The sequence below is a fragment of the Alteromonas sp. KUL17 genome (genome assembly GCF_006538305.1).
GTDB lineage: Bacteria > Pseudomonadota > Gammaproteobacteria > Enterobacterales > Alteromonadaceae > Alteromonas > Alteromonas macleodii.
This window is the reverse complement of the sequence record NZ_BJKJ01000008.1, coordinates 57,672-173,014: the sequence shown is the minus strand read 5'-3', so window position 1 is coordinate 173,014 and position 115,343 is coordinate 57,672. Positions and strand designations below refer to the sequence as shown.

At 44.5% G+C, this 115,343-nt stretch carries 118 protein-coding genes, 3 tRNA genes and 1 pseudogene (1 of these 122 only partly in view); 56 read left to right on the top strand and 66 right to left on the bottom strand.

The window, feature by feature from the left end; all coding sequences use genetic code 11:
• Nucleotides 1–7 precede the first annotated feature (7 nt).
• The 8 genes from orn (at nt 8) to ilvN (ending at nt 8,480) form a co-directional block, all read left to right on the top strand.
• Nucleotides 8–553: an oligoribonuclease gene (gene orn, locus KUL49_RS09745; protein WP_014948078.1), complete on the top strand. Its 546-nt coding sequence runs from the start codon at nt 8–10 to the stop codon at nt 551–553.
• 101 nt (nt 554–654) lie between these two features.
• Nucleotides 655–730: transfer RNA gene (locus KUL49_RS09740), tRNA-Gly, on the top strand.
• Nucleotides 731–783: 53 nt separating this feature from the next.
• Nucleotides 784–859: transfer RNA gene (locus KUL49_RS09735), tRNA-Gly, on the top strand.
• A 790-nt stretch (nt 860–1,649) separates the two neighbouring features.
• Nucleotides 1,650–4,736, top strand: a complete 3,087-nt coding sequence (locus KUL49_RS09730) for a TonB-dependent receptor domain-containing protein (RefSeq protein ID WP_131137157.1) — start codon at nt 1,650–1,652, stop codon at nt 4,734–4,736.
• A 182-nt stretch (nt 4,737–4,918) separates the two neighbouring features.
• The gene (locus tag KUL49_RS09725; protein WP_101563384.1) at nt 4,919–5,380 is read left to right on the top strand and encodes a hotdog fold domain-containing protein; all 462 of its coding nucleotides are present in this window, start codon (nt 4,919–4,921) and stop codon (nt 5,378–5,380) included.
• A gap of 233 nt (nt 5,381–5,613) precedes the next feature.
• Nucleotides 5,614–5,991, top strand: a complete 378-nt coding sequence (maoP, locus tag KUL49_RS09720; protein ID WP_069943639.1) for a DUF413 domain-containing protein — start codon at nt 5,614–5,616, stop codon at nt 5,989–5,991.
• 273 nt (nt 5,992–6,264) lie between these two features.
• Nucleotides 6,265–7,983, top strand: coding sequence for an acetolactate synthase 3 large subunit (locus tag KUL49_RS09715; protein ID WP_049588309.1), 1,719 nt, complete (start codon nt 6,265–6,267; stop codon nt 7,981–7,983).
• Nucleotides 7,983–8,480 carry an acetolactate synthase small subunit gene (ilvN, locus tag KUL49_RS09710; protein WP_014948084.1) on the top strand — a complete coding sequence of 166 codons (498 nt, stop codon included), beginning with the start codon at nt 7,983–7,985 and terminating at the stop codon, nt 8,478–8,480. Before KUL49_RS09715 ends, ilvN begins: the two co-directional genes overlap by 1 nt.
• Before the next feature lie 120 nt (nt 8,481–8,600).
• On the opposite strand, the gene iadA is transcribed toward ilvN, so the two are convergent.
• Genes iadA through KUL49_RS09695 form a run of 3 tightly spaced genes read right to left on the bottom strand, consistent with a single transcriptional unit; the run spans nt 8,601 to nt 14,273 of the window.
• Nucleotides 8,601–9,767 (bottom strand): beta-aspartyl-peptidase, encoded by a 1,167-nt coding sequence (iadA, locus tag KUL49_RS09705; protein ID WP_131137156.1) that lies wholly within the window; start codon nt 9,765–9,767, stop codon nt 8,601–8,603.
• On the bottom strand, nt 9,768–11,267 hold the full coding sequence (gene yfcC, locus KUL49_RS09700) for a putative basic amino acid antiporter YfcC (RefSeq protein WP_131137155.1): 1,500 nt from the start codon (nt 11,265–11,267) through the stop codon (nt 9,768–9,770).
• Nucleotides 11,268–11,312: 45 nt separating this feature from the next.
• On the bottom strand, nt 11,313–14,273 hold the full coding sequence (locus KUL49_RS09695; RefSeq protein WP_131137154.1) for a TonB-dependent receptor domain-containing protein: 2,961 nt from the start codon (nt 14,271–14,273) through the stop codon (nt 11,313–11,315).
• A 502-nt stretch (nt 14,274–14,775) separates the two neighbouring features.
• Here KUL49_RS09695 and KUL49_RS09690 point away from each other — a divergent pair.
• Nucleotides 14,776–16,386, top strand: a complete 1,611-nt coding sequence (locus KUL49_RS09690; RefSeq protein WP_242633791.1) for a cyanophycinase — start codon at nt 14,776–14,778, stop codon at nt 16,384–16,386.
• Nucleotides 16,387–16,393: 7 nt separating this feature from the next.
• Here the strand turns inward: KUL49_RS09690 and KUL49_RS09685 are convergent, their stop codons facing one another.
• Nucleotides 16,394–17,455 carry a hypothetical protein gene (locus tag KUL49_RS09685; protein ID WP_131137152.1) on the bottom strand — a complete coding sequence of 354 codons (1,062 nt, stop codon included), beginning with the start codon at nt 17,453–17,455 and terminating at the stop codon, nt 16,394–16,396.
• Nucleotides 17,456–17,632: 177 nt separating this feature from the next.
• On the opposite strand from KUL49_RS09685, the gene tatA reads away from it, so the two are divergent.
• The 7 genes from tatA to hemB are packed head-to-tail and all read left to right on the top strand — an operon-like array spanning nt 17,633 to nt 23,196.
• Complete coding sequence (gene tatA / locus KUL49_RS09680) at nt 17,633–17,878, top strand: Sec-independent protein translocase subunit TatA (protein WP_207308453.1); 246 nt, start codon at nt 17,633–17,635, stop codon at nt 17,876–17,878.
• A complete protein-coding gene (gene tatB, locus KUL49_RS09675; RefSeq protein ID WP_014948087.1) occupies nt 17,878–18,177 on the top strand; it encodes a Sec-independent protein translocase protein TatB in 300 nt (99 codons plus the stop codon). The genes tatA and tatB overlap by 1 nt, the downstream gene beginning before the upstream one ends.
• Nucleotides 18,178–18,933: a twin-arginine translocase subunit TatC gene (tatC, locus tag KUL49_RS09670; protein ID WP_131137150.1), complete on the top strand. Its 756-nt coding sequence runs from the start codon at nt 18,178–18,180 to the stop codon at nt 18,931–18,933.
• A gap of 25 nt (nt 18,934–18,958) precedes the next feature.
• Nucleotides 18,959–19,501: a hypothetical protein gene (locus KUL49_RS09665; RefSeq protein ID WP_014948089.1), complete on the top strand. Its 543-nt coding sequence runs from the start codon at nt 18,959–18,961 to the stop codon at nt 19,499–19,501.
• Nucleotides 19,502–20,278: a TatD family hydrolase gene (locus tag KUL49_RS09660; RefSeq protein WP_014975519.1), complete on the top strand. Its 777-nt coding sequence runs from the start codon at nt 19,502–19,504 to the stop codon at nt 20,276–20,278.
• 12 nt (nt 20,279–20,290) lie between these two features.
• Entirely contained in the window at nt 20,291–22,189 is a 1,899-nt protein-coding gene (locus KUL49_RS09655) for a diguanylate cyclase (protein WP_131137149.1), read from the top strand.
• The gene (hemB, locus tag KUL49_RS09650) at nt 22,186–23,196 is read left to right on the top strand and encodes a porphobilinogen synthase (RefSeq protein ID WP_131137148.1); all 1,011 of its coding nucleotides are present in this window, start codon (nt 22,186–22,188) and stop codon (nt 23,194–23,196) included. Before KUL49_RS09655 ends, hemB begins: the two co-directional genes overlap by 4 nt.
• A 113-nt stretch (nt 23,197–23,309) precedes the next feature.
• On the opposite strand, the gene KUL49_RS09645 is transcribed toward hemB, so the two are convergent.
• Both KUL49_RS09645 and rhlB read right to left on the bottom strand, forming a co-directional pair.
• Entirely contained in the window at nt 23,310–24,821 is a 1,512-nt protein-coding gene (locus KUL49_RS09645; RefSeq protein WP_131137147.1) for a guanosine-5'-triphosphate,3'-diphosphate pyrophosphatase, read from the bottom strand.
• Between the two features lie 33 nt (nt 24,822–24,854).
• Entirely contained in the window at nt 24,855–26,147 is a 1,293-nt protein-coding gene (gene rhlB / locus KUL49_RS09640) for an ATP-dependent RNA helicase RhlB (protein WP_014975523.1), read from the bottom strand.
• A 100-nt stretch (nt 26,148–26,247) separates the two neighbouring features.
• On the opposite strand from rhlB, the gene trxA (KUL49_RS09635) reads away from it, so the two are divergent.
• From trxA (KUL49_RS09635) to KUL49_RS09620, 4 genes are all read left to right on the top strand, one after another.
• Complete coding sequence (gene trxA / locus KUL49_RS09635) at nt 26,248–26,574, top strand: thioredoxin TrxA (RefSeq protein WP_012517074.1); 327 nt, start codon at nt 26,248–26,250, stop codon at nt 26,572–26,574.
• Between the two features lie 271 nt (nt 26,575–26,845).
• Nucleotides 26,846–28,111, top strand: a complete 1,266-nt coding sequence (gene rho, locus KUL49_RS09630; protein WP_014948094.1) for a transcription termination factor Rho — start codon at nt 26,846–26,848, stop codon at nt 28,109–28,111.
• Nucleotides 28,112–28,340: 229 nt separating this feature from the next.
• Nucleotides 28,341–29,639 (top strand): amidohydrolase, encoded by a 1,299-nt coding sequence (locus KUL49_RS09625; protein WP_014948095.1) that lies wholly within the window; start codon nt 28,341–28,343, stop codon nt 29,637–29,639.
• A gap of 22 nt (nt 29,640–29,661) precedes the next feature.
• Nucleotides 29,662–32,478 carry an ATP-binding protein gene (locus tag KUL49_RS09620; RefSeq protein ID WP_131137146.1) on the top strand — a complete coding sequence of 939 codons (2,817 nt, stop codon included), beginning with the start codon at nt 29,662–29,664 and terminating at the stop codon, nt 32,476–32,478.
• Here KUL49_RS09620 and nhaA read toward each other — a convergent pair.
• A complete protein-coding gene (gene nhaA, locus KUL49_RS09615) occupies nt 32,440–33,714 on the bottom strand; it encodes a Na+/H+ antiporter NhaA (RefSeq protein WP_131137145.1) in 1,275 nt (424 codons plus the stop codon). The two genes, KUL49_RS09620 and nhaA, sit on opposite strands and share 39 nt — an antisense overlap.
• A 278-nt stretch (nt 33,715–33,992) precedes the next feature.
• On the opposite strand from nhaA, the gene purE reads away from it, so the two are divergent.
• From purE to KUL49_RS09585, 6 genes are all read left to right on the top strand, one after another.
• Nucleotides 33,993–34,487 carry a 5-(carboxyamino)imidazole ribonucleotide mutase gene (gene purE / locus KUL49_RS09610; RefSeq protein WP_014948098.1) on the top strand — a complete coding sequence of 165 codons (495 nt, stop codon included), beginning with the start codon at nt 33,993–33,995 and terminating at the stop codon, nt 34,485–34,487.
• Nucleotides 34,484–35,620, top strand: coding sequence for a 5-(carboxyamino)imidazole ribonucleotide synthase (locus tag KUL49_RS09605; protein WP_014978177.1), 1,137 nt, complete (start codon nt 34,484–34,486; stop codon nt 35,618–35,620). Before purE ends, KUL49_RS09605 begins: the two co-directional genes overlap by 4 nt.
• 60 nt (nt 35,621–35,680) lie before the next feature.
• Nucleotides 35,681–35,756, top strand: a tRNA-Thr gene (locus KUL49_RS09600).
• A 65-nt stretch (nt 35,757–35,821) separates the two neighbouring features.
• The gene (locus tag KUL49_RS09595) at nt 35,822–36,367 is read left to right on the top strand and encodes a copper chaperone PCu(A)C (protein ID WP_131137144.1); all 546 of its coding nucleotides are present in this window, start codon (nt 35,822–35,824) and stop codon (nt 36,365–36,367) included.
• A gap of 186 nt (nt 36,368–36,553) precedes the next feature.
• Nucleotides 36,554–37,027, top strand: a complete 474-nt coding sequence (locus KUL49_RS09590) for a Dps family protein (protein ID WP_014948101.1) — start codon at nt 36,554–36,556, stop codon at nt 37,025–37,027.
• A gap of 194 nt (nt 37,028–37,221) precedes the next feature.
• On the top strand, nt 37,222–38,403 hold the full coding sequence (locus tag KUL49_RS09585; protein WP_131137143.1) for a PQQ-dependent sugar dehydrogenase: 1,182 nt from the start codon (nt 37,222–37,224) through the stop codon (nt 38,401–38,403).
• A gap of 200 nt (nt 38,404–38,603) precedes the next feature.
• On the opposite strand, the gene KUL49_RS09580 is transcribed toward KUL49_RS09585, so the two are convergent.
• Both KUL49_RS09580 and KUL49_RS09575 read right to left on the bottom strand, forming a co-directional pair.
• Entirely contained in the window at nt 38,604–40,712 is a 2,109-nt protein-coding gene (locus tag KUL49_RS09580; RefSeq protein ID WP_131137142.1) for a S9 family peptidase, read from the bottom strand.
• 283 nt (nt 40,713–40,995) lie between these two features.
• Nucleotides 40,996–41,328, bottom strand: a complete 333-nt coding sequence (locus KUL49_RS09575) for a DUF962 domain-containing protein (RefSeq protein ID WP_014948104.1) — start codon at nt 41,326–41,328, stop codon at nt 40,996–40,998.
• Between the two features lie 288 nt (nt 41,329–41,616).
• On the opposite strand from KUL49_RS09575, the gene trxA (KUL49_RS09570) reads away from it, so the two are divergent.
• Entirely contained in the window at nt 41,617–42,486 is an 870-nt protein-coding gene (gene trxA / locus KUL49_RS09570; protein ID WP_014948105.1) for a thioredoxin, read from the top strand.
• Between the two features lie 153 nt (nt 42,487–42,639).
• Here the strand turns inward: trxA (KUL49_RS09570) and KUL49_RS09565 are convergent, their stop codons facing one another.
• A complete protein-coding gene (locus KUL49_RS09565; protein WP_131137141.1) occupies nt 42,640–43,068 on the bottom strand; it encodes a hypothetical protein in 429 nt (142 codons plus the stop codon).
• A 264-nt stretch (nt 43,069–43,332) separates the two neighbouring features.
• Between KUL49_RS09565 and KUL49_RS09560 the strand changes: the two genes are divergently transcribed.
• From KUL49_RS09560 to KUL49_RS09540, 5 genes are all read left to right on the top strand, one after another.
• Nucleotides 43,333–44,511, top strand: coding sequence for an aminotransferase class V-fold PLP-dependent enzyme (locus tag KUL49_RS09560; protein WP_131137140.1), 1,179 nt, complete (start codon nt 43,333–43,335; stop codon nt 44,509–44,511).
• Between the two features lie 56 nt (nt 44,512–44,567).
• A complete protein-coding gene (locus KUL49_RS09555) occupies nt 44,568–44,750 on the top strand; it encodes a DUF2065 domain-containing protein (protein ID WP_014948108.1) in 183 nt (60 codons plus the stop codon).
• 503 nt (nt 44,751–45,253) lie between these two features.
• Nucleotides 45,254–46,552, top strand: a complete 1,299-nt coding sequence (locus tag KUL49_RS09550) for an adenylosuccinate synthase (RefSeq protein ID WP_014948109.1) — start codon at nt 45,254–45,256, stop codon at nt 46,550–46,552.
• 315 nt (nt 46,553–46,867) lie between these two features.
• On the top strand, nt 46,868–48,274 hold the full coding sequence (locus KUL49_RS09545) for an aldehyde dehydrogenase family protein (protein WP_061439300.1): 1,407 nt from the start codon (nt 46,868–46,870) through the stop codon (nt 48,272–48,274).
• 11 nt (nt 48,275–48,285) lie between these two features.
• On the top strand, nt 48,286–48,702 hold the full coding sequence (locus tag KUL49_RS09540; RefSeq protein WP_049588357.1) for a VOC family protein: 417 nt from the start codon (nt 48,286–48,288) through the stop codon (nt 48,700–48,702).
• Nucleotides 48,703–48,754: 52 nt separating this feature from the next.
• Here KUL49_RS09540 and KUL49_RS09535 read toward each other — a convergent pair whose 3' ends face one another.
• On the bottom strand, nt 48,755–49,462 hold the full coding sequence (locus KUL49_RS09535; RefSeq protein WP_242633790.1) for a PepSY domain-containing protein: 708 nt from the start codon (nt 49,460–49,462) through the stop codon (nt 48,755–48,757).
• Nucleotides 49,463–49,551: 89 nt separating this feature from the next.
• Here KUL49_RS09535 and KUL49_RS09530 point away from each other — a divergent pair, with 89 nt between their 5' ends.
• A complete protein-coding gene (locus tag KUL49_RS09530; RefSeq protein ID WP_014948113.1) occupies nt 49,552–50,022 on the top strand; it encodes an NYN domain-containing protein in 471 nt (156 codons plus the stop codon).
• A 100-nt stretch (nt 50,023–50,122) separates the two neighbouring features.
• Here the strand turns inward: KUL49_RS09530 and ggt are convergent, their stop codons facing one another.
• On the bottom strand, nt 50,123–51,841 hold the full coding sequence (gene ggt / locus KUL49_RS09525; RefSeq protein WP_014948114.1) for a gamma-glutamyltransferase: 1,719 nt from the start codon (nt 51,839–51,841) through the stop codon (nt 50,123–50,125).
• 76 nt (nt 51,842–51,917) lie between these two features.
• Nucleotides 51,918–53,294, bottom strand: coding sequence for a Na+/H+ antiporter NhaC family protein (locus KUL49_RS09520; RefSeq protein WP_131137139.1), 1,377 nt, complete (start codon nt 53,292–53,294; stop codon nt 51,918–51,920).
• 196 nt (nt 53,295–53,490) lie between these two features.
• On the opposite strand from KUL49_RS09520, the gene KUL49_RS09515 reads away from it, so the two are divergent.
• Both KUL49_RS09515 and KUL49_RS09510 read left to right on the top strand, forming a co-directional pair.
• Entirely contained in the window at nt 53,491–55,464 is a 1,974-nt protein-coding gene (locus tag KUL49_RS09515) for a glycoside hydrolase family 3 N-terminal domain-containing protein (protein ID WP_131137138.1), read from the top strand.
• A 118-nt stretch (nt 55,465–55,582) separates the two neighbouring features.
• Nucleotides 55,583–56,653 carry a mechanosensitive ion channel family protein gene (locus KUL49_RS09510; RefSeq protein WP_131137137.1) on the top strand — a complete coding sequence of 357 codons (1,071 nt, stop codon included), beginning with the start codon at nt 55,583–55,585 and terminating at the stop codon, nt 56,651–56,653.
• A gap of 159 nt (nt 56,654–56,812) precedes the next feature.
• On the opposite strand, the gene KUL49_RS09505 is transcribed toward KUL49_RS09510, so the two are convergent.
• Together KUL49_RS09505 and murQ are read right to left on the bottom strand one after the other, a co-directional pair.
• Complete coding sequence (locus KUL49_RS09505; RefSeq protein WP_131137136.1) at nt 56,813–58,315, bottom strand: exo-beta-N-acetylmuramidase NamZ domain-containing protein; 1,503 nt, start codon at nt 58,313–58,315, stop codon at nt 56,813–56,815.
• Between the two features lie 18 nt (nt 58,316–58,333).
• The gene (gene murQ, locus KUL49_RS09500; RefSeq protein ID WP_131137135.1) at nt 58,334–59,347 is read right to left on the bottom strand and encodes an N-acetylmuramic acid 6-phosphate etherase; all 1,014 of its coding nucleotides are present in this window, start codon (nt 59,345–59,347) and stop codon (nt 58,334–58,336) included.
• A 190-nt stretch (nt 59,348–59,537) separates the two neighbouring features.
• On the opposite strand from murQ, the gene alr reads away from it, so the two are divergent.
• Nucleotides 59,538–60,614, top strand: coding sequence for an alanine racemase (gene alr / locus KUL49_RS09495; protein WP_131137134.1), 1,077 nt, complete (start codon nt 59,538–59,540; stop codon nt 60,612–60,614).
• Between the two features lie 425 nt (nt 60,615–61,039).
• Here alr and KUL49_RS09490 read toward each other — a convergent pair whose 3' ends face one another.
• From KUL49_RS09490 to KUL49_RS09475, 4 genes are all read right to left on the bottom strand, one after another.
• The gene (locus KUL49_RS09490; protein ID WP_131137133.1) at nt 61,040–61,765 is read right to left on the bottom strand and encodes a YitT family protein; all 726 of its coding nucleotides are present in this window, start codon (nt 61,763–61,765) and stop codon (nt 61,040–61,042) included.
• Nucleotides 61,766–61,987: 222 nt separating this feature from the next.
• Nucleotides 61,988–62,299: a hypothetical protein gene (locus tag KUL49_RS09485; protein WP_014948122.1), complete on the bottom strand. Its 312-nt coding sequence runs from the start codon at nt 62,297–62,299 to the stop codon at nt 61,988–61,990.
• 92 nt (nt 62,300–62,391) lie between these two features.
• Nucleotides 62,392–62,778, bottom strand: coding sequence for a VOC family protein (locus tag KUL49_RS09480; RefSeq protein WP_039225021.1), 387 nt, complete (start codon nt 62,776–62,778; stop codon nt 62,392–62,394).
• Nucleotides 62,779–62,826: 48 nt separating this feature from the next.
• Nucleotides 62,827–63,081 carry a Rho-binding antiterminator gene (locus KUL49_RS09475; protein ID WP_131137132.1) on the bottom strand — a complete coding sequence of 85 codons (255 nt, stop codon included), beginning with the start codon at nt 63,079–63,081 and terminating at the stop codon, nt 62,827–62,829.
• A gap of 344 nt (nt 63,082–63,425) precedes the next feature.
• On the opposite strand from KUL49_RS09475, the gene KUL49_RS09470 reads away from it, so the two are divergent.
• The 5 genes from KUL49_RS09470 (at nt 63,426) to KUL49_RS09450 (ending at nt 68,877) form a co-directional block, all read left to right on the top strand.
• A complete protein-coding gene (locus tag KUL49_RS09470; protein ID WP_131137131.1) occupies nt 63,426–64,544 on the top strand; it encodes a porin in 1,119 nt (372 codons plus the stop codon).
• 19 nt (nt 64,545–64,563) lie between these two features.
• Entirely contained in the window at nt 64,564–65,361 is a 798-nt protein-coding gene (locus KUL49_RS09465; protein WP_131137130.1) for an ABC transporter substrate-binding protein, read from the top strand.
• A 146-nt stretch (nt 65,362–65,507) separates the two neighbouring features.
• Nucleotides 65,508–66,845, top strand: coding sequence for an alginate export family protein (locus KUL49_RS09460; RefSeq protein WP_131137129.1), 1,338 nt, complete (start codon nt 65,508–65,510; stop codon nt 66,843–66,845).
• A 142-nt stretch (nt 66,846–66,987) separates the two neighbouring features.
• A complete protein-coding gene (locus KUL49_RS09455) occupies nt 66,988–68,259 on the top strand; it encodes an NRAMP family divalent metal transporter (RefSeq protein ID WP_039225017.1) in 1,272 nt (423 codons plus the stop codon).
• A gap of 204 nt (nt 68,260–68,463) precedes the next feature.
• Complete coding sequence (locus KUL49_RS09450; RefSeq protein WP_230598748.1) at nt 68,464–68,877, top strand: hypothetical protein; 414 nt, start codon at nt 68,464–68,466, stop codon at nt 68,875–68,877.
• A gap of 9 nt (nt 68,878–68,886) precedes the next feature.
• Here the strand turns inward: KUL49_RS09450 and glyA are convergent, their stop codons facing one another.
• Nucleotides 68,887–70,143: a serine hydroxymethyltransferase gene (glyA, locus tag KUL49_RS09445; protein ID WP_131137128.1), complete on the bottom strand. Its 1,257-nt coding sequence runs from the start codon at nt 70,141–70,143 to the stop codon at nt 68,887–68,889.
• Between the two features lie 170 nt (nt 70,144–70,313).
• Here glyA and KUL49_RS09440 point away from each other — a divergent pair, with 170 nt between their 5' ends.
• Nucleotides 70,314–71,171: a LysR family transcriptional regulator gene (locus KUL49_RS09440; RefSeq protein WP_131137127.1), complete on the top strand. Its 858-nt coding sequence runs from the start codon at nt 70,314–70,316 to the stop codon at nt 71,169–71,171.
• A gap of 90 nt (nt 71,172–71,261) precedes the next feature.
• Here KUL49_RS09440 and KUL49_RS09435 read toward each other — a convergent pair whose 3' ends face one another.
• The 11 genes from KUL49_RS09435 to KUL49_RS09375 form a co-directional block, all read right to left on the bottom strand.
• Nucleotides 71,262–71,591 (bottom strand): zinc ribbon domain-containing protein YjdM, encoded by a 330-nt coding sequence (locus KUL49_RS09435; RefSeq protein WP_014948132.1) that lies wholly within the window; start codon nt 71,589–71,591, stop codon nt 71,262–71,264.
• Nucleotides 71,592–71,615: 24 nt separating this feature from the next.
• Nucleotides 71,616–72,071, bottom strand: coding sequence for a GNAT family N-acetyltransferase (locus tag KUL49_RS09430; RefSeq protein ID WP_131137126.1), 456 nt, complete (start codon nt 72,069–72,071; stop codon nt 71,616–71,618).
• A 52-nt stretch (nt 72,072–72,123) separates the two neighbouring features.
• Nucleotides 72,124–72,552: an N-acetyltransferase gene (locus tag KUL49_RS09425; RefSeq protein ID WP_165477896.1), complete on the bottom strand. Its 429-nt coding sequence runs from the start codon at nt 72,550–72,552 to the stop codon at nt 72,124–72,126.
• Between the two features lie 35 nt (nt 72,553–72,587).
• A complete protein-coding gene (locus tag KUL49_RS09420; RefSeq protein ID WP_131137124.1) occupies nt 72,588–72,956 on the bottom strand; it encodes a YnfA family protein in 369 nt (122 codons plus the stop codon).
• A 64-nt stretch (nt 72,957–73,020) separates the two neighbouring features.
• Nucleotides 73,021–73,272, bottom strand: a complete 252-nt coding sequence (locus KUL49_RS09415; RefSeq protein WP_014948136.1) for a hypothetical protein — start codon at nt 73,270–73,272, stop codon at nt 73,021–73,023.
• A 71-nt stretch (nt 73,273–73,343) separates the two neighbouring features.
• Nucleotides 73,344–73,541 (bottom strand): hypothetical protein, encoded by a 198-nt coding sequence (locus KUL49_RS09410; RefSeq protein WP_014948137.1) that lies wholly within the window; start codon nt 73,539–73,541, stop codon nt 73,344–73,346.
• A 197-nt stretch (nt 73,542–73,738) separates the two neighbouring features.
• Nucleotides 73,739–74,017, bottom strand: coding sequence for a hypothetical protein (locus tag KUL49_RS09405; RefSeq protein WP_014948138.1), 279 nt, complete (start codon nt 74,015–74,017; stop codon nt 73,739–73,741).
• A gap of 501 nt (nt 74,018–74,518) precedes the next feature.
• Nucleotides 74,519–74,806 carry a hypothetical protein gene (locus KUL49_RS09395; protein ID WP_131137123.1) on the bottom strand — a complete coding sequence of 96 codons (288 nt, stop codon included), beginning with the start codon at nt 74,804–74,806 and terminating at the stop codon, nt 74,519–74,521.
• A gap of 483 nt (nt 74,807–75,289) precedes the next feature.
• Nucleotides 75,290–75,994, bottom strand: a complete 705-nt coding sequence (locus tag KUL49_RS09385; RefSeq protein ID WP_131137122.1) for a hypothetical protein — start codon at nt 75,992–75,994, stop codon at nt 75,290–75,292.
• Between the two features lie 301 nt (nt 75,995–76,295).
• Entirely contained in the window at nt 76,296–76,421 is a 126-nt protein-coding gene (locus tag KUL49_RS21130; protein WP_258312645.1) for a hypothetical protein, read from the bottom strand.
• Nucleotides 76,422–76,424: 3 nt separating this feature from the next.
• Nucleotides 76,425–76,643, bottom strand: a complete 219-nt coding sequence (locus KUL49_RS09375) for an addiction module protein (protein ID WP_131137121.1) — start codon at nt 76,641–76,643, stop codon at nt 76,425–76,427.
• Nucleotides 76,644–76,827: 184 nt separating this feature from the next.
• Between KUL49_RS09375 and KUL49_RS09370 the strand changes: the two are divergent.
• Nucleotides 76,828–77,965, top strand: a pseudogene (locus KUL49_RS09370) (IS110 family transposase).
• Nucleotides 77,966–78,918: 953 nt separating this feature from the next.
• On the opposite strand, the gene KUL49_RS09360 reads toward KUL49_RS09370, so the two are convergent.
• On the bottom strand, nt 78,919–79,350 hold the full coding sequence (locus tag KUL49_RS09360; protein WP_131137119.1) for a hypothetical protein: 432 nt from the start codon (nt 79,348–79,350) through the stop codon (nt 78,919–78,921).
• 193 nt (nt 79,351–79,543) lie between these two features.
• Between KUL49_RS09360 and KUL49_RS09355 the strand changes: the two genes are divergently transcribed.
• Both KUL49_RS09355 and KUL49_RS09350 read left to right on the top strand, forming a co-directional pair.
• Entirely contained in the window at nt 79,544–79,786 is a 243-nt protein-coding gene (locus KUL49_RS09355; protein ID WP_020745298.1) for a type II toxin-antitoxin system ParD family antitoxin, read from the top strand.
• The gene (locus tag KUL49_RS09350) at nt 79,783–80,085 is read left to right on the top strand and encodes a type II toxin-antitoxin system RelE/ParE family toxin (protein ID WP_131137118.1); all 303 of its coding nucleotides are present in this window, start codon (nt 79,783–79,785) and stop codon (nt 80,083–80,085) included. Before KUL49_RS09355 ends, KUL49_RS09350 begins: the two co-directional genes overlap by 4 nt.
• A 103-nt stretch (nt 80,086–80,188) precedes the next feature.
• Here the strand turns inward: KUL49_RS09350 and KUL49_RS09345 are convergent, their stop codons facing one another.
• The 11 genes from KUL49_RS09345 to KUL49_RS09300 form a co-directional block, all read right to left on the bottom strand.
• Nucleotides 80,189–80,794, bottom strand: coding sequence for a hypothetical protein (locus tag KUL49_RS09345; protein ID WP_131137117.1), 606 nt, complete (start codon nt 80,792–80,794; stop codon nt 80,189–80,191).
• 586 nt (nt 80,795–81,380) lie between these two features.
• Nucleotides 81,381–81,614, bottom strand: coding sequence for a hypothetical protein (locus tag KUL49_RS09340; protein WP_131137116.1), 234 nt, complete (start codon nt 81,612–81,614; stop codon nt 81,381–81,383).
• Nucleotides 81,615–82,233: 619 nt separating this feature from the next.
• Nucleotides 82,234–82,620 carry a hypothetical protein gene (locus KUL49_RS09335; RefSeq protein WP_131137115.1) on the bottom strand — a complete coding sequence of 129 codons (387 nt, stop codon included), beginning with the start codon at nt 82,618–82,620 and terminating at the stop codon, nt 82,234–82,236.
• A gap of 127 nt (nt 82,621–82,747) precedes the next feature.
• Nucleotides 82,748–83,161: a hypothetical protein gene (locus KUL49_RS09330; protein ID WP_105930048.1), complete on the bottom strand. Its 414-nt coding sequence runs from the start codon at nt 83,159–83,161 to the stop codon at nt 82,748–82,750.
• Nucleotides 83,162–83,268: 107 nt separating this feature from the next.
• Nucleotides 83,269–83,655 carry a tautomerase family protein gene (locus tag KUL49_RS09325; RefSeq protein WP_131137114.1) on the bottom strand — a complete coding sequence of 129 codons (387 nt, stop codon included), beginning with the start codon at nt 83,653–83,655 and terminating at the stop codon, nt 83,269–83,271.
• A gap of 135 nt (nt 83,656–83,790) precedes the next feature.
• Nucleotides 83,791–84,225 (bottom strand): energy transducer TonB, encoded by a 435-nt coding sequence (locus KUL49_RS09320; protein ID WP_131137113.1) that lies wholly within the window; start codon nt 84,223–84,225, stop codon nt 83,791–83,793.
• Between the two features lie 138 nt (nt 84,226–84,363).
• Nucleotides 84,364–84,714 carry a hypothetical protein gene (locus tag KUL49_RS09315; protein ID WP_131137112.1) on the bottom strand — a complete coding sequence of 117 codons (351 nt, stop codon included), beginning with the start codon at nt 84,712–84,714 and terminating at the stop codon, nt 84,364–84,366.
• Nucleotides 84,715–84,822: 108 nt separating this feature from the next.
• Nucleotides 84,823–85,227 carry a hypothetical protein gene (locus KUL49_RS20795; RefSeq protein WP_165477895.1) on the bottom strand — a complete coding sequence of 135 codons (405 nt, stop codon included), beginning with the start codon at nt 85,225–85,227 and terminating at the stop codon, nt 84,823–84,825.
• Between the two features lie 94 nt (nt 85,228–85,321).
• A complete protein-coding gene (locus KUL49_RS09310) occupies nt 85,322–85,939 on the bottom strand; it encodes a hypothetical protein (RefSeq protein WP_131137111.1) in 618 nt (205 codons plus the stop codon).
• Nucleotides 85,940–86,080: 141 nt separating this feature from the next.
• Nucleotides 86,081–86,326 (bottom strand): hypothetical protein, encoded by a 246-nt coding sequence (locus tag KUL49_RS09305; RefSeq protein WP_131137110.1) that lies wholly within the window; start codon nt 86,324–86,326, stop codon nt 86,081–86,083.
• A gap of 146 nt (nt 86,327–86,472) precedes the next feature.
• Nucleotides 86,473–86,796 (bottom strand): hypothetical protein, encoded by a 324-nt coding sequence (locus KUL49_RS09300; RefSeq protein WP_131137109.1) that lies wholly within the window; start codon nt 86,794–86,796, stop codon nt 86,473–86,475.
• Nucleotides 86,797–87,827: 1,031 nt separating this feature from the next.
• Between KUL49_RS09300 and KUL49_RS09290 the strand changes: the two genes are divergently transcribed.
• Nucleotides 87,828–88,016: a hypothetical protein gene (locus KUL49_RS09290; protein WP_131137107.1), complete on the top strand. Its 189-nt coding sequence runs from the start codon at nt 87,828–87,830 to the stop codon at nt 88,014–88,016.
• Nucleotides 88,017–88,328: 312 nt separating this feature from the next.
• Here KUL49_RS09290 and KUL49_RS09285 read toward each other — a convergent pair whose 3' ends face one another.
• From KUL49_RS09285 to KUL49_RS09255, 7 genes are all read right to left on the bottom strand, one after another.
• A complete protein-coding gene (locus KUL49_RS09285; protein WP_131137106.1) occupies nt 88,329–88,832 on the bottom strand; it encodes a zf-TFIIB domain-containing protein in 504 nt (167 codons plus the stop codon).
• Nucleotides 88,833–88,970: 138 nt separating this feature from the next.
• On the bottom strand, nt 88,971–89,435 hold the full coding sequence (locus KUL49_RS09280) for a hypothetical protein (protein WP_242633789.1): 465 nt from the start codon (nt 89,433–89,435) through the stop codon (nt 88,971–88,973).
• 44 nt (nt 89,436–89,479) lie between these two features.
• Nucleotides 89,480–89,791, bottom strand: coding sequence for a hypothetical protein (locus KUL49_RS09275; RefSeq protein ID WP_131137105.1), 312 nt, complete (start codon nt 89,789–89,791; stop codon nt 89,480–89,482).
• A gap of 116 nt (nt 89,792–89,907) precedes the next feature.
• Entirely contained in the window at nt 89,908–90,387 is a 480-nt protein-coding gene (locus tag KUL49_RS09270; protein WP_131137104.1) for a hypothetical protein, read from the bottom strand.
• A gap of 1,025 nt (nt 90,388–91,412) precedes the next feature.
• Complete coding sequence (locus KUL49_RS09265) at nt 91,413–91,829, bottom strand: hypothetical protein (protein ID WP_131137103.1); 417 nt, start codon at nt 91,827–91,829, stop codon at nt 91,413–91,415.
• Nucleotides 91,819–92,106: a hypothetical protein gene (locus KUL49_RS09260; protein ID WP_131137102.1), complete on the bottom strand. Its 288-nt coding sequence runs from the start codon at nt 92,104–92,106 to the stop codon at nt 91,819–91,821. Before KUL49_RS09260 ends, KUL49_RS09265 begins: the two co-directional genes overlap by 11 nt.
• 151 nt (nt 92,107–92,257) lie before the next feature.
• Nucleotides 92,258–92,536, bottom strand: coding sequence for a hypothetical protein (locus KUL49_RS09255; protein WP_131137101.1), 279 nt, complete (start codon nt 92,534–92,536; stop codon nt 92,258–92,260).
• A 183-nt stretch (nt 92,537–92,719) separates the two neighbouring features.
• Here KUL49_RS09255 and KUL49_RS09250 point away from each other — a divergent pair, with 183 nt between their 5' ends.
• Both KUL49_RS09250 and KUL49_RS09245 read left to right on the top strand, forming a co-directional pair.
• Nucleotides 92,720–92,968, top strand: coding sequence for a type II toxin-antitoxin system Phd/YefM family antitoxin (locus KUL49_RS09250; RefSeq protein WP_131137100.1), 249 nt, complete (start codon nt 92,720–92,722; stop codon nt 92,966–92,968).
• On the top strand, nt 92,958–93,251 hold the full coding sequence (locus KUL49_RS09245; protein WP_007991254.1) for a type II toxin-antitoxin system RelE/ParE family toxin: 294 nt from the start codon (nt 92,958–92,960) through the stop codon (nt 93,249–93,251). Before KUL49_RS09250 ends, KUL49_RS09245 begins: the two co-directional genes overlap by 11 nt.
• A gap of 96 nt (nt 93,252–93,347) precedes the next feature.
• On the opposite strand, the gene KUL49_RS09240 is transcribed toward KUL49_RS09245, so the two are convergent.
• Together KUL49_RS09240 and KUL49_RS09235 are read right to left on the bottom strand one after the other, a co-directional pair.
• The gene (locus KUL49_RS09240; RefSeq protein ID WP_131137099.1) at nt 93,348–93,683 is read right to left on the bottom strand and encodes a hypothetical protein; all 336 of its coding nucleotides are present in this window, start codon (nt 93,681–93,683) and stop codon (nt 93,348–93,350) included.
• Nucleotides 93,658–93,924 (bottom strand): hypothetical protein, encoded by a 267-nt coding sequence (locus KUL49_RS09235; protein ID WP_131137098.1) that lies wholly within the window; start codon nt 93,922–93,924, stop codon nt 93,658–93,660. The genes KUL49_RS09240 and KUL49_RS09235 overlap by 26 nt, the downstream gene beginning before the upstream one ends.
• An 844-nt stretch (nt 93,925–94,768) precedes the next feature.
• On the opposite strand from KUL49_RS09235, the gene KUL49_RS09230 reads away from it, so the two are divergent.
• Nucleotides 94,769–95,737 (top strand): integron integrase, encoded by a 969-nt coding sequence (locus KUL49_RS09230; protein WP_131137097.1) that lies wholly within the window; start codon nt 94,769–94,771, stop codon nt 95,735–95,737.
• Nucleotides 95,738–95,818: 81 nt separating this feature from the next.
• Here the strand turns inward: KUL49_RS09230 and fadA are convergent, their stop codons facing one another.
• Together fadA and fadB are read right to left on the bottom strand one after the other, a co-directional pair.
• Nucleotides 95,819–96,982 (bottom strand): acetyl-CoA C-acyltransferase FadA, encoded by a 1,164-nt coding sequence (fadA, locus tag KUL49_RS09225; protein WP_024015658.1) that lies wholly within the window; start codon nt 96,980–96,982, stop codon nt 95,819–95,821.
• Between the two features lie 18 nt (nt 96,983–97,000).
• Complete coding sequence (gene fadB / locus KUL49_RS09220) at nt 97,001–99,151, bottom strand: fatty acid oxidation complex subunit alpha FadB (protein WP_131137096.1); 2,151 nt, start codon at nt 99,149–99,151, stop codon at nt 97,001–97,003.
• 495 nt (nt 99,152–99,646) lie between these two features.
• Between fadB and KUL49_RS09215 the strand changes: the two genes are divergently transcribed.
• The 3 genes from KUL49_RS09215 to KUL49_RS09205 all read left to right on the top strand — a co-directional run bounded on the left by KUL49_RS09215 (nt 99,647) and on the right by KUL49_RS09205 (nt 104,206).
• Nucleotides 99,647–101,710: a transglycosylase SLT domain-containing protein gene (locus KUL49_RS09215; RefSeq protein WP_131137095.1), complete on the top strand. Its 2,064-nt coding sequence runs from the start codon at nt 99,647–99,649 to the stop codon at nt 101,708–101,710.
• A gap of 167 nt (nt 101,711–101,877) precedes the next feature.
• Nucleotides 101,878–103,209, top strand: a complete 1,332-nt coding sequence (gene pepQ, locus KUL49_RS09210) for a Xaa-Pro dipeptidase (protein WP_131137094.1) — start codon at nt 101,878–101,880, stop codon at nt 103,207–103,209.
• A 280-nt stretch (nt 103,210–103,489) separates the two neighbouring features.
• Nucleotides 103,490–104,206, top strand: coding sequence for a ZIP family metal transporter (locus tag KUL49_RS09205; RefSeq protein ID WP_131137093.1), 717 nt, complete (start codon nt 103,490–103,492; stop codon nt 104,204–104,206).
• 112 nt (nt 104,207–104,318) lie between these two features.
• Here KUL49_RS09205 and ispB read toward each other — a convergent pair whose 3' ends face one another.
• Nucleotides 104,319–105,293, bottom strand: coding sequence for an octaprenyl diphosphate synthase (ispB, locus tag KUL49_RS09200; RefSeq protein WP_014948150.1), 975 nt, complete (start codon nt 105,291–105,293; stop codon nt 104,319–104,321).
• A gap of 775 nt (nt 105,294–106,068) precedes the next feature.
• Here ispB and rplU point away from each other — a divergent pair.
• The 3 genes from rplU (at nt 106,069) to cgtA (ending at nt 108,081) form a co-directional block, all read left to right on the top strand.
• The gene (gene rplU, locus KUL49_RS09195; RefSeq protein WP_012517169.1) at nt 106,069–106,380 is read left to right on the top strand and encodes a 50S ribosomal protein L21; all 312 of its coding nucleotides are present in this window, start codon (nt 106,069–106,071) and stop codon (nt 106,378–106,380) included.
• Nucleotides 106,381–106,395: 15 nt separating this feature from the next.
• On the top strand, nt 106,396–106,653 hold the full coding sequence (gene rpmA / locus KUL49_RS09190; protein ID WP_012517170.1) for a 50S ribosomal protein L27: 258 nt from the start codon (nt 106,396–106,398) through the stop codon (nt 106,651–106,653).
• Nucleotides 106,654–106,914: 261 nt separating this feature from the next.
• A complete protein-coding gene (gene cgtA / locus KUL49_RS09185; protein WP_131137092.1) occupies nt 106,915–108,081 on the top strand; it encodes an Obg family GTPase CgtA in 1,167 nt (388 codons plus the stop codon).
• Between the two features lie 158 nt (nt 108,082–108,239).
• On the opposite strand, the gene KUL49_RS09180 is transcribed toward cgtA, so the two are convergent.
• The 4 genes from KUL49_RS09180 to KUL49_RS09165 form a co-directional block, all read right to left on the bottom strand.
• On the bottom strand, nt 108,240–108,515 hold the full coding sequence (locus KUL49_RS09180; RefSeq protein ID WP_258312646.1) for a S24/S26 family peptidase: 276 nt from the start codon (nt 108,513–108,515) through the stop codon (nt 108,240–108,242).
• 12 nt (nt 108,516–108,527) lie between these two features.
• Nucleotides 108,528–109,025 (bottom strand): superoxide dismutase, Ni, encoded by a 498-nt coding sequence (gene sodN, locus KUL49_RS09175; RefSeq protein WP_131137090.1) that lies wholly within the window; start codon nt 109,023–109,025, stop codon nt 108,528–108,530.
• Nucleotides 109,026–109,038: 13 nt separating this feature from the next.
• Complete coding sequence (locus KUL49_RS09170) at nt 109,039–109,245, bottom strand: hypothetical protein (protein ID WP_014978232.1); 207 nt, start codon at nt 109,243–109,245, stop codon at nt 109,039–109,041.
• A gap of 63 nt (nt 109,246–109,308) precedes the next feature.
• Entirely contained in the window at nt 109,309–109,674 is a 366-nt protein-coding gene (locus KUL49_RS09165) for a hypothetical protein (protein ID WP_039224426.1), read from the bottom strand.
• Between the two features lie 182 nt (nt 109,675–109,856).
• Here KUL49_RS09165 and folA point away from each other — a divergent pair, with 182 nt between their 5' ends.
• A complete protein-coding gene (gene folA, locus KUL49_RS09160; protein WP_039231980.1) occupies nt 109,857–110,354 on the top strand; it encodes a type 3 dihydrofolate reductase in 498 nt (165 codons plus the stop codon).
• Nucleotides 110,355–110,467: 113 nt separating this feature from the next.
• Here folA and rpoS read toward each other — a convergent pair whose 3' ends face one another.
• From rpoS to ispD, 7 genes are all read right to left on the bottom strand, one after another.
• The gene (gene rpoS, locus KUL49_RS09155) at nt 110,468–111,460 is read right to left on the bottom strand and encodes an RNA polymerase sigma factor RpoS (RefSeq protein WP_131137160.1); all 993 of its coding nucleotides are present in this window, start codon (nt 111,458–111,460) and stop codon (nt 110,468–110,470) included.
• A 72-nt stretch (nt 111,461–111,532) separates the two neighbouring features.
• Nucleotides 111,533–112,402, bottom strand: a complete 870-nt coding sequence (locus KUL49_RS09150) for a peptidoglycan DD-metalloendopeptidase family protein (protein ID WP_181412765.1) — start codon at nt 112,400–112,402, stop codon at nt 111,533–111,535.
• 1 nt (nt 112,403) lies between these two features.
• The gene (locus KUL49_RS09145; RefSeq protein WP_131137089.1) at nt 112,404–112,982 is read right to left on the bottom strand and encodes a YqaA family protein; all 579 of its coding nucleotides are present in this window, start codon (nt 112,980–112,982) and stop codon (nt 112,404–112,406) included.
• Complete coding sequence (locus KUL49_RS09140) at nt 112,979–113,614, bottom strand: protein-L-isoaspartate(D-aspartate) O-methyltransferase (RefSeq protein WP_131137088.1); 636 nt, start codon at nt 113,612–113,614, stop codon at nt 112,979–112,981. The genes KUL49_RS09145 and KUL49_RS09140 overlap by 4 nt, the downstream gene beginning before the upstream one ends.
• 80 nt (nt 113,615–113,694) lie before the next feature.
• Nucleotides 113,695–114,780, bottom strand: a complete 1,086-nt coding sequence (gene truD / locus KUL49_RS09135; protein WP_014975597.1) for a tRNA pseudouridine(13) synthase TruD — start codon at nt 114,778–114,780, stop codon at nt 113,695–113,697.
• Nucleotides 114,777–115,250 carry a 2-C-methyl-D-erythritol 2,4-cyclodiphosphate synthase gene (gene ispF, locus KUL49_RS09130; protein ID WP_039217505.1) on the bottom strand — a complete coding sequence of 158 codons (474 nt, stop codon included), beginning with the start codon at nt 115,248–115,250 and terminating at the stop codon, nt 114,777–114,779. The genes truD and ispF overlap by 4 nt, the downstream gene beginning before the upstream one ends.
• Nucleotides 115,250–115,343: the final stretch of a 2-C-methyl-D-erythritol 4-phosphate cytidylyltransferase gene (ispD, locus tag KUL49_RS09125; RefSeq protein ID WP_131137087.1), read on the bottom strand. The gene runs 668 nt beyond the window's last position; 94 of the gene's 762 nt are visible here — the last part of the coding sequence; the start codon falls outside the window, past its right edge; it ends in the stop codon at nt 115,250–115,252. Before ispD ends, ispF begins: the two co-directional genes overlap by 1 nt.

Sequence of the window (115,343 nt, the reverse complement as noted above, 5' to 3'; positions counted from 1 at the left end):
GAAAGTAATGAGTAAACACGACAGTAACCTTGTTTGGATAGACATGGAAATGACAGGGTTAGATCCTGAAACCTGTGTAGTAATGGAAATCGCAACCATTGTTACCGACGCACAGCTGAATATTTTGGCTGAAGGGCCTGTAATAGCGGTACATCAAAGTGATGACGTGTTAAATAATATGGACGAGTGGTGTACACGAGTTCACGGTGAAAGTGGATTAACTGCACGTTGCCGAGAAAGTAAAATAAGCGTTGAAGAAGCATCAGCGCAAACTATTGCCTTTTTAGAGCAATGGGTAGATGCAGGCAAGTCACCGCTATGTGGAAACACCATAGGGCAGGACAGACGCTTCATGGTTAAGTACATGCCCGAGCTTGAAGCTTACTTCCACTATAGAAATATCGATGTAAGCACAATAAAAGAACTAACGCGCCGCTGGAAGCCTGAAATTTTAGACGGTTTCGAAAAGAAAGGCGTACACCTAGCGCTTGATGATATTCGCGAGTCTATTGAAGAAATGCGCTATTATCGTGAGAAAGTGTTTACGATTTAGGCATTCAAACATTGAGGTGCAAAAAAAGTAGAATTAAAGGTTGCGTTACCCCAAAATTTTTGTAAAATGCGCACCACTTCAAACGAAGTACCTCTTTTGTTGCGGGAATAGCTCAGTTGGTAGAGCACGACCTTGCCAAGGTCGGGGTCGCGAGTTCGAATCTCGTTTCCCGCTCCAAATTTTAATCTAGATCTCTAGATTGCCTACAAGATGCACAGCATCGACTCTATGCGGGAATAGCTCAGTTGGTAGAGCACGACCTTGCCAAGGTCGGGGTCGCGAGTTCGAATCTCGTTTCCCGCTCCAAATTTTTCAGACACCTCAAAAATAAAAACTTATCTTGATTTTAAGTGCGACCCCTTAATGGGCCCGCGACCGAGTGTCGGCCAGATGCGAATCTCGTTTCCCGCTCCAAATTTTTAAACATCACGAAAATCTAAACATTAGCAGATGTATTGATGCGACCCCTTAAAGGGCCCGCGACCGAATGACGGCCATTGCTTCACAAAGCATTCAAATTAGTTTTTGCTACAAACCATAACCTCTTATTTCACTGAAAAGCACCGTGCATACTTGCTCAAGAATCGGCAAGTCGTCAGCTCTGAAAAACGGTTTAGGACCTACTTTATTAAATACATAAGGTGACCTAATTAACTGCGTATTCTTAAATTTATACGAAAGTATAAATTTGCGTGCGCTTATTGCTTCAGCGCCGATTCTGTCTGTCTTTACGCACCGTTGTGAATCCTTATTCATGACTCTTTGCACCTTCCTAGTGCGGTGCCGCCTTGATTTCAACCTAGTTCTCAATAAATCTACATTTTACGAGCTCTTTTGCACATTAAATGTGCATTCGAAAGCCGTTAGTTAAGTCTTTTTGAATATTAAATAGATTTTAATGGGTAAATATGCATAATGCGCCGTTTTTTAGCGGTAGTTTCACTGTTTACTTGCTTTTTGATAGGCACACCATTTGCAAAATGCATTATGTAAAACGCAAATTGTAAACATATAAAAATAACCATCGCTTTTAGACTCCTCGAAAGTGCCGTAAAGAGCACTCTGGAACGAAAAAGTAATACTTGGAGAAACACACATGGCTTTTGGTTCATCAAAGCAAAGCAATATTTCTGCACTAGCAATTGCAGTAGCATCTGCACTTACTGTTAGTGCATCTGCGGTTCAGGCTCAGGAAGAAGCCGCTGTTGAAGAGAAGGATGTCGAAAAAGTAGTTGTAACCGGTTCTCGCGTTGCTCAAGACTCCTCCCTGGAAGCAGCGAGCCCTGTTCTTGCCATTAATGCTGGTGATATCAAAACATCTGGTCAAATAGATTTAGGTGCCATGTTGCGTGAGTCGCCTCAACTACAGGCGTCACTGCCGGGGTCTTTTTCTGCATTTAATGGAACCCCACTAGGAGCAAGCTTGCTGGACTTACGTAATCTAGGTAGTGAGCGAACCTTGGTTATGGAAAACGGTCGACGACATGTTTCAGGTATTGAGGGTACGGGCTCTGTTGATGTAAATACCATCTCTACTGCTTTACTTAGAAACGTGGAAGTCCTCACTGGTGGTGCCTCAGCTGTTTACGGCGCTGATGCGGTAACCGGTGTTGTCAACTTTAATATGAGAAACGGTGCCTCGTTTGACGGGCTAGAGCTTCGCACTCAAACAGGTGTGACTGACGATGGTGACGCAAATGAATTCTTTTTATCATTGGCCAACGGCTTTTCTACAGATAAAGGTGATTTAGTATTCGCGGTTGAATACCAAGAAACAAGCCCAGTGTATGCTAGAGATAGAGACTTCGCAGGCTCTGGTCTATATACACAAGTAGCCAATACAGAGGCTACTCAGAGTGCATTTGGTATTGATTCAACCTTCAAGAATACTTGGGTGCCAGATTACAGACTTCCAATTTCAAGTGACAGAGGTGTAATTTCATTAACTGGTAGCGCGTTTGATGATGTTGCTGGATCTGGCGGCGTGCTAGGTTGCGGCACGATCGGTACTTCTATGTTTCCAACGTGTCAGGTAGTGGGTGAAGACGGCACCCTTCGTGCCTATAACCCAGGTGATGTTTATGCTGGACCTTTCGATGCTAGCGGCGGTGATGGTGTTCCCGGCAGTCCTGATGCCGAGTTGATTCTTCCAGAATCTAAGAGAGTGCTAGTACAGGCTGTATCTAACTATGAACTTCATGAATACGTAAATTTCTTTGTAGATGCCAAATTCGTATTTAGCTCGACTAAAGAAACTGATCAGGTGAATGGTTTCAATGACGATATTCCAATCTCACTAGACAATCCGTATATTCCTGCAGCTCTACTGTCTCAAATTAATGAATTACAAGCAGAAGGTGAATCACCAAGCTTGGTAATGTCCCGAGATGTTCTTGATATAAACGCTAATTCAAACCCAGAAGCGGAACGTAAAACGTATCGTATTGTTACAGGCTTCGATGGTTATATCCCTAACACTGCTCTAGAGTACGAGGTTTTCTATAACTACGGTCGAACTGATGCCGACATTACTTCGAACTTGCGCATAGAAGACAAATACTTCGCTGCTATTGATGCTGTAACAGATCCAGCAACTGGCAATGTTGTTTGTCGTTCTGACCTTGACAGTTCTGCGCTTCCTCCTACGTCGCCGTTTCCATCTGCGAATGCGAATTTTGGGTTCTTAACTTTCCAGCCTGGTGATGGTTCTTGTGTACCGGTGAATTTGTTTGGAAAGGATTCAATCAGCGCAGAAGCGGCTAACTTTATATTCCAACCTGGCACTGAGCAGAACGATATAACGCAAGAAAATTTCTTAGCAGTAGTATCGGGCGACTCTTCTGATTTATTCGAGCTACCGGCAGGCCCTGTTATGTTTGCTCTTGGTTATGAATGGAGAAAAGAGTCAAGTACCTATACGCCAGATCCATACTCCGCAGCAGGCTTAACCTTTGGAACATTAGACTCTCGTGACGGCCCAACCAATCCTTCAGACGGTGAGTATGATGTTTCAGAATACTTTGTTGAAGCAACTATACCTTTACTAGAAGGTGTCGATTTCGCTGAGCGATTAGAGCTGCGCACTGCATACAGAAGCTCAGACTACGACCCATATGGTACGCATGACGCTTGGACGATAGGAACAGTATGGTCACCGGTAGATACATTTAGTATTCGAACGACCTTCTCAGAAGCGGTGCGGGTTCCCAATATTAATGAAGCGTTTGCACCTACATTTGCGGCTTCACTTGGTGCAGGTGATGACCCTTGTAACCAAAACTTAATTAGTGCGGGCTCTGAGTTCAGGGAGGCGAACTGTATTGCACTGATTGGCGACGCGGTAGCTGATGGCACTTATGATTCTACTAACTTCCTGTCAGCGTTTGTTTCTGGTTCAACGGGCGGTAACCCAGACCTTGATCCTGAAGAAGCAGAAACCATCACGATTGGTACAGTGTGGAGACCAGATACAGAGCTCGACGGTATGCTGGAAGGTTTAGTAGTGACACTAGACTACTATAATATTGAAATTGATGGCCTGATTGATAGCCTTACTGGTTTTGACATTGCATCTAACTGCGTAGACGCGCCAACAATCAACAACCAATTTTGTGACGCAATTGACCGTGATGCTACAAATGGATTTATCACAGATTTTCGTTCAGGGTTTATCAACCTTGCAGCGGTAGAGACATCTGGTATTGATTTCCGCGTAGATTATGGCTTTGAGTTGGCTAAATTAGTCGACACAGACGGAAGAATTGAATTCACTATCAACGGAACAAACTTCCTCAAAAATGATGAAGTAAGGGATGTGAGTGCACCTGACGAAGTCACAGATGTTCTTGGAACGTTTGGGCGACCAGAGTGGATCGTAAACATGAGTGCAGACTATATAATTGGTAAACTCGTTGTTGGGTGGAGAGGACGCTACGAAGGAAGCCAGCTACTTCCAGGGCTAGAAAACCAGGATATCGAGAGTGATCCTGATTTTATCAGTCAAACTCACACTGGCTCTGCGTTGGTGCATGATTTTTCTGTTTCATACACTTTTGAAGATAGCCTAGAAGTATATGGTGGTATCAATAACGCGTTTGAGGAAGATCCTTACCTTGGCACATTGTCGAGACCGGCAGGGCCTAGAGGACGCTTCTTCTACCTAGGCGTAAATTACACAATGTAACGTCTACACAGATATCAGAAAGCAGCTTTTTAGCTGCTTTTTTTATATCTCTAAATCGGAATTTATTTGCATCACTACTTCGTTGGGATTATGTTAATGTAACTTCCTCTGGTCTAACCAGTGGCGCGGATTTAATAATCACTCGAAAGATAAAAAGCTCCCAACTATCAGCGTGAACAACTATGTCAAAGAATTACGTACTAAATACATATAACAAATTTATGAAGCTGCCCTTTGGCAAGAAGCTATTTAGCTGGTACTCAGCGCGCAGGGCACCTTATTTTTCTACCGTTTCACCACTTATCTCAGACATTAAACCAAACTACTGTGAAGTGCTTATTAGTAAACGTAAAGCGGTAGAAAATCACATTGGAACGGTTCACGTTATTGCTATTTGCAATGGTCTGGAAATGGCCATGGGGTTTATGTGTGAAGCATCCATACCTAAAAACCTCAGGTGGATCCCAAAGGGCATGGAAGTAAAGTATCCGGCGAAAGCAGACTCAGATATTCGTTGTGTAGCAGAAGTGCCAGCTGACGCATGGAAGCCAGGTGATTTACCTATTTCTGTTAAGGCGTATAACGCTGAAGGCACCGTGGTCGTCGAAGGAACCATTACGGTTTGGGTAAGCGAAAAACGCTGATATCACGCTTATAATAAAAGGCCGCGCTTGCGGCCTTTTTTATGCTCTTTTAAAACATTCAATATTAAGTTTTTACTACAGCTACTTTTCTGTTTGACAGAAAATAAAAATCCAACTAAGAATAACCTTGAAAGCGATTAAGGCGCTATATCAGTAGTCTATTTCATTCAACAGTTGGTGTTGCAATTTTGTCTGTGTTTACAACGCAGATATTAGCGGTGGAAGAGGTTAAGATGTCTGTAATCACAAAAGAGCAAGTCGCAAGAAAACCCTTTATAGATAAGAAAAATTACCCGTACGGCTTTGCCCGTTCAGGAGATTTTTCAATTAATGAAAGTAAGCTTCTTCAGGCTCATGGTAGTTTGTTCGCTGCACTAGTGGACGGGAAAATTACGCCAGAGAATGATGAAGAACAAGCCTATTTAGAATCGGCTCTTGGTCATCGTGACCCTGCAACACCGCAAGAGAAAGCGTGGTTGAAATACCAAGCCAGAATAAACCGTCCAAAAACAGCAAGTATTTATGGCTCTAAGCGTGCTGCTGAACAAGATGTTGACGATGATGACGATATAAGCGATAACAGTGATCTTGATATCGACCTCGATGATTAAGCTTATGCCTTTATGCATCTAAAACGTGTAAAGGCGCCTCTCTTAAAGCAACTATGTTTATTGTTTGCGCTGTTAAAATCGTGTAAATAAATATCCTATTTTCTGTCAAAATTACACTTAAGTCGAAATATTTATCCTAATTATTGCGAATATTGGGATATATATCTCACTTTTACGCAATTTGGTGTTTTATCTTCCTATTACCTTAGATATAGTCGGGGCATCGTCAACGTACGCTGACAAACCCCCCAACCCATTACAGGAGAAAGCACTGTGAAAATGATGTCGGGCGCAGCCATGGTGGTTGAAGCGCTAAAAGATGTAGGAGTGACACACGTGTTCGGTTACCCAGGTGGTGCCGTATTAGACATTTATGATGCGTTATTTGCGCAAGATGATGTCAAACACGTCCTCGTACGTCATGAACAGGCAGCCGCCCACATGGCGGATGGTTATGCACGTTCAACTGGCAAAACCGGCACAGTGCTCGTCACATCAGGTCCAGGCGCTACGAATACTATTACAGGTATTGCTACTGCATATATGGACTCTATTCCGATGGTTATTTTATCGGGACAGGTGCCGTCGAAGCATATTGGTGAAGACGCATTCCAAGAAACTGACATGGTGGGGTGCTCACGCCCTATCGTTAAGCACAGCTTTTTGGTAAAGCGCGCGGTTGATATCCCAGAAGCGATTGCTAAAGCTTATTATATTGCCAACACAGGTCGTCCTGGGCCGGTGGTAGTAGATTTGCCAAAAGATATTGTGAACGTAGCAGAAGAACACCCATACGTGTTCCCAACTGACGTGACCATGCGTTCTTACAACCCAACTGAAAAAGGCCATCCTAAACAGGTCAAAAAGGCAGTTGAGTCGCTACTTAAAGCAGAACGTCCCGTACTGTATGTAGGTGGTGGAGCTGTAGCTTGTGATGCGTCAGCAAAGGTTATTGAGTTAGCCGAGAAGCTTAATGCACCGGTAACTTGTACGCTAATGGGCCTTGGTGCTATGCCGGGTACACACAAGCAATTTATCGGCATGCTAGGTATGCACGGAACGCTTGAAGCGAACAAGACTATGCATAATGCTGACTGCATCATTGCACTAGGCGCACGTTTTGATGACCGTGTTACCAACAACGTTGATAAGTTCTGCCCACATGCGGATATTATTCACGTTGATATTGACCCAGCATCGATTTCTAAAACCGTAAATGCGCATATTCCTGTGGTAGGTTCGGTAGATAAAGTACTTGATCAAATCTTAAGTCAGGTAAATAAGAAAGACTTATCAGGTCAAAGCGAAAAGCTGGCCGATTGGTGGCAACAAATTGAAACCTGGCGCTCTCGTCAGTGCTTAAACTACGCACAGGGCGAAGAGGTAATTAAGCCTCAGCGCGTTATCGAAGCCTTGTACAAACACACAGACGGTAAAGCCTACGTAAGTTCTGACGTAGGTCAGCACCAAATGTTTGCTGCGCTTTATTACCCTTATGATAAACCGCGTCAGTGGATCAACTCAGGTGGTCTTGGCACCATGGGCTTTGGTTTACCGGCTGCAATGGGTGTGCAGTTTGCGCACCCAGGTTCAACCTCTGTGGTAGTAACGGGTGACGGCAGTATTCAAATGAATATTCAAGAGCTATCTACTTGTTTGCAGTACAACCTGCCTATAAAGATTATCTCATTGAATAACCGTGCTCTTGGAATGGTTCGTCAGTGGCAGGATATGATTTATAAAGGACGTCACTCACACTCTTACATGGATTCAATGCCTGACTTTGTGAAATTGGCAGAAGCTTACGGACATGTGGGCATTAAAGTAGACAAGCTTGACGAGCTAGACGCGGCAATGGAGAAATGTTTCAGTTACACAGATCGCTTAGTGTTTATGGACATAGCAGTAGACCAAAACGAACACGTATATCCAATGCAAATTAAGTTTGGCGCAATGGATGACATGCGCTTAAGCAAGACGGAGCGAACCTGATGAAACGTATTATCTCTGTATTAATGGAAAACGCCCCTGGCGCACTATCTCGTATCGTTGGTGTATTCTCACAACGCGGTTACAACGTCGACTCACTGTGTGTGGCACCAACCGACGACGCGAGCCTTTCGCGTCTAACGATTATCACGCACGGTGACGACAAAGTCATAGAGCAAATTACTAAGCAAGTGAATAAGCTTATTGATGTGCTCAAAGTAGTAGACTTGACTGAAGGCGCGCACATTGAACGCGAACTTATGCTGATTAAAGTCGCGACTCGCACAGAGTCGGTACGTGCTGAAGTGAAGCGGAACTCTGATATCTTCCGTGCGCGTATTGTGGATGTGAACGTAAACAACTACACCATTGAAATTACGGGCACCACAGATAAGCTAGATGCATTTGCCACGACTATGGGGCAGTGTGCTGAAATTATCGAATCATCGCGCACCGGTGTGTGTGGGCTTGCTCGAGGTGATAGGGCGCTTCGTCCTTAAATTGAGTTGCGTAAATATCGACTCAATACTTCATAGTTAATAAACGAAAAAGGGCGCTTGCGCCCTTTTTCTTGTTCAGGAGCAACGTAGTGCGATGCAAAGTTTGTCGTGTAGGTTTGGTTATTCAAACGTGCCTTTGACCAAAGCCCTGCCATGCTGAACCAGCTGCCTGCCTTTAGCGATAACGTGAACAATATCCAGTGTTTCCCTATCGCACAGCACAATGTCAGCGTCACATCCAACATCGATTTTCCCCTTGCGATGCAGCTTAAGTCTCTTGGCGGGGGTGCTACTGACAACCGAAATGGCGTTCTCTAGTGATACATTGTGTTTTAATACCAGAGCTTTAAATGCGTCAAATAAACTTCCTACTTTACCCACTTCTAAGCCCACAAGCTGGCCATTATCATCGAATACTGGAAGGCTAGCGTTTCCATCTGAGCTCATGCTTAAACAGCTTGTAGGTACACCCTTATCTAGGCAATAGGCAACGGCCTCTGCAGCGGGTATTTCGCCCTCTTCAATAAATTGCTCGTTGGTGCTTGTGGTCATATCAATAACACCGCCTTTCTGTGTCCAAGCGATTCCTGCATCTAACAAACTTTGGTTTCTATTGATGTGAGTTGGATAGAACTGGCTTGCCGGAATATCTGTACTATCAACAACGTCATGCAAAACAGAAAGTTGGCGCTCTCCGTCGCCAGTGTGAATGTAAACAATACCTGCTTTGCCAGAAATCATGCCGCCAGTTCGTGCTTGTGCTGCAACCTCTGCAAGCGCCTGGACAGTCGGCTCGGCAGCTCTATGATCGGCAATTGCGACTTCTCCGACCCCGATCATACAGTCGATTAGCACAAGGTCATCAGTAACGTTGCCTGTAATGGTGCGAGCCGGAAGGTGGTAGGAGCCAGTGTAACAATACGCACTGATCCCCTCAATGTTTAGGCCTTTTGTCTTAGCCACTAAATCAGGAAGTGTTCGCGTAGTTGCATCGGTACCTAATGCACCAATGACGGTTGTTACGCCATGTAAACTTGCATCAGTCAGCGACATTTGAGGCGTACGTGTGTGAAAGCCACCCTCGCCACCGCCACCAGAAATATGCACCAGACTGTCAACAAGGCCTGGCAGCGCAATCAAATTACTGCCGTCGATAATGTTTAAAGAAGGTGAATGCATCGAAATGTTGGGGGCAGTATGTGCAACTGCATTATTGGCGATAAGAATGTCGACTGTGCCTTGTGGCGAAGGCGAGTAGCACTCTACATTTTTGATAAGCGTTAGCATTTAAGAAAAACCTATGAGAACGGCGGTGATAACAGTGAGCGACGCAAGTGTGAAAAGGCCGGCGCAAAACTTTGCAATAAATTTTACCCATGTTGTCCAACTTACGCCAGCCACACCTAAACAGCCTATCAGCGAAGCAGAAGTTGGAATAATTAAGTTAGTTAGGCCATCGCCTAACTGAAAGGCTAGTACCGCAACTTGGCGAGTCACGCCCACAAGATCTGATAGCGGCGCCATTAGAGGCATAGTGATTGCAGCCTGTCCTGATCCAGAGGCAATAAAAAAATTGAAGATGCTTTGAAACAACAGCATGAGCCAAGCGCTCATTACAGAACCGGTTTGCGCTAATGTATTACCAGTGTGATGAAGCAAGGTGTTTAGCACAGAAGGTGAAGTCACCTCGTCACCGCCAAGCACTAATACAATGCCTTTGGCCATACCTACAATGAGGGCGGCAGGCAGCAGCGATTGTGCACCGCTAACAAACGCCGCACTGATATCGTTCATGCGCATACGGCCACCAACCCATGCAATGGCACCAATCAGAATTCCCATACAAAAAAACTGTGAGGCAATTTGAGGAATATAGTAAGCATGAACAATTACTCCCCACATTACCCAGTAAATACAAGCAAAAAAGGCGATCAGAATGAGTTTGTCGGTAACGGAAAAATGCTGCTCAGTGAGCTCATTTGTTGATGCGGTAGATGACGTGAACTCTAAAGAAGACGTCTGTTTGCTTACTGAAGCTGCATCGTTAAATGCTTGGTTACTATTTTTTAGCTGCTTTGCATAACGCAAAGTGAAGATTAAGCCAAAAACGGTAAACATAGCCCATATGGCCATGCGAAAATATTGGCCCGACATTAACGGCACATCAGCAATGCCTTGTGCTATAGCAACAGAGAAAGGGTTCATCCAGCTTGTAGCAAAGCCGATTTGCGTAGCCACATAAGTGACAAGCACCGCCATGATGCCGTTATAGCCCATGGCTGTCATTAGTGGCACTAGCACAATACAAAATGCAATGGCTTCCTCACCCATTCCAAATATCGCCCCACCTAATGAGAACAGCAAAAATAAAGCAGGGAGCAAGAGATTATCGGCGTGTTGGTAGCGTTTTATCAACGCCATAATACCGTTGTTGATGGCGCCTGTTTGCATCACTATGCCGAAGGCGCCGCCAACGATAAGAATAAAAGCGATAACGCCGACTGCAGCGCCCCATTTGTCGCCCGAGACCATGCCATCAAAGGCATAATTAGCTATTCCCGTTTTGTTGCCTGTGCCATCGAATAACACAAAGCCATGGCTTTCTTCTGCATATCTGAAGCTATCGGCATCGAGCACGGTTTTAATGTTGCCGTCTGATGTGGTGATATTTTTTGTGTCAAAGGTACCAGCAGGAACAAGCCAAGACACTAGCCCTGCAAGCAGTATTACAAAGAATAAAATTACGAATGCATCAGGCATTCGCGATGTTGAAGGTGAATGTTGCAACCTTACCTCCGAAAGTGAAGAGGGCTTAACGCCCTCTGTTATCACTTAGTGAAAATAGTAACTAAACGCAAGTGTGTAGCGCGTACCAAATGGGTCATGGTTAAAGGCATCAAAACCTCTACCTGAGCCATAAGCCGTAGGGGCATCTCGGTCAAATACGTTGTCAACAGTAAGGCGCAAGTCAGCATTCTCAAAGTAATAGCCAGCGCTGAGTGTTACGGTAGTCCAGCTGCTTACATCGCGGGTATCATCTTCATCTTCAATGGCGCCCAACTCGATTAACTCATCGATTTCTCTGCTGCGTAAACGAATGATATCGTCGTCATAGCTGCCAGTATAGAAAACGTAAGCACCTACGTACCAATCCTCTTGAACATAGAAAAGTTCAGCTGTAGCAACAGTTTCAGGATAAAGGAAAGTGCCCGCTAATGACTCAATTTCATCAGAGCCAGGTCTATTGCGATCGTAGGTCAGGTAGTGAGTACCAGAAAATCCTAGCTCCAACGTGCCACTATTTAACTGAAAGTCATGGTCTACGTCCCAGTCGATACCTTCGAGTTCTTGAGTGCCCGTATTATCAAGCAATAAAATATGATCTCTAAACAGCGGTAACTCATCAAAGCGGGGGGCGTCAAATTCAACCCAAGCATTAAGAATTTCAGTTAAGTTAGCGCCCTCATCTTCAATGGTATTCCCTGCGCTATCGGTAACTAAACATAGGTCTTCCAAATAAGAAATGCCAACCTCTCCCTCATCCAATACACCGCAATGGCGAAGTGAAGCATCGGTAATGGCACGGTCTAGAACCCCCGTCATGTTGGTATCGACAATGTCTTCGTGATCGAAGGTCCAGTAATCAACCGTAATCGTGGTGTTGTCAGTTGGGCTATAGGCAAAGCCAAATGAGTACGTTTCAGACTCTTCAGCGCGCAGCGCTGGGTTACCAAGTTCAAGTACGTTATTGCCGCGAACGCTACCTTGCCCCTCGCAATACAAATCTGCAACGGCGTCGTTCGCCGAACAGTCGAAAGACGCGCGAGTCGTTCGCAGCTGCACGCCTGCTTGAGTCAAAGAAGGCGCACGGAACGCTGTAGACCAAGAGCCGCGGAGTACTAAGTCATCAATAGGGCGGTAGGTGAAGCCCACTTTTGGATTAAACGTGCTGCCAAAATCATTGTAGTCGTCAAAACGACCCGCAAGACTAATATCAAACTGATCGGTAATAGGAACAAAGAGTTCAGTAAAGACGCCCATCTGATTTCTGTCTGCCGCTGAGGCACTTGAACCGAATCCAAAAACATCGACAAGAAAGTTATTTTCCGCTCTCGCTTGTGAGTCTAAAGACGGCAAGTCAGTGATTTCTTCCCGTCTGAATTCAACCCCAGCAGCTAGCAACACAGCATTGCCTTTCCACTGCGCTATTTCACCGTTAATTTTGGCATCTAGGCCGAACATTTCGCTGGTTCCATCACGAGTGGGGCGTGCTTGTGTTAGGCCCAAGATAGCGTCGTTTTGCGCATCGCCCACTAGAAAAGGGTTATAGGCAGATAACAGTGCGCCGCTGCCACAGCTTAAAATATCGTTTGTGCTGTCATACTGCGCAATCTCAACCGTATCACAGAGCTCTCCGTGAACGGCGGCTGTATATAGATAGCGGTTGTAGATACCTTGTGTTGCAACCTGTTCAGACTCACTGCGAGAATAAAGGGCACCAGCTTCCCATTCCCACTCACCAAAGTACCCCTGTAAAGACGAAACTAGGCGAATGGCGTCAGTTTCTATTTCGACGGTACGTGGGGATACAAATCGAGCATCGTATTGAAGACCTTCAAGTTCACGACCTGCAACAGTATCAAAGGAGCCTATGAACAAGTTGTCAATAATTGCGTTACGCGCGTCGTCCTCAAGTACGTTAAGAGCATCGATTTCTATCCATGCTCCTTCTTCATCGTTTACCTGATTAATCGGTGATGGTGTAGAGAACGACGTTGATTTTGTATGCGAGGCAAGAAGATCTGTCCGCCACGTAATGTCGTTACCTTGATAGGTATAGGTGAAGCCTCCTGACAAGGTTTCTAGCGGCGTTTCGAAATAGTCATCTTCATTGGCATAATAGGCACAAATTTCCTCATCGAGCTCCGTTGTTGTAAGCTCATCAGGACAGTTAGGTGCAGGCATTTCATAGCGGTCTAGTGTGCTATCAAAGTAAATGTTGGGCTGCCCTTTAGAAAGATATGAGTAACTACTTTCCAAAATAGGATCGCGTGTTTGCGAAAAGTCGGTTGCCCTTATCGCTTTTCTATCGAAGTAGTCAAAAAACGCCGTTAAATTACTGCCGTTATCAAAATTTTTACCCCACAGCATTTGAACATTGAAGGCACCATGGTCGTTGCCGTTGGTGGTGTTCTCGTAATTAGTTTGAAGCTCTAAGCCTTCATAATCGTTTTTGAGAATATAATTAATAACACCTGCAACGGCGTCTGCACCATAAATCGCCGATGCACCCGTTGCTAGCACCTCTACGCGCTCTACTGCAGAGGCAGGAATGCTATTGATATCAACAAAATTTTCAGTGCCAGAAGCGAATGAGCTTGCTGCAATTCTGCGTCCGTTCACAAGCGTTAATGTTGAAGAGGGACCAATGCCTCGAAGTGACGCTGCCGCTTGACCGGGTGGTGTAGAGGTAGACGTCGCCCCACTTTGGGTGGTGTCAAATGTACCAACGCCTCCACGGGTTTGCGTCACCGTGCGCATTAGCTCTGAAATGGTAGATGCGCCTGTGCGTGCAATATCTTCTGAAGTTAGAATGGTTAGCGGCTGCGCACCTTCCATATCCGCACCGCGTATATTACTGCCGGTGACCTGAATGCGCTCTACAACTTCTTCTTCGCTCGTTTCTTGTGCTGATACAGATTGCGCAAACACAGCGCCAGATATACAAAGCGATAGGTAGCTTAGCGTGCCAACAGACACACCTAATTTGTGAACTAACGTCGATTTTTTCATTATTGTGATCCCCATAACGCGCACGGTCTAATGCCGCTTTTTGCGCGATTCAACACTTGATTAGATAAAAATTTGCTGCAAGGCGCAGCGTGACCGCTTCAATGAATTGAAGGGCGCAGGAGCTACTCGTCGAACCACTCCGACAAGTAAAAGTTTTGATAGCGATAGTTGCCTAGGTTGGCAGCTTTCTTAAGCATTTATAAAAACCAGTGTTGTGACGAATTATGCACTTCGTCTGAATCAAATACTGTTATACGGCGTGAACTTTACCGTTGACATTAATAATTAGTTAACACTACGGTGAATAAAAGTCAATCAATTAAATGTTCCGTTGGTTTTAATGAAAGTTATTTTTTTGCGCGCAAGTTTTTACTGTTTTAAGGCTAGATTAAAAGCACCGATTCTATCGATTTTTTATGTTTATCTTTCTGTATTTTCTATGTTTTGTTTTGGGTCTTCAAACCTTGTTTTGGCGGGAGGAGCACTAAAAACATGTTCAAGTATGTCAAAACAAAACTGCACATCACCGTCGACGTTTTTGTCTGGGAAAGAGGAAATTTTGTACGAAATAAATCAGCAGTCACTACTTAGATATCAAAATTTGGCGAACAAATACTCACAAAACAATGATTTTTTATATTCAAAATTAGTGAATGTATATTCATCTGGGGGGGAGCGGTTATATTCAAAAAATGCGCTGCTAGACGCCCTAAATGATGCCGGGTTATCAAACAGCGATATTCGTTTCCTTTCTGATACTGACTACTTCATTTTGTTGGACTCCCTAGAAGCGCAGCAAACCGATGAGCTAGGCAACCGATTGCAAGAGCAAGTATCGTTAGCAAATACGAAAGCTAGGGCGTCAGTTGATATCTATACCGCATTTATTGAAGCTGCACATGCGAAACGACAAGCTAAAATTGCAGAAAAGGTGAACGCCGACACATCCGTTCGAACGACTATAGGCATCGTAACGGCATCGTCTCGAGACCCATTTGAAGCGGTAGACTTTTACGAAGGCGTTTTTCAACAATTCGACGTAGATGTAATTTGGATCCCATTAACTCCCGCTTTTCAACAGGCCGTTTACGTTGAAAGCTTTAAAGGCCAAGGCTGTAATAAATTAGCGTTTTTTAGAGCTCAGCATTCGCTGTTTGACAAAGAGAGGTTATACCCTGAGCGTACGAGCAAACAGCGCTCATGGTGTGAAGACAACCAGTTGGCCATAAATACATTATCTAGTCTCGATGGCTTATTTTTCAACGGCGGAGACCAAAGTAAAACCCTTGCTGCGCTAAGTACTCCAACAGGAAAACCCAGCGACTTTCTTATTGAGCTGCGTGATCTCTGGCGAGACGATCAGCTAGTAGTAGGGGGGACCAGTGCAGGAACAGCAGTACAGGCTGGTGGATACAACAATCATCGACCTGTTCCCATGTTAACAAGTGGAAATTCGATGGGCGTCTTATCCGGTGGTGTGTATGGCGTTGATCCCACATCACAACGCTGTGAGAACAGCGCTCAATGTGAAAATCAACTAACAGATGGCGCAATGACTATCAACCCTGCCGGCGGTTTAGGGCTTTTCAATTTTGGCTTACTTGATACTCACTTTTCAGAACGTGATCGCGAAGTCCGTCTGATCGCTGCTACAGCATCAAGCGGCCAATCGTTTGGCTTCGGTGTCGATGAAACTACGGCGTTGATGGTCGACGCAAAAGCGCCCTTTGAAAACGTGTCTTTCACTGTATTGGGCGAAGGCGGGGTGTTTATTGTAGATATGAGCAAAGGTAAAGAAGATATCACTCATTCTCGTAATGGCTCCAAACGCATAATTGCAGGTGAGGCGAGTTACTTACCAGCTAAGACTTCCGGACAAATAACATCGGGTGAGCTGAAACTCACAATTGAATCATCGGAAAAGCCTGCTTCTTTCAAACGCAACGAGCAGGGAAAGTGGCGACAGAAATCGGGTGACCTTTGTCGTTCTAAAGGCATGATTCGCTGGCAAAATGGTGGGAATATACACGTGTTGCAGCCTTCAGAAGCCTCGCGCTTTCACAAACTGCGTTATTGTGCTTATAGCAAGGTTCCGTTTGTAATTTACGATTAGGTTGTGTTTAAGTATCGCGCCCATAATAGGCTTCTACGCGCAGGGCTACGCCGTATGAGGTTTTAAAATCCTCTTCACGTAGCCATAAAACGAAAGGCTCTACCTCAAAGAATAGCCAATCGCGCAGCATGTTGTTACGCCACCTAAACCCGCCATAGACTTCTTCTACGCGAAAGTTGGGTTGGCTAAGCCCTTCCACCATAAAGTGAGGAATAACGGCGTTATGTTGATCTACCGAAAACAAATGGTGGACCTCGTGACGCCATAGCCAGTCGTTGGTATCGTCGCGGTAGTAGTAGCGATTATTTTGTCGAACCAGGTGCTTTTTATTGATTTCGTATTGAAAAGCGACGCCCACCTCCGCACCCAAACGGTCACGGGTGTAATAGTAAAGTTCGGCGTCGTATAGCATTGCCCATTGTTTAGAAAAGGCAAAAGCATCTCTGTATCGGCTCATCGCATATAGTTGGTCGCGGCGACCAGCGCCAATTCTAAATGAGTAGTGAGAGTCTTGCTCAGGACGAAAGCGAAGCGCAATGGTCGTTCGATCGCGGTTGTTATTGCCGGTATCCCTCGCGGCTCGTATTGTGTTGTTCTGTGTCTCGTCTTCGTTATCACTCAATAGTAAATCAACGCGTTCTTTTAAAGCCGGTAGGCGAACTCTTACCCTGAAGCGCAAATCCGTATCCGAGAGCATGCCACTTCTTGGCTCCCATGCAAGTTGAACACGGCCTTCGGCTCTGGCTTCCTTCTGTCCTAAAGCACCTATTTCATCTGAACTTTCAAACAAACCATCAAGCTGTTTTACGGTGAAGTCCATGGTGTCGGTGAAGCTACGCTGCCAAATATCAAACCATTGCTCATTAGGTATTGAAGGAGGCAAGGAGTGTGTACTTTCTTTTGTCGAGTTAGCGCGGTTAGAAAGCGTATTTTCTGGCCGAGCAATATTCCGATAGGCTATACCTACACTGGTCGCATTTACGGGGGAGTTCAACGTGTCAGCAGCTGAGTCAGGTGCAACAGGTAAAGCGAGCAATAAATGGCAATAGACCACGGTAAGGCATAGCATTGCTCACTAACTCCTTGTAAAAATTAGCATAGTTGAATATTTCGACCATTCGCATTGGGGATATACAGAGCATGGATTGTCCCAACCAAAACGTCAATCTTTATTCATTGAAGTAAATATTCAGGTGAAAGCATCAGCAGGCAATGGCATACTGTGCCAATCGATGTAAGGGAGATTATTTTTATGGGTGGTATTAGTGTTTGGCAGTTGCTGATCATACTGGTTATTGTGGTGCTTTTATTTGGTACGAAGCGTCTTAAAGGTATAGGTACTGATTTAGGCGGCGCAATCAAAGGCTTCAAAAAAGCTGTCACCGAAGAAGACAAAGACGCAGACTTTGAACAAAAGAAGCAAGTTGAAGAAAAGTCAGAAGCAGAGCCTGTTTCAACTAAGACGCAGAGCGACGTTAAAGAAAAATCCTAATGTTCGATATCGGCTTTTGGGAGCTATTGGTTATCGGTGTACTGGCGCTGCTTATTTTAGGGCCAGAAAGATTACCGGGTGCCATGCGCTCAACTATAAATACAATTCGTAGCGTGCGTAATGTAGCAACGGGCTTTAAGCAAGAAGTTGAGCATCAGTTGCGCGTGCACGAATTGCATGAAAATTTGAAAAAAGCAGAGCAGCAAGGGCTTAAAGATCTTTCACCTGAACTTGAACAAAGCGTCGATGAGCTAAAAAAAGCTGCAGAGTCGGTTCAAGAACCTTATAAAAAGCAATAGATGTCTGACGCTAATAACCTTATTTCTCATTTAATTGAATTGCGTAGCCGTATTCTCAAAGCCCTTTTGAGCGTACTTATCGTCTTCATTTGTCTTGCGGCGTTTGCGCAAGACCTTTATAAGCTATTGGCGATGCCATTGCTTGAGGCCTTACCTGAAAATGCGAGCATGATTGCAACCGACGTTGCATCACCTTTCTTTGCTCCGTTTAAACTTACACTGGTGTTATCGTTTTTTATTGCTATTCCCTACGTGCTCTATCAAGTATGGGGGTTTGTGGCTCCGGGTTTGTACAGAAATGAAAAGCGCCTGGTAGCGCCTTTACTACTTTCCAGTACGCTGCTGTTTTACGCAGGAATGGCGTTTGCCTACTTTGTGGTATTTCCAATAGCGTTCGCGTTTTTTACAAGCGTAGCACCTGAAGGTGTAACGGTAAGTACAGATATATCCAGTTATTTGAACTTCGTCTTGAAACTGTTCTTTGCGTTTGGGGTCTCATTCGAGATACCGATAGCCATTATTCTAATGTGCTGGACTGGGGTAACGGATGCTAAGTCTTTACGAGCCAAGCGCCCGTACGTGGTTGTTGGTGCATTCGTGGTTGGCATGTTGCTAACACCGCCAGATGTTATCTCTCAAACACTATTAGCTATTCCAATGTGGTTGCTGTTTGAAGTAGGGGTTGTTGTTGGAGGATTTTACGCGGGTAAAACACCAAAAGACGATACATCTACTGAAACAACAGACAACACATAGATGTTAAAAAAAGAAAGGAATAAAAATGAAAACCCGACTGCTATCTCTTGCCACTATTCTGTGCGCGTTTGGGGCGTTTAATGTACAAGCTGAGACAGTTGCTGATGCATTGGAGAAATGTCGCAACACGGATAATAGTTTAAAGCGACTTATGTGCTATGACAGCGTCGCGAAATCACTCAACAAGTACGAAGGTTCAGACGCTCAGATTGAGCAACTACAGGCCTACAAGAGCAACAATGGTAATCAGATGAAGCCTCGCCCAGCGCCTGTCGCTCAGGGACAAGTTCAAGCCTCAGAACCTAAGAATGACTTTGGACTTGAACATAAGCGAGATTTGTCTGACGAAGCTTCTGAGATTGCGGTCACTATCGCTTCGATCAAGAAGAATGTGCGTGATAAGCATGTTATAACTTTCAGTGATGGTTCTGTATGGCAGCAAACTGATGGAACCTATATGAAGCTTAAGGAAGGTCAGTCGGTAGCCGTAGAAAGGGGCTTATTGGGTGCATTTTTCCTAAGTGTAGAAGGGCTCAACAAGCGCATGAAAGTGAAACGCGTAAAATAAATGCCTTGGTTTGATGCTGGCGTCAACTTGCTTGATAAGCGATTTGACGCCGATGAAGTTATACAACGAGCAAAAGATGCAGGGGTAGAAAAACTCTGCATTATCACCACGCACCCCAGTGAATGGGACGCTGCAGTAGCGCTATATAATAAGTATCCAACCCAATGCTGTTACACTATCGGTGTCCATCCTCACAATGCAAAAGATGTCACGCCAAGTGATTACAAGCGGTTACGCGAACTTGCACAACAGAATGGGTGTGTTGCAATTGGTGAATGTGGTCTGGATTTTAATCGCAATTTCTCACCACAGCCCGTTCAATTGGCAGTGTTCGAAGCCCAGTTAGACATTGCGGCTGCATTAGACTTACCCGTGTATCTACATGAAAGGGATGCGTTTGACGAACAAGTCGCGTTATTAACCGAGTATATGCCTCGTATAAAAGGTGGTATTGCCCACTGTTTTACTGGGAATGCAGAGCAGGTTCAGCACTACCTTGCGCTGGGGCTTTATATTGGTATTACTGGCTGGGTATGTGATGAGAAGCGAGGCGAAGCACTACGCGAAGCCGTGAAGTCTATACCTTTAAACCGTCTTATTCTTGAAACTGATGCGCCTTATCTGTTTCCCAAAACCCTTCGACCGAGAAAACGTAATAACGAACCTGCTTTTCTACCCCATATCGCTAAACAATTAGGCGAATATCTGCAAGTTGAGACTGATAAATTACGTATTAGCAGTTATGCTAATAGCTGTGAGTTGTTTTCTCTCAGCTAAACATAGGTTTATATGCAGACAAATCTGAAAGCGATGCGCAAGTATGATGCGGGTCTTATTCTTATCACCCTAGTGGCCGTCGTTGCATTTGTGTCTGTGTTGTTTAGTTTGTCTCCTAACACCAGTGCAACACCACGATTCTCGCAGCTTACTTATCTCAATGTAGATAATGGCAATGCGCTCGATTTTACTACCATTACTCAAACGCCGCTTACCGACTGGACACCAATATCTTCACCCATTAACTTGGGTATGAACACAAACGTACATTGGTTTTCAATGGTCATTGCGCCAACACAAAGCAATGAAAGTCGATTTCTATTGCACATCGACTATCCCCTTTTAGATAGTTTAGACGTTGCGATTTACAGCCAAATAGGCAGCACGCCTATTGCTACTTATTCAGGTGGCGATGGCCTGCACTTTGATAACCGGCCCGTTTCTCATGTGAAGCCACTATTCCCCCTACCAGTAAGCGCTCAGTCGCAGCGGGTGATTATTCGAGTACAAACCTCTGGCAGCGTCCGCCTTCCTATTCGTATATGGGATGAAACAGAGTTTATTGCCTATACATCAAGCCGTAATCTGGCATTGGGGATATTTTTTGGCATCTTGGTAGCAATGGGCGTGAGTAACGCATTTTTAACGGTAACGACAAGTAACGTGTCGTTCCTCTATTACTCTGGCTATGTAATGAGTTTGGCGCTTATATTGGCGACGTTACACGGCTACGGCTTCTCCTATATGTGGCCGGGAAGCACATGGTTTCAAGGTAAAGCAATTCTTGTGTTTGCTAACGCGACTATTATGTTTGCGGCGATGTTTACGCGAAGCCTACTACCTATTAGAGCCCACAGCGTAAAGCTAGATAAAATCACACAGGCAATCAGTTGGGTGTGCGGCTTAAGTATAATCCTCGGCCTTATCTTGCCTTACTCGTTCATGATAAAGGCGTTCCTGTTACTGCTTAGCCTCATCGTTATTTTTACTCTTGGGTTAGGTATTTGGCTAACGCTCAAAGGAGTGGTCGTAGCACGTTATTTTACCATCGCTTGGGGTTTTCTATTAATTAGTGGACTAAGTGCGAGCCTTGATAACGTTAATATTATTCAATTGCCTATTTCGTCAAATAACCTGCTGATCATTGGTGGCGCGGTTGAAACGCTCATCTTGGCACTTATCTTAGCGATTAATTATAGCCACAGTCGCGATGATCTCATTGAGGCGCAGCAGTTCGCGCTAGAGCAGGAAAAACAGGCAAATACGGCCAAAGAGAATTTACTTGAAGTACAAAAGCGTTATCAAGATGACCTGGAGTATAAAGTACAAGAACGCACGTTAGAGCTAGAAATTACGTTACGCGAGTTGTCTGAAGTTAACCAAGAATTGGAAAGGTTAAATGCAATAGATCCGCTCACGGGAGCGCACAACCGTCGACATTTCGATAAGCGTCTTCGTTCTGAAGGGCGACGCAGTAGACGTGAGCAGACACCATTATCTCTCATCATTGTTGACGTGGATCATTTTAAGCAAATTAATGATAAACACGGACATGATGGTGGTGACGCGTGCTTAATTCACGTCACCAATGTCTTTCAGAAGCACATCCATCGCCCTACAGATGACTTGTGTCGCATAGGTGGTGAAGAGTTTGCCATTATATTGCCTAATACCGATCTTGAAGGCGCTTTTCACGTTGCCGAAAATATGCGAGATAGCCTTGAGTCGACCCCACTTGATTACGAAGGGGAAACCATTAAGCTAACTGCAAGCGCGGGCGTTTCTACCACCATTATTGTTGATGAAGAGCACGCGCAAAATCTTTTCAAGTTCGCCGACGAATGCCTTTACGAAGCCAAGGCTGCGGGCCGCAATACAGTAATACATAAACATTTACAGGAAAAACTATGACATCTTCACCTTTCCCTCAAAGAAGAATGCGCAGACTACGCGCCAAAGATGCTTTAAGAGGGCTTGTGGCAGAGCACCGTTTAACCACTGACGATCTCATTTACCCTGTTTTTGTACTACCCGGTGAGAACGCACGAGAAGCCGTACCTTCTATGCCTGGTGTGGAAAGACTTTCTATCGATTTGCTAGTGCAAGAAACGGCGAAATGGGTAGAGCTGGGCATTAGAACGATTGCGCTTTTCCCTGTGACACCTATGTCTCTTAAAACCGAGTGTGCAAGCGAAGCGTTCAATCCTGAAGGGCTTGCTCAGCAAGCTATGAGAGCGCTTAAAAAGGCGTTTCCTGAAGTAATGCTGATGTCTGATATCGCATTAGATCCATTTACGTCTCATGGTCAAGATGGCCTCTTAGACGAAACTGGTTATGTGATGAACGACGAAACAGTCGAGGTGCTCATTAAGCAAGCGTTATCGCATGCTGAAGCTGGCGCTGATATTGTTGCGCCTTCTGACATGATGGATGGGCGCATTGGCAGTATCCGAAAAGCACTTGAAGAAGCAGGTCACATCAATACGTGTATTATGGCTTATTCTGCTAAATACGCGTCTGCGTACTACGGTCCATTTCGTGATGCCGTCGGCTCCGCTGCAAATATAAAGGGCGGCAACAAGAAAACCTATCAAATGGATCCTGCCAACACCGATGAAGCACTCCACGAAATTGCGCTTGATATAGAAGAGGGCGCTGACATGGTAATGGTGAAGCCAGGTATGCCGTATTTAGATGTTGTGCGTCGTTGTAAAGACGAATTTAAAGTACCGACATTCGCCTATCAAGTAAGTGGCGAGTACGCTATGCATCAAGCTGCTTTTGCTAATGGTTGGCTAAATGAAGAGGCGGTGATCCTAGAATCATTATTAGCGTTTAAGCGCGCTGGCGCCGACGGGATTCTGACTTATTTCGCTCCGCAAGCTGCTGCGCTTTTAGCGAAGCAAAACGACAAGTAATACCAACAACCAAAGGTTCGACAACAAAAAAGCCGTGCAATGCACGGCTTTTTTTTCATGTTTTTCCGTTTATCGGTATACATATTTAACGCATTCTATCTGTTTGTAAGTGGTTACTTACAAACGAGTTCGCACCCAGCTTTATGCTGAAGCCAGCATTCATTTGCTAACTCTGCGTTGATCAAAGGATGCGATTTCAACCAGCCTTCAGGAAAAGTAAGTGTCCACTTACTTTCTTCGCATTGCAAAGTTACCTCTGGTATATGTTTATTCTGACGACGCAGACATAACACCACTGCTATACGTAAAATTCGCAGTAAGCCTTTTAGCATTGGACGGTAGTCTTCGTGGTACTTTTCAAATACGTCTGGCTTTATGTTTGACCTATGCTGAGCAACTAAATCGCGGATGGCTGCCCGCTGAAGGCGCGTGAAGCCGGGCAAATCAATGTGACTTAATATGTATTCACCATGCTCATGATGGCGCTTATATTCAATATGAAGACCTATTTCATGAAGTTGTGCGGCTGCACCTAAAATGGTTTCGGTATCTAAATGACAAATGTTCTGTTGTGCGCAAAGTTGATGGCATAAAGTAAGCGCTACGTGACTAACCGAGTTCGCGTGACTGGCATCTACATGATAACGATGTTTTGCCTGATTAAGGGTCTGCTGGCGTCTATCATTCTCGGTAACGTTATCTAGCATTCCGTAGATAAGTCCTTCTCGAAGCGCACCACCAGAAATATTCATGTGCTTAATATTTAGCGCTTCAAATAAGCTGATGAGGATCGCTAAACCAGACGGGAAAATAGCTTTTCTGTTATCTTCCAATCCGTCGATATCAAGGGTTTTAATGCTGCCGCATTCAATACATTGCTTTTCTAAATGATACAAATAGTCTAAGCGGATAGCATCACTAATGCCCTGTGCTAAAAGAATCTCAGTAATGGCTTGCGGCGTGCCAGATGCACCTAAACAATTCTCCCAATCAAAACACAAAAACGCGCTAGACACATCGGCAATAAGCGCGTGTGCGGCTTGTTTGGCATTGTCGAAATTGTTTTCGGTGATAGTGCCGCCGGTGAAATAGCGTTCCATAAACGTTACACAGCCCATATCCAAACTCTTAAGATGGATAGGCTGCATGTCGTTACCGATAATGATTTCTGTGCTGGCGCCGCCAATATCTATGACTAAGCTATTGCCTTGGTTGGCGGATGTGTAGGCTACGCCAAGATAAATTTGTCGCGCTTCTTCTTCACCGCTAATCACTTCAAGTTTGTGATTGAGAATCTCTTCTGCCTTGCGAATGAATACATGCGCATTGGTTGCCAGTCGCAATGTAGCGGTCGCTACAATTTTAATATTAGAAGGGGGGATATCCTGCAGGCGTTCCGAGAATACTTGCAGGCATTGCCAGCCGCGTTCCATGCTTACGTCATCAAGTGCTAGCTCATCATCTAAACCTGCTGCTAGGCGCACTTTCTGTTTAATTTTCCCTATTATTTGCACACTGCCGTTAACAACGTGAACAATCACCATGTGAAAGCTGTTAGAGCCTAAATCTACGGCGGCGTAATACTCGCCGTAGGTTTGTGCGTCGTGCTGGAGTTCTGCCTGCATAAAACCTCGAATCTTATTGAGTACCTTTACGCCTCACTGTTGCGCTCTGTTGTTTCGGTTTTGAGGCTTTCCACGGCCTCTTCCGTTTCCACGACGTGAAGAATTGCGGTTGTTAGGCGTACGTCTTCTACGTGGCTTTGGAGGTGTTACATCATCAAGTAGGGCGCTGCGGTCGTAATCGGTAACCGGTATTGCCTTTTGAATGTATTGCTCAATAGCAGGTAAGTTTAGTGCGTATTTTTCGCACGCGAAACTAATTGCAACACCACTTTGTCCTGCACGGCCAGTACGACCAATACGGTGTACATAGTCTTCGGCGTCGTCAGGTAAGTCGTAGTTAAATACGTGCGTTACCGCGTCGATATGAAGACCGCGCGCTGCAACGTCGGTTGCGACTAAAATATCAAGATTGCCTTTGGTGAAATCTTCTAAGATCCCAAGGCGTTTCTTCTGTGGTACATCGCCGCTAAGCAAGCCCACGCGATGGCCATCTGCGGTAAGCCAGTCGGTAACTTTCTCACAGCTATTTTTAGTGTTGGCAAAAACAATTGCCTTTTCTGGCCATTCTTCTTCAAGCAGCGTAAGAAGAAGCAGCATCTTGTCGTCATCAGACGGATAAAATAGCTCTTGAGAAACGCGAGTTGCAGTTGTTTGTTCTGGCGCTACCTGTACGTGGGTAGGGTTGTTCATGTGCTCGTAAGCAAGCTCTTGCACGCGGTAGCTTAGTGTAGCTGAAAATAGCATGCTCAAACGTTCGCTTGCCGGTGGCATGCGGCGGAATAAAAAGCGGATATCTTTTATAAAGCCTAAATCGAACATGCGGTCGGCTTCATCAAGTACGGCAACCTGAATATTCTTCAGTGTGAACACATTCTGTTTGTAGTAATCCAGTATGCGTCCTGTCGTACCAATTATAATATCTACCCCTTCTTCCAAAGTTTCACGTTGACTTTGGTAACCTTCGCCCCCATAAATCAAACCAAGCGACAATCCAGTATGCTCACTAAGCAGTTTGGCGTCGTTATAAATTTGAACGGCGAGCTCTCTGGTCGGCGCCATGATAATTGCGCGAGGGCCATTTGATTTGCTGTTATCTGCATTTTCTGCTTTGCTTAGCAAATAGTGAAATGTAGCTACCAAAAAGGCAATGGTTTTACCGGTTCCGGTTTGAGCCTGACCTGCAATGTCGTGACCTTCCAATAAAGGAGGCAGTGCAAGTGCTTGAATTGGTGTACAATGTGAAAAATTAGCTGCCGCCAAGGCGTCAACAACCTTGCCGTTAATCGGCAGGTCAGAAAAGTGAGTATCAGTTAAGTGAGTAGGCATAGCTTATAGCTTATCAGTGCTTGCATTAAAAAACAGTTTCTATATAACACTTATGGTCAGGCTGAGACAAATCAGCGACAGACCAATAATGGAGAAAAGAATGAGCGACAAAATTATCCAGTTATCTGACGATAAATTCGAAGCAGACGTTATCAATGCTGAAGGTCCTGTACTGGTTGACTTCTGGGCCGAATGGTGTGGCCCGTGTAAAATGATCGCACCAATCTTAGAAGAAGTTGCGACCGAGTTTGATGGCAAGTTAACAGTTGGCAAGTTGAATGTCGATGAAAATAACGAAACTCCACCTAAATATGGTATTCGTGGTATTCCTACATTACTACTTTTCAAAAACGGTAACGTTGCCGCAACTAAAGTAGGCGCGCTATCTAAAGCTCAATTAACAGAGTTTCTTAACGAAAACCTTTAATTGATTTCAAATTGAAAACCGGTGCTAACGAAGCACCGGTTTTTATTTACGCCACAGGGACTAACGTTTCATTCTAGAAGAGCAAGCCACAAATTATTTAATATTTCGGCGGTAAAACGCTGGACGTTGATTAAATATAGTGCTAACTTTTCTTCAGCGCTCATCCGAGCAGCGTTCTGCTTACGCCCATATCAGGGTGATATCAAATCTAAACTAGAACAGAGTGACTTTAAGTCCTGTAAGCGAAGTTCAAGCACAAAGACCCACCAGTATGAATTTAACTGAATTAAAGAACAAACCAATAAGCGAGTTGGTTAACCTGGCCGAGGAGATGGGCCTGGAAAACATGGCGCGCGCCAGAAAACAAGACATCATTTTCTCAATCCTAAAGACACACGCAAAAAGCGGTGAAGACATCTTTGGTGATGGGGTACTAGAAATTTTACAGGACGGTTTCGGCTTCTTACGCTCAGCTGACTCTTCGTATCTTGCAGGACCAGACGATATTTATGTATCGCCAAGCCAAATTCGACGCTTTAACTTGCGTACCGGTGATACGATTGCCGGGAAAATTCGTCCACCGAAAGACAGTGAACGATACTTCGCCCTGCTAAAAATCCGCGAAGTTAACTTCGACAAGCCTGAAAATTCACGTAATAAAATCCTTTTTGAAAACCTTACACCACTTCACGCAGCAGATCGCTTGCGCATGGAACGTGGTAATGGCTCAACAGAAGACATTACGGCTCGTGTACTAGATTTGGCGTCGCCAATCGGTAAAGGCCAGCGTGGTCTTATCGTAGCGCCACCTAAGGCCGGTAAAACGCTTCTTCTTCAGAATATTGCTCAGTCAATTGCTGCTAACCACCCAGATTGTGAGTTAATGGTATTACTTATTGATGAGCGTCCGGAAGAAGTAACCGAGATGCATCGTCTTGTTCAAGGTGAAGTTGTTGCTTCAACCTTCGATGAGCCAGCAAGTCGTCACGTACAAGTTGCTGAAATGGTTATCGAGAAAGCCAAGCGTCTTGTTGAACACAAAAAAGACGTGGTTATCCTGCTTGACTCGATTACTCGTCTTGCTCGCGCTTACAACACGGTTATCCCATCATCAGGTAAAGTACTTACCGGTGGTGTTGATGCAAATGCTCTTCACAAGCCTAAGCGCTTCTTTGGTGCTGCCCGTAATGTTGAAGAAGGCGGAAGCTTAACGATTATCGCAACAGCGCTTATCGATACCGGCTCTAAAATGGACGAAGTTATCTACGAAGAGTTTAAAGGTACAGGTAACATGGAATTACACCTTAATCGCAAAATCGCGGAAAAACGTGTATTCCCGGCTATCGACTTCAACCGCTCTGGTACCCGACGTGAAGAACTGCTTACAGCGCAAGATGAACTACAGAAAATGTGGATCCTTCGCAAAATCGTTCACGAAATGTCAGAAATTGACGCAATGGACTTCCTTATCAGTAAGTTGTCGATGACCAAGACAAACGATGAGTTCTTTGACGCAATGCGTAGACAAAAGAGTTAATAGAAACTTAGTAATAAGTTGATATTTAAAGAAAAGGCGCCACTCGGTGCCTTTTTTATTCCCTGCATCGATAAAGCACTTTTCTTATACTTCCGTCTAATACCCTCAGTCTTGTGAATGGGGTATTTTCGTTTGCTTATTGATTTTTAACAGCAATCGTTAGTTCAGTGGTGTGTTCTCCCTTGAGATGATTTACTCTGTCTAAAAAACACCAAAGGAAATAATAGTTATGTACCAGAAATTGCTGTCACTCGCATTTGCAGGGTTGGCCTCTGTGTCAGCTGCTAATGCCGCTCAGATCAATGTTGATGAATTAGCGAATAAAGTCGAGCCTGATGTAATTAAATGGCGTCATCACTTTCATGAATTTCCTGAATTATCGAATCGCGAGTTTAAAACCGCTGAATATGTTGCTGACTACCTTGAAAGCCTAGGTTTAGAAGTGCAGACCGGTGTGGCAAAAACGGGAGTGGTAGCTATTTTAGACTCGGGCAAGCCAGGCCCTGTCGTTGCATTACGTGCAGACATGGACGGACTTCCTGTAAAAGAGCAAAACGATTTGTCCTACCGCTCAAAGCAGATGGGCGAATACAACGGAAAAGAAGTGCCGGTTATGCACGCCTGTGGTCACGATACTCACATGGCAATGCTCATGGGCGCGGCAAAAATTCTTACCGAAATTAAGGGCGACCTGAAAGGTAAAGTGAAGTTTATCTTTCAGCCAGCAGAAGAGGGCGCACCCGCTGGAGAAAAAGGCGGTGCGGAAGTTATGGTTGCTGAAGGTGTACTTAAGAACCCTGATGTAGACGCTATTTTTGGCCTGCATATCAATGCTAACACCGATGTGGGTAAAGTGCGTTATAACGCGGGTGGCACCATGGCCGCGGTAGACCCATTTAAAATTGTTATTCACGGTAAGCAAGCCCACGGCGCTTATCCTTGGAAGAGTGTTGATCCAGTGGTTACCGCTGCGCAAATGATCATGTCAATTCAGACTATAGTAAGTCGTGAGTTGAAATTGATTGACGATGCAGCGGTGGTGTCTATTGGCTCTATTCACGGCGGTAACCGTTCAAACATCATTCCAAATGAAGTAGAAATGGTTGGCACAATTCGTACACTCAATGAAGCCGCTCGCGATCACATTTACGAGTCGCTTCCGCGCAAAGTAAAGGCTATTGCTGAAAGTATGGGCGCAGAAGCAGAACTTACGTTACCGCTAGATTACTATTACCCCATTACGTACAACGACCCAGAGCTTACAAAAGCCATGCTGCCTACTATGCAGCGTACCGCAGGCGTCGAAAATACGCTGCTTTCTAAACCGGTCACGGGGGCGGAAGACTTTTCATTTTTCCAAGAACAAATTCCAGGTTTATATGTTTGGGTAGGCGGTAAGCCATTGGACGTGTCTGAAGAAGATAGCCCTGCTCATCACACACCGGAATTTTATGTTGATGATGAAGGCATGAAATTAGGCGTAAAGCTTCTAACGAACTTTACCCTAGATTACATGGCTCAACACTAAATCTATTCGCCGGAGACATGCGTTGAAAATTGGCAGTATTTCATTTTCTTTTTCATGGTCTCTGGCCCTTCAAGCACTGCTTGTATGTGTGTTAGGTGCGGGTCTTAATGCTCTCAACCCACCCTTTGATAGCACAGGGATAGCTACATTTGGCATAGGTGCGGCAGTCTACGCTTCACTTCGGTTTTCTCCTTCTATTTCTATTCCTATTGCACTTGTTGTCAGCCTTCCCTTATGGCTTAACGACGGGAGCATAGTTGGAAAGGAAAGCCTTACTCTACTGCCTATCGTGCTTAGCTTTTTTGGCTATAACAAGTCGCTTAAACAGGTGATAAAAGTAGGCGCAGGCTTTTGGTCTATTGTCTTTCTGCCCATTCTCGTTTTAGAGCATTCTCTTTATGATGGCGATAACGCAAGTATGCTGTTTTCGGGTGTGCTGGTCACCTGGGTAAGCGGTGTATTTGGTCTTGTAACCGGACACTTTTCGTATTTGGCAGTCCACGGGCTTAAGCGACAAACATCAAGTAAGTCCGAGCGGGTTACGCTGCATTTTCTTTTTGGCTACTTCTTTTCCGGTTGCTTCTTCGTTGCTTCCATGGCAGTAATTTATTTGTCGGTAAGTCTGTTTCAACAACAGCAAGAAAGACAAATTCACAGTTACATGTCGCAGCGGGTGAATGTGCTGGAGTTCCAACTTTCGAATTTTATTCAGCAGCACCAAAGTGCCATTATTAGTGCAGCGCAAGTGTTATCTAGCGAGGTATCAAACAGCGATTTCGATAATGCAGCGGTGACAAATTTACGGGTGTTGGCATCGCACAATCCAGAATTTTTGACCTTCCTCATTGCAGATGACAATGGCGATCTTACCCACGCTTACCCGCCTAGCCTGTTGGATAAGGCGAGACAAAGCGGCTTGTCAAATGTGGCTTACAGGCCGTATTTCTTTGAAGTCATGCAGACAGGTAAACCATTCCTTTCAAATGTATTTCAAGGCCGAGGTTTTGGTAACGATCCAATTGTAGCCTTGTCAGCTCCTATTACAGATGCAGATGGCACTCCAAAAGGTATTGTAGAGGGCTCTTTATCGTTAAAGAGCTTTTCTGCTATTGATAACTTAAGCTTAGGTGGTTTTTTGATGCTCATTGAGGATCAAAAAGGCGAAGTTATCTATGCATCTAAAGGCCTGAAGATGAAGCCACTCACTAAAGCACCTTTTTATATTTGTGAACCTGATTGTGCTGTTGAGGTGGAGAACGGGCCTCAGGGGAAAACATGGTTGAGGTTAGCGAAAGATATGCCTTTTGCTAGCTGGAAAGTCAGCTATTACTTCGACAAACGACTGTTAATGGCATCAATGAGTAATTATTTGCTAAAAGACTTACTGCTGCTATTGGCATTATCTGCATTTGGAACATTCACTGGATACGTAGTCGCAAAAATGGTCGGCGCGCCTATTCGTCGCCTTGTTCGCTATATTGCCGAATTCGACCCTACACAAAAAGAAGTTGTTAAAGCACCACAAAGGGCACTGCACATTCAAGAGCTCTCGTCGCTAAGCGATGAGTTCGTGAGTTTAGAAGCCCGATTGCTCGATGCATTTGAAGAGCTAAAGGTTGCAAGAGAAGTAGAGCAAAGCCTGAATGTCGAGCTAGGGGAATTGAATCAGTCTTTGGAAAAGCGCATAGAAGAGAAAACCGAGCACCTTGCGTTAGCGCTTAAAGAAGCGGAAGCCGCTAATGTGGCGAAAACGCAGTTTCTCGCTAACATGAGTCACGAGATTAGAACGCCAATGAATGGCATTATTGGCTCATGTGAATTGATGCTCGAGAACGAGTTGCCGGAAAATGTTTCGGCTAGAGCCAAAACAATTTCACGCTCTGCTAGCAATTTACTTATCATCCTGGACAGTATCTTAGATTGGTCGAAGATTGAATCGGGTAAAATGCTTACCGATATTCAAAGCTGTGCCATTCGCGAGTTACTTGAAGCTTCTTGTGACCTCTACCGTCACGCTGCGCAAGTAAAAGGGTACGATATTGCTTTGTATATTAATCAGGGCGTACCTAACGCACTGAACATTGATGCAGGGAAGGTGAGTCAAATCATCAATAACTTACTTAGTAACGCGATTAAGTTCACCAGCGATGGTGTCGTAACGGTTAACGTCAGCTATGCCCTCCAAGGACTTAAAATTTCGGTTACCGATACGGGAATAGGCATTGCTCCCAACAAACTACAGTTTATTTTTGATAAGTTTGAGCAAGCCGATCCGTCCACCACTCGAAATTTTGGTGGCACAGGATTAGGTTTGGCCATTTCTAAAGGTTTGGTTGAGCTTCTTGGTGGAGAGCTTTATGTTGAAAGTGAACTGGGTAAAGGAACAAGCTTCACCTTCCACATTCCTGCCACAGTAAGTGAAGAAAAAGAGCATGCAGAAAATGAGGTGATTCCGTCATTACCTGATGGATTACGGGTTTTATTGGCTGAAGACAACGACATTAATGCTGAAATCGTCATGGACATGCTCAAATCGTCCAACATCAAATGTATTAGAACGAAAAACGGGCAAGATGCTGTTAACGCCGAGAAGAGGCACGATTTCGACGTAATTTTAATGGATTGCCAAATGCCGATCATGGATGGTCATACTGCATCGAAACTTATTCGAAGTGAAGGCAGGAATAAGGACACGGTCAGGATCATCGCCTTAACCGCCAATGCGTTTATCGAAGACAAAAATGCCTGCTTAGAAGCAGGCATGAATGCGCATTTAAGTAAGCCTATTCGAAAGCAGGTTCTATTTGACTGTATTGCCCGTGAACTTGCTAGCGTTTGAGGCTACATCAGTGTTATCGCTCGGCGCTTCGCTAACGAATCGCAGTACAATATACCCTAAGCACGCCGAGACAAGAGAGCCGGTTAAAATGCCCACACGCTCGTCAAAAATTTGATTGATACCTGTCTGTGCAAAGGCCAGTCCCCCAATGAATAAGCTCATTGTAAAGCCAACGCCGCAAAGTAGCGCACAGCCATAGATATGCTTGAAGTTAATATCCTCTGGTAACTTAGCCAGCTTTAACTTCACCATTAAGTAGCAAAAACCGAATACGCCAATTTGTTTACCCACAACCAAGCCAAGAAAGATCCCAAAGGTAACAGGGTGGAAGATACCCTCCGGACTGATGTTACCAAAACTTATGCCGGCGTTAGCGAAGGCGAATAAAGGTAGGATTGCGAAACTCACCGAGCCATTCAAACCGTGCTCTAGTCGCGTTACAGGAGAATAAGACTCGTCTTTCTCATCCCGCATAGGAATAAAGCCAGCAAGTACGACACCTGCCAGTGTGGCGTGAACGCCTGACTTCAACATGGCTACCCACAGAATGATTCCCACAAAAACATAAGGCGGAATATCTACCACATTGCGTTTATTCATTTGCCACAACAGCAATAAACAACCTGCAGCAATATACAGCGCACCCGCGGTAATGTGCTCGGTGTAAAACAGGGCAATAATCACGATAGCACCGATATCGTCAATAATAGCTAGGGTGACTAAGAAAACTTTAAGGCTCGTAGGTACTCGACTACCTAGTAGCGCCAAAATACCTAACGCAAACGCGATGTCAGTAGCGGCGGGAATTGCCCACCCTGCAATGGCTACGGGGTTGTCCCAGTTGATGCCTACATATATCAAGGCGGGTAGTGCCATACCACCTACAGCACCCGCTGCGGGTAAAATAATATCTTTGGGATTGGCCAATTCACCTTCGCAGATTTCCCGCTTCAGTTCCAGACCCACGTGAAAAAAGAACACCGCCATTAACCCGTCGTTAATCCACAGCAATAATGGTTTATCGATAGCCCACGTACCGGCTGATATTTGTACCGGCATACTGATTAAATGATCGTAAAGCATATCTAGGGGAGAATTAGCAATAATGAGCGCAAGAATCGTTGCACCCATTAACAATATGCCGGGAGCGGCTTCGCGATTTAAGAAGTCAGAGACCACGTCTTGTACTTCTTCTATCACCTCATCAAGTACGTCGGGTTCGTGCTTATCTGTCATCAATAACCTCTAACGCCCGTTCATGGTCAACGTCGCAAAGTGTGGAAATAAAAGCGTTCGTTAATCCGTGTAGTCAGGCAACTTTTCTACATAAATTAATTATAGTTAATACGACTGACAGCGAAGAGATAGATCACCCTTGTAAGAGAGTAGCCTCAAAAACCCTCAAGCGAGTGGCGCCATAATTGACGCCATTTACGGTGGGATTTTGAACGGTTTTACGCTACAATCGCGGCCTTTCCAAGGTTGTCCACTTTACCTACCCCGAGGATCTCTAGATGGCAAAAGTCGCGATTGTAATGGGTTCAACTTCAGACTGGCCTACTATGCAGCAGGCCGCAAAAATGCTGAAGTCGTTTGGTGTTGAATTTGAAGCGAAGGTGGTGTCGGCGCACCGTACACCCAACTTGCTAGTAGAGTTTGCAGAAAGCGCTGCAGATGAAGGTTTTAGCGCAATCATTGCTGGCGCAGGCGGCGCAGCTCACTTACCGGGTATGATTGCTGCACACACGCATTTACCTGTGTTTGGCTGCCCGGTTAAATCAAAGGCGCTCAACGGATTAGACTCACTGCTTTCTATCGTTCAAATGCCGAAAGGTGTTGCGGTAGGTACACTGGCAATAGGTGAGGCTGGTGCAGCAAATGCGGGTCTTCTCGCGGCACAAGTTGTTGCGCTGCAAGACGAAAGCGTACGCAATGCCGTTATCGCTTTTAGAAAATCGCAAACTGATACGGTACTTGCTTCAAGCAATACGTTGGAGCTAGATGAATGAGAGTAGTCGTTTACGGCGCAGGCCAACTTGCTCAAATGATGTACCTGGCGGGAAGCCCGTTAGGTATTGACGTTCAAGCTGTGGACGTAAACAACGATACCGTTGTACATCCAGTTAGCAAAACCCCTCTTGAAATCTCACTTGCTCAAGCACTAGAAGGTGCAGATGCTCTTACCGTAGAATTTGAGCATGTACCTGAAAGGCTTCTTGAAGACGCGGCGAAAACAAACAAGTTGATGCCGAATATCGACAGCATTCTTGTTGGCGCCGATCGCGTACGTGAGAAAAAGCTGCTTGAAAGCATGCAGGTGGCAAATTGTGAGCACCAAATAGTTACCGACCTTGCCCAGTTAGACGATTGCGTAAAGCAGTTGGGTAGCAAACTCATTCTTAAGGCTAGCCGCGATGGCTATGACGGATATGGTCAATGGCGTTTAAGTGATGAGGCTGACTTACCTGAACTAAAAAATGCCCTTCAGGGATTAGATTTGCAGACCGTGCCTTTAGTGGTTGAAAAAATGGTGGCTTTCGACAGAGAGTTGTCATTAATCGGTGTGCGCAATGCGAATGGCGACGTACGCACCTATCCACTTGCTGAAAATTTGCATCACCAAGGTCAACTTCACGTGTCGGTTGCGCCAGCGACTAATGTTGATGATGCACTTCAGGCCCAGGCTCACGACATTTTTGTGAAACTTGCTGAGGGTATGAACTACGTCGGTGTGCTGGCTGTGGAACTATTCCAAGTAGGCGACAAGCTACTTGTCAACGAACTTGCTCCTCGTGTACATAACTCTGGGCACTGGAGCCAGTCGGGCGCTGTAACCAGTCAGTTTGAAAATCACTTACGTGCAGTCTGTGGATTGCCTCTTGGTGACACGTCAGCCATTGGCCCAAGCGCTATGGTCAACATTATTGGTTGCAGCAGCTTCTCGCGCGATTTGCTAAGCATCGATGGCAGTCATCTTCACTGGTACGGAAAATCTGTTCGTGAAAAGCGCAAGATGGGACACATCAATGTCACCACGAATAGTTATGAAAGCTTGGGTGAAAAGCTCATGGCATTGAGCAAATATTTACCACTTGAGTACTTCCCAAAATTAGTTGGTGAAGCAACGCGATTAAAAGGTTGACACCCACGCGTTTATCGCTAGAATACGCATCCGCTGTCTAGGCAGCGGTTTTTAAAGTGTGCCGACTTAGCTCAGTTGGTAGAGCAACTGACTTGTAATCAGTAGGTCGCCAGTTCGATTCCGGCAGTCGGCACCATTTTTCTTTTTTCCTATGCCAATCTTACGTACACTTGCTTACGAGTATTCATTCGGAGCGACTGTATGTCATTTTTTTCCAAATCACTTAAACCGTTAGTTATCGTAACTGGCTTATTTTCTCTAAGCATGTCTGCGACTATTTACGCGCATGGCAATGACCATGATAACCATCACATGCCAAAAGAGCAGCACAAGCACGCCAGTAAGCAATCAGAAGTAATGGTAATGAATGGTTATGCCAGAGCGACCTTTGCTTTGGCAAAAACCGGCGCAGTGTACTTTACTTTGCATAATCATGGTGACAGCGATAAAACACTGACGTCTGTTTCAGTATCAAGCGATGTAGCAAGTGAAGCGCAAATCCACACAACGGTGATGGAGGAAGACGTGATGAAAATGCGTGAGCTAACTGACGGCGTTATAATAAAAGCGGGCGAAATGGCCTCTTTTGAATCAGGCGGCCGTCATATCATGTTGATGGGGCTGACCAAAGGATTAGAAGAGGGCAGCGAAGTAGCACTAACCCTCACATTTAGCGATGGGAGTGAACTACCGGTTTTGCTACCTGTTAAAAAAGAAGCGGGCGAAAGCCACCATCAGCACCATTAATAGAGTGGCTGAGGCAGAATGTATAAAGTCATCGATTAATGCGATGAATGCAATCAACTAAACCGTTAATCTAAATCAAAATTTCTGTAGTACTATTAACTTATATTATTTAAACCAAGATTTTTCAGCGCCGATGAATGGACTGAAGGTAAATCTAAAAAGGGTTTTAACGTTAAGGAGTGTGACATGAGCAAGATTGATATTGGTATTTCTGAGAGCGATCGTAACGCAGTAGCAGAAGGCCTTAAGAAGTTATTGGCCGACTCTTACACTTTGTACCTTCAAACGCATAATTTTCATTGGAACGTAGAAGGTCCGCAGTTCCGTGAATTGCACCTAATGTTTGAAGAGCATTACACAGAGCTTGCCGAAGCTGTAGACGAAATTGCAGAGCGTATTCGTACTCTAGGTGTTGCTGCACCGGGCACATATAAGTCGTTCGCTGAGCTTAGTTCAATTGAAGAAGTGGAAGGTGTACCTGAAGCGACGGAAATGGTGAGATTGTTAACTCACGGTCATGAGCAAGTTGTGAAAACCTGCCGTGAATCGTTAAAGCTAGCGCAAGACGCAGACGATGAGTCATCTGCAGCGTTAATTGGCGATCGTATGCGCGTTCATGAAAAAACTGCGTGGATGCTTCGTGCAACATTACCGAAGTAAATCGCTATATAAGTGCGGTGACAGTGATTTAACATAGGCTTAATCGGCCAGTCACCTTTATCGCATAAGCAAGTAAAATTATCACAAAGGGTACAGCAGCGCTGTGCCCTTTTTTGTATACTGCCTTCCACTAAGAATAATAGAAGAAGCCTGTGTGAACGCGCACACGGCTCTTTAAAATGAGGCTCCTAGCGATGAAACCATCAACTATTTTAGCTGTACCATTCAAACCTGTGAGCGCGCTAGCGCAGTCACTTACTTGTGTATTGGCGCTTACGATCAGCCAATCCGCTTTAGCTCACGGAGATCATAAACATGGCGAAGCGCATGAAATCACCGACAGCGATATTACCGTAACCACGCTCGCTGAAGGGCTTGTTCATCCTTGGGGAATGGCATTTTTGCCAAATGGCGATCTGCTAGTTACGGAACGTGAAGGTGGCATTCAGCGTTTATCAAAAGACGGTAAGTTGTCAGGACGTCTAGGTAATGTGCCTAAGGTGGTTGCGCAAAACCAAGGTGGTATGTTGGACATCGCTATCGACCCGGATTTTGCCAGCAACAACACTATCTACTTCTGTTACAGCAAAGCGAGTGAGGTTGAGGGCAAGCCGGGCAGCAGTAGTAGTGTTGCAAAGGCTAAGCTTACCGACTCAGGCCTTGAAAATGTTGACGTTATCTTTAGTGCCGACTCAATTGTGGATAACGGCTTTCACTTTGGCTGTCGTTTAGCGTTCGATGCTAAAAAGCACTTGTACATCACCATGGGCGACCGCTACAAGTACATGAAAGAAGCGCAGAACACCGATAACCACTTCGGTAAAATTGTACGCATAAACCGTGACGGCAGCGCAGTAGAAGATAACCCATTCACAGACGGCAAAGCCCCTGAAATATTCAGCTATGGTCACCGCAACGTGCAAGGCGTTACTATTCATCCTGAAACTGGTGCGGTATGGGCGATGGAGCATGGCCCGAAAGGTGGTGATGAAATCAATATCCTTGAACGCGGTGCAAACTACGGTTGGCCTGTGATTACCTATGGTGTTGACTATAGTGGCGACATTATCAGTGACAAAACTCATATGGATGGCATGAAGCAGCCTTGGGTGTATTGGGACCCGTCTATTGCGCCAAGCGGCCTAACGTTCTACCAAGGTGAAATGTTCAAAGAATGGAACGGGGATGTACTGGTGGGGTCGTTGAAGTTTACTCACCTTCGTCGCATAAAAGTAGAAGATGGAAAGCCCGCAGAGCAGTTTGAATATGTTCGTGACAATCACGCCCGTATTCGCGACGTTGAAGTTGGCCCAGAAGGTGCCATTTACTTACTGACCGATGCACCGAACGGCAAAGTATTAAAGCTAACCAAATAGCATAGTACCAGTCTGCATAGATAAGTGCTCACTCAGAAGGCACTGGCAAGCTTCATAGCGAAGCGTGGGAATGCAGGAATGGCTGTTCCCTTTCAAATTCTGGTATAAGACGCAGAATGAGAAAAGGCGCCACTTCATTGTTATTGTAAAATGAAGTAAGCGCCTTTTTTATTTATAAGGACATCGGGTCTCGTATTGACTTATTCGCCGTCGTTATTCTTCTTGTAGCGTTCAAACCACGCCACAATATTTCCTACTTTCTGTATTAAGCGAGAAGGGCGGCTTGCAATGCCGTGTGAAGCCCCTGGAATTCGAACCATTGCAGCATCGACACCTTGTAACTTCAGCGCTTGATAATACTGCTCTGTCTCGCTAATTGGCGTACGGTGATCGGCTTCACCGGTTAGCAGCATAGTGGGTGTTACTACGTTGCCCACTAAGCTCAAAGGGCTACGCTGCCATAACTTATCCGCAATAGTCCACGGCATATCTGCCATCCAGTAGTTGCTAAAGTACGGGTATGCGTCGGCAGTCAATGAAAAGCTTATCCAGTTAATAACCGGCTTCGCCACAACAGCTGCACTAAAGCGGTCAGTTTTACCAATGGACCATGCGGTAAGGGTTCCGCCGCCTGAGCCGCCAGTAATAAACAGATTCTCTGAATCTACATAGCCTTGCTTAATAACCGCGTCTACCACGTCCATAAGATCGTTATAATCTTCTGATGGGTAGTTATGGTGGATCAAATTACCAAAGTCTTCACCGTAAGAGCTACTGCCCCTTGGGTTGGACCATACAACCACATAACCTTGCGCGGCCATTAGCTGAATTTCCATGGCAAAGTGAGGGCCGTAGGCTGCATGTGGGCCGCCATGAATTTCTAAAATTAGCGGGTATTTTTTGCTGCTATCAAATCCTGGTGGCAAAGCAATCCATGCGTCGATAGGTAGCTCGTCCACACTTGATACTACGGAAAGGTCTTGTACTTCTGCCAGCGTTTTATGACCAAGTGCATCGCTGTTTAAATCGGTGAGTTGCGTATCATCTTTGCCTTTTCTATAAAGCGCCAGGTCGCCAGGCACAGTGCGGCTTGCCGTGGTGTAAACAATGTCGCCTTTATCACTAACTGTGAAGTCGCCCGACGTGTAAGGGCGTCCAAACGCTTGTCCACCTATGCTAACGTCGATAGGTTTCACATCGCCTTTCAGGTTCACTGCAGCAAGTTTAGTTTCGCCATGATCAAGGTAAGAAAAGATTAATCCTCGGCTGTCTTTGCGCCACTCAAATTTGCCTAAACTTCTATCTAGTGACGTAGTTAAACGGCTGATGTCACCACTTTCAAGCTCAAGTACCACAAGGTCGCCATTCTGATAAGAAAGCTTTCTGTCGTTGAGCTGAGTAAATGCAAGGTATTTTCCGTCGGGACTCAAGGTTGGTCTACCTTCAGGCCCTTCGATATCGGTAACTTGTTCAACTGCCGCTGTATTCACATTCACTTTATAGATGTCGCTAAACAAAGGGTGCAGCGCGTAGTCTTCTCGTTGTGGTGTGGCGAAATAAATCCAGTCATTCTCTTTAGAGAAAGAAAGGGTGCCGCCGCTAGGGAATTTTCCAGTTGTTAACTGACGCGGCGTACCGCCTTCAACAGGCAGAACAAATATCTGGTCAAAGCCTTCACGCAAGTAGCCTCTTCCGTCACCTCTATACTGCACCGCATCAATATAGGTGCCTTGGTCAGCCCACTTTGCTCCTTTAGGCTTGCTCGGCATGCCGGTAAACAATGGCTTTTGCTTTTCTTCGGTAAACTGGGTGAAGGCTAAGGTTTTGCTGTCATGAGACCAGGTTAACTGACGAGGTGCTTCGCTGATGTTGGTCAAGCGCACAGACTGCATGGTATCTAAGTAATAGAGATGGATTTGTGCGCGGCCGTTGACCGATTTTGTATATGCCACCATTTTGCCGTTGGGCGATAAGGTAGCCTGTGACAAGTTTTCATCTACACCAATAAACGGGCGATGCTCACCGGATTTAATATTTACTTGCCAAAGTCGGCTTTGTCTTCCGTCAGTCATGACATCCATGCTCTGACGAGAATAAATTACCGTATCCTTATTAAGAAACTGTGGGTTGGCCACAAATTCTAAGTTAAAGGTGTCATCGTATGTCAGCGCATTTAAGCTAGTCGAATCAGAGGCAGATTCCTGCACTGCATTGGCCTGACTTATACCTAAAACCAATAGTGATAATGCAGTCGAGGTAACACATAAGCCTTTTCGTACTGGTCGAAAGGCGAAACGAGACGCAAACATGGTTGTTCCTTTTGTTATTGTTTTTTGCGCTGAGCGCGATAGGTAGAATGTTCGCTGTCGTGTGCTTAGCGTAAATCCTAACGCAAATGTAGCAACCTGCGAACGTTGTCTCTAACCATATCGCTTTCGTTTCTTTTATGTAAAGCGCGTGCGGTGAAGAGGCTGGATTGTCCGTTAAAATTACATATCCAACATTAAGCGCAACGTTTAACAACGCAGGGCGCTAGCAATGGCAGTTGTCATTATTAATAGAGGGCTGGCCGCCCTTTAAGTCATTTGAGCTTTATTCGCCTTTAAGGCTAATTTTGCCCACAAGAATATCTTTAAACATGACCCAGTCGCCCATTAGGCTGTAAAGCGGGTGTTTAAATGTCGCAGGGCGATTTTTCTCAAAGAAGAAATGACCTACCCAAGCGAAACCGTAACCTACTAGCGGAATAAACCACAGTAGCGACCAGCTAGCCATAAATACTGCTAGTGCTATAACGCCGAGAACCAGCCACGAGCCGATAAAATGAAGCGTGCGGCATGTACTATCTCTATGTTCATTTAAATAAAACGGGTAAAACTCTTTGAATGAAGCAAAATGCGTGTCAGCGCTTGTTTGTGTAGACATAAAACCCTCTCGGCCATAAGCATGTATTTTATAGAAGTAGAGTGACTTAGTAGCAGTAGTTTACACTACGTTAACATTCTATTCTGAAATAGATTGTCGTGAATACGACAAAAAGAGAATGAGTTTTTGCAAACATGCGTGTTCACTGGCGCAGATCCAACAAAGTGGCGAATTAAGAGGCGCTTCCTAGTGCAAGGCGCGGTGACTAAAGATAGCCTACCTTAACCTTGTAATTTCAGGCCGTCTGCCCCATATTCCTCTCAATACAAGAAATTAAAGGCCTGCGTTATGGAAAATCTCGTTGCGAATAGCCAAGCAACCATCGTAGATATTACGGTAGAAAACTTTCAACAAATCATCATTGAAGCGTCGCAAGATAAGCTGGTGCTAATTGATTTTTGGGCAGATTGGTGCGAGCCCTGTAAAGACCTTATGCCTATTTTGGAAAAGCTGGCGGGTGAATATAGCCAGCACTTGATCCTGGCTAAAGTAGACTGCGAAGCCCAGCAAGAAGTCGCTGCACAGTTTGGTATTAGAAGTCTACCAACGGTGATGGTGGTGCAAAATGGTCAGCCTGTTGACGGCTTTGCGGGTGTGCAACCTGAGCAGCAAATTCGCGAAATGCTCGCTAAATATTTGCCTAATCCTGAAGACGATCTACTTGCCACTGCTGGCAAAGCGATTCAGCAAGGTGATTATGCAGAGGCACTGCCCGCAGCTAAAGAAGCCCTAGCGCTTAACCCAGATAACGTAAACGCTAAATATATGCTTATTGATTGCTATATCGAGACCGGATCTATCGATACAGCCAAAGCGTTATTGGAAGAAATTAAGTTGGTTGATCAAGACTCTCGCTATAAGAGCTTAGCGGGAAAAATTGAATTGGCAGAACAAGCCGCCGACACTCCTGAAATTCGTCAGCTTCAAGCAGCGGTAGAAGCGAACCCAGACGACTTGCAGCTTAAAGTTGATTTAGCGGTACAGTTGCAGCAAGCGAACAAAGCACAAGATGCACTAGAGCTTCTTTATAGTGTGTTAAAGAAAGAACTTGGGTTTGGCGACGCCAGAAAGCTGATGATGGATATGGTGAATGCGCTTGCCGACGGCGACCCGTTGAAGTCGGAATACCGCCGAAAAGTTTACAGCTTATTGTACTAACAACGTCAGCATTTTAGCGGCTGTCGTAGGGAACAATGAGTCGAGTCTGACTTTGATAAATTGACTGTACGAGGTTCGTGCTGGTACTTGCAGGTGAACGAGAACGCATGCTGACGAGTGTCACCGTGTGTATTTCTACTGCGATTGCTGTATTTATTTAGGCGTGAGAATGGGGGAGAACCCCTCTTTGTGCAGCCAATTAAGTGCTTCGAAATACTTTTGAAAATAATCGCGCTCGTAGTTAGCTGATTCAGCGTCACGGTGCTTAGAAGGGTGGGTTCGTTCTAATTGGGCCCGCCTAACCATTCCGGTATCCAGCACGTAAGCTGAGCGTGTAAGCCCTCGCGAAATGTTCACCTTTATTGCTTCTGCTAAACGGGTTTGGCATTCAGGCGTAGACAGCACCCAGCGGCGTCCGTCCATTAGGGCAGCCCAAGGCTTATTGTCGAACTTAGCGATAAGTTCATGCATTTCTTCTATAAAAAACTCTGTCGTTTTCAGGTTCCACGCCCCGGTTGCAAACACCTCAAGTACGTTACCTGAGACATCCAATGAATAATTTCCGTATTTAGGAAAACGCATAAAATACCTTTAATGTTTGTCTGCGTGGAACAGACGGAGCTTGCTAACTCGGCTAACAAAAACATCTTGCCTCTATAGGGTATAGCAGAGTTCTTAAAATTTGCTGTGATTGTGTTTATATAAGAAATATCACTAAGCACGTCGATTTGGGCAAAACAATTTACACTTAATTTGTAAATAAATGTTTTGTTGCAGGCGCAGATTCATGCGAAAACGGTGGAAATTTGATAGGGTTTACGCAGTTTTTATATTGGGCAATAGAGCATGGCATATCAGCATTTTTATACGGGTTTTCTTAATGCGAACAAAGGTAAACAGCATTATGCATGTCACAGCCACTACTTTTGGCCCGACTGCACGCGTGATGCAATGCTCAACTACTGGGATGACAGCGCTAAGTATGTTGACGAAAAGTGGGGATATTTCTTCCAAACTTTGGTGCCAGAGCTACAGCAGCGCATTAGCAACATACTGAACACTGGAGCACCACAGCAAATCGTTTTTGCGCCCAATACCCATGAGCTGCTTTATCGCGTAATGAGCTGCATCGATAGTGCTGCGCCTTATAAAGTAGTGTCGACAGACAGCGAGTTTCACAGTTTTCAGCGCCAAGCGACTAGGATGCAAGAGCAGGGTGCGATAGAACTTATTACCGTACCTACTAAACCCTACGATACGTTTGCGTCGCGCTTTAAGGCTGCCATCGCCGAACACGATCCCGAGCTGGTTTTCTTTAGTCAGGTGTTTTTTAATTCCGGATACGTGGTGAACGATGTCACAGATATCGTAAATAGCGTAACTAACGACAATACCCTTATTGTGGTTGATGGCTATCACGGGTTTATGGCAAAGCCTACCGATATAGCGAACATTGCCAACCGAGCCTTTTATCTTGCCGGTAGTTACAAATATGCTCAGGCAGGAGAGGGGGCATGTTTTGCGCACGTACCCGTGGGCTGTGAGCTAAGACCCGCATATACAGGCTGGTTTGCAGAGTTTGGCGAGCTAGATAAGCCTCGCAAGGTTGGCGGCAAAGACAGCGTTCAATATAGTCTAGATGGAATGCGCTTTGCTGGTGCGACCATGGATTTTACCGCGCTCTACAGATTAAGAGCCGTGCTTCGCATGTTCGACGACAATGGCATTGATGTCGCTACAGTTAACGAATACGTAATGGGCATGCAGCGCACATTTCTAGAGAAACTTGCTACCTGCAACCATCCCTTGCTAAACGAAAAACATCTAGCAGTAAGTGATGAAGCAAACCGAGGGCATTTCCTTACCTTTGAATTAGATAGTGCCGATGAAACAAAAGCCCTTGCTTCAGCGCTTAAAGAGCACCATATCCTTACCGATTTTAGAGGAAACCGCTTACGGTTTGGTTTTGGTCTGTACCACACCTCTGAGTACATTGATTTAACCGCACTGAATCAGAAAGCGTAAGTCGTTGCTTTAAACATACGTAAATATTAACGTCACACTTATTTAAGGATAGTTTTATGGAGTGGCTACTACCCGCTTTAGCGTTGGTACTTATTATAGAAGGAATAGGGCCGCTTCTTTTTCCTAATAAATGGCGCAATTATTTACTTCAGATAAGCCAACAGCCCAGCAATCAACTGCGTCAAATTGGCGGAACCCTTGTGATAATAGGCGCACTACTGCTGTTTTATTTCAGTTGAGTTAGCGCCCAGATCTAGACATTAAGAGGCGTGAAGCGGTGTGAAAACGGACCTCATCAAACACTGCCACACGCTTTACCATAATACATAGTACGAAAAGGAGCGCGACTTTACCGTTGACTGAAAAGTGTGCTCTTAAACCTGTATTCAACATTCAGAGGTATATTTTCAGCCCTTTGAATACCTCATTAGCTTTTAAGCATCCAATGCCCGCGAATAATAGCAAAACGTTATATAAATGGGCGTAGTGCAGACTGCGATAGACCGTCTGTTCAGCTTTTTTACCGGGTAATGTTTAGAAAGCTTTAAAAATTAGCGTCTTAGAATGTTTGTGCTGAAAAATAAGAAGCCAAGCCTTATTTCAAAAAGGCTCGAGCGGCAGTGGGTCATCTTTGTGATTTCAAAAATAAAAATAAAATAGTCGTATTTTTGTTCGAAAAAGAGATGATCCTTGCCCTAGAATTTTGTAGAATCCCCGCCTAATTTTCTTACACATATGATTCATGGCAAAGAACGTTGTGGTACTCGGCACTCAATGGGGTGACGAGGGTAAAGGCAAGGTCGTAGACCTACTCACTGATCGCGCAAAATATGTTGTTCGTTACCAAGGCGGACACAATGCAGGTCACACTCTAGTAATCGACGGTGAAAAAACCGTACTTCACTTAATCCCATCAGGCATCCTACGCGATAATGTTACCTGTATTATTGGTAACGGTGTTGTGCTTAGCCCTGACGCACTAATGAAAGAAATGACTATGCTTGAAGAGCGTGGCGTTCCAGTGCGCGAGCGATTAAAGATTAGTGAAGCTTGTCCGCTTATTCTTCCTTATCACATTGCACTAGACGTAGCGCGCGAAAAAGCCCGCGGCGCAAAAGCAATTGGTACAACGGGTCGTGGTATCGGTCCAGCGTATGAAGATAAAGTAGCCCGTCGTGGATTACGCGTTGGCGACTTGTTTAATGCAGAAGACTTCGCAGCAAAGCTGAAAGAAGTGCTAGACGTGCATAACTTCACGCTTACGCAGTACTATGGCGAAGAAGCAGTAGACTTTGACGAAACCTTAAAAGGTGCAATGGAAGTTGCTGACATTCTTAAAGCAATGGTTGTTGATGTAACTGACGAACTAGACAAAGCACACAATGCTGGCTTGCCTATTATGTTTGAAGGTGCACAAGGTACACTTCTAGACATCGATCACGGTACTTATCCTTATGTTACGTCGTCAAACACTACCGTTGGTGGTGTAGCAACGGGTGCTGGCTTTGGCCCACTTAAGCTAGATTACGTACTGGGTATTGTTAAAGCATACACTACGCGTGTAGGCTCAGGCCCTTTCCCTACTGAACTAGAATGTGAAGTAGGCCAACACTTAGGTGTTAAAGGTCACGAGTTTGGCGCGACCACAGGTCGTAAGCGCCGCACGGGTTGGTTCGATGCAGTTGCGATGAAACGCGCAGTACAAATCAACTCTATTACAGGTTTCTGCTTAACTAAGCTTGACGTACTAGACGGTCTTGAAAGCCTTCAAATTTGTGTAGGCTACAAAGATGCAGACGGTAACGTGAAAGATGTTCCTCCTATGGCGGCTGACGGTTACGAAAAAGTGACGCCTGTTTATGAAGAAATGCCGGGTTGGACAGACAACACTTTTGGTGTAACTGAGTTTGAAGCGCTTCCACAAGCTGCGAAAAACTACATTAAGCGTCTTGAAGAGCTAACAGGTGTGCCGGTTGATATCGTTTCAACAGGTCCAGACAGAAACGAAACTATCGTTTTACGCAGCCCTTACGACGCGTAATAGTTTCACATTAAATATGTTTAAAAGCCCAGTGTCACTGGGCTTTTTTGTTTGTAATTTTTCGACCTCTTACTTTTATATAATCTTGTTATTGCTTCAACGTTAACTGTTTATACTTCTTAAGTGTTACGTCAGCCACTTGCACCTAAAATACGAGCTCATTAAACATTAATTAACAATTTAGTTGCGTTGTCTTCGAACATCTCTATTAATATAAGATAGTATCAGTTAATTATTGCGCTGCTTTGCCCGACAACAATCTTAAGATGAGCCATAAAATTGTTGCAGTGGGTGTTATGCTATCGGAGCCTTCTTATGCCAAATAGACCTTCTCTTCACGCAGTGGAAACTGGCGTGTGTTTCGTTGACGTTGTTCACAAGCTTAACGACAGTTTCGATACAGGGAAAACCCAGTCCTTGGAGTGGCGTAAAAGCCAGTTAAAGGCATTAGAAACTTTACTGAAAGACAACCAGCACGACATTTTGCAGGCCCTTAAAAATGACCTGGGCAAATGTAAGACCGAAGCCATGGTAGCGGAACAAGGGTTTCTGCTTTCTGATATCAAGCATACGCTTAAGCATTTGGATAAATGGGCAAAGCCACGCAAAGTATCAACGCCCATGGTGGCATGGCCAGGTAAGAGCTTTCGCAAGCCTGAGCCGCTTGGCACTGTGCTTATTATCGGAGCGTGGAATTATCCGCTTCAGTTATTGCTTGCCCCTTATATCGCCGCTATTGCAGCGGGCAACTGTGCGGTATTGAAACCCTCTGAATTGGCTGAAGAAACCTCGTCGCTGGTGGCTAAGCTTATCCCCCAATATATGGATAATTCATGCGTTGCCGTAATAGAAGGCGGTAAAGATGAAGCGACGGCGCTACTTGCCTGCAAATGGGACCATATTTTTTACACCGGTGGTGAAGTGGTGGGCAAAATTGTCATGAGCGCCGCGGCCAAACATTTAACGCCAGTAACCCTTGAGCTTGGCGGTAAGAGTCCCTGTTTTGTTGATAAAAACACAAACATTGCTGTCACAGCGCGCCGTTTAGTGTGGGGTAAATGGATGAATGCGGGCCAAACTTGTATTGCGCCTGACTATGTCATTGTTGAAAAGGGCTTTGAGCAAAAGCTTATCGATGCGGTTAAAAAAGAGCTGAAAAAGCAATACGGCAAAGCACCTTTATCGTCACGAGATTACGGCAATATCGTTAATCATCGTCACTTAAAGCGTCTTGAAAATTACCTTGAAAACGTCAATGTGGTGTATGGCGGCGAGCTAGATGAATCTCGTCCAGCAATGGCGCCTACCCTTGTACTGGAGCCATCGCTAGATAGCCCGCTAATGAAAGAAGAGATCTTCGGCCCTATTCTACCTATTATCACTGTTGACAACATGGAGGCGGGCATTAAGTTCGTGAACAGCAGGCCTAAGCCACTCGCACTTTATGCATTTAGTGATAAGGATGATGTGCTTGATAATATTATCAGCAAAACCAGTTCAGGCAGTGTGTGTACTAACGACACTATGCTGTTTATGACTAACCCTGAGTTACCGTTTGGTGGCGTAGGAAATAGCGGCATGGGTAGCTATCATGGCCAAGCAGGTTTTGATACATTCAGCCATATTAAAACGGTAATGAAACGTTCATTCGCCCTTGACGTGTTCTTCCGTTATGCGCCGTTTTCTAAGTTTAAGCTGTCGTTGCTTAAGAAGTTTTTATAACAGGAGTTTCCATGGTTCAACCTTTTCATCTTGCCATTCCGGTCACTAATTTAACCGACGCAGAAGCGTTTTACGGTGAGTTGTTGGGTTGTGAAAAGGGCCGCAGTGATACCCAGTGGATAGATTGGAACTTCTTTGGCCATCAATTAGTGACCCATTGTGTAGAGGCTATGCCGTCGCCGCCTGCCTATAACGGGGTAGACGATCATGCTGTGCCGGTGCCGCACTTTGGCGTTGTGCTAACCATGGACGATTGGCAAGCACTGGCAAGTAAATTAGAGGCTGCCGATACCGAGTTTGTTATCGCACCTTATATTCGTTTTAAAGGAAAGCCGGGCGAACAAGCCACTATGTTTTTCAAAGACCCTTTCGGCAACGCCTTAGAGTTCAAAGCGTTCGCCGATATTTCTCAGCTTTTCGCTTCATAATAATGGGGGCAGTTGCTCTTTGCCGTACATCAAAGAGCTGCCTGATACTAGGCTAGCGCTTCTTCTTTTTTGGTTTGAAGCGCTTATATAAAAGCGCAACACCTGTAAGGGTGAACAAAAAGGCGCTGCCCGAAAAAGCAATTAACAACGGCGTGTTAAAGTTACTTCTGTCCTTATAATCCATTATGTGCAGCATCCACATAAAATCAAACAGCCGCCATGTGTCGGTACGTACGCGCAGAACACTGCCTGTGTTTGGGTCGATATAAAACCGCGAATTAAGGTCGTCATCGAAGTTTACCTGCCATAATGGCGCAGACAGGTTTTGCACTTCTTGAGGTAACACGCTTAATAGCTGGGTCTCACCAATATCGCCAGTACCTGCGTATTGCCCTTTTGCTGCTTTACGAATAGCGCTTTCTTGCATGGTTTGCAAAGCTTCACCTGTTAATGCGCTGTAGCGATAGGCAATGTTGTCATCCACGACATGATAAACAGGAATAGCATTGAGCGTGTTTGGGTCAGCATGGTCTACTTCATTTATACGGTGAGTAAGTGAAAGTACGGCAGCGCTACTGTGGTGGCGCAAAATGTCTGAAGGGGTAACCGTAACGTTGTGCCACGACGTAGTGACGGCGTGTTTTAAGTGGTTGCCTCTTACTTCATCGATAGGTAACCACGCCATAACCAGACCACTTAAGAACCATAGACCAATTTGAATGAACAGTATTAAGCCCAGGTAGTTGTGCGCTTTGCGCATAAATTTCATCATCAGGTTTTTTGGTTTTATTATCAAAAGGCTATAACATCAGAAAACAATAACCGAGTAAACCGAAGAAGAGGGTGGTTTTGAATAAAGCATTAGTGCTGGTAGACGTACAAAATGTGTATTACACCTGCCGTCAGGCGTACAAACGCAACTTTAATTACAACCAGTTTTGGCGTGAACTTACCTACAACTTGGATATAGCCCATGCTTTCGCATACGCCATAGACAGGGGTGACAGCAAGCAGCGTGAATTTCAAAACATTCTTCGTGCTATTGGATTTGAAGTAAAGTTAAAGCCTTTCATTCAACGTGCTGACGGCTCGGCGAAAGGTGACTGGGATGTAGGTATAACAGTAGATGCACTTGAACACGCCGACGATGTTGATGAGATCATTTTGGTGTCGGGCGACGGCGATTTCGATATTCTTGTAAACGCCCTTAAAGCAAAAGGGAAAACCGTAACGGTGTACGGTGTTCCTGCATTAACGGCTGAAAGTATTCAAAAAGTGGCGTCTAAGTACGTGCCTATCGACGCCACGCTGTTGTTGTAGTTTTCAGCTTGTACTTTGTTCAAGGCTGAACTAATAACGCTGAGCCCCCAAAGCTCCACTAATGTGGCTCAGCTAACAGCCCTGTGCTGATAAGGCTGTACTAATATGGTTGTACTAGGCTCTTACCTCGTCCGCTTTTTTCAGATGCGGCTTCTACACCCTCTTTAGTACGCTTAATTAAATGTACATCACCAAAGCGACGGTTATCTATGGTATAGCCCATTGCTTTAAGCTCATTTACCGTTGCCTCTGTAAACCCGTCGTGCATACGAATGGTGTCTTTGGGCAATAGCTGGTGATGAAAACGTGGTGAGTTCACGGCTTCTTCAGCGCTCATATCGTAAAGCAGGGCATTCAATAGCGACTGAGTTACCGACGAAATAATGGTAGTGCCGCCAGGAGAGCCTGTTACCAGAACCACTTGGTCGTCTTTAGTGACCAGCGTTGGCGTCATAGACGACAGCATGCGCTTGTAAGGTTCAATAGCATTCGCCTCACCACCCACTGCGCCGAAGAAGTTAGGCACGCCAGGCTTAGCACTAAAATCGTCCATTTCATCATTCAACAAAAAGCCAGCACCAGTTACAACAACACCGCTACCAAAAGTAAGGTTGATGGTCGTTGTATTAGCAACAGCGTTACCCCATCTGTCCATAATAGAGAAGTGTGTTGTATCTTCGCTTTCTTTTAAACCAGGCTTAACGCTTGGGGTATCAGAAATACTGGTAGGCTGAATATCTGCTGCGCGTTGAGTAATATAGTTAGCGTCAGTGAGCGCTTTTACCGGAACACTAACAAAATCAGGATCGCCCATGTATTCAGCGCGATCGGCAAACACGCGCTTACCAATTTCTGACATAACGTGAATGTATTCAGTACTGTTTTGCGCTGGCAAATCGTGCGTTGCGTCATAGGCTTCTAGCATGCCGATCCACTGGGCAACGGCAACACCACCAGAGCTTGGAGGAGGTGCGGTCACCAGCTCATAACCTTGCCAGTTTAGGTGAAGAGGTTTGCGCCACACTGCTTTGTAAGCCAGTAAGTCTTCATAGGTAATAAGTCCGCCGTTTTGCTGCATAAAATCAACAATATGCTTTGCTACATCGCCTTTATAAAAGCCATCCTTTCCCTGTTGCTGAATCGCTTTAAGCGTTTTCGCTAGCTCTGGCTGTTTGAAGGTAGTGCCTGCTTTAGCGTGTGCAAAATACTCGCTAAAGTTGTTATTGATAGCTGCTTCTTTGGTACGCTCAATATAGTGATCAATGTTATTGGCCAGCTTCTCGTGAACCACAAAACCTTGCTCGGCCAAATCAACGGCTGGTGCGAGTAGACGCTCCCAATCCAATGTGCCGTATTTTTTATGCGCGGCCCACATACCAGCAACGGTACCAGGAATGCCAGACGCTTTAGCCCCAAACAAAGACTCGTACGGTTTTACGTCACCTTGCTCGTCAAGATACATATCGCGATGCGCATTTTCAGGTGCCATTTCACGGTAATCTAAAAAGTCGGTGTTATCTTCAAACTTTATTGTCATAAAGCCGCCACCGCCTACGTTGCCCGCCTCAGGTAGAGTAACAGCCAAGACAAACTGTGCCGTAATAGCAGCGTCAATTGCGTTACCACCTTCTTGGAGTACCTGCATTGCAGCATCGGCACTGTAGCTGTCAGGCATGGCAACGGCCTGTTGGCTAAGCCCTACTGTATTGTTGCTAGCACTATCAACAGGGGGATTTGGCGCATGGGAACATGCTGCCACTACTGAAATAAATGCCACTATTACCGAGATAAACCCGACGTTAGCTATCCGCTTTTTCATTACAAACTCCTTGTTACAGACATTGCTAAACCTTTGCGATTAGCAACTGACTTCCAGCAAGCTTTAATCAACGGCATTAACCAAGCATGATCAAGCTTGCTACAAAATAGGCAATAAGCGTAAGTGCGCCCGCAAATAGTGCGTAGGGAAACTGAGTTTTAACGTGCGTTAATACGTCAGTACCTGCTGCTAGCGAAGATACGGCAGTAGTGTCGGAAATAGGTGAACAGTGATCACCAAATATGCCGCCCCCCAAAATAGCGCCAATGACCAGTGAAGGGGGTAACCCTAAACTTTGAATCAACGGCACACCAATAGGAATTAGGATGGCGAATGTGCCCCATGACGTGCCTGTGGTAAACGACATGATCGCTCCGGCAATAAATAGCATGGGAACAATAAGCACTAAAGGAAGATACTCTCCCACTATGCCCGCGACAAACACGCCCGTTCCAAGCACCTTAAGGCTATTGCCTAAGGTTAACGACAGTAACACTATGGTTACTAGAGGAAGTAGTTCACCCATCCCTTTAAAACCAATTTCTACCGCTTCCTTGTGGGTAAAACGTTTGTGGATTAAGAGCAGGCCATAGGCAATGGCAGTGGCTAAAGCAGTAGCGTAAAGTACAGATTTGCTCCCGCTGCCTTCAGACAATACCCCATTACCTGTCCAGAACATGAAGCCAACCATGCTTAATACCATTATTATTAGCGGTACCAACATAAAACGTGCCTTGGTGGCAGGTTCCGTAGTTTGGTTAACCTCTACATGCGTGAGTGCTTTTTCTTCCTCAACCATGGGGCCGTGCACTTTGTCAGCGGAAATAGTGTAGGCCACAATAAGTAAGGTGAAGATAGCGTAAAAGTTAAAAAATACGCTGCCCCATAAAATTGAGGCTGACGAAGCTGGTAGCTCGTATGCATCGAGCAGGCTGAGTATAAATGCCCCCCAGCCGTTCAATAAAATCAAAATGCAAACGGGCGCGCTGGTGGAGTCGATGATGTAGGCTAAGCGCGCGCGGCTCATGCCGAAACGGTCAAACAGACCTCGGGCGAATATGCCGGCAGTGAGCACACTTAAGTTTGATTCTATGAATACAGCGATGCCAGTGAACATGGTCAAGCCGCCAACTTGTTTGCGACTCTTCGCTACCCCTTTGTTTACTAGAAAGTTGACCGTTGCCGTTACTCCGCCAGAGTCACGTATAAATGCGAGCAACGCGCCCACTAGTACAGAGAAAATAAGCACCCGTGTATTGCCAGGACTCGCGGCGGTATCAACCACGCGCTCTATGGCATTAATGGGCGCCATATAGCTGCTAGCGATATCAGCATTTATCAAAATTAACGCTTCCGCGCACAAAACAGCCAGCGCTAATGCGAGTATGACTTCTTTTTTCCAAAAGACGACGGCAATAGCCACAAGAGGGGGGATGACTGACATCCAATCCATACTTCTTTCCAAACTTAAATTTATGTGTGCCTAGGACTTGTTGAGCTTTGATAAGTTACTACGCTCTACTTGCCCTATAGGTATGTCTATTTGCGTAAGAGAATGTGTGATTGCAGTTCAAAGTTGGCGAACATGCTTCTCTCATTTATGCTAGCGTACCGTATTGTGCTTCGTGTTACCAAGGATTAGATAAACATTGTTATTCCAGCAAGTTATTTGTAAAAAACGTGCTTCATTGATGGGCCTTAGCGCTATCTTGTCAGGCATACTCATTTTATTAAGTGCTTCACTGTTTACTGCTAGCGCAACCGCGCAATCTGAAAGTGCTAACGCTTCGAATAATCCTAAGCCCAGCGCTGATGCCGAAACAATTCGCGCTGTAAAAAACATGCTCGGGCAAAAAATCATTTTGGATTTTCGCTATTTCTGTGAAGACAATACGCCGTCTTCGCGCTGCCGTACGCCCATGACCGTAATTCCACCGTCACTTTTAAATGTGCTTAGTACGCACAACATCGGCGGTGTTATTTTGTTTTCAGAGAACATTCAAAATACCGAGCAGTTAATTACGCTCAATTACACCATGCAGCAGCATATGGTAAAAGCAGGTCGTCAGCCGTTGTTTATTGCTGTCGATCAAGAAGGGGGCAGAGTAGCAAGGTTGCCTTCAGACATGCTCTCGCCGTTTGCGGGTAACATGGCCATTGGCGCCACTTTTCATCAGCGAGGCAGCGCATTTGCGCAAAGTGTGGCATCGCATATTGGGCAAACGCTTTTACCGCTGGGAATAAACACCAATTTTGCGCCGTCGGTTGATGTAAATAGCGAGCCGAAGAACCCCGTTATTAACGTACGCAGCTTTTCGGAAAACCCAGAGCAGGTAGCCGCACTCGGGCAGACATTTGTCAGTGCTATGCAAAGTACAGGTGTAATGAGTGCTATCAAACATTTTCCAGGCCATGGTGATACCCATGTAGATAGCCACAGTGGCTTGCCGCAAGTAACGCATAGCAAAGCGCAAGCTATGGCGGGTGACATCCTTCCTTTTGCGAATATCATTAATAGTGCAACGCCTCCTGCAATGGTAATGAGTGCACACATTCAGTACCCGTCTTTAGACGATACGACAATTATTGATAAGCATGGTAAGTCACAAATAGTTCCTGCTACTTTGTCGAAGAAGATACTAAGCAATTTGCTTCGCAACCAATTAGGATATCAAGGCCTTATCGTTACTGACGCGTTAGACATGGCAGGTATTACTCAGTTTTTCTCCCATGAAGAAGCATTAGTCAGTGCATTCAGCTCAGGTGCTGATATTGCGCTTATGCCGTTCACCATAAGAAACCAAGACGACATAAAAAAGTTCGCGTTACTTTTGGATAATGCAGCAAATCGAATGTCGGAAAGCGCTTTTTTGAAAGCGTCTCATAATCGTATTATTAAGGCAAAACAGCGCTTTGCTTTGCAAAGTTTTATTTCCAAGCCCATGTCATGGTGGCTCAATGAAGCGAAAGAAAATGCTTCAATGAATAACCCTAACAGTTTGAAAAACAGAGGAATTCAAATTGAGAAAGCGCTTTCTAAATCGTCAGTTTCTGTACTCTTCGGGAAGGATGAGTTGCCAATAACTTCAAATCGCTGGTTGGCGCTTATGCCAGACGCAGCAAGATGTTTAGCATTTGAAGCCGCGCTTACACGCGCACGTTCCAACTTCAACAATAAGACTCTGGAGTTTGCGTGTTTGCCGTTAACTGCGTTACCTAAAACCCAATTAGCAATGAATCTACTAAAACAAGCTGACGTGCTAGTGGTTGGTAATATTAGTCCGCTACATGCTAACTATGAATTAGGAGGAGTTGATTTACCTGAGCATGTGAAACGACGCGCAAGCGAGACTGAGGTGATGGCATTTAGCAAAAAAATAATGGTTGCTGCGAAAGCACAGAATAAAACCGTGGTCTTTGCTCCACTGCGCATGCCATATAAAGCGCATGACGTGAAAGAGCTAGCCGATGTTGCTATTGCTACATTTAGTTATGCGGTGAACATTACACAGCAAAGTGACAAAGAAAATCAGCACGTTACGAGCTATAGTCTTAATGCATTGGTTGATGTATTACTTGGTAGCGCGCTCGCTGAGGGACGTTCACCTGTTTCGTTGAAATAGGTGGCCACGCGAAAGCAGAGACCAAAACCAAAGATATTGCCCATTTAAGTGCGAACAAAGAGCTAAGCCAAAAGTCATTTCAAAAGCCATTTCAAAAGCCATTTTAAAAGGAGTTATCGTGAATACAACAAATACATCAGGCGCTACGCAAACGTCATTAGTCGATACGGTATTAAGTGCGTTGTTCCCTTTTGTTCCGCTCCTTGTCGCTATTGTATTGGTAATAAGTGTGCTCATTGCACTGCACTACCTTCTGCTAGCCAAGCAGAGCCATCTTACTAGTGAGCAGAAGTTACCTCGCCAAGTAGGAATGTTGGTACTTACTATCATTGGATCTGTCGTAATTGCGATGACGCTCCCTGTAAGTGAGAGTACTAGAAATCAGGTCATTGCACTTATCGGCGTACTTATATCAGGTGTGATTGCCTTTTCTTCTACCACCATGGTAGGGAATTTGATGGCGGGGATCGTACTTCGTGTAAATCGTCCGTTTAAAGTGGGTGACTTTATCAAGGTAGAAGGCTACAGCGGTCGCGTTACCGAAATGGGCTTGCTCGATGTGGAGATTCAGACTGAGAGCAGAGAGCTTATTGCCTTTGCCAATACGCTGATGGTGAATTCGCCCGTTTCTGTGACCAGAGCGTCTGGCGCAATTGTTAGTGTAGATATCAGCTTAGGTTACGATATACATCACAGCATTATTGAAAAGCACTTACTTGTTGCAGCTGAAAATGCCCAGCTGTCAGAGCCATTTGTACAAGTGGTTGGGTTAGGCGACTTTTCAGTAAGTTATCGCATTTCAGGTCTACTAACTGAAGTGAAGAGTTTGCTGAGCGCGCGCTCAAGGCTTCACAAAGCCGTACTCGACGCTTTGCATAATGCCGATATTGAAATTGTTTCTCCTAGCTTTATGAACCAACGCCCCCAGCCTGACGGTTTGAAAATGATAGCTAAATCGCCTGCACACACTAAGCAAGAAGAAGCATCTCCTGAAGACGTTATTTTTGACAAGGCTGAAGAGGCAGAGCAAAAAGAAAAAAGTAAAGAAACGCTGATGCAGACGATCGCCGATATTGATGCAAAAATCGCTGAGAGTGACGGCGAAAACAGAGATGAGCTTAAACATCAAAAAGCCACCGCTGAAGCTCAGCTCGCAGCTTTGGTAAAAACAAAAAATGAAGAAGGTTAGTTTTTACTAACTTTTTTAGCTTCCATTAAATCTGGGGCTATGCGGGTGTGAGTATTTACTTACACATTATGTGGTAAGTTTAGTATCGCTAACACTTCCTCCACATTTACCTTGATATGATACCTCAAATTCTCAAAGCTAAAGGTGTTTATCTGTCGATCAATCCGTGTCGTCGTAAAGCAAATAGGCCTTTCGTCTTTCTCTAAATTTATTTAAATCTTTCTGCCAACTTTGGCGAATTTCTGTAGGCGTTTTGCCAGTCTGAATTTGAATTCGTAGTGCATCAGTGCCCGCTAATTTGTCGAAGAAATCTGGGCGAGTAAAGAAGGTTTCTTCAGAGGCATTACTGGCGCTGATCATCTTGTTATATTCAGAAAAACGAGAATAGGCATCTATCAATGTAGCGATATCTAAGCCACTAATTGGTGAGCGCTTGTGAGTTGTTTGCTTAGAGTCAGAGCCTTCAAAGATCGTTGGATCAGCATAAGAAAAGACATGTGCACTTAGCAGAGTATTTTCATGTTTAGGGTGGGGCGCTGCGCTATTTGCATTTACCGGTATCTCGGTTTTACCAAATTCAACAAACGGGTGGCCAATAAGTTGGAAGGGAAAGTCAGTGCCGCGACCTATACTCACGTCGGTGCCCTCAAAAAAGCACAGCGTTGGGTAAAGGAGTATCGATAAATCGTTTGGCAGATTAGGGCTAGGGGCTACGGGCAATGAATAATGTGCAGTGCGTTGATAATCCTGCACTGGGACAACGGTAAGCTTAGCGTTGTCATAACTGCTCACGTCAATATCTAACCACTGTTCCCCCACAATCATTTGAGCAAGTTCGCCCAAGGTCATACCGTGTAAGACGGGAATAGGATGCATGCCAATGAACGACGAAAATTCAGATTGAAGTACTGGGCCGTCAACATAACGGCCGTTAGGATTTGGCCTATCTAACACGATAACGTCGATATTACGCGCAAAGGCCGCCTCCAACACATAGTGCAAGGTGCTTAAATAGGTATAAAAGCGTACGCCTACATCCTGAATATCGAAAACAATCACATCGATGCCATCCAACATGTCGGGGGTAGGCTTTTTGGTTGCGCCGTAAAGGGAGTGAATAGGTATACCGGTTTTAGCATCAATATTGCTATCTACTTTTTCGCCGGCGCCTTTGTCTCCTCTAAATCCGTGCTCCGGCGACATAATACTTACAACATTAACACTGCGTTGAAGAAGGGCATCAAGCAGATGCTGATTGCGCTGGCTTGTCTTTATCTTATTTTTTTGTGCAGCCAAGCTGTTGCTCGATTCGCGCTCTTCAGGCTCAATCGTGCTAGAAGGCAATGCGCTGTGGCTCGAAACCAACGCGCTTTGGTTTACCACCAAACTAACCCGTTTACCTGCTAGCAAGGGCAGGTATTTCGAATAGCGTTCAGCGCCTACAGTAAACGGCTTAGTGCTTGATACAGGCTGCTTTTCTATTAGTGTAGGATGCTTCGCGTTGCCACCTGTATCACTTGTATATACATGTGTAGATAAGCTTTGCTGTGCACAGCCGTTAAGCGATAAGCTAATTAGTGCTGAAGATAGTATTGCAATGAATGCGCTCGACGTTAGGCGTCTAAAAACCTTGTTCAATGTGACCGAAGTTAAAACTTTCATAGCATTAGGCTACCGTGGTTATTCGCTTTTATTCACGGCGGAACGTAAATACCCACCGCTAGCATCTAATTGAGCGGCGGCCTGCTCGGCAGATTGCCCCGTTAATACCATTAAAATAGCAACTTTAGCTTTGTTGTTACACGCACTAAGCGCTGCTAAAGCAGCATTTTCACTGCAGTCCGTAGCCTGCATAACTATGCGAAGCGCACGGGCTTTTAGTTTTTCGTTAGTGGCATTCACATCTACCATTAAGTTTTGATAGGTTTTCCCCAGCTTAATCATTGTGCTGGTGCTAATCATATTAAGAATTAGCTTTTGCGCCGTACCCGACTTCATGCGCGTACTGCCAGTAAGTGCCTCAGGACCAACAACTGGGCATATAGCTACATCAGCATGGGTAAAAATATCGGCGTTAGGGCTACATGCAATAGCGCCAGTAAAGCAGCCAAGCGAACGGGCATATTCCAGTGCGCCACTTACATAGGGTGTACGACCGCTTGCCGAAATACCAATAACGGTATCGTTGTGGTTTAAGGACAGCGCTAGAAGATCAGCACGCCCCGCGTCGACGTCATCTTCTGCACCTTCTACGGCGTGCTGAATGGCTTTTTCACCGCCAGCTATCACGCCAACAACCAGTTCATCAGGCACGCTAAACGTGGGGCGGCACTCTACCGCATCAAGTATGCCCAGCCTGCCGCTGGTCCCCGCGCCTATATAAATAAGCCTGCCACCATTTTTAATGCTAATGGTTGCAGCATCCACCGCTTTTCCAATTGGCGGAATTTGCGAGGTAACTGCGTTTGCCACTTTCGCGTCTTCGTTGTTAATGCGGGCAAGAATGCCTTCCGTGCTTAGCGTGTCTATATCGAGGGTGTCTGGGTTTCTGCCTTCGGACACAATTTTATTCAGTGACTGGGCTAATTCGTTAACGGTGGGTTTATTACCTGCCGCTTCATTGTCAGTACTGACTGTATTTTTAATACTGGCGTTGGCGGATGATTCTGAAGTAGAAGAATTGTGCGAAGACATTAAAAACCTTGGGGCAACGAAATTGTGATAATGAGCTAGCGCAAAGCATAACGGTATTTTATGCCATAAGAAACCTTGCGTTAGATGGTACGTTTTTCATTATTAATCCTGCGCAGCTAATACGTTTCTCGTGGTACACTTTGGCTTTCGATATTCTTTCTCATTAAACATTTAAGGAACGTGTTTTTCTGTGAGCCGACAAACGCAAGCTATCATTCATGCTGATGCCCTTTTACATAATTTTAAAGCCCTTGCTGCTTTAGCGCCCTCAAGTCAGTCTATGGCGGTAGTAAAGGCCGACGCTTATGGTCATGGAGCAGTAAATGTAGCGCGCATTCTTCAGCATGTTTCTTCGCGTTTTGCCGTAGCAATAATTGAAGAAGCCATTGCGCTTCGCGACGCGGGAATTTCTGCGCCTATTGTGGTGTTAGAAGGGGCACATCAGGCAAAAGAGTGCCAAATGGCATTTCAGCATAACTGTATATTAGTTATGCACTGCGAAGAACAGCTTACGTGGTTAGAAAGCTGCCCCGAACAGCAGCGCCCGCATATTTGGCTTAAAGTGGATAGCGGCATGCACCGGTTGGGTTTTGCCCTTTCCGATATCGAAGGGATTGCTGATAAGTACAATCATTTACTTAGCGAGCAAACGGTTATTGCTACGCACTTTGCGTGCGCTGACGATGTAGATAATAACTTTACCAACACGCAAATCGATGCGTTCAAACAAGTAGCGAGTAAATTGGGCTTGCCAACCAGCGTGGCTAATTCTCCCGCCACGGTAAACTGGCCTGCAAGTCGAAATGCTTGGAACCGTTTAGGTGTGGGGGTTTATGGTGGTGCCGTTTCTACCTCACAAAATCTCGACATTGAAATCTACCCTGCCATGACACTTCGCTCCAGTGTATTAGCGGTACGAACCATACCGGCAGGAGAGGGAATTGGTTATGGTCAAACCTGGGTAGCAAGTAAGCCCAGCAAAATTGCAACCGTTGGCATTGGTTATGCCGATGGCTATCCAAGGCACTGCAAAAACGGTACGCCGGTAATGATTAGAGGTAAACGCGCCTATTTAGCTGGCCGCGTTTCTATGGACATGATCACAATCGATGTAACTCATATCGACAACGTCGCGGTGGGCGATGAAGTTGAACTCTGGGGGCAGAATGTGCCAATTCAGGAAGTTGCGGCTAATGCTGACACTATCGACTACGAATTAATGACCCGCGTTTCTCAACGGGTGCCGCGCATTGTAAAATACCTTTAACTTTCAAAGCAGTGCCAATTTGGCCAATCTTTATATAAGTTTTAATAAAGCACTATTCATTAAAAGAATGAGACTTTTACCCCCATTTTGAGCCTATACTGTATCGGCTTGGTTGCGGGATTGCGGTGAATGTTTCGCCTCCAACTGTGCTGAGCAACAACTCATAAGTGAGGTTTGTATGCGTACTTCGTTTTCTCGTCCAAGAGTGAACCGTGGAGTAGTAAGTCGACCGTCAAGACCTGTTCAGAAGAAGCAATAGGTTTGTTGTAGGCGTCTAGGAATACAAATAAAAGATACAAGAAAGCCCGGTTAGGTTGTGCCTAACCGGGCTTTTTATTTGTTGCCCTAATCATCGCTGCTGTCTCTTTTTGAGGGGAGTAACAGCGAAAATTTATGACCGAATGGCAAAGACTGGCTGAATAAATTTAGCTGTTTTGTGCGCGAAGCTCGCTGTCTAAGCACTGTTCTAGGCTGTTTTCAGCACGTTTTTCCATGTGATTGGTATCGGCGTTGTTTGACTCAGCGTTTGCCTTTTTTGATTCAGATTCGCCTTGCACTGGGAAGTAACGCTCTGGTCTATGGTTAAGCGAAATAACCATGTTCAAACAAAATGCCGCTAAAATTGAAATCAGCACTAAAGGCCAAGCGATGAAAAACAGAGCACTAAGTAATATACAGCTATCGACGGTTAGCTGGAATGTACCGGCTCTAATATTGAAACGCTGTTGTAAATAGAACGCCATAATACCAACGCCACCAAGGCTTGAGCTATGACGAAACATCATCAGCATACCTACACCAATTAAAATACCGCCAAATACCGCCGCAAAAAATGGGTTTACGTGGCTAATATCCACAAACGCTGGAATTTGCTCGGTTAGTACAGAAACCGTGGTGACGGATATAAAGGTGTTAATGGTGAAACGCTTGCTAATTTGCGTCCAAGCTAGGGTGTAAAACGGTAAGTTAATCAGAAAGAATAGCAAGCCGAAGTCCATATCTACGGCATAAGTACCTAATAGCGCTAAGCCTGCCGCGCCACCTACCATTAAGTCTTGAGACTGAAATAAATATACGCCAAAAGCAACAAACAAGCCGGCGCTTATCAGGGCGAAAACATCCTCGATGACACTGTGTTTTGTTTTTTGCATAAGAAAAAGTTTGCGTTAAGAAGACACAGCGTAATTATACGTTTACAACACAGTAGGTTACAGCGAGATGAAAAGTTAACTCGGTGCGATAAATGGCGGAAGGTAAGTTTGCCTTTACGACTTTTAGCGCACCGGTGAATAGGGTGTTGCGTCGATGTAAACGTTGCACCAAGCTGGTTCACATAAAACGCAAAAAGTAGAGGAAGCTGCTAGGGATTTTGATTACTCAACAATAGAGAATACAACGGTATCTTGCTTATTAAACTCTACACTGCATTTCATAATGCCTAAGTGTAGAGGGCTATATGCTTCAATTTTGCTGCCATTTGCAACAAACTCTGTATCCCACAACAATAAGTTTGCAGTATCTAGCTGGCGTTCGACACTTTTTTTCGATACGCCAGGCGTAAAATTATCGCAGAGAATTATGACTTCGCGCCTTGCTTCTATCCAATAAAACGTCGTAGTGATCAACAGTGCTATTGCCGCTATTGCAACAACATCAGCAATAATGGAACGCTTCATGGCCTGCACGTGCTACTTCTCCTCTACTTCCTTACACTATTCATTTAAAACCTTGCCGCAAAAAATATCGCAACGACAAGGCGCACTTATATAAAGTGCAATTAGGTGGTTTGGATCAAATCCCACTTATTGCCAAACTTATCTCTAAAGATGGCTACCGTACCATACACTTCTTCCCGAGGGGTTTCTAAAAATGCCACCCCTTTGCTTTGCATGGCATTGAAGTCGCGCCAGAAGTCGTCAGTATTCAAAATTAAAAATACTTTATCGGCGGCTTGGCTGCCAATGAGTGCCCTTTCTGTGTCATTTTTTGCTTGCGCCAACAACAGGCTCGTAGCACTGTGTGGTGGGGTTACCAGAACAAAACGCGAGTTTTCGCCGGTTACTTTGTCTTCGGTTAAGGTAAAGTTTAAAACCGTGGTGAAGTATTCAACGGCACTGTCGTAGTCGTCTACAAAAAAAGTAATGGCCGAGAGGTTTTGCGTCATAAATCAGGATCACTTTGAAAGTTAAGCTAAGTTAGCTGCGCATACTACCTAAAAGCTGACTGAGCTGAAATGCGGGTTGTCAGTTATTGCATGAAGTTGAGCGATTTCATTAAGCGCAATATTTTGCTTGGTTTTGTCGATGGACATTTGAATACACTCTGTGGCCACGTCGTTGTGTTTATCGATAACTGTGGTCAGTGCTGTACCGTTTATCGTATTCCCGTCTTTTAATACCACGCTCACTTCAAGCTCATACATACAGGCAATTTCGATGTAGTCGTAAAGCTGGCACGCTATGTTCACATATTCTCCTATTCACTGTTCAAGTGGCGACCAATTAGTAGAGTAGACCTGACGTTCACAGCAAAACTTTCCGCATCTACCGCGCATACTTAGCACTTCACTTTCCACAATAAAGGACCAATGTTTAAATGCCGTCGCCTTGCGGGGGGCGATTAATTTGCATGAGTCACTTCACAGAAGTCTGACCTTAACAAATGATCTTTTTTTAAGGTTTGCTCAGTATTGTTAGTACTGAAGGATTTATTTTGGTGCGCGATACACCTAAGCGCTTGAACGCCCCTCATGTTTCTTAGAGGCATTTTTTAGCAAAGGGTTCCCGCCAAAAATTCAATACAGGAACAGTAATGAACAAGCTACTATCCGCATTTTCTTTAGTTTCAATAGCCTCGTGCACCTCAAGCTTCGCAAATGCCGACGAACTTCCCTTTAATTTAAGCGGTCATGTTAGGGTTAACTACGGGCATCAAGACTGGCAAATTCCCGAGTTTAGAGATGGTTTCGAATTTGAATCATTCAAACTTGGCGTGTCGGGTGAGTCAGATCAATTTAGCTATAAAGCCGAATATCGATGGTACGAAAACACAGACTTCGACACAGTAAGGTTCGCCGACCTGACTTATCATTTCGATGAGCAAACCGAGATTACAGCAGGTATAACCCAAACACCGTTTGGTTTGCAGCCCTTTGCCAGTAACAACTTTTGGTTCTCGGTAAATTATTATCTTGGCTTCGAAGATGATTACGATGCTGGGGTGAAAATAAACCATGATTGGGGTAACTGGGATTTTCAAGCCGCCTATTTTATGAACGACGAGTACAACGATGCCGCTGAGTTTGGGCGCTATTCGTTCGACGTGGCGGACGACGGTGAATATCGAAATAAAGAAGACGGCCAATACAATTTACGTGCTAACTACACGGCAAACTTTATTCGCGGAGGCACTACCGATATTGGCGTGTCTTACCAATACGGCAACATCTTAAACCTGGATACCCTGGACGATGGTGATATGAATGCCTATGCCGTGCATATGCGCCATACCCAAGGCGACCTAAAAGTCGAACTGCAGTATATCGATTATGAATACGATTTGGCTGCACCAGAAGGGCAAGCAGACGATCGCATAGCGCTATCCTCTTTCACCTTCCCGTTCTTAGCCGCGGCCGACGGTAAAACCTATTCAGCAAACCTTGTGTACTCTGTGCCTTATAAGTTTACTCACATAGAATCACTTACTTGTTACTCAGAGTACAGCGTGGCAGAAGGTGAAGGAAGTGAAGGGAAAAACTCGTCCCAGTGGATAAACGGCTGTAGCTTTGGCTGGGATAAACTGTTTGTATATGTAGATAGTATCCAAGGCAAAAACATGTGGTTCTCAGGCGGTCCGGGCGTGGGACTCGACTTAGGTGGTAGACAAGAAACTACCCACCGCCTGAACATAAACCTTGGTATTTACTTCTAATCACTAACAGGACTTTGACATGCGATTACTATTAATAGCGACATTTATACTAGCGCTAGTTCCAATGCAAAGTTTTGCCCATGCGTGGATGAAACTGCGAATAGCGACCACAGAGTATGCCCCTTATACGTCAACTGATATGCAGCACGACGGTTATATCAATCACATAATCGCTGATGCGTTTTTAGAGACGGGCGTTGTGGTTGAGTTTGTATCTTTACCCTGGGAAGAAGCGCTTGAAGCAACGCTGAAAGGCGAATACGACGCCATCTCATACGGCAATTTTGTGCGCGCCCGGGAAAGTGAGTTTTTCCACAGTAACCCTATTAGTGCGGAAAGCTTGGTGTTTTATGTTAATGCTGAAAAGGGCCCTGATACTTGGGCTGAATTAAGCGACTTAAAAGACCTAAAGATGGGCGTAACAGAAGGGTATTTATACAACGATGAACTTGCCGCTTACATTAAAAGCAGCAGTAATGTTGTGGAAAGTGCCACAGATAAAGATAATTTACAGGCGCTGATTGACGGTAAAATTGACGTTTTTCCCATTGATGAGTTAACAGGATGGTACTTGCTTCAGCGTGATTTCGATAGTGGCGACCGCAGAGATGTGATGCCCATTAAGCCGTTTATCTCAACTGTAACCACGCATCTGTTAGTGCATAAAGGCGAAAGTGACAGTCAGCTTATTCTGTCGCTATTTAATAAAGGGTTAGAAGAGTTAACGCTGGACGGAAAACTGACCCGCTTTAAACGCCTTCTAAAAGAAGGCTACTATCAGCATCCGCAGAAAAAAGTGAATTTTGACAGACGTTAGCTGGCGTTTCAGGCCTAAGGGGCTATATAAAAGCCCCGCTGGCTAAACGCCAAAGGCATAGTAAATTAAACTAAAAGGGCAGTGCGATAATAAAAATAATCTATATACTTCAGTGCACATAATACTGATGTAATGGTTATTTCCTAATGCGCAGCCCTTTATTTGTGCGACTTTACGGGCGTGGTCGTTTTCGCTCGCTGTTGAGCACATGCCTTCTGCTAATACTCGTTGTTATTTCCCCGCTAGCCAATGCGTCGAGTGATGAAATAGCCTTTGATGTCTCTGGCTCGTTTAGAGTGCGCTACGAGTCGTTGAATAACCCTATATTTCCAACATCATCAGCTGCACGAGAACAAAGTAATCAGCGTCTTTCAACACGCTTTATCGTGAATTCTACGGTAAGTTATCAAAACCTCGCGGCAACGATCGAAATACGTGACTCGCGAGTATTTCTTGACGAAAACGATCCAACGCTAACGGCCAATCAGGTTAATACACTAGAGCCTACACAGTTTTTTATCACCTACAAACCTGAACGAGAATCTAGCTTATACGAAGTGTCTGCGATAAAGGTAGGGCGTATGGAGCTCGACTACGGTAGTCGCAGGCTATTGGCCAAAACAGCCTATCGCAATGCCACCAATAGCTATGATGGAATTGTGGTGGAAGCAAGAGTTGCAGATTGGCAAGCACATGGCGTGTACGTGCTGCCGGTATCTCGCTTTCCTACTGACAGTGAAAGTCTGGACGGGAACGAACGCGCGTTCGACAAAAGCTTTAGCGAACGAAAATTATTTGGTGTGTACGCTGCGTCAAAAGACAACAACGTCAAGCTGCAAAGCTACTGGTTAAAAGAAGACGATAGTGAAGCGCTTGCCACCAGAAACCGTGATCTGTACACATTGAGTGTGGACTATACCCAGCCTTTCGATAATGGCCTGATAACAAATATAGAGGTGGTGGGGCAAACGGGAACTTCTTTTCAAACCGCATCTGCTAACGATACAGACGAGAAAGACGTTCGTGCATATATGCTGTTTGGTTATGTTGGGAAACAGATTACAGACAACACCTTTCTTAGAGCTGAAGTTGACTATATCAGTGGCGACAACGACACAAGCGATGACACAATCTCTGACTTTGATACCTTATACGGCGTGCGACGTTTTGATTTCGGACCTACTGATGTATATCAGGCTATGCCACGTAGAAACCTAAAAGCAGTGGGGCTTCGAAGCGTGTCTAAGCCAGCAAAAGCGCACAATATTATGCTTGGTTACAAAGCCATGTGGTACCAAAAAGCACCTCAAGACGTGGACAGTTTCATTGGCCATCAAGTGGAAGCTCGCTGGCGTTATCAAGTGCGACCCGAGTTGCGATTAGTGCTAGGTGGAGCCTACCTCAAAAAAGGAGAGGGTTTTGCGCGTGGAGATTACAGCGACAACAGCGCCTTTTTATTCACTGGCGCTTTGTATACCTTTTAAAATCTCCGGCTAAATAGCCCGCGTAAACTGGGTACAGCTGCTTACACTACAAGCCTTGCAGATGAGCGCGTACTCTCTTTTCTGTTTATTATATTACTGATATGGTTAACGGCTATTTTGAAATGCCCATTTAGAGGTTGCCTTGTCGTATTCAGCTGAAACATCGTTTTTTGCCCGTTGTATTGCACTATTAAAATTACTCGGCCCGGGTGTGCTTATGGCAACAGCGGCGGTAGGCGGTAGTCACTTAGTAGCATCAACTCAAGCGGGGGCGAAGTTTGGTTGGCAGTTAGCGCTGCTTATATTGGTAGTTAACTTACTCAAATACCCATTCTTTAGAGCAGGTGTTAGCTACACCATCAGTACAAAACAAACCCTTCAGCAAGGGTACTTGGGAATGGGACGACGATATTTGGCCATTGCCTTGGGTTTGAATACCATTGCGTCGGTGGTCAATGCTGCAGCGCTGTTGTTGTTTGCTGCAAGCTTATTGTCGTATTTTATTCCTTTCGATATCGCCATAACGTTGTCAGCTTCAGTGGTTTTGGCACTTATTTTAATCATTCTACTCGCTGGCCATTTTGAAGGATTGGACAATATCGCCAAAGGCATAATGGGCGTGCTTGTGGTGGCGACTGTAGCCGTATTCGTGGTGGCATTAAGCAATTATTCTGCTTCACCAGCACCTGCCGTGGCACCGCCTTCGCCTTGGACGCTCGCTACATTAGGCTTTTTAGTCGTCACAATGGGGTGGATGCCCGCACCTATTGAAATATCGTCCATTACTTCACTTTGGTTAAAGCGGCAGTGCAAGGGGCAAGCCGTAACACCAAAGTCGGCCCTTTTCGATTTTAATTTAGGTTATGCAGTGACGGTGCTACTCGCATTGTTGTTTTTGGGCTTAGGTGCATTAATTTTGTATGGCAGCGGTACAGAGCTAAGTACCAGCGGTATCGGCTTTTCCCATCAGCTAATTAGTATGTACTCATCAACCATTGGACAGTGGGCGCATTGGCTTATCGCACTGGTTGCATTTTTGTGCATATTTGGTTCGGCGCTAACCGTTTACGATGGTTATGCGAGGGTGGTTGCTGAAGCAATAGCGCTTCTTTTTAACAAAGACAAAAACGCACGAAATACGCTGGTAACGCCGGTGTTGCTGTTTATGGCAGTGGCGAGTTTTATTATTGTGTTGTTCTTTAAATCTGCGCTATTGGCAATGTTAGGCTTTGCGATGACGCTGGCCTTTGTTACTACTCCAATGTTTGCTTGGCTTAACCATAAGCTTGTGGCACAAACCAAGCTTCATCAAGACGCCGCACCAAACGTGGTAGTGAAGCTGCTTAGCTATTTAGGCCTAATCTATCTATTTGGGTTTCTAATGGTGTTTATATGGTGGAAGTGGTTTAGCTAGCCACTTCCTACCGTAACGAGAGCGCAGAGCACTTTAGGTGCTTCGCAAGTCTCGCCTTAGTAAATTAGTTTAATTACGCGCACCTATGCGAGCCCAAGCGCAATACTCATCTATACTGTAGATGACATCGTTTGAGGAGTTCGCAGCTTGGTGCGTGGCAAAAAACTATTTCCTTCCACCCTTTTATTATGGGGTAAGCGTATCATGCTGCTTTCGCTTGTGAGTGCGGCAATGTGGGGCTGTTCAAAAGAACCGCAGCAAACTATCCACTGGCACAATGCTTACGACATTGAGCGCGAACTTCATCTTTTGGGGCAGCAAGAAGACCCTCGCGAAATCTACAAAAGGCTTCAAGGTATTAAGCAACAGGCTTCGCTACAGCTTTCTCAAATGCGTGAAGCAGGTAATCAGGACCCATTATTTAGGGAATGGTTGGAGTCGCTACGCATTAGCTTATCGTTAGCTCCTTTGTACGGCGATACCATTGAAACGTGTAGCGTGTGGCAAGGCGCCATGGAAGACGCTTGGGGAGTGGGAATAGTGCAGTTTAATGAACGAGCCAAACTCGTGTGGCGGGTAATGGTGGCTACCTGCAACGCACGAGTTCGCTCGGTATAGTACTAGGTTTTACTTAGTATAAACGGGGCGAGCCGCTGTTAGCGTTGCCACTTTATCTATCACTTGCTGTACTACTGCATTGTCTTCTGGCGCTGTTAACACATCACAAATCCAATGGGCTAATTGAGCACAGTCTTCTTCACTAAAATTGCGTGAAGTGACCGCAGGTGTGCCAATTCGAATACCACTTGTAACGAATGGCGACTGCGGATCGTTGGGTACTGTGTTCTTATTTACCGTTATATTCACGCTATTTAATATCGCGTCGGCTTCTTTCCCCGTCATTCCTTTACTTACAAGACTTAGCAGGAACATGTGGTTGTCGGTTCCATTAGATACTACGTCGAAGCCACGCTTCATAAATACATCAGCCATAGCTTGTGCATTAATGACTACCTGCTTTTGATAAGCGCGGAACTCTGCTGTCATGGCTTCTTTAAGCGCTACCGCTTTTGCGGCAATAACGTGCATAAGTGGGCCACCCTGAATGCCAGGGAAAATTAATGAATTGAATTTCTTTTCAAGCTCGGGGTTTGACTTACACATAATAAGCCCGCCACGAGGGCCACGCAGTGTTTTATGGGTAGTAGTAGTAACCACGTGAGCCGCGTTAATTGGCGAGGGATAAACACCGGCCGCAACAAGGCCTGCAACATGTGCCATATCTACGAGTAAATACGCGCCTACGCTATCAGCGATGTCTCTAAACTTCTGCCAGTCGACCACGCGAGAGTAAGCAGAAAAGCCCGCTACAATCATTTTTGGTTTGTGCTCTTGAGCCAGGACTTCTACTTGGTCATAGTCAATTTCGCCAGTTTCTGTGTTCAAGCCATACTGAATCGCGTTGTATAGTTTTCCCGAGAAGTTAGGCTTTGCACCGTGTGTGAGGTGCCCACCGTGATCAAGGCTCAACCCAAGAATGGTATCGCCAGGGTTTAATAGCGCCATATAAACTGCAGTATTCGCTTGAGAGCCAGAGTGAGGCTGCACATTCACATAGTCAGCTTCAAACAATGCTTTAGCTCTGTCGATAGCAAGCTGTTCTACTTTGTCCACCGCCTCGCAGCCACCGTAATAGCGCTTGCCCGGATAGCCTTCTGCATACTTATTAGTTAGCTGACTGCCTTGCGCCTGCATAACCGCTTTGCTGGTGTAGTTCTCCGATGCAATCAGTTCAATGTGATGTTCTTGGCGTTTGTTTTCTTGCGCAATAAATGCTGCGATATCTGGGTCTTGATCGTGAAGGTGCTGGTTAAGTGGGTTCATGCTGGCTCCTAAATGTCATTATTTTGTATCTGATACTAGGAGTGTAAAAAGAATAAATAAAATTAATAAAAATATGGCATTATAATTTTATTAAATGGCCTTGTGAGCAAGTTTGGCATCAGTAAGGCAAAACAGCAGGCAAAGCTAATAGAGAGGTGTACAGCAAAGTAATGAAAAACTTATCGATAGATTTTCTGCGTTCGTTCGTGCTTATTGCACAGACGGGTAGCTACACTCAATGTGCCGAGCAGCTTCAGCGCACACAGCCTGCCATTAGCTTACAGATAAAAAAACTAGAAGAAATGATTGGGGAAAAGCTATTTTCCCGCGACAAAAACCGCTTGGCACTGACTGGCGCTGGTAGTCGCTTATTGTCGTATGGTGAAAAGATAGTGGCTCTTAACGATCAGGCTATGGCCGAATTCGGCAAGCCGCAGGTTACGGGAAATATTCGGTTAGGCATTCCCAGCGAATTTAGTACAACGCTTATGCCTAAAATTATTCGGCGGTTCACGCAAACCTATCCGGAAATATCGCTAGAGGTGCATTGTGCGCTAAGTAAAGACTTACTTAGTGAGCCGCTTAAAAGTCAGTTAGATTTAATTCTTTCGCTACAAGAAACACCAGATCCTCAGCAAGACGGCTACATCATTTCAGATCAACTGGTATGGGTGGGGAGTCAGCGCTTTGTAAATAGCGTGCCTGTTAAACTGCCTATTATTGCTGCGCCGTCGCCATGTATTTACCGCAAGCGAGCAACCAATCTGTTATCGGCTATCAAAAAACCGTGGCAGGTGGTGTATACCATTGCTGACTTAAATGGCATACAAACGGCGATTAACGAAGGGCTGGGCATAACCGTTCTTGCAAAGAGTTCAGTGCCACCTGGTCTACACGTTTTATCTAATTCAGAAAGTTTACCCGAGCTTGGGCATGTGGGTGTTTGTTTAGTTAACCCTCAGAAAGTGTCATCGAAAGCGATTAGCTTGCTTACTGAAACCATTACCAACGAAGTCGCAAACTTTTAACAGGAAATAGCAGGGGATAGCTAGCGCGCTTGCTAAACAACAACAAGGCAAGCGCACCGAGAGGAGTAACAGCTTTTCAATAAAGGCCGTCTATGCCTTTTTAACAAATTGTGCAGTTAGCATCATTTCGCCAGCACCATCTACTTTACAATCTAGCTGGTGGTCTTTGGCATCTTTCACATGACGGATAACGGCTTTGGTACCAATTTTAAGTACCAATGAACTGCCTTTTACCTTCAAATCTTTTGCTAACGTAATTTTGTCGCCGGCTACTAACGGTGTTCCGTTGAAGTCTTTTGCTGAGACTTCCTCTTCTACCTCGTTCGGGTTCCACTCGTGTCCACATTCAGGGCAAATAAGTAGAGGCTGATCTTCGTATACATATTCTGATTGGCAATGCGGGCAAGGAGGTAACGACATGTGGAATTCTCTTAAAGTACTAAATTAAAGCGCTCGGGTCATAAAGTGGCTGTTGGGATCGATTGAGTAACTGCCAAATGGACCGCAATCAACAAAACCAAACTTTTTGTATAGGGTTCTGGCCGCTAAAAAGTAGTCTTGCGTTCCTGTTTCTAAACTTACCGAACTAAACCCTTTCATTTTCGCATGTTCTAGGGCAAAAAGTAATAACTGAGACGCTACACCGCATCCTCTAAACGGCTTGGCTGTGCGCATAGATTTTAGCTCGGCGCTATGTGTATCAAGGGTTTTAATAGCGACGCAGCCCGCAAGCTGTTGCTGCTTCCAGCCACTAAAAAAAGTAATGTTCGAAGCTTTTAGTGCTTCAACATTTAATGCATGTACGCTCTCAGGTGGCGATGTAGCATACATATCAGACAAATGCTCTTCTAAAAGCGCTAGCACTTCTCCTCCGGTGAGATCATCAATAATAATCTTCATGTGCTTTGGCCTTTAGGTATATTCTGAATAGACGGCGGTACAAGCCTGTTTGTTAAGTGCTTAAGGGTTTAGTCATGTTAAAAAAGCGGTCGTCTTCACTTTTAATGATAAATCCCACTTTTTTATAAAGCGAAACGGCAGGGCTAACTTTGAATACTCGTAAGTCAAGCGAGTTAGTATTGGCCCCTAACGCTAGTCTTTCTGCTTCTTCAATGGCAGCACTACCTATGCCTTTGTTTTGGGCGCTGGGTATGACCTGAAGGTCGCGCAATATACAGGTGCTACCGTCGTATTGAAGGCGCATAACCCCCACCGTTTCGCTGTCTACTTGAATGTCGTAATTAATGAGCTCTGCGGTAACCCCAAGCACTTTGTCGACGTCCCAATCAGGCGCAAACTGAGCGTAATAATCGCGCATGTTATTAAAGGTAAACTCAGCAGCCCTTGGTAGGTTCGTACTTGGAATAAAGGTAATCTTCATCGCGTTTTCTTCGTTATTTATTGCAAGCAAGACTTTTATCCATGACTTCTTGGTGCGAACATAATTATCGCCATACCAATCATAGCGACAAAGGTGCCCACCAAGTCCCATAACGTTGGCTTCACTCCATCAACAAGCCAAAGCCACATAATAGCCATGAAAATGTAAACACCACCGTAAGCGGCGTATACGCGCCCGGCAGCGGTCGGGTGAAGTGATAACAGCCAAGCAAAAAGCGCGAGCGATATAGCCGCTGGTACTAACAACCATATGGACTTATCTTCTTTCAACCATAAATAGGGCAGATAGCATCCAACGATTTCAGCAAGTGCAGTAATAACAAACAAACCAATGGTTTTTAATTCCAACGGGCAGACCTCTTTTGAAATACTGCTGGTAAGCAATCAATGCTCTTTGAAAAGGGCATTAGAGCGCTACTCGCACGCCATGCTAGGAAACTATCTTTCACTAGTTATCGTCGCTTTCAGAGCTAAACAAGCCTCTAAAAAGCGCGGTAAGTGCTCCAGACACCGTATCTTCTATAGCATCGTTTTTGTGGTCACGCTTTTTGCTGTATCGGTTAGTAGATTCTTCTCGCTGTCTTTTTTCAGCACTGGCGCTAGCCCCATCAAGAAAGTCTCTTGCAGCCCTATCAGAAGTTGAAGCGCACCCTGTTGAGATTACGCATATTGACAAGATTACTATCAATTTAATCTTCATGTTATCTAAATTCCTATCACCGTATAACGTCTAATAAAGGGCATAATAAAGTGTAGCGTAACAACGATTCGTTATGTACTTTGCTTGCTCATACCTCTAATTGCAAAGAAGTAATAGATTAAAAACCCCAACCACGAAAAGAAAAGGGAAATGGCCCCCCATGCTAACTTGTGTATGCCTTTAGCTTTTTTGGATGTTAAGGCAATTAACGCTGGTAGAAGTGTAAGGCTGAAAAGCACGATAAAAATAATGATTTGCCAAAAGCTCATGTTAAAAGAACTCCTTATCTTTTGGTTTTTAATTACAAGGGCTGCACCAAGTTCACCGAATGTAGACATCTAACCTCTACTCGTTTCAATATCCATTGATTTCAACGAATTATTTTTTATTTACTTGAACTACAGCCTATAGAATCAAATTTTCTGAATTACACACTATAGTCTTAATCGTCTTTTTGTTAAGACATTTACTGCGATTTTTGTTTTGAAGCGTGAGGCATAATAGCGTAAAAAACTGAACAAATTGCTATCACATAAAAAGAGTGGAAGAAAAAGCCCACCATATTTAACGCATCTGCTTCACACTGTGTTTGCAGGCCAGAGCAAAAAAAGAACTCCACTACGAATGAAGACAGTACTCCTAAGCCAAAAATTGCCATATAACTGAACAACGGTTTGAGCTTTAGAATTCCAATAATCAGCAAAACAACAACTACTGGAATTACAATAATTAGCGCAGTCTGCATAAATCCCTCTTAGATTGATTTGGCTAATCACAACCCTGTGAAAGAAACTTGGTAGACTACGGCCTGTTAAACCAAATATAAACTGCACACAATAAACAACCAAGTTAGTGATATACCGAGTACTATTTTGAATGTTGGTAACTTAGTTTGTGTTAATGAATAAATCGCATATGAAGCGGGAATGACAGCGAGACAGCCTCCAAGTACTAAGCCTTTAAAAAATCCTGCGATTAGCCCCCCATTCATCTGCAATAAATGCATAAACCCAAGTGACTCCCCAGGCTACAAAGCAAAATGAAAGCAATAACTTGGCTATTCTGACTTTTACCTTTACATCTTTGCTTTTCATAAATATCCCGTTAGATAGTTTCCAAAGGTAAATAACGACTTAACATTGTATCTTCCCTAGGGAAGATACAGTCGTGAGACGAACTTGGCTGATTTGTAAGGCCAACATCTATTTTGAAAGCACATGGCTTGTGGTTACCTGAGCCATGTTGTCTATTTCATCAGCTTTACTACGCATTGTTTGAAAGGCTCTACTTTTGAACTTAATTCTGGGGGGAGTATTTCGGTACCGTCTGTTAAATCTAGAATGCCTGACACTACTGGTTTGTCAGCTGTCGTATCTATCTTAGCATTTATGGTCATGGAAAAGTTGTAGCCGCTTGGGAGTAGAGATGCGCATTTTTGGACTGAATTTAAGGGAGCTGGGTTACTAAATGATTGAAAGGCTAACAGTGAAGATAGCAAAGTGGCTGAGCCAATAAAAAAAGCTTTTTTGTTCATGGTAATTCCTTTTAACGTATTTTTCTGTCTCAAACTTTGACCTTAACTGATCTACAAAGTTCTGTAGCTAACGTCGCAGCGAACGTGCTCATTGGCTTGTTATATGTGTACAAATTAACACCTTTCACACCTCACTTTAGTAAAAAAAACTAGCTACAAAGAGGATGATATTTGTTCTAGGCAATTATTTATTTGCCCATCGGTAACAATAAAACCACCCAACAGGCGGGATCAAGAAGTTGAGCAAGACGGCGTAAATGACAACCAACACGATATTGTCAGCCTTTCCTTTAGCAAATTTGATGTTAAAAAAATTACAACTAACGCGAGGATGAAGAGTGCTTGCCCCAAAATGTTGCATTTAGATTCATAACATTCCTTATTGATGAACTTTCTGAAAAGCATTGGTCTTCCACATTAAAAGTGGACGTCCATGTTAAGCGTATTTTGCTTCGTATTCATATGGGCTGACATAACCCAATGTTAAATGCCGCCTACTCTGACTTTGAAAAACTTAGTTTTTTCGCTCAAATGTTGATATGACCAAGGAGGGTTTACTACATCAATGTTAGAAACGCCCAGCGTAGCAAGCCCTTCGAGTGAATAGTACCAGCCGATAAAGTCTTCTTTCTCGGCGAACTCTTTATATTCGGAAGATTGCCCTAGTGTTGTTATTCGCTGGTCCACACCAATTTTTTTGAAGAAGTTTCGCTCACGAATTACAGCTGACTTCATATATTTCTCTAAGTTCTTCTTTGTTGATTCCCGCTCTTCCTCTGGAAGAGCATCAATAAACGATGTTATTTCTTTCTCCATTCCGGTTGTACCACCATGGAAACCAATAACTGCGTGATTCGAGATCCTGTGATGGTTTGCTGCAGAAAAAACGTAATTGGCGCATGATGAGAGACAATACTCATTGACCTCAAGCTTCAAATCATAGTTATGAACAATATTGCCAAGATCCATTCCATGATTGATTTCACCGCCTTCGGACGTTATAGACAGCCATTCAACCTTATTTTCACTATTTTCCAGAAATGAGAGAAGTTTCTGATTTGCTGATGGCGATAATTTACCGTGATAAATTACTGTGTTTTCGTTCAAATCGACTGTTGTTTCACCACCCTGCGCTGGCACGAATGATAGAGAAATAATTAAAATAAAAGACCATAAAAGTTTAAACATGTACCTTCCTTGTGGCATTTAACTCTACTTTAAGCTAAGGGGCGCTAGCCTGTGGGCTATAATCCGAACGAAGCGAGTCAGCCCACATGGCAGCGTCCCAGCGACCGGAGGGAGTGGCTTGAGCGTATTGTTAGCCACGTTCGTGCCAATACCCAGGTTTTCGGTGGTTGTGCATAATAGCTACCACACTAATCTCCCTGTTTTCGATAATTTTATAAATAATAGAGTATGGGAACCTGCTTAAGACAAAGCGTCGATGAGTTTGCCCCATTTTTGTCCATGCCGATGGCAAAGAGCTAACTTAATCGATGGCTTCCTTTAGTTCTTGAGTAAATTCGCGACCCAACCCCAAAGATTGTTCTTGATACCAATCAAACGACTCTTTTATTTCCCTTTTAACCTCTGGGTGAAAGGAAACAGTTAGCATTTTTTAATTAAGATCCTTTTCTATCTCTTCCCAACTAATGCTTTTTACCGCACCAGACTCTAGCTCTGCGCTGCGAGATTCTGCAAGTTTTACCCACTCGGATTCCACATCGCTATCAATCTTGGTATCCATAGCTGTTAAAAGACAGTGGGCAGCAAGTGCTTTCTCTTTAGTACTGAGTTGCTCGATATTTTCAAGCATCACTCTTAATGCATCAGACATAAAATAACTCCCATTGGGTATGATTTGATATTACCACTAAAAAAGAGAAGTGAAAGGCTGGATTTACAAGTAGCGGGTAGACACAATGACTCTCTGTGAAATGCTAGCCTCCGCATTTTCGTGGGTTAGCTGAAAGCCAGTGCCATAATTAGTTTGTTCAATACTAAATCATTTGGAGGCTAGCATGAACAAACATAGCATGATTTTTATCGGGTTGGATACGCATAAAGAGTTTCATGAGGTTGCTTATTGCGAAGAACAGCGTGGGGCTGTGCCTGTTCATTATGGCCGTATTTCCTCGTCTAAGGTCAGTGTCAAAAAGCTGGTTCGTCAGTTTGAATCTAAATATCCCGGCGCAACACTTCACGTTGTTTATGAAGCTGGACCGTGTGGTTATTGGATATATCGCCTTATTACCAGTCTAGGACACTGTTGCTATGTCGTAGCTCCGTCTCTTATTCCCAAAAAAGCCAGGAGAGCGAGTTAAGACCGACCGTCGAGATGCTCTTAAGCTCGTTAGGTCGCTAAAGTCTGAAGACCTTACAACTATCTATGTGCTCGAGCCGGAGGATGAAGCTATGAGGGATTTATCCCGAGCTCGAGAAGCCGCAATGAAGGATTTAAAAGAAGCCAAGTACCAGCTTAAAGCGTTACTTTTGCGCAACAACATACGTTATGAAGGCATTGCCAACTGGTCGAAGATGCACCTTCGCTGGCCCACTGAATTAACATTGCCTCACACGGCCTAGCAAATAGTCTTGCAGGATCAACTACAAACTATAGAAGAGCGCATCCGGCGACTGGAAAGGCTCGACAATGAGTTAACCCATCATGTGCACCAATGGCGTTAGTATCCGGTAGTGAAAGCCGTTCGATTGCTCATTGCTGTTGGCGTGGTAGCAGAGCTTGGCGATTTAAACCGCTTCGACCATCCAAGAAAACTCATGGCATATTTAGGTTTAGTCCCCAGCGAACAATCATCAGGCGGAAAGCGTCACTTAGGTGCTATTACTAAAGCGGGAAATGGCCGAGCACGGCGTTTGCTGATTGAAGGTGCGCACAGCTACCGGTATCCAGCGAATGTCTCTACCGAGTTACAGTTAAGGCAAGAAGGCTTACCCAAAGACATCGTCGATATTGCTTGGAAAGCGCAATTGCGTCTGTGCAAACGCTATCAGCGCATGAGTAAAAAGGGTAAACACTACAATTTAATCATTACCGCGATAGCCAGAGAAATGGCGGCATACATCTGGGCTATCGCAAAAGAAGTGGTACTTACACCGGTTAATCCAAAATTACGGTTAAGTAGAGTACCTGCATGATAAACGAGTTTGAGCTAACGCATTCGGATCAGGCCGCGGAATGTGGCACAACCTACGAGGGTGTTATGATGGCAATAACTTAACGGTTATTGATCCACGAGCCTAGACTGATGAGAAGGTGGCCACGGCGGAGTGAGTAAGGTAGGCGCTGTTCATTAAATTAATGAATAATCCACGAATACCAGCATGATAACCGACGACATTACTGCCTCATCCGGTGCGTTAGCTCAATTTATAATGAGTGGGAAACAAAGCTAATCATGGGCTGAAAGAGTGTCAGGAAAATACTCGTTCAGGGTTGACAAAGGGAGTCATACCAACACTTAAATATGTGGCACAAACAGGCAGGCGATAATGGCGAAGCCGCCTGACTGTTTGTGTCCCAGCCCGCCTGCGGGCGACATAATTTTTTTGTTATGTGACTTTACCCTAAATAAGAGCATGCTTTTTATACTTTTTAACAAACACTTTTGCTTCTGCCAACGTTGAAGGGTAAGAAACGCTGAAATAGCTATTTTTGATAAGCCTGATTTTTTGAAAATAGAAACCATGGTGGACGAGATATGCCACCTTTTTCCATTGGGCAACATCCGACTTTTTTGGTGCTTTGAAATGCCGGCCTAAATTATAAGTAACACCACCACAAGAAACACACTGGCCGTGCAATGGATAATCGCATGGAGCACCAGGAAAGCTGCGTTGAAAAGAGGTTTTGCAGTCGAGGCACGCATACGCCATAGAATACTTGCCACTTGAAAAGGAAGCTTTTGTCTGGTTTGATTGGTTTAGTTCTGTAACCAGAATCCCATCTCAGTGCTTTTTTAGTGTTTCTATCCATGAATATCCTGAGTCACATAGCCCGCATAACGGGCAAAAGTACGTAGGCTATAATACTGAGCGAAGCGAAGGGAGCCTACGTGTTTTTGTCCCAGCGAAGCGACTTAATGTGTTTGTTATAATTTTCTATTATAGACTTCCTCTGCGCCCTTTAGAGCGGGCAATAGAAGTTTCCCCTCTCTGATACAGAATGTATTTTGTTGTATATCCAGAGGTATTCTTGTGTCTTCAAATTGAAGGACAAAGCAGCCTTCATCATCCGGTGGAGTTATTAGCGAGAAATGAGTTCTTATGGGGTTTCCTCTACTTGGATAAACAGAATATAGGCCGTCAGATATTACTATTTCCTGATTTTTTAATATCTTTGAGAATTTATGAACTTCTTCTTCATTCATTTCTGAATTTTCAAAGCTTTCAATTGTTTCTGCCTTACTGAAACTCCAGTGTCCAATAAATTCATACTCTGTACTTTTGAGAGTCTTCGCAATCGTATAGTTGCTAGATAAGATTAGGCTAACCGTGATAACTGTAAGAAACGCCCTTTTCATTAAAATTACCCCTAAATTATAATACCCGCATAACGGGCAAAATACGTAGACTACAATACCAAGCGAAGCGCAGGGAGCCTACGTGTTTTTGTCCCTAGCGAGCGGAGCGAGTGTTAATGCGTTTGTTATGCGCTATTGACTTACAGTGCGAGAATACCATAATTAGGTATATATTGGTACTTGGAGAAAGCAAATGGCTAAAAATACCAGCATTACCCTTGGTGACCATTTTGATGGCTTTATTGCTAGCCAAATTCAAACTGGTCGATATGGCTCAGCGAGCGAAGTGATTCGTTCAGCTCTTCGCTTGCTAGAAACACAGGAGACCAAATTAAACACTTTGCGTCAATTACTTGTAGCAGGTGAAGAAAGCGGCGAAGCTGAATACGACCTTGAGAACCTGATATCAGAACTAGATGGTGAATTAAAAGAGTGAAACCATTTAAGTTAACTATACTCGCAAAATCCGATTTAAAAGATATCGCTTTATTTACACAGCGGAAATGGGGGCGGGAACAGCGTAATGTATACCTAAAACAGTTCGATGATTCATTTTGGATGTTGTCTGAAAATCCTGATATCGGAAAAAGCTGCGACGAAGTAAGAGACGGATACAGAAAGTTTCCGCAAGGTAGTCACGTTATTTTCTACAAGCAAACTGGTAACCAAGAAATTCTGGTTATAAGAATTCTTCATAAAAGTATGGATGTAAATCCTTTACGCTTTGGCGCATAACTTTCCAATAATGGGCGCAGACATGTGGGCTAAAATCCGAACGAAGTGAGCAGCCCACATGTTTGCGTCCCAGCCCGCGCAGCGGGCGTACTTAATTTTTTTGTTAGATGGCATTAGCCGCAAGAGTTCGAAGCTCACTTTCGTAGCCTTGCAAGTCGAAGTTCGTAGAACACTTATTCATAAAACCATGAAAGTAAGGCACCTGTCTAATTTTGGTTCTTTGTGTGGTGTGCAATTCTGAGATTAATTGTGATACTGAAAAGTGTTTCTCTGTTTTTGGGAAAACAAGAGTGACTGGAAATAATGGAACAACTTTTCGATTGTTTCTTATTTGAGACCCGTAAAAGCATATAGCTTTGTTTATATGCGAAGGCCCTAAACTTCCTGAGAGGTTCCAAATGGCAGCAGCACCAACGCTAAAACCCACGAGATTTACAGAAGAATCCAATTTGGTTAGCGAGTTAATCAAATGCTTGCTGTAATTTTCTAAGCCAATATTGGAGGAGAAATACTCATATGCATCACTTTCAGTGTGAAACATCTTATTTTGACCGTCATACGGGTCAACAATGATGTGGTTCTTACAGATGGCATTTGCCAATTCTTCAAGAGCGGGAGTTTTACCAAAGATATCCGTAACAACTACAGTAGTCACTTTAATTTCCGTGCCGTCTAACTTTTCAATAACGGGCGCAGACATGTGGGGCATAATGGCGAAGCCGCCCCGCGTGTATGCGTCCCAGCGAACGAAGTGAGCGAGTTTATTGAGTTGTTAGGTGCGTGCCCAAACAACCTTGAATTTATTTGCTCACAAAACATATATGTAAATGTTTAATGCCATAACCCCGAACATTAACATTGCGGTAAATATTAGTGCCATAAAGACTGCAAAGAAAAAAGGGTGGTCTCTTTTGCTTAACACACTACCTCGGATCGCGACTTCGCCAAAGAAAACGGCTGTTAACAGGTGAATTAAACAGATGAGTGAGCAAGAGAGATAAATGAAACCATTAAAAAGGGTTTTGGTTAATTGACCGGTTTGTACAAGGTAAAATAGACAGCAAAAGACTATACAAAAAACAACCCAGGTAATATTGAGTGCACTACCTAATTTTTGATTTGTTAATTTGGCTTGCATCTGTCTGTTAAGCACCTAACACTAGGCTAAGGGGCAAAAGCACAATGCGATAATCGCGCAGCCGCATTGTGTTTTTGTCCTAGCAGCCCGCGCAGCGGGATGCGACTTAAGCGTTTTGTTATGTGCCACCTTTACACTTGAAAATGGAGTCACATTTTTAAGCCTGATGCTTCTTAATTTTTTTGCCGATGCCCAGAATGAAATTCTGCATTTGTTTATCGAAGCCCAAGGCGTACCCAATAAATAAAAATAGTATCCCACCAGTTGCAACGACCTTAAAAAACGTGAAGTCTTCAGTTTTTGTTTGGAACATCAGTGCGGCAATGGATAAGCCGATTAAACCAACTACGAATCTCCATATACCAGTTGCGAATCTATCTCTTTTTTTCATATAAAAACTCCTGTTTTAAATTAAGCATATAACATTAAGCTAAGGGGCGCAGGTACGTGGGGCATAATGGCGAAGCCGCCCCGCGTAAATGCGTCCCAGCGACCGGAGGGAGTGGCTTGAGCGTTTTGTTATAAGGCGATGTTTCTACGAACATAATGCCAAGACCACAAAGAACCGACCACACCTAGCCCACCATAAATACTTAAAAACAAAAATGATTGAATGTCTATTGATGCCAAGTTTTTGCTAAACAATACGATTGGTGTTGCGCAACCAAGAATTAATCCAATACATAAAAATACTAGAAAACTAAACTTACTTGACCAAGCGTTTTTAAGCCATAGCTTTATGAGTGGATAAGCTAATATTGAGCCCATAACAAATGCAATGGGAAATGCTAAAGCTCCAAAGATGAAGGCTGCACTGCCATATGGCAAGCTTAAAATAGTCAAACTTAATGTGACAAATAGAGAAGACTGGAAACTACAGATTAGTATGTGTCTGAACATCCTTCTAGCCTTATAACTTTTAAATAAGGGGCGCAGGCATGTGGGGTATAATGGCGAAGCCGCACCGTGTTAGCGTCCCAGCGAACGGCGTGAGCGACAATAGCGCCTTGTTAGGTGCTCTTAGCACGTTTAATCCTATATCTTATAACGTAATTGAAACAGTAGACACCAGTTCCTAACACAAAGCCAACAAAGAGATAAAAGAAAAGTGGGTCGGTTTCTCTTTCGTAAACACTGCCTTTGTATTGAACAGCACCATTTATTAATGCATAAATACCATAGACAAATATAGCAGTGGCACCAATACATACAAAAATCTGCTTTCCGAGTCCAAATTCATCACCTTGATTCACTTTATGCGTTTCAGGTTCTAACTCATTTCTTTTCTGCAATTCGTACAGAATAACCTCGAGTCGTTTGGGGTATCTTTCTTTATCGATAGAACTTAAAGCTTCTTCTAATTCTGCCTTAGAGTAATTTGAATAGTCTGGCCTCATTCAACATCTCCTTGAGCACATAACGCCCGCCTAACAGGCGCAAAATGCTTGGCTAAAATTAGGAACGAAGTGACGCAGCCCATGTGTTAGCGTCCCAGCGAGCGAAGCGAGAGCTTTGAGTGGTTTGTTAGGGCCGTTTTCGTTTAGTGAAACCATATACTAAAGTTAACGCTCCAACCAATAAAATAACTAAACAGCCTATGATTCCTTTTGGTTCGAATTTAGTATTTTCAATTATTGCTAAAAACAGAATTACAATAGAAAAAAAGGTTAGAATTCCACCTATAGCCATAAATGAAATAGCACTTGGCTTTGCCGCTTTTGTAAAAACAGCTCTAATTAATGCCCAAACACTAAGTGAAAACAACAAATAGTAAAATGTGTAATCAAGAGCTTCTAGTTCACCTTTATATGTCTGATGAATTCCCAAAAATGAAACGGCGCCCGTAATAGTAGAGCATATGAATCCGAGAAAAATCGCTAATATCCTTTCTCTTCTTGTAGGCAGTCTGTCAATAGATTGGGGGTGTGCAATTTTCATAGAGGCCCTAACTTTTAAATAAGGGGCGCAGGCATGTGGGGCATAATGGCGAAGCCGCCCCACGTGTATGCGTCCCAGCCTGCGCAGCAGGCGACTTAATTTTTTTGTTATACATTTACTTTGTACTTTAAATCGACCGCCTCGTCGCCTGTAACTCCTCTAAAACCCCACTGATATTTTTCTTGCTCTTTGATGGTGATTTCTACGTCGATTGGCTCAATACAAATGGCGGACTCTATTTCTTTGAAAAGCGTTTTAATAAGTTGCTTTTGCGTATCCGGCTTGCGACCTTTCATCAAATTGATTTCGATTACCGTATAAGCATCGCTTCTTCCACCAGGATAATAAAAGTTGTCTTTTTCTAGAGGCACAAATCTATGTGCTCGTTTGTCTTCGGGCATACCAAGAACTGACTGCATGCAATGGTGTATTACATCTGAAAGTGCAGCTTTAATTGGATTGAGATGTTGATTTATTCCGTATATTACGACCACTGATGTTTCCTTGTGTATAACACCCGCATAACGGGCAAAAATACGTAGGCTACAATACCAAGCGAAGCGCAGGGAGCCTACGTGTTTTTGTCCCTAGCGAGCACAGCGAGCGTTAATGCGCTTGTTATGTCAACGCTATTCGCACGCCATAGTTGCCTGTTGCTTACACTTTGAAATAGATTCATTCTCTGTACTACCACCCATACAGAAATCTAGTCTCAATAGCTTTTCTTCGCGGATAGGGGATTTGTCGTTTGCCAACGTCCATTCCCAATCTTTAATCACTTTAGTCGCTGGCCTAGAAATAACTTTTTTAGGAACTGAACTTATGAGACTGATACTTTCTGTTGCACCGCTTTCATCGACTATAACTTTAAAGATTCCGCAGCCAGCTACACCTTTCATTGCTAGCTCAACAGGATAGCGAGGCATGAATTGCTTCTCTCTAAGCCAAATGCTCTCAGTTTTTGTTGGCTCCAAATGCGTTAATTCTACCGACGCGTAGTTACTGGCAGCAAGTGCTCCGGTGGACAAAAAACAGAGCGGTAAAAGTGCATTCTTGTAGTTCATAAAACCTTCCTTAGTGAGTTCACATAACGCCCTGCTTAGGGGCGGAAATACATGGGCTAAAATAGGAGCGAAGTGACGCAGCACATGTATTTGCGTCCCAGCCCGCTTGCGGGCGACTACAGCAGATTGTTAGGTAACCTACCGCCAAAAACCAAACCGAGCGACACCTATGAGGTTAACTTCTATAACCCACAACTTGTGCTGGGAAATAAAAAGAGAAAAACGATCTTCTTTTAAACCTAATAAGTTCGCACTGACAAACTGCCAATCATGTATAGCAGATTTAGACCACGATTTGTCAGTAACAATAACTGATTCGCTAGATTTGATTGGTAAATTTAAAACCCAATTTTTGAGCAATGAAGTGTTTTCAATGTGAATCCACTCGCTATTGCCCGTTTCTTGCTGCCATTCGACTTCATGAAGAAATGGCTCAATAATTTTTCTCAGGTCCCTGAGCCTAAAATTACTGCTCGTGAGATCAAGCATGATAGTTACCTAACTTTCCAATAACGGGCGCAGACTGTGGGGCATAATGGCGAAGCCGCCCCGCGTGTATGCGTCCCAGCGAACGAAGTGAGTGTGTTAATTGGCTTGTTAGGTGCCTTTGCCACACCAAAGCTCAAAAATATCATTATCTTCTTCTATTGCAATTGAACAAGAAGCTGCACCCGCCTTCCATCTAAAATTATATTGCCCGAATTGCTCTGTGCTGCTGAAGCCGAGGGCTCCTGAGAGTGCTGAACTGACTTGCTTATTTGTATAATTGAACCCTTTTTTAGAGCACTGCACAAACAGTTCATCTGTTGCTTTATGATGACTAACATCGCAGCCATTTATTTGGTTTGGTAACGAATCTAGGTCTTCTAAGAGATCCGGAATAGTGAATTCAGAAATGCTGTTTTGTTGAATAAAGAAATTAGTTTTCATCTGAGCTTGCTTGCTACAAGCTGCAAGAGAAAGGCAGAGCAGTGAGGTCGTAAATATAATTCTATTTTTCATAACATCCTTATTAGTTTGAACAGGCACCTAACGCCTCAATAACCGGCGCAGCTTTGCTGCGTCCGGCGCCGTAGGCGCGTAGTTGATTGACTTGTTAAGCATTTTCACTAACTCGCTGAAAAAGGGTAACCTGGACTCTGCCCTCCGTTTTAGATTGCATAACCACCCAAAACTGAAGATCGTCTTGTACTAGCTGGGCTTGATGGTGGTTTAGCAGGGTCTTGATCTTCTCTAACCAAGAAGGAACTATTTTTAAGAAGTTGTCTATATCCTTGGTGGCAGCAAAAGGGTTTTGAGCGTGCAGTAACCCCCCGCATCGGTCGTAGATGTTTTCAAAGTCTTTTCTGGTGAGAAAGCCTGACTTGATAGCCTTTACTTCTAAAACCTTTCCCGTGACCTTATCAATAATCTGAGTGCTTGGAGACGGGTAAAATTTTGGGTTTATTTCCTCAACACTTTTCAGGATTCTTTTGGCGTGCCAATCTTTAGAAAAGTTAGCCCGGACTTTTGCATATTCCTCTTTATTGGCTACAAGTGATGCCAAAGCTATAAGCTCAAGTATTTTTCGTACTTGAAGACAAATAGATTCAGCTGTTGTTTGTTTATAAAGGGCATTGCAGCGGCCATCAAGAAATGCCCGAATCACTTCGGTTCGCTTCTTGATCTCCTCCATGCATTCTGCATATTTATTGATGTATTGCTGATCTATCATGATGCTTAACTTTTAAATAAGGGGCGCAGGCGCGTGGGCTAAAATGCGAAGCAGCCCACGTGTATGCGTCCCAGCGAACGAAGTGAGTGACTTACTTTTTTTGTTATATGCGTGCATAAACAACCTTGAATTCAGTGCTCGTTATCTTGGCCCACTGAATGGGTTTATTTGAAAAGGGTTTTTACTATGTTTGCCTGCATTCCAAAAACCCCAAGAGAGTAGTGCAATTAAAACTGCCTTAGCACAGCCAAGCAATACAGCAATTATGTCTGGTAACGCAAATAAGCTTGAAATAAATTGTGTTACTGCAAAAAAGCCACAAATAAACGCACCTATCAGTGCGAATGCCTTAGTGACTGGATGAAAGGCGTTGCTTTGTTTATTCATTAAAATTCCTTTTTCAATTTCCTAGAAGCATATAACTTTCCAATAACGGGCGCAGGCATGTGGGGCATAATGGCGCAGCCGCCCCGCGTGTATGCGTCCCAGCAAACGAAGTGAGTGTGTTGATTGGCTTGTTTGCCACGCTTTGCTTACGAAGCACTTTTTTGAAACTTACGCATAGCTTTAACGACATTAACAATTGGCAAAGTCGAGAAGAGAATAAAAATAGCCATGTACAGCATAAGGTTTAAATAAGCTAAGTAAGCCAATACCCCAACTAAGATTTGTACAGTACCAGATAATAAAAAGCTATTACCCACGTATTTGCAGAAAGCAGGTAAGTCGGCAATTTTAGAAAAGTCGATGCCGTTGAGTACATCCGCTTTTTGCTTAAAGGTAAGTAGATAGCCAATGATTAAGTATATCAAGCCGCTCAAGCAGGATATTAAAAGAATTAGAAAACCTGTATCCATGGAAAATCCTTTTTAGTGGCTAACTTTCCAATAACGGGCGCAGACATGTGGGGCATAGTGGCGAAGCCGCCCCACGTGTATGCGTCCCAGCGAACGCAGTGAGTGTGTTGATTGGGTTGTTATACGAATGGCCAATTAATTCATAGAAAGTAGGCTACGAGGTTTTAGCTCTAAATTATTTTCTAACCTTTCTATTTTTGAAAGGAGATCTTGATTAGCTTTGCTTGTTTGCTCGACCTGGCTCTGAAGCCTATCTACTTTGACCTGGAGAGTATTATTGGCTTGATTTTGTTGGTACAGGATGAACGACTGAAAGCTAATTACAGTAGTGAACGCGATTGTTGATAAAGCTATCTTTGTACGACTTTTCATAGAACTTCCTTATTTCAATAGAGTTTTAAGACTACCAGTGATTTTCTAGTTTTTCACTTATTCGTATAACTTCCCACTAAGGGGCGATAACACATGGGCTAAAATTAGGAACGAAGTGACGCAGCCCATGTGTTAGCGTCCCAACGAGCGAAGCGAGAGTCTTGAGTGGTTTGTTATGTTCGGTCGCTACCATGGAATACCATTTAAGTGTGCAAAAAACCCCGATGCAGCAGAAAAAAAGAATGGCACTAGACAAAATGATAGCAATTTAAAGCTGACCTGCTTTCGCAAAAGATAAATAAAGAGCAAAAACACCAGAAATAGCAAAGCGCATTGAACAACTGATAGCCCAATTAAATAGAGATATTCCTGTCTACCCGGACTATCAGGGTTATTTATGAAGCCATGGATACCGATAAATGAGAAGTAACAGGGCAACAACGCTAACACTGATATGAGAGGTAGTACAAACTTCGCTTTAATTTAGTTTCTCCGTAGAACATAACACTAAGCTAAGGGGCAAATGTACAATGCGAAAATGGCGAAGCCGCATTGTATATTTGTCCCAGCAGCCCGCGCAGCGGGATGCGACTTGAGCGTTTTGTTATGCATCTATTACCCCAAACAACCTAGTGTAGTTCTTTTTGTAGAGCTTAACTGTGATAAAAGGTCGAACTAAGCAAGCGTTAATCATTACTGAAAAAAGAGAAAGTAGAGTAAGAAAATTGATAGTTTCGAAAGATGTAAAAAAACCAACAAGTGCCGCAGATGCAACAGTAATAAAAGAGTATGTATTAAACCATTGGATGTTCTTTCTAAGAACTGAAATTTCATTTTCACTGGCGTAATCGCTAATGAAAAAATATAGAAATACTAACCCAAAGAAACCCCAGATTACGCTTTCAGGCCTTATTTCATAGATAGCGCTACCGAAACACGTAGACGCTATACCTAGAGAGAATGAATCGGTGTAGGCCATTTTCATAAGTAAAGATTGGTCGACTGGTTCTTTTGAAAGGGGCATTCGATTCATAATCTACCTTGATGCATAACTTTAAGCTTTGGGGCGCAGGCACGGGGCTATAATCGCGAAGCGGCCCCGTGTATGCGTCCCAGCGAACGAAGTGAGTGACAATAGCGTGTTGTTATACGCAGTGATACTACCACCCCCTGGTGATATATGAAGCAATGTCAAAAAGTGCATCTATCTTATCGCTACGGCGGTTCCAGTTGTCATGTTTGTGAGGAGCTCCTTTAATTTCTATTGGCTCGTGCTCTTTCATTAACTCATGACGAAGAATTGCGCGATCTTTTTCGCTAAGCATTAGTGACTGAAGTTTTTCAAGTTCACCAGTATCTAGCCAAATTGCTCCGCATCCAGGGCATTCGTCTATTTCTACTGCGTGCAATGGGCTGTAAAACCTACGGAGCATAACTGTATCAATGCATAAAGGGCAGCTTACTCTTTCTTTCAGATCAGCAAGTTCACTATGGAATTGACTTAAATGGGTTGCTAAAGCCTTGCCCCGTTTGTCATTTGGGCATTCAAAACTTTTTAGCGTTTGGTTTTCGAAAAGCACGCCACCACAAGCTTCACTGATATATACAGGAACTTTTCCTACACTCACTTTTTTAAGAGGGGTTCTAGTTCTAGGGCATTTCATATTTCAACAACATCCTTATTGCGTATAACTTTTAAATAAGGGGCGCAGGCATGTGGGCTAAAGTCCGAACGAAGTGAGCAGCCCACATGTTTGCGTCCCAGCCCGCGCAGCGGGCGAACTTAATCTTTTTGTTATGTCTCATTGGTAAAAAACTTCCTTGAATATGCTCGGAGCACAATAGTCATTTAAGCTGACCACTACGAAGTGCTTTCTCACAAGTCCCGCATCTATTTCATACCATGCCTTTGTTTGGTTATCTTCCTCATACAAGTCTAGAGGGAAGATGAATGTTGGTTCTTCAAGGCTGTCTGATACCAGCAATACTGAATAAGAACTTTGACCTTCAATGCTCTCTGGTAATTTAATAGTTACAAAGAAGTTTGAATCTCTAAGGGTTGTATCAATAGTAACATCTTCGGCATGTTTGGAATTGAACTGTTCGCGCATTTCATCGGTTACTATGCAGGATGAGGCAAGACAGCCAAAATTGACTAATAGAAGTAATAAAAAATTAACCGCATTTATCAATTCCTTCTGAGACATAACTTTTAAATAAGGGGCGCAGGCATGTGGGCTAAAATCCGAACGAAGTGAGCAGCCCACATGTTTGCGTCCCAGCGAACGGAGTGAGTGACTTAATTTGCTTGTTATGTTTCGTCACTCAAAACTTCCTTTTTAACCGACTCGATATCAATATGTGGAATTATGAATTGCCATTGCTTACGTGCAGAATCTAGGTAGATTACAAAACCATAAGCAATTCCAGAAAAAGCTGATATAGCCAATAAGTACAATCCAGTAGAACCTTGGAAGTGCAACAAGAAAACAATCATAAGCCCAAGCCATGATATACCAGTCAAAAGCAAACTTTTCCTTTTTAGTTTTAATGCGTGTTTTTCTGGATTCTCTATCGAAGAAAGAATACTTTTCAAAGCTTTATTTTTTAATTGATTATCCAAAATTCCTCCATGAAACATAACTTTAAGCTAAGGGGCGCTGGCACGTGGGGCATAATGGCGGAGCCGCCCCGCGTGAAAGCGTCCCAGTGACCGTAGGGAACGGCTTGAGCGTTTTGTTAGCTTTCATCTTTTACCATTTTACCGCACTGTTGATAAGAGCTTTCTGTGATGCTGAAATAAAGGGAAGTATTCTTGATTTGCAGGGCCCGCCTTTTAGCTATCCACGCTCTAAAATTGTGTTTTTCTTCAATTCTGGACCAACTTATAAAAATTGGTTCACGCCAAAAAAGGAAAAATGATCGTTTTACTAGCAAACCTTCTTTGAAACAGTGTATAGCCATAGAGTTCCAATAATCTTTCTCGGTCGAATATTTATAAGAAGGGCAATTTTTCCAATAAAAGACCATTTCTATTGAGTTGGGCTTGCCGTGTGGTTTGGGTATCTTTTCACTTACAGCGACATACTCGCTCCAGAGTGGGTGAGTATTTTCTCTATAGCTTAAATAGCTAAACAATAGTAACAGTGTTGAAATAATTAAGATGGCAAACATGATGAAAGCTAACATTAAGCTAAGCGGCGCATTTGCGTGGGGCATAATGGCGAAGCCGCCCCGCGTAAATGCGTCCGAGCGACCGAAGGGAATGGTCTTAAGCGCCTTGTTATAAGCAGAGCCAGTTCCTTTGGTCTTTTAAAAACTGTTGATGCCAGCATACGATTGATTGTTAACACAAACAAGTAGAACGACAGTGGACTGATGGTTTTGATTTGGCAGAAGCTAGCCGCCATCTGAGCTACCGAGTGTAATGGCGCTTGCTGGCTGAAAATAAGGATTTGGAGATTAAGCGCCTATTACACCACCTTTGAATTGAGAGCGGCGGAATAAAACCTACCACAAGCCAGAGGGATGCTAATGAAAACAGGAGAGGGCAGTTGCACTAGGATTTGTATAAAGCCAAACGCAGTTAAGGCTGACGCCTTATAACACCCGCATAACGGGCAAAAACACGTAGGCTACAATACCAAGCGAAGCGCAGGGAGCCTACGTGTTTTTGTCCCTAGCGAGCGAAGCGAGTGTTAATGCGCTTGTTATACAACTAGTCTGCGCAGATCTTTGAAAACCTGTGCCTATATATTTCCCAATCTTGGGATACGCACAATCTTTGTAAAACTCGATGATGCATCTTACTGTACTTGGGATTTTTAGATAATAAGCGAATTAGATTACCACCATATTTTACTGCTGATTCTTCGGTTCTTAGAACATAACTTAACTGAAGCAAACCATAGTATGCGTTAACTTTCTGACTGTAAGTAAGGCTTGGTTCTAAGGTTATAATACTCAGGTAAGTCTCGTAAGCTTGAGAAAACTCCTTTTTGGTTATCAATATGGTCGCATCATAGAGCAACTCATCGACGTCGATTGGAGCAGGTAACACCTTAAAACTTTGAAGCGTGAATACCACTAATAGCGCAAGAATAATTAATAACTTCACGAATATCCCTAGGTGTATAACGTTAAGCTAATGGGCGGTAATGCTGCGCGAAAATAGCGAAGCTGCGCAGCGTTACCGTCCCAGGGAGCGGAGCGACCGCCTTAAGCGCCTTGTTATAAGCAAGGCTTTACGACCGAAGCTTGTTGACCAAACCATCTCGATTTTGGACCCAACTTAAACTTAAAACTTCATTATTCTTAAAGTTAATTGAAACTCTTGGAATGAAAAGAAAATTGGAAGTTTTTACACTTACAATATCACCCAATGGTTTAGCGATTTTATAACCAGCAATTTCGTTCTCAAACTTAAAAACCCCTTTGCTAACAATAATTTTTTCTTGCTTCTTTTCCTTCAATGTTCTATTCCAAAATCTAAGGTGAGAAGCTGAGTATGCAAAAGCAGGTACTGCAAAAATAATGACAAAAACTGTATTTAGACCAAATTCTTTATGAATAATAAAAATTATGAGAGCCCAGAGCCAAAGACTTGGCAATAATATTTTGTGATAGGCTTTGTAAGCTTTTTCATCAAATTTAAAGTGCAACTCTGACCCCTTGCTTATAACTTTTCAATAACGGGCGCAGGCACGTAGGGCACAATGGCGAAGCCGCCCTGCGTGTATGCGTCCCAGCGAACGTAGTGAGTGAGTTTATTGGCTTGTTATGTGGCATGCTTATTCGAAGAGAGAATGCTAGCCCGGCTTCTTGACCAGATAAAACACCAGACTGTAATTGTGAGTAAACAGGTGACAGACCGAAATAAGCGCCGAAAGCACAGCCAATAAAGCTGAATGACAAACCAATTTTAGTTCCTAGTTTCATAGTTAAAAATCCTTCTTATCTTGATTTACCTTTGACACATAACTTTCCAATAACGGGCGCAGACATGTGGGGCATAATGGCGAAGCCGCCCCGCGTGTATGCGTCCCAGCCCGCGCAGCGGGCGAACTTAATTTTTTTGTTAGGTGCCATGCTAGGGAATACCTATATCCCACAATTGCTGTTCACTTAAAAGCAAAAGGTATTGTGTTTCGGAGTATCGAAGGCCTAAACAGGTACTCGTAGAGATTAGCAACCCTTTTTCCTTTAGTTCAAAAACAACAACGCTATCTTTGCCATGAAAATCCTTCCAGCAATTCAACCGATAAATAGTGCTGCCAAGAGCACATTCTTTGTCGGTGAAAAGCAAGTCGTCATCTTCAGTAGCGATATATTGTTCGCGAAGCTTTTCTAAAAAAGACACTGGATTCATAACTGTCCACTTGGCACTTAACACCCGCATAACGTGCAAAAATATGTAGGCTACAATACCAAGCGAAGCGCTGGGAGCCTACGTATTTTTGTCCCAGCGAACGTAGTGAGCGAGTTTATGCGCTTGTTAAATCAACAATGATAGCCTAAAATGACCTAATTAAAGACCTTTTAGGAGACCATTATGGCGGCGAGAGTTTTGGCGGAAGTTGCTGCAAGTATTACAGAGCTAAAAGCAAACCCTATGAAAGTTGCGAGCAGTGCATATGGCGATCCTGTCGCTATATTAAATAGGAATGAACCCGCATTCTACTGTGTCCCGGCTGAGATTTACGAAAAAATGATGGATCGTTTGGAGGATCTGGAACTACTACAGCTTGTTAGTGAAAGGCAAGGTGAAGAAAGCGTTTCGGTGAATTTGGATGACCTATAAATTAGAGTTTAAAAGAAGCGCCCTAAAAGAATGGAATAAACTAGGTAGCACTTTGCAGCAACAACTGAAAAAGAAGTTAGCAGAGAGATTAAAAACACCGCACGTAGCCCCAGATAGAGTGTTAGGTGCCGATAATGTTTATAAAATAAAATTACGTCAATCAGGATATAGGTTGGTGTATCAGGTACTTGATGACGTAGTTGTAGTTACAGTGCTAGCAGTGGGAAAACGCGAGAGAAATGAGGCTTACAAAAAAGCATTAAAGAGACTTGATGCTGAATAAGGGTTTAACGCCCGCCTAACAGGCGCAAAATGCTTGGCTAAAATTAGGAACGAAGTGACGCAAGCCAAGCTTTTTGCGTCCTTGTTGAGGCGTTTGTTATACGCCTTTACTCGCAGCCCATCCGCAGTGCTTGCAGGGCGAACATTTTGCGAACCCAATATACAACTGATTGATCGGGATATTTTTGCCGTTTTTAAACTTTGCCAAATTTTCACCACACTTGGGGCAATGAACGAGATTGTAAACCGCAAGATGATGCAAAATAGCAGAAGTGAAGCTTGAAATGAAAGTAAGCCCTGCACCAATCGGCAATTCCAAAATATCCAAATAAGCTAGTAAAAATGCTATCACTATGCCTGAAGGGAGAATGATAATTTCAATGCCTTCAAGATGTGATATCCAAGACTTATTTAATTTTTTCAGAGTATCCATATTCTACGGCGTATAACATTAAGCTAAGCGGCGCAGTTGCGTGGGGCATAATGGCGAAGCCGCCCCGCGTAAATGCGTCCGAGCGACCGAAGGGAGTGGTCTTAAGCGCCTTGTTATAAGCAATGCCAGTTCCTTTGGTCTTTTTAAAAACTGTTAAAGCCAGCATACGATTGATTGTTAACACAGACAAGTAGAACGACTGAGCAGTGATGGTTTTGACCTGACTGAAGCTAGCCGCCATTTGAACTGTCTAACGCATTGGCGCTTGTTGACGTTGAATAATAACTTGGCGTTAAAGCGCCTAATGCGCAACCTTTGAATTGAAAGCGGCGGATTTAAACCTACCACAAGCCAGAGCGATGCTAATGAAAACAGGTGAGGGCAGTTACACTGGGGTTTTTATAAAGCCAAACGCAGTTTAGGCTGACGCCTTATAACTTTCCAATAACGGGCGCAGACATGTGGGGCATAATGGCGAAGCCGCCCCGCGTGTAGGCGTCCCAACGAACGCAGTGAGTGTGTTGATTGGGTTGTTATATGCCGTTTCAAAATAGCCAAGCCAACGGGCATAAAATCAATCATCGCTTCGTCCTTCAGCCCCCGTGTATATTCCGTTACTTCCGGATTGATCTGCAACGGGTGTGCCGGGCGACGTGTGAGAAAAAGAACTTCTAACAATAAAATATGTAATGGTTGGTCCTACGACAGGGATTAGCCAATTAATTATTAAGCAAAGGGTCATGGAGCTTCGTTTTTTAAAAAACGCACCTCTGATACCAATAGCATTAACAAATGCTAAGACCAAGTGTAGACAAGCAGAGCCAACTATAAAATAGGCGGTAGTCACATTAGTCCCTTAGGCATATAACAATTTAGTGTAAGGAAAAAACCCTTTATGCAAGGTGGATAGTTTCCATATATCACATTTATAGTTTTGCCACTTTCGCACGTAAATACACTTCCATCAATAACCTACACTTAGTATCTGAAAATACTGTACTTAAGTACGGAATCTTTCCTTTTATTTTACGGACGAGTCAAAAACCGCAATTCTGTTTTTATTTACAGTAATTAAAATCAAAAAAATGAAATCAATGTCCATGCAAATGGTGATAGAGCGCATGCAAAACCGTCGCTATGCGAAGCGTTCGATTGAACTCTATAGTAAATGGATAATTAGCTTTATCCGCTTCAATAATAATAAGCACCCATCTGAAATGGGAGACAAAGAAGTTGAAGTGTTTCTGTCTCACCTAGTTAACGCTAAAAATGTGGCGCCAGCCACTCAGGCGAGTGCGTTAAATGCATTGGCGTTCTTATATCGCGATATATTAGAGCGCCCACTTTCATGCGAACTCAACTTTGTTTCAAGTCGTAGGCAAGCCAAGCTTCCAGTTGTATTAACGCAGGAAGAGGTCGTTTCTCTTTTTGAGCAAATTCCTGCCAACCTAAAGTTACCAATATCTTTATTGTACGGAAGTGGTTTGCGGCTAATGGAAGCGGTTAGACTACGAGTTAAAGACATTGATTTTGACTACAACGCTATTCGCATTTGGGATGGGAAAGGCGGTAAACATCGCATTGTAACGTTGGCTGCGGAATTAAAACCGGGTCTTACACGACAAGTCGCTATGGTAGAAAACTTCTTGGCGGCCGATTTAGAAAATCCAAAGTACGCAGGCGTTTATCTACCTCACCGATTACGTTTGAAATACAAAAACGCGCCCAGAGAGTTAGGCTGGCATTATTTATTTCCCTCTTTTCGATTATCTGTCGATCCTGAAAGCAAAAGAGTGCGACGACATCATATTGATGAATCGAGTATACAAAAGGCAATACGAAACACGGCAAAAACTTGTGACATCAAAAAGAAAGTTACGCCTCATACGCTGCGCCACTCTTTTGCAACGCATTTGCTGCAATCGGGCGCTGATATTAGAACGGTGCAAACACAGTTAGGTCATTCAGACGTAAAGACCACACAAATTTATACTCACGTACTCCAGCAAGGTGCGCAGGGTGTGGTAAGTCCTTTATCTCGTGTTTTGAAGTAATCTGAAAAGTAATTAAAACCAACAAAAAAGGGCCCGAAGGCCCTTTTCAAAATTTAGCTTTAAAAGCACTTATTTAAACGCTTATACACGTTCAAATACGGTAGCAATACCTTGGCCTAAACCAATACACATAGTCGCTAAGCCTAGGCTTACGTCTTGTGATTCCATTAGGTTGATAAGCGTACCCGAGATACGAGAACCAGAACAACCTAGCGGGTGACCAAGTGCAATAGCACCACCGTTAAGGTTAATCTTAGTATCTAGGTGGTCCATCCAACCAAGCTGCTTAATACAAGATAGTGCCTGTGCTGCGAACGCTTCGTTAAACTCAGCAAGTTCAATATCGTCCATAGTTAGGCCAGCGCGCTTAAGGGCTTTCTGTGTTGCTGGAACTGGGCCGTAACCCATAATTGCTGCATCACAACCAGCCACAGCCATTGCGCGAATTTTCGCACGAGGTGTTAGGCCTAGCTCTTTCGCACGGTCTGCTGACATAAGTAGCATACCTGATGCACCGTCAGACAGCGCAGAAGACGTACCCGCAGTCACTGTACCGTTTACTGGGTCGAATACTGGGCGAAGTGCCGCCATGCTCTCAGCCGTGCTTTCTGGGCGTACTACTTCATCGTAGTCGATTAGCTTTAATACGCCGTTTGCGTCGTGACCTTCAACAGGCACAATCTCGTTAGCCCAGCGGCCTTCAAGGTGTGCTTTGTGCGCTAGCTGGTGCGAACGCGCACCGAATGCGTCTTGTTGCTCACGAGTAATACCGTTTTGACGGCCAAGTAGCTCGGCTGTCATACCCATCATACCCGACGCTTTCGCGGTGTACTTAGCAAGACCAGGGTGGAAGTCGATGTTGTAGTTCATCGGTACGTGACCCATGTGCTCAACACCACCAATCATGTAAATGTCACCACGGCCGCTCATGATGCCGCTTGTTGCATCGTGAAGGGCTTGCATTGATGAACCGCATAAGCGGTTTACCGTTACCGCGCCAGTCGTGCGTGGAATTTGTGTTAGTAGTTGCGCGTTACGTGCAACGTTGAAGCCTTGTTCTTTAGTTTGCTGAACACAGCCCCAAATGATGTCTTCAATTTCCGCTGGGTTTACGCCAGGGTTACGCTCTAGTAGCGCGGTCATTAGCGCAGCAGATAAGTCTTCTGCACGCACATTTCTGAAAACACCGTTTTTTGAACGACCCATAGGGGTACGTACGCAATCGATTACGACCACTTCTTTCATTAGTTTTTCCTCCGGGTCTTATGCGAAATAGGATTTACCAGAAGCGGCCATTTCACGAACGCCGTCTGAGATCTGATAAATAGGACCAAGTTCAGCGTACTTGTCTGCCATAGCAACAAAGTTCGCCAAGCCAATGGTTTCAATCCAACGGAAAATACCACCGCGGAATGGAGGGAAACCTAAGCCGTAAAGTAGCGCCATATCTGCTTCAGCTGCGCTGTCTACAATGCCTTCTTCTAGGCAGCGAATTGCTTCGTTTGCCATAGGGATCATAAGGCGTGCAATAATGTCGTCTGCTTCAAAGTCTGTCTTCTCAGCTACGTGTGGCGCCATTAGGGCATATGCTTCTTCAGCAGGTGTTTTAGACGGCTTGCCGCGCTTATCAACACCGTAGTTGTAAAAACCTTTACCGTTCTTCTGACCTAAACGCTCTTCTTTGTAGAACAGTGTTACCGGGTCATTGTCCAGACGTGCCATACGCTCTGGAATGCCCGCTGCCATTACGTCTGCTGCGTGATCGCCCGTGTCGATACCCACAACGTCCATTAGGTAAGCAGGGCCCATAGGCCAGCCGAAGATTTTTTCCATTACCTTATCAACCGCTACAAAGTCAGCGCCGTCGATAAGTAGCTTACTGAAGCCTGCAAAGTATGGGAACAATACGCGGTTTACCAAGAACCCTGGGCAGTCGTTAACCACAATTGGGGTTTTGCCCATTTTAAGGGTAGCGGCTACTACTGCATTGATGGTTTCTTCAGAGGTTTTTTCGCCACGAATAATTTCAACAAGCGGCATGCGGTGCACAGGGTTGAAGAAGTGCATACCACAGAAGCGCTCTGGCTTGTCTAGGCTTTCAGCTAGCTGGTTGATAGAGATAGTAGAGGTGTTTGAACAGATGATAGCGTCGTCCGCTACATTGTCTTCTACTTCTTTAAGTACAATACCTTTTACTTTCGGGTTTTCTACAACCGCTTCAATAACAAGGTCTGCATCTTTAAGCGTGCTGTATTCAAGGGTAGGGGTGATAGCGTTAAGTGTTTGCGCCATTTTAGTCGCATCAACTTTACCGCGCTTCATGCCTTTGCCAAGAATTTTTGCCGCTTCTGAAAGGCCAAGGTCTAGTGCACCTTGGTTAATGTCTTTCATGACTACCGGTGTGCCTTTCACAGCGCTTTGGTATGCAATACCGCCACCCATGATGCCTGCACCTAGTACAGCGTTAAGCTTAGATTGCTTGGTCGCCGCTTTCGCTTGCTTCTTACCTTTGCTCTTAACTAGCTGGTCGGCAAGGAAAATACCAATTTGTGCTTTCGCAGCGTCGGTTTTCGCAAGCGCTACAAAGCCTTCGTTTTCAAGCTTAAGTGCGCCGTCACGGTCTAGACCCGCTGCTTTTTGTACTGTCTCAACCATTTTGTGCGGTGCTGGGTAATGTTTACCAGCTTGTGCAAATACCATGGCTTGAGCAGTAGAGAAGCTCATCATAGCTTCGTTTTTGTTTAGCTGTAGTGGGGCTTTCTTAACCGCACGACGCGCTTGCCAATCAAACTTGCCTTCTGCAGCGTCTTTCACCATTGAAAGTGCGCCTTCAACAAGTGCTTCTGGTGCTACAACTGCGTCAACCGCGCCTTCAGCAAGAGCTTTCGCCCCTTTTCTGTCACGGCCAGTGGTCATCCACTCAAGGGCATTGTCTGCACCAATAAGACGAGGTAAACGAACCGTACCACCAAAACCAGGCATTAGGCCTAGTTTAACTTCTGGCAAACCAATTGAAGCAGTAGTGTCTGCAATACGCATGTCACACGCCAATGCCATCTCACAGCCGCCACCTAGAGCGAAGCCGTTAACTGCAGCGATGGTAGGGAAAGGTAGGTCTTCGAAGCGGTCGAATACTTGTGATGTATTGGCAACCCACTGTAGTACTTCTGCATCGTCCATGGCGAATAGGCCAGTGAACTCGGTGATATCAGCACCCACGATAAATGCAGGTTTTGCACTGCGTACCACTAAGCCTTTAACATCGCCTTTAGCAAGTAGGGCTTGAGTTGCTTCGTCAAGTTCACTCACCGTTTGGCGGTCGAACTTGTTTACTGAACCTTGGGCGTCGAATACCAGCTCAGCAAAGCCGTCTTCTAACAGGCTGACGGAAAGACTTTTGCCTGTGTATATCATTATCATCTCCTTCGGCATTGGCCAGGATGTTAGTGAAGTAATCCAACTAATTTGTAGGGTCGTATGCATTCACTAACGCGTTAGGGTGGCTAGATTCTTTACAAAGCCACACAAAATTTCAACAAAAAATCAAACAAGCGTTTCAATTTGTCTAAGGTAGTGGTCGGATGACTTAAATTCAAGTGTAAATATCGAATTCAAGCTTCATTTCGCCATTGGTGGTTGTATAATGAGCGTTATTGACGCAAAGCGCCAATCCAGCAAAAGAATAATCTACAATCATGTCAACTATGTGTGTAAAGCATAGCTAACGACAGCTGGCACAACATCTTCTTTGGCAAGGAGCCAGGCTGAAATCTTCCCTTCGTTTATCAAACGAACGTAGTGGATCAGTCGCAATGCTGCTTTTTCAGCAACATTTTACAATCAGCTCGATTCGGCAAATTTGCCAGCGCTCATAAGCGTTCGAGTGTAGAGCAGGGTAGGAGTTCTATTGTGTCTGGTTTTTATTTTAGTTCGTGGTTAGGTCAGCGCTCGCTGACAAAAAACAATAAATTGTTCGCCACCGTTGTGGGGGCATTTGTTTGCTCGCTCTCTTCATTTTTCTCTATCGGCGCATGGGCTACACAGCCTTTAACACTACCCGAAGATATTTTCGAAAAGGATCGCGCTCGTTATCTGGAAGTTGAAAAAAAGCTGTTAACGTATTCGAAGCGAAGCGTTCAGCGCCTCGATAACGACATTTATGAACTGGCGCATTATCCACTTTATCCTTATCTGCTTAGACTCAAGCTAGAGCGCACGATGTCAATAAGAACAAAGCGCGAGGTTAAGCAGTTTCTGGAAGATTTCAATGGTCAGCCGGTAAGCTACGGTGTGCGTTATAAATGGCTTAATTACCTTGCTAAGAACGATTATCGCAGCACTTTTTTAGACAATTATCGCCCAGGTATGGGCGCAAGGCTAACCTGTATTGCGCTTAATTACCGTTTAAAAGAAGGTGAAAGCGAACAAGCTATTTTGTCCGAAGTCGACGCCTTATGGCTTCACGGGCAGTCGCAACCGGATGAATGCGATCCGCTTTTTGCTAAGTGGAAAAAAGCGGGCATGATGACACCCGAAATGGTGATCAAGCGCATAGAGATTGCCGCGAAAGAAGATAACCGAAGCATTATCTCTTATCTTAAGCGCCAACTTCCCGGTGATAAGCAATACCTGGCTGACGCGTGGCTATCGGTAACCCGAGACACCAGCCGAGTAAATAGAACGGCGCTCTTTCCACTAAAAAATGCATCGCATGAAGCTGAGGTAATTGTATGGGCGGTCGAGAAACTTGCTTGGCGAAACCCTGACTTAGCCGGCACGGTATTTAACCGCTACAACGACAAAAACGTGTTCTCGCCAGCGCAGCAGCACGTTATGCGAAGAGCAATAGCGCTTAGCTACACGCTAGACCGCCTTCCTCAAGCGCATCATTGGCTTGAACTTGCTGATGTGCAGGGTGCCAGTGAAGATGTAAAGCTTTGGCATATTTCCCATTTGCTTCGCACGAAAAAGTGGCAGGAAGTGGTTAATGTTATTGATAGCGCTCCTGCCAGTTTGCAGCAAGAAGAAAACTATCGCTATTGGAAAGCCCGTGCTTTAGAAGCGCTTGGTCAAACTATGCAGGCTACGGTGCTTTATAAAGAGCTTTCTCAAGAACGTCATTATTATGGCTTTATGGCAAGTGCGCACATAGGCGAAATTCCGTCGCTTGCACACACGCCAGCGCCAAGAGACACGGCAGCTATTGCCAGTGTGGCGAAAACCCCTGCCACCATGCGCTCTGTTGAATTTTTCAGGTTAGACAGAACCACAGAAGCGCGCCGAGAGTGGTTTTATTTACTGTCACATTTACCCGAATCGAAAGTGACCGATGCGGGCATTTTGGCGTATGAGTGGGGCTTGTACGATCAAGCTATTACCAGTTTTGCGCGAAGTGGCTATTGGGATGATGTCGAGCGCCGATTCCCACTGGCCTTTAACGATGTATTCAGCGAAAAGTCGCAGGCATACAGCATTTCAAAGTCGCTGGCTATGGCTATTGCACGCCGCGAAAGTTCGTTTAGAAGCGATGCTATCTCTTCGGTGGGAGCGGCAGGACTCATGCAGCTTATGCCGGGAACAGCGCGTTATGTAGCAAAAGAGAAAGTAAGTCGTAGCACACTTTTTCAGGTAGACGATAACGTTGAATACGGCGTGCAGTACCTGCGTTATTTAATGGACAAGTTAAACAATAACCCTGTGCTGGTGTCCGCATCTTATAACGCTGGTTGGCGCAAAGTGTTGGAATGGTTACCTGCTAATGAAGCGCTGCCCGTGGATATTTGGATTGAGAATATTCCCTACAAAGAAACCCGTGCTTACGTGAAGGCGGTGATGGCGTATCAACATATTTACGACCAGCAGTTAGGTGGAAACGAGAATATCTTCCCTCAACTTACCCGCGATATGATCCCATCGGCAGATGCAGTAAGTACACATCCGGTAACAGGTACACTGCAACTGGCACCGCGATAGCTATCAAAGGTTAGGCGTATACGGGTACGCCTTTCATTACGTTATTATTTTACCAGTATGGGAAACTTAACGTATACAACAGCACAGCGGTCTGAGCCAGTATGCATGTCATGCTGGCCTCGTGATACACTAGTAGCTAACTAACGACTAAAAAGATAAGAGGGGCTATGTCGCAACATAAAGCAACCTACCAACAGCATATCGAAGAGCTTCAAGCTAGAACTCGCGAAGCATTACAGCGAGAAGGGCTAGACGGACTAGTTATTCACTCAGGGCAGGGCAAACGTCTTTTCTTGGACGATAATCACTACCCATTTAAGGTAAACCCGCAGTTCAAAGCATGGGTGCCTGTTATTGATAACCCTAACTGTTGGCTGGTGGTAAACGGTATAGACAAGCCTACGCTTATTTTCTATCGCCCTGAAGATTTCTGGCACAAAGTGCCACCAGAGCCAAATGACTTTTGGACTGACAGCTTCGACATTAAACTACTTCAACAGGCCGATGCGGTAGAGAAATTTCTGCCTTACGATAAAAGCCGTTTTGCCTATGTAGGCGAATATATTGAAGTGGCAAAAGCGTTGGGTTTTGACAATGTAAATCCAGACCGCGTGTTGCATTATTTGCACTATCAACGTGCTTATAAAACCGACTATGAACTTGACTGCATGCGTGAAGCTAACAAGCTGGCGGTGGCAGGTCATAAGGCCGCTGAGCAAGCCTTCCGTGAAGGCAAAAGCGAGTTTGATATCAATCTTGCCTATGCTGCAGCAAGTCGACAAGGTGACAACGACGTACCATATACCAGTATTGTGGCACTTAACGAGCATGCTTCAATTCTGCATTACATGCAGTGTGATACCGTAGCGCCAAAAGAATCACGTTCGTTTCTGATTGATGCGGGTGCAAATTATCAAGGCTATGCGGCAGATATTACACGTACTTACGCTCAAGAAGGTGTTCATAATTCAGCGATGTTCCGCGACCTCATTCAAGCGGTAGATAAGGTAACGCTGACCTTAGTCGATTCGTTAAAGCCGGGTGTAGCCTACACAGACATTCACTTGTTAGCCCACGATGGTATTGCGCAAATTCTTCACGATACCGGCATGGTGAACCTAACGCCGCCAGAAATCGTGGAAATGGGTATTACACGCACGTTCTTCCCACATGGCATTGGCCATTTCTTGGGGCTGCAGGTACACGATGTGGGCGGATTGGTTAATGATGACAGAGGCACGCCTAAGCCTGCTCCTGATGATCACCCGTTCTTACGCTGCACGCGTATGGTAGAAGCGCGTCAAGTGTTCACTATTGAGCCGGGCCTGTACTTCATCGATAGTCTACTGCGCGACCTTAAAGCGACGCCTGCGTCTAAGTACATTAACTGGGATACCATTGATGCATACAAACCGTTTGGTGGCATTCGCATTGAAGACAACATTATTGTGCATCGCGATAAGAACGAGAACATGACCCGAGATTTGGACTTAAATTAATCGACTTTTTGTGTATAGCCAACACAACCCATCGTTATAAATGCAAAGAGCAGCCTTAAGCTGCTCTTTTTCGTTACGCGCTTTTAAAATGTACGTTCTATTTGTTGCGTCACCTCGATGTAGAACCACTATACCTGCGGTAACACGCCGCGATTACGAACATTTTAACTCTCGTTGAGTGGGTAATTATCTATGCGGACTGGTATTATTTGTAAACCAATGGTGCTGTGTGTAGTAATCAATAGGAAGATATACAAGTAATGGTTAGAAAGGAGTCGTTATGCCACAAGGCGATATTGTAGGTTTATTAATAATGGCAACGGTGGCGGGTCTTGCTATGCCCGCAGGCGCTATTTTAGCGACTTATCAAGGCATTCAACCTAAGTGGCTAGAAAAAGATTTACGCCATGGCATTTTAGCGTTAGGAGCAGGAGCGCTAATTTCGGCGGTGGGACTTGTGCTCGTACCTGAAGGCATAAAAGACGTATCGGTATTTGCGGCCATAATGTGCTTCGTTGGCGGTGCCTTAGCTTTCATGGCCCTTGATATTTATCTAGCGAAAAAGAAAACCGCAGGCAGCCAGTTAGCTGCCATGCTCAGTGATTTTGTGCCTGAGTCTATCGCACTTGGTACTACGGCAGCGTTGGGCGGAGGTACCATGTTATTAGGCCTACTGATTGCAGTTCAAAACTTACCAGAAGGGTTTAATGCGTATAGGGAAATGTTGCCAAAGAACAAGCAGCGCAGTACCAAACTCATTATTATCTTTGTATTAATGGCGCTACTTGGCCCCTTGTTTAGCTTGTTAGGCTTTTATTATCTAGCGCAGTTCCCCGTTGTAATGAGCGGTATAATGCTGTTTGCCGCAGGTGGAATTCTCTATTCGGTGTTTCAGGATATTGCACCGCAAATTCGTTTGGAAAACCATTGGCTTCCTCCGCTTGGCGGTATTCTTGGTTTTTTAGTGGGGATGATAGGTTTCATGCTCGAAGGCTAGCTTTTTAATAATTAGCTAGTTTTCGTAATTGGTAATTGCCAATAAAAAAAAGCGTGTTGCTTACAACACGCCTTTTCATATCACTTATCGACAATTAGTTATCTATCGCTAGTTAGCTTGTACGCTCAATTGAAATATGTGCCAGCGCGATTAACGCCTCTTTATATTCAGAATCTTCAATAGCGTTTAAGCTGTTAATGGCCATTTGTACTTCTTTTTGCGCACATTCACGTGTGTAGTCCAAAGCACCGGTTTCTTCCATAATGCCTTGAATCCGCGTCAAGTGTGGTAGGCCATTGCTTTGTTCAATAGCTTCTTGAATAAGCGCTTTGTCGTCGTCATTTCTTGCGTGCCACATAGCGTAAAGTAATGGCAGAGTAGGCTTACCTTCAGCTAAGTCGTCGCCCGCATTCTTGCCCATTTCTTCGCTGTCAGCCATGTAGTCAAGTATATCGTCAGCTAGCTGAAAGGCTGTGCCTAGGTGCTTGCCGTATTCTTGCATAGCGTGTTCAATGTGCTCATTTTGGTCGGTCAGCACAGCCGCTAACTGCGTAGCAGCTTCAAACAAACGCGCCGTTTTACCGTAAATAACATCAAAGTAACGTGCTTCTGTGGTGCTGGGATCGTTACAGTTCATCAGCTGTAACACTTCACCTTCAGCAATTTGGTTTGTGGCTTCAGACAGTATCTCCATAACGCGCATGCGTTTAAGGCTCACCATCATTTGGAAAGAGCGGGTGTAAAGAAAGTCACCCACTAATACTGATGCCTGATTGCCAAAAATGGCATTGGCCGTTTCCCGCCCTCTGCGCATGGTCGACTCGTCAACCACATCGTCATGCAATAGGGTAGCGGTATGAATAAATTCAACAATCGCCGCAAGGGTATGGTGATCGTTGTTGTCTATTCCCATAGCCCGCGCACTTAACACGGTAAGAAGTGGGCGTAATCGTTTGCCGCCACTGTTTACAATGTAAAAACCAAGCTGATTAATTAGGGCAACATCAGAGTCGACTTGTTGTTGAATCAGCTGGTTGACCGCCTGCATATCATCATTAGACAGGGCGCGGATTTGATCTATATCCATAGGCATGGCAATAAATACTTACTCTTACGTCTTGGGCAATTATTGGTGGCGATTGTACCTTAATCATCTGTACTATCCACCAAATTGTCTTAAAAAATGACGGCTTAACGCATTTACGTGTAATTCCTCAAATACGGTTAAACCAGATGTGAAAAAGGTGGGGCTGCATTCTTCATATAAATTCTGTTCCGTGTTTAGCGGTTTGCCGCATGTACGCCCCCTTAATCATGCGATCACATGCAATTATAGGTGCTCTCGATAATTTTTCCTGTTAAGTCGCTATTTTTTGACGTTTGTATGAAGAAAACGAAGTGTTTAAGAGCAACTTTGTTTCTCAATTAGGGGAGTAGCATTGCCCCAAATCACAGATACAAAGTGGGGAAGTAGTAATCGTAAAAACGATCCTATTCGTGGGATCCAACAGCTCGATCGCAGTCTGATCGCAATGCATATTTAAGGATCGTTTGCCGATCTCGCTCGCGTGAACTTGCGCTGTTTGGATCGCATTTCTATGTAATTTGACCTATCAATATTTCCATTTTGATTTAATACGACCTAAAAATTTTTACTGTTTTTTCAAAAAAATTTGTGAATTTTTAACGGTTTTTGGGCATTTGAAGCTGCATCAAATACGCAATTGGGGCATAATTCGCCCCATGTTGGAAAAATAATCTATTTTTCTGCGAATCGGGGTTGTGATTTACGGATGTTTCACGTACAATTCGCGCCCTGTTTTTTGAATTGAAGCGTCAGTGGACGCAGAGCGGAGTTAACTATGTACGCGGTTTTCCAAAGTGGCGGTAAACAACACCGTGTGGCCGAAGGCCAAACCGTTCGTCTTGAAAAAATCGAAGTAGCCCCAGGCGAAACGGTTGAATTTGACAAAGTTTTAATGGTAAGCAACGGTGACGACGTAAAAATCGGCACACCAATCGTTGCTGGTGGTAAGGTGACTGCTGAGGTTGTTACACACGGTCGTGGCGATAAAGTAAAAATCGTTAAGTTCCGTCGTCGTAAGCACTCTCGTAAGCAAGCGGGTCACCGTCAGTGGTTCACAGAAGTGAAAATCACTGGTATCAACGCATAATAGGAGCACGAACACATGGCACACAAAAAAGCTGGTGGTAGTACCAAAAACGGTCGTGATTCAGAAAGTAAACGCCTAGGTGTTAAGCGCTTTGGTGGTGAATCTGTTCTTGCTGGTAACATCATTGTTCGTCAACGTGGTACTCGTTTCCACGCTGGTGACAACATGGGTATCGGTAAAGACCACACGTTGTTTGCACTAAAAGACGGTAAAGTTCAGTTCGACGTTAAAGGACCGAAGAACCGTAAATTTGTAAGCATCGTAGCTGAGTAAGCGCGTAAGCTTCTCGCCGAACAGGCTTAGAAAAACCCCGCGCTTGCGGGGTTTTTTGTTTTGTGAAACCTTTCTTTCTTTTTCTGTTCTTATGTTAATAGCGATTATATTCTGAAAATGAATTAGCGCTGAGCAAGGTTTTACTTCTCAATTTTTTAGAATGCTGAGTAGACTCAAAAGCGCCGATGCGCAATTTGGTGTAAACTTAGTATTCGCATTAAATAAGTTAATAACCCACGGCATTACAGCCCGGAGTGATAAATGAAATTTGTAGATGAAGCTGAAATTCGCGTTGAAGCCGGTGACGGCGGCAACGGTACAATTGGCTTTAGAAGGGAAAAATACGTACCTAAAGGTGGCCCAGACGGTGGCGACGGTGGTGACGGCGGCAGTGTATTTTTACAGGCCGATGAAAACCTAAATACATTGATCGATTATCGCTTTGAGCGCTTTCACCGTGCTGAGCGTGGCCAAAATGGTCAAGGCGGCAACTGTATTGGTAAGAAAGGTAAAGACCTCACCGTAATGGTGCCTGTTGGCACGCGTGCTACTGATAGTGATACTGGCGAAGTGTTAGGCGACTTAACCCGTCATGGTCAAAAGCTTAAAGTGGCACAAGGTGGTTTTCACGGTTTAGGTAACGCCCGCTTTAAAAGCAGTACGAACCGTGCCCCACGCCAAAAAACCAATGGTACACCAGGTGAAATTCGCAACCTTAAGCTAGAGCTTATGCTTCTAGCCGATGTTGGCTTACTTGGTATGCCTAACGCAGGTAAATCGACCTTTATCCGCTCTGTATCAGCAGCTAAGCCTAAAGTGGCTGATTATCCGTTTACAACCCTGGTGCCTAACTTAGGGGTGGTTCGTCAAGATTCACAGCGAAGCTTCGTTGTTGCGGATATTCCTGGTTTGATTGAAGGTGCTGCCGATGGTGCTGGCCTAGGTATACGCTTCTTAAAACACTTAGAGCGCTGCCGTATCTTGCTTCACGTGGTAGATATTTTCCCTGTTGATGAAACGGATCCTGCCGAGCACGCAAAAGCGATCATTGAAGAGCTTGAAAAATACAGCCCTAAATTGGCAGAAAAGCCTCGTTGGTTAGTATTTAATAAAGTCGATTTACTGCTTGAAGAAGAAGCTGAAGAACGCTGTCAGCACGTGATCGATGCGTTAGATTGGGAAGGCCCAGTTTATCAAATCTCTGCGTTCCAAAAGATGAACCTAGATCCTTTGTGTAACGACATTATGGACTTCATTGAAACCCTTCCAGCTGAATTGGAAGAGGAAGAAGAGAAGAAAGAAGTGGAATTTAAGTGGGACACTTACCACAAGAATACACTTGAAGCTCATGATGAGTTTGAAGACGACCTAGATGATGACGACTGGGACGAAGACGATTACGACGTGGAAGTTGAGTATCGTCGTTGAGAAACAATCGCTGAGTGACAGTCAATTTCGAAACAATTACTGATAACCAGTGCTCTAAAGCAAATTAGAACACCAAAAAGCTCGCATAGTTGCAAAGACAACGTGCGAGCTTTTTTGTAAGTAACGCGGTTAGGCTAATGCACCCTCATCGTGCTGGCTTACTCACTGGTATGATAGATAACCTTTCCCAGCAATTGAGCGCGAGTAAACTTACCCATGGCCCCTTGGCTTACAGAGTGGGCCTTGTTATCGCCCGTTAAAGTAAACGTTCCGTCGGTGTTAACTTGGTCTACCCTTTTGATAATTACGCCGTAAGTGCTGCTTTTAACAACCACGATTTGCCCGCTACGCAGCCACCTAAAAGGCCATCTCATTGCACAGACAAAATCACCGTCACTTAGAGAAGGCAACATGCTGCTCCCCGTAACCCGCATAATTTTAAACATTTAGAGGTCGGGATAAACCACTTCTTCAGAAGGTGGATAGGGGCAAGTTGCTTTTTTGGTTGCGACATCTTTGGTTGCCCAGAAACGCTCTGCAAATTCATTCACTAACGAAAGCAGCTCTTCAGCTTTTTCTCTGCTGACGTGTTGCTTACACCCGGAACCGGCCAGCATGATTTTATGTACCAGCTCGTTAGTATCTGGAAACTTCTCAAACTGAGGGGCTTTAAAGTAATCGCCCCATATTACCCTGACTTCTTGCTTTACTTTCTCTGCATGGGTTTCCTTTTCTGCTACTAAGCGGCTCATTTGCGCTTGATCTGCAAACGTAAGTGTCTCTTTTTCGGTCAATTCGTTAAGTAGGTCTACGAAGCGAATAACACTCAACGCAGCCAACTGCGCCGAAAACGGATCGTAAATTTTGCAAGGAATGTCGCAATGTGCGCTAACCGCAGGGAAGGGGCTAACGGCATGAAGTTTTGAGAGTAATTGATGAATCATAATTTGTACCCCCTTACTTTGCTGAGCGCTTTTTAGCGTTGAAGTATTTGTAAGCCGCAAAGCCACACGCAGCTGCACAGCCTACAAGCGACGCGTAAAACAGAGCATGCATAACACCGCTAGTCCAGTGTTCATGATCGTGTCCTGCATGAGCGAATGCGCCTGAACTAAATACAGCGGCGTATAGCATTAGAGCTGAGCGTTTAAGGTTAACTTTCATGAATTCTCCTAAAGCGTTAGTAAAAGTAAGGTGAAGTAGTTAGGCGCATAAGTATCGGTGCAACTACACGGCGAAGCGCAGTGGTACATTGCTGTTCACGATGTTGTTCGAGGCGCTGATGACAGTATGAGCTCTGTCGACAATGGCGTTTCGGTGGTGAGGCAGTTTCAGATGAAAGTATGTCTCTTCAAGCAAGCTTGTTAAGCCCATAATCTTAGCTGTCATTGCGCTGTTCTCACCGCCGTCTACCTCAAGCAGAATAACGGCGATATCAAACGCACAGCCAAGGTATGGAATTGCTTCACTGAACTGACCGCTTTGCATAAGCATTGTGCCTTGCATTTCATCGCGCGCCATTACGTGTAGGGCCTGTTCTGGGTTGTTGTAAACCCAATCTGCGTGTTTAGGGCATAGATAGTTTATTTGCATTGTCGCGACCTCCTGTATACACACTAGAAAATTTAAAATAATAATGCAAATGATAACTGTTTCTATTTGTTGGGTGTTAAAGCTATACCCTTTGAGCCAATACACATTTGGTCGCTGATATTGATATACTGCCGCGGTTCAACAATAAAAACGGCTTTATAGGTAATGAAATGAAGATAGCGATGATTGCTGCTATGGCGAAAAACAGAATTATAGGCGCAGATAATGATATGCCGTGGCACTTACCGGCTGATTTAAAACACTTTAAAGCGATCACCTTAGGCAAAGCCGTCATAATGGGCCGCAAAACCTATGAGTCAATCGGAAGGGCATTACCTGGCAGGCCAAACATTGTTATAACGAGTAATGCTGACTACAGCTTATCTGACGCGACCGTAGTAGATTCACCAGAGTCAGCGATTGAGGTAGCCAAAGCGCTAAGCGCAGAGAACAGCGACAACGATGAAATAATGATTATCGGTGGCGGTACTATTTACCAAACGTTCTTAGATAGCGCTGACACTTTGTATCTCACACATATTGATTTGACTGTTGACGGAGATACACAGTTCCCAGACTATGAGGCGGCAGCAAGTTGGACGGAAGTATCACGTGATGAACATGACGCCGATGAGAAAAATCCTCACCCTTACACATTCGTTACTCTCGTTCGAAACTAACGGAGAGATTGGAACTAGGTCCAATTTAAAATAAAAAAATGCCAGTGTTGTGAAACTCAAAAATTGAGAGCTTCACAACACTGGCATTTTTATTTTTGCGTTGCGCGCAGATGCTACTTCATTTGGTCGAACAGGTTCTCTAATGAAAGACCCTGATGACCCAACATATCGCGAAGACGGCGAAGTGCTTCTACTTGAATTTGACGAACACGTTCACGTGTTAAGCCAATTTCGGCACCCACATCCTCAAGTGTTGAAGGTTCATATCCCATAAGACCGAAACGACGAGCAAGTACTTCGCGTTGCTTAGGGTTTAGTTCTTCAAGCCAGGTTACAATATTACTTTTGATATCTGAGTCTTGTAAGCTCTCTTCAGGGCTAAACTCTTTCTCGTCAGCAATAATGTCGAGGAGTGCTTTATCATTTTCTCCACCAATAGGTGTATCGACAGAGGCAATGCGCTCGTTTAAACGCAACATCTTAGTGACATCTTCCACAGGCTTATCAAGCGCTAGTGCAATTTCTTCTGCAGTTGGCTCATGATCAAGCTTTTGTGAAAGTTCACGAGAAGCACGTAAATAAACGTTCAGCTCTTTCACTACATGTATAGGCAAACGGATGGTACGCGTTTGATTCATGATAGCGCGTTCGATGGTTTGGCGAATCCACCATGTGGCGTATGTTGAAAAGCGGAATCCACGTTCAGGATCAAACTTCTCTACGGCGCGAATTAGTCCTAAATTACCTTCTTCGATTAAATCTAGAAGTGCCAACCCACGGTTGTTGTAACGGCGAGCAATCTTAACAACAAGGCGAAGGTTGCTTACAATCATACGTTTACGAGAGGCTTCGCAGCCTTTCAGTGAGCGACGCGCAAAATAAACTTCTTCTTCTGCGGTTAGCAGCGGTGAAAAACCAATCTCGCCTAGATAAAGCTGTGTGGCATCTAGGTTTTTAGGTTGGTCATCCTGACTGAAAATGGCGTCGTCATTTTCTAGGTCAGCGTCGTTGGTTAAGGTTTCGTCAGCTTTCATATCAGCTGGCATATCGACGACATCTAAGTCATCTTGCGGTTTTGATTCTAAGGCTTTATTTGACTTACCCATCATGAATCTCCTGCTACAAGGTTTACCTTATGACGTTTCTCCTTTGTCTTTTATTATTATTATTTATTTTTATTATTTTAATGCTGGCAGGTATTTCATAGGGTCTAATGATTTCCCTCTATACCTAACTTCAAAATGAAGTTTTACCGAATTTGTTCCGCTGTCACCCATGGTTGCAATTTGCTGCCCTGCCGAAACCCATTCTCGTTCTTTGACTAAAATAGTGTCGTTGTAGGCATAGGCACTTAGAAAGGTATCTGTATGCTTAATGATAACCAGATTACCGTAACCCCTTAGTGCGCTACCTGAGTAAACAACTTTTCCATCTGCTGCCGCTAAGACTTTACTACCTTTAACACCAGCGATATCAATACCTTTGTTGCCTGACTCTGACTTACTGAAGGTTCCAACTACCTTACCTTCTGCAGGCCACACCCACTCTTGTACTTTGTCTGGAAAACTCGTCGGCGTTTGTTTTTTGACGCTTTTTGACGGCTTCTTGACAGTTGTAACATTTTGTGGCTTAACAACTTTTTCACTTTCACGATACGCCTGTGGTTGTGGGCGGTCAACCAAACTTTTGTCTACATTTGATGTGGTCGGAGCTGTCGACCGATTGGTCTTAGACTTAGGTATAACGGGGGCTGTAGCCACATTCGAGGGTGGCGTAACGTTTAAAACTTGACCAGGGAAAATGGTGTAAGGGGCTGATAACTGGTTGTATTTTGCTAAGTCGCGATAGTCATTTCCCGTGTACCATGCCACCGCATAGAGGGTGTCTCCCCGTTGAACTTTGTAGGTTTTTTTTGTGTATTCTTCGCTTCCATCTGAAACTTGGCTATTTAATAAAACCACGGGAGCGGGTGCACTTCTTCCTGCACAGCCCCCGATGAGTACACAAATATATAACAAAATTCCTATGTGAAGGTGGGGCCTACGCATGTCATCGCAATAGTAAATAAGCGAATATTGCGAGGATGACTACTCCCCATCCAAGCACTTCTACATACTGCCTTAGCTTTTGCTCCATGGCTGCGCCCCCCCAGCGCATGAGTGCTGCGACCAAAAAGAAGCGTGCGCCTCGACCAACAGCTGATGCCAGTACAAATGGGAAGAAGGCCATTTGCAAGAAGCCAGCACTCACAGTGAAAATTTTATAAGGGATAGGTGAGAAACCAGCAAGAAAAACTACCCATACGCCGTAGTCTTTAAACCACTGCATTGCCGTATCTATTTTGTGGGTATACCCCCAGCTCTCGATAAGCGGAGCCAGCCAAGCATCGAAAGCAAAGTAACCAAGCCAATAGCCAGCTATACCGCCCAAAATCGACGCGATGGTCGTAATAAAAGCGAACTGCCATGCTCTAGCAGGCTGGGACAGTGCCATTGGCGCAAGCATAACATCAGGTGGAATAGGGAAGAAAACCGACTCTGAGAAGCTTAACCCGCCCAAATATTTGGTTGCGTGACGATGTCTCGCCCAGCGTAACGCCATGTCATAACATGGCTCAAAAAGCTTCACATTAGCTCTCCTGCTACAAGGGGAACAAATCGGACCGATTCAATGGTCGATGTTTTTAGTTCACCTTCAATCCTATCAATACACAGTAACGATTGTTGCTCGTTACCTACGGGAATAATCAACCGCCCGCCTTCTTTAAGCTGATCGCACAGATCCTGTGGAAGACTTGCAGCGGCGGCGGTGACAATAATGGCATCGTAAGGGCCCTTGGATGCCCAACCTTTCCAACCATCGCCGTGTTTCATTGCAATATTGTGAAGGTCGAGCTGATTCATTCGACGTTTCGCTTGGAACTGCAATGATTTAATACGTTCAACACTGAATACTTTGGCAAAAAGCTGCGCGAGTATAGCGGTCTGATAACCTGAACCCGTGCCTATTTCTAACACTTTCTCGGGTTTATTAGGGCTATCTAGGAGCAACTCTGTCATTTTCGCAACAATATAAGGCTGCGAAATGGTTTGGCCTTGACCTATTGGCAATGCCATATTTTGATAGGCCTTATGTTTCAGCGCGTCGGGTAAAAAGCTTTCCCGCGGCGTACCAGCAATGGCGTTCAATACTGCTTGCGAACGTATTCCCTCGTTATAAAGCAGTTGTGCTAACGCGTCTCCTTTTCTAGAAGCTCTCATGATGTTGCGTACTTTCCTTTATTCTTATCCACAGCCACGCGAGATTTAGTCTGTTGCGCGCCACGCTTTCTCAATACTCTTTACACCCTGTTAATTGGGGACAAGGTTTCAACGCACTCTCTAAGGACTGAGGTTGCAAAGCAGCCACTTGGAAGCGCAAACGAGATAGTAAATGTATCACCCTTACTCTGCCATTCAAGCTGTGAAGGCCAAATTTTTATCGCGCGACGCTCTTGTTCGAACCCGCACTGGCTTAAAAAGTCGATAACTTCACTATTTTGCTCTGCAACAGATTGCTCAAGTGCTAGTGTGTCAGCTTGCGTAACAAGTTCACCTTTACCCCACAGCGGTGCTGAAGGGCATACGTCTTTGGCATTAAAACGACGTTGTGCGTCTTGCTGCTGCTCAGAGCCGTCGGAACCTTCGTTGATGAAAAAGCTGTTAGAACCTGAAAGCACCAGCGCGTCGCCGTGAGTGACCTTGTCGAACATGTCTTTTTCTAAGCGTGCAGAAAGCATTTCATTAAATAGCCAGCTGCGCAGTGCAGAAAGCGCCATGGAACGTTTGTTGCGGTGTCTGATGGTTTCACCGTTTACCATTCGCTCGGCCATTACCAGGTTTCCACCGCGTTGTACTTCACCCATGTCATTTAAGCGCATTACGCCAAAGCGTTGTTCGCCGTAATAGTTCGGCACACCGTGCTTTTCAATTTCTTGAAGACGCTCTTCAATGGCCTCAGGATGCAGTACCTGGCGCAAGGTAATCGTAAAGTGATTGCCTTTAAGCTGACCGGTTCGCAACTTTTTATTGTGACGCATTTGCTTAAGCACTTTAACGCCTTCCAGTTCAAAGTTGCTGAAGTCGAAGTCAGGCTTACCCGGCGCGTGAATACCAAACCACTGTTGCGTTACCGCGTATTTGTCTTTGCGACCAGCATAGGTAATTTGGCGTAATGGAAGGTTAACGAAACGGGCTAGCTGCTCAGCGACAAACGCGGTATTGGTGTTGGTTTTTTCAATAAATACAAACTGGTGCTCGCCTTCACCACAAGGGGTATAACCCAAATCCTCTACAACTTGAAAATCGTCGGCTTGGAATTTAAAAATACCGGTGGATACAGGTTTTGCGAAATAGTACTGCCAGTGGTCAGTGTGTAAAGGCTTCATAATTTTTCCAGTAGAACAACGGCGTGAGAGGCAATGCCTTCTTTACGGCCTGTATAGCCTAGCTTTTCAGTGGTCGTTGCTTTTACGTTGATGTCGTCAAGCGATACGTTGCAGTCTTGGGCAATAATCTCACGCATAGCAGCAATATGCGGCGCCATCTTAGGTGCTTGCGCCACAATGGTCATATCTGCATTACTTAAGCGGTAACCTTTCTCCCTTACTACATTGACAACGTGACGCAGCAGCACGCGGCTGTCTGCACCCGCGTATGCGTCGTCTGTGTCAGGGAAGTGCTTGCCAATATCACCGAGTGCTGCTGCACCAAGCATTGCATCACACAGTGCGTGTAGTAATACATCGCCATCTGAGTGAGCTAACAGTCCTTGCTCATAGTCGATACTGACGCCACCTATTGTGATGGGGCCTTCACCGCCAAACTTGTGTACATCAAATCCGTGTCCAATTCGCATTATGATTGTGCCTTTTGATTTTTTGCGCTGTGGCTTTGGGCTCTGTAGTTTTGAGCGTTCTGGCCTTGCGCGCTTAATTTTTGCTTAAGATAA

Coding starts and splice junctions, on each gene's coding strand:
- orn (WP_014948078.1), top strand. CDS start 8: ATGAGTAAACACGACAGTAACCTTGTTTGGATAGACATGGAAATGACA.
- KUL49_RS09730 (WP_131137157.1), top strand. CDS start 1,650: ATGGCTTTTGGTTCATCAAAGCAAAGCAATATTTCTGCACTAGCAATT.
- KUL49_RS09725 (WP_101563384.1), top strand. CDS start 4,919: ATGTCAAAGAATTACGTACTAAATACATATAACAAATTTATGAAGCTG.
- maoP (WP_069943639.1), top strand. CDS start 5,614: ATGTCTGTAATCACAAAAGAGCAAGTCGCAAGAAAACCCTTTATAGAT.
- ilvN (WP_014948084.1), top strand. CDS start 7,983: ATGAAACGTATTATCTCTGTATTAATGGAAAACGCCCCTGGCGCACTA.
- iadA (WP_131137156.1), bottom strand. CDS start 9,767: ATGCTAACGCTTATCAAAAATGTAGAGTGCTACTCGCCTTCGCCACAA.
- KUL49_RS09695 (WP_131137154.1), bottom strand. CDS start 14,273: ATGAAAAAATCGACGTTAGTTCACAAATTAGGTGTGTCTGTTGGCACG.
- KUL49_RS09690 (WP_242633791.1), top strand. CDS start 14,776: ATGTCAAAACAAAACTGCACATCACCGTCGACGTTTTTGTCTGGGAAA.
- KUL49_RS09685 (WP_131137152.1), bottom strand. CDS start 17,455: ATGCTATGCCTTACCGTGGTCTATTGCCATTTATTGCTCGCTTTACCT.
- tatB (WP_014948087.1), top strand. CDS start 17,878: ATGTTCGATATCGGCTTTTGGGAGCTATTGGTTATCGGTGTACTGGCG.
- tatC (WP_131137150.1), top strand. CDS start 18,178: ATGTCTGACGCTAATAACCTTATTTCTCATTTAATTGAATTGCGTAGC.
- KUL49_RS09665 (WP_014948089.1), top strand. CDS start 18,959: ATGAAAACCCGACTGCTATCTCTTGCCACTATTCTGTGCGCGTTTGGG.
- KUL49_RS09660 (WP_014975519.1), top strand. CDS start 19,502: ATGCCTTGGTTTGATGCTGGCGTCAACTTGCTTGATAAGCGATTTGAC.
- KUL49_RS09655 (WP_131137149.1), top strand. CDS start 20,291: ATGCAGACAAATCTGAAAGCGATGCGCAAGTATGATGCGGGTCTTATT.
- hemB (WP_131137148.1), top strand. CDS start 22,186: ATGACATCTTCACCTTTCCCTCAAAGAAGAATGCGCAGACTACGCGCC.
- KUL49_RS09645 (WP_131137147.1), bottom strand. CDS start 24,821: ATGCAGGCAGAACTCCAGCACGACGCACAAACCTACGGCGAGTATTAC.
- rhlB (WP_014975523.1), bottom strand. CDS start 26,147: ATGCCTACTCACTTAACTGATACTCACTTTTCTGACCTGCCGATTAAC.
- trxA (WP_012517074.1), top strand. CDS start 26,248: ATGAGCGACAAAATTATCCAGTTATCTGACGATAAATTCGAAGCAGAC.
- rho (WP_014948094.1), top strand. CDS start 26,846: ATGAATTTAACTGAATTAAAGAACAAACCAATAAGCGAGTTGGTTAAC.
- KUL49_RS09625 (WP_014948095.1), top strand. CDS start 28,341: ATGTACCAGAAATTGCTGTCACTCGCATTTGCAGGGTTGGCCTCTGTG.
- nhaA (WP_131137145.1), bottom strand. CDS start 33,714: ATGACAGATAAGCACGAACCCGACGTACTTGATGAGGTGATAGAAGAA.
- purE (WP_014948098.1), top strand. CDS start 33,993: ATGGCAAAAGTCGCGATTGTAATGGGTTCAACTTCAGACTGGCCTACT.
- KUL49_RS09605 (WP_014978177.1), top strand. CDS start 34,484: ATGAGAGTAGTCGTTTACGGCGCAGGCCAACTTGCTCAAATGATGTAC.
- KUL49_RS09595 (WP_131137144.1), top strand. CDS start 35,822: ATGTCATTTTTTTCCAAATCACTTAAACCGTTAGTTATCGTAACTGGC.
- KUL49_RS09590 (WP_014948101.1), top strand. CDS start 36,554: ATGAGCAAGATTGATATTGGTATTTCTGAGAGCGATCGTAACGCAGTA.
- KUL49_RS09585 (WP_131137143.1), top strand. CDS start 37,222: ATGAAACCATCAACTATTTTAGCTGTACCATTCAAACCTGTGAGCGCG.
- KUL49_RS09580 (WP_131137142.1), bottom strand. CDS start 40,712: ATGTTTGCGTCTCGTTTCGCCTTTCGACCAGTACGAAAAGGCTTATGT.
- KUL49_RS09575 (WP_014948104.1), bottom strand. CDS start 41,328: ATGTCTACACAAACAAGCGCTGACACGCATTTTGCTTCATTCAAAGAG.
- trxA (WP_014948105.1), top strand. CDS start 41,617: ATGGAAAATCTCGTTGCGAATAGCCAAGCAACCATCGTAGATATTACG.
- KUL49_RS09565 (WP_131137141.1), bottom strand. CDS start 43,068: ATGCGTTTTCCTAAATACGGAAATTATTCATTGGATGTCTCAGGTAAC.
- KUL49_RS09560 (WP_131137140.1), top strand. CDS start 43,333: ATGGCATATCAGCATTTTTATACGGGTTTTCTTAATGCGAACAAAGGT.
- KUL49_RS09555 (WP_014948108.1), top strand. CDS start 44,568: ATGGAGTGGCTACTACCCGCTTTAGCGTTGGTACTTATTATAGAAGGA.
- KUL49_RS09550 (WP_014948109.1), top strand. CDS start 45,254: ATGGCAAAGAACGTTGTGGTACTCGGCACTCAATGGGGTGACGAGGGT.
- KUL49_RS09545 (WP_061439300.1), top strand. CDS start 46,868: ATGCCAAATAGACCTTCTCTTCACGCAGTGGAAACTGGCGTGTGTTTC.
- KUL49_RS09540 (WP_049588357.1), top strand. CDS start 48,286: ATGGTTCAACCTTTTCATCTTGCCATTCCGGTCACTAATTTAACCGAC.
- KUL49_RS09535 (WP_242633790.1), bottom strand. CDS start 49,462: ATGCGCAAAGCGCACAACTACCTGGGCTTAATACTGTTCATTCAAATT.
- ggt (WP_014948114.1), bottom strand. CDS start 51,841: ATGAAAAAGCGGATAGCTAACGTCGGGTTTATCTCGGTAATAGTGGCA.
- KUL49_RS09520 (WP_131137139.1), bottom strand. CDS start 53,294: ATGGATTGGATGTCAGTCATCCCCCCTCTTGTGGCTATTGCCGTCGTC.
- KUL49_RS09505 (WP_131137136.1), bottom strand. CDS start 58,315: ATGAAAGTTTTAACTTCGGTCACATTGAACAAGGTTTTTAGACGCCTA.
- murQ (WP_131137135.1), bottom strand. CDS start 59,347: ATGTCTTCGCACAATTCTTCTACTTCAGAATCATCCGCCAACGCCAGT.
- KUL49_RS09490 (WP_131137133.1), bottom strand. CDS start 61,765: ATGCAAAAAACAAAACACAGTGTCATCGAGGATGTTTTCGCCCTGATA.
- KUL49_RS09480 (WP_039225021.1), bottom strand. CDS start 62,778: ATGACGCAAAACCTCTCGGCCATTACTTTTTTTGTAGACGACTACGAC.
- KUL49_RS09470 (WP_131137131.1), top strand. CDS start 63,426: ATGAACAAGCTACTATCCGCATTTTCTTTAGTTTCAATAGCCTCGTGC.
- KUL49_RS09465 (WP_131137130.1), top strand. CDS start 64,564: ATGCGATTACTATTAATAGCGACATTTATACTAGCGCTAGTTCCAATG.
- KUL49_RS09460 (WP_131137129.1), top strand. CDS start 65,508: ATGCGCAGCCCTTTATTTGTGCGACTTTACGGGCGTGGTCGTTTTCGC.
- KUL49_RS09450 (WP_230598748.1), top strand. CDS start 68,464: ATGCTGCTTTCGCTTGTGAGTGCGGCAATGTGGGGCTGTTCAAAAGAA.
- glyA (WP_131137128.1), bottom strand. CDS start 70,143: ATGAACCCACTTAACCAGCACCTTCACGATCAAGACCCAGATATCGCA.
- KUL49_RS09440 (WP_131137127.1), top strand. CDS start 70,314: ATGAAAAACTTATCGATAGATTTTCTGCGTTCGTTCGTGCTTATTGCA.
- KUL49_RS09435 (WP_014948132.1), bottom strand. CDS start 71,591: ATGTCGTTACCTCCTTGCCCGCATTGCCAATCAGAATATGTATACGAA.
- KUL49_RS09430 (WP_131137126.1), bottom strand. CDS start 72,071: ATGAAGATTATTATTGATGATCTCACCGGAGGAGAAGTGCTAGCGCTT.
- KUL49_RS09425 (WP_165477896.1), bottom strand. CDS start 72,552: ATGAAGATTACCTTTATTCCAAGTACGAACCTACCAAGGGCTGCTGAG.
- KUL49_RS09415 (WP_014948136.1), bottom strand. CDS start 73,272: ATGAAGATTAAATTGATAGTAATCTTGTCAATATGCGTAATCTCAACA.
- KUL49_RS09410 (WP_014948137.1), bottom strand. CDS start 73,541: ATGAGCTTTTGGCAAATCATTATTTTTATCGTGCTTTTCAGCCTTACA.
- KUL49_RS09405 (WP_014948138.1), bottom strand. CDS start 74,017: ATGCAGACTGCGCTAATTATTGTAATTCCAGTAGTTGTTGTTTTGCTG.
- KUL49_RS09395 (WP_131137123.1), bottom strand. CDS start 74,806: ATGAACAAAAAAGCTTTTTTTATTGGCTCAGCCACTTTGCTATCTTCA.
- KUL49_RS09385 (WP_131137122.1), bottom strand. CDS start 75,994: ATGTTTAAACTTTTATGGTCTTTTATTTTAATTATTTCTCTATCATTC.
- KUL49_RS21130 (WP_258312645.1), bottom strand. CDS start 76,421: ATGCTAACTGTTTCCTTTCACCCAGAGGTTAAAAGGGAAATAAAAGAG.
- KUL49_RS09375 (WP_131137121.1), bottom strand. CDS start 76,643: ATGTCTGATGCATTAAGAGTGATGCTTGAAAATATCGAGCAACTCAGT.
- KUL49_RS09360 (WP_131137119.1), bottom strand. CDS start 79,350: ATGAAAAGGGCGTTTCTTACAGTTATCACGGTTAGCCTAATCTTATCT.
- KUL49_RS09355 (WP_020745298.1), top strand. CDS start 79,544: ATGGCTAAAAATACCAGCATTACCCTTGGTGACCATTTTGATGGCTTT.
- KUL49_RS09345 (WP_131137117.1), bottom strand. CDS start 80,794: ATGCCCCACATGTCTGCGCCCGTTATTGAAAAGTTAGACGGCACGGAA.
- KUL49_RS09340 (WP_131137116.1), bottom strand. CDS start 81,614: ATGAAAAAAAGAGATAGATTCGCAACTGGTATATGGAGATTCGTAGTT.
- KUL49_RS09335 (WP_131137115.1), bottom strand. CDS start 82,620: ATGAGGCCAGACTATTCAAATTACTCTAAGGCAGAATTAGAAGAAGCT.
- KUL49_RS09330 (WP_105930048.1), bottom strand. CDS start 83,161: ATGAAAATTGCACACCCCCAATCTATTGACAGACTGCCTACAAGAAGA.
- KUL49_RS09320 (WP_131137113.1), bottom strand. CDS start 84,225: ATGAACTACAAGAATGCACTTTTACCGCTCTGTTTTTTGTCCACCGGA.
- KUL49_RS09315 (WP_131137112.1), bottom strand. CDS start 84,714: ATGCTTGATCTCACGAGCAGTAATTTTAGGCTCAGGGACCTGAGAAAA.
- KUL49_RS20795 (WP_165477895.1), bottom strand. CDS start 85,227: ATGAAAAATAGAATTATATTTACGACCTCACTGCTCTGCCTTTCTCTT.
- KUL49_RS09310 (WP_131137111.1), bottom strand. CDS start 85,939: ATGATAGATCAGCAATACATCAATAAATATGCAGAATGCATGGAGGAG.
- KUL49_RS09305 (WP_131137110.1), bottom strand. CDS start 86,326: ATGAATAAACAAAGCAACGCCTTTCATCCAGTCACTAAGGCATTCGCA.
- KUL49_RS09300 (WP_131137109.1), bottom strand. CDS start 86,796: ATGGATACAGGTTTTCTAATTCTTTTAATATCCTGCTTGAGCGGCTTG.
- KUL49_RS09285 (WP_131137106.1), bottom strand. CDS start 88,832: ATGAAATGCCCTAGAACTAGAACCCCTCTTAAAAAAGTGAGTGTAGGA.
- KUL49_RS09270 (WP_131137104.1), bottom strand. CDS start 90,387: ATGCCCCACGCAAATGCGCCGCTTAGCTTAATGTTAGCTTTCATCATG.
- KUL49_RS09260 (WP_131137102.1), bottom strand. CDS start 92,106: ATGAAACTAGGAACTAAAATTGGTTTGTCATTCAGCTTTATTGGCTGT.
- KUL49_RS09255 (WP_131137101.1), bottom strand. CDS start 92,536: ATGAATCCAGTGTCTTTTTTAGAAAAGCTTCGCGAACAATATATCGCT.
- KUL49_RS09250 (WP_131137100.1), top strand. CDS start 92,720: ATGGCGGCGAGAGTTTTGGCGGAAGTTGCTGCAAGTATTACAGAGCTA.
- KUL49_RS09245 (WP_007991254.1), top strand. CDS start 92,958: ATGACCTATAAATTAGAGTTTAAAAGAAGCGCCCTAAAAGAATGGAAT.
- KUL49_RS09240 (WP_131137099.1), bottom strand. CDS start 93,683: ATGGATACTCTGAAAAAATTAAATAAGTCTTGGATATCACATCTTGAA.
- KUL49_RS09235 (WP_131137098.1), bottom strand. CDS start 93,924: ATGGCGGCTAGCTTCAGTCAGGTCAAAACCATCACTGCTCAGTCGTTC.
- KUL49_RS09230 (WP_131137097.1), top strand. CDS start 94,769: ATGAAATCAATGTCCATGCAAATGGTGATAGAGCGCATGCAAAACCGT.
- fadA (WP_024015658.1), bottom strand. CDS start 96,982: ATGAAAGAAGTGGTCGTAATCGATTGCGTACGTACCCCTATGGGTCGT.
- fadB (WP_131137096.1), bottom strand. CDS start 99,151: ATGATATACACAGGCAAAAGTCTTTCCGTCAGCCTGTTAGAAGACGGC.
- pepQ (WP_131137094.1), top strand. CDS start 101,878: ATGTCGCAACATAAAGCAACCTACCAACAGCATATCGAAGAGCTTCAA.
- KUL49_RS09205 (WP_131137093.1), top strand. CDS start 103,490: ATGCCACAAGGCGATATTGTAGGTTTATTAATAATGGCAACGGTGGCG.
- ispB (WP_014948150.1), bottom strand. CDS start 105,293: ATGGATATAGATCAAATCCGCGCCCTGTCTAATGATGATATGCAGGCG.
- rplU (WP_012517169.1), top strand. CDS start 106,069: ATGTACGCGGTTTTCCAAAGTGGCGGTAAACAACACCGTGTGGCCGAA.
- rpmA (WP_012517170.1), top strand. CDS start 106,396: ATGGCACACAAAAAAGCTGGTGGTAGTACCAAAAACGGTCGTGATTCA.
- cgtA (WP_131137092.1), top strand. CDS start 106,915: ATGAAATTTGTAGATGAAGCTGAAATTCGCGTTGAAGCCGGTGACGGC.
- KUL49_RS09180 (WP_258312646.1), bottom strand. CDS start 108,515: ATGCGGGTTACGGGGAGCAGCATGTTGCCTTCTCTAAGTGACGGTGAT.
- sodN (WP_131137090.1), bottom strand. CDS start 109,025: ATGATTCATCAATTACTCTCAAAACTTCATGCCGTTAGCCCCTTCCCT.
- KUL49_RS09170 (WP_014978232.1), bottom strand. CDS start 109,245: ATGAAAGTTAACCTTAAACGCTCAGCTCTAATGCTATACGCCGCTGTA.
- KUL49_RS09165 (WP_039224426.1), bottom strand. CDS start 109,674: ATGCAAATAAACTATCTATGCCCTAAACACGCAGATTGGGTTTACAAC.
- folA (WP_039231980.1), top strand. CDS start 109,857: ATGATTGCTGCTATGGCGAAAAACAGAATTATAGGCGCAGATAATGAT.
- rpoS (WP_131137160.1), bottom strand. CDS start 111,460: ATGGGTAAGTCAAATAAAGCCTTAGAATCAAAACCGCAAGATGACTTA.
- KUL49_RS09150 (WP_181412765.1), bottom strand. CDS start 112,402: ATGCGTAGGCCCCACCTTCACATAGGAATTTTGTTATATATTTGTGTA.
- KUL49_RS09140 (WP_131137088.1), bottom strand. CDS start 113,614: ATGAGAGCTTCTAGAAAAGGAGACGCGTTAGCACAACTGCTTTATAAC.
- truD (WP_014975597.1), bottom strand. CDS start 114,780: ATGAAGCCTTTACACACTGACCACTGGCAGTACTATTTCGCAAAACCT.
- ispF (WP_039217505.1), bottom strand. CDS start 115,250: ATGCGAATTGGACACGGATTTGATGTACACAAGTTTGGCGGTGAAGGC.